Here is an 84432-nt window from a genome sequence, read left to right as displayed (position 1 = left end):
AATAGCCCTGAGTGAAACAGCATCATTTTCTCAAACACTCTAAAAAGCAGCGCTCAAAAAGATACAGCTTAAAACGGAAGAGAGATAAGGGGGGAAAACTTAACAGCAACAGTAATAAACAAAATCCTCCTGCATCATCTGACACAGGAGGATATTTATAATATATACAAAATTAAATTACTTCAATTTTTTCTTCACAGCTACTTCTTCATATACTTCAAGAATGTCGCCCTGTTCGATATCATTATAGCCTTTCAGGTTCAATCCACATTCATAACCTTTGGTTACTTCTTTCACATCATCTTTGAAACGTTTCAAACTTTCCAATTCACCATCAAATTTAACAATACCGTCTCTTAATAAACGAACTTTAGAATTTCTGGTAACTTTCCCTGTAAGAACCATACAACCTGCGATTGTTCCTACTTTAGAAATTTTGAATACCTCACGGATTTCTACATTACCAATTACCTGCTCCTGAATTTCAGGGGAAAGCATTCCTTCCATCGCTTCTTTCACCTCATCAATTGCTTTATAGATGACTGAATATGTTCTGATTTCAATTTCCTCACGATCTGCAAGATCTTTTGCATTAGCTCCAGCTCTTACGTTAAATCCGATAATAATAGCATCAGATGCTGCGGCCAAGTTAATATCCGACTCAGTAATCTGCCCAACACCTGAGTGAAGAATATTTACACTGATTTCTTCTGTTGATAATCTTTGCAGCTGATCAGACAAGGCTTCCACAGATCCGTCTACGTCACCTTTAAGAATAATATTCAATTCTTTGAACTCTCCTAAAGCAATACGTCTGCCTAATTCTTCAAGTGTTGTATGTTTCTTGGTTCTGATTGATAATTCTCTTTGTAGCTGCTCTCTCTTGTTAGCAATTGACTTTCCTTCACTTTCATCAGCATACACCCGGAATTTATCACCTGCTGTAGGCGCTCCGTCTAATCCTAATATTGTTGCTGGAATTGATGGACCTGCCTGTTCAAGATTTTTACCTCTTTCATCAAGCAAAGCTTTTACTTTACCATGGTTTTTACCTGCTACTACATAATCACCTACTCTTAAAGTTCCGGTTTGTACGAGCATTGTTGCTACGTAGCCTCTTCCTTTATCTAATGAAGCTTCAATTACAACACCGTTTGCGGCGCGATCAGGATTTGCTTTTAGTTCAAGCATTTCTGCCTGAAGCAAAACTTTTTCTAAGAGCGTATCCACATTGTTACCAAATTTTGCGGAAATTTCCTGCGCCTGAACATTTCCACCCCATTCTTCCACCAAAATATTCATTCCAGAAAGCTGCTGACGGATATTATCAGGATTCGCATTCGGCTTGTCTACTTTATTGATTGCTATGATCATTGGAACACCTGCTGCCTGAGCATGGGAAATCGCTTCTTTCGTCTGAGGCATTACATCATCATCTGCAGCAATTACGATAATTGCAATATCTGTTACTTGCGCACCTCTTGCTCTCATCGCAGTAAACGCTTCGTGACCCGGAGTATCTAAGAAAGTAATTCTCTGACCATTTTCCAATTTCACGTTGTAAGCTCCGATGTGCTGAGTAATTCCTCCTGATTCTCCTGCAATTACGTTGGTTTTTCTTATATAATCCAGCAATGAAGTTTTACCGTGGTCAACGTGTCCCATTACAGTAACAATCGGTGCTCTAGGTAACAAACTTTCTTCTGTATCCATATCTTCCTCAGAATCTGCATCTTCAAGATCTGCATCCGAGAATTCTATCTTATATCCAAATTCATCAGCCACCAACAATAATGTATCAGCTTCCAGTCTTTGGTTCATCGTAACCATAACTCCTAAAGAGAAACAAGCAGAAATAACTTCTGTAGGAGAAACATTCATTAAGCTTGCCAATTCACCAACGGTGATGAATTCGGTTACTTTCAATGTTCTGTCTGCCGCATCTATTTCCTGCTGACGCTCGTCCTGTTCTCTACGGAAACTTCTTTTATCTTTTCTATGTTTAGAAGATTTAGATTTACCTCCTTTATTGGTAAGCTTTTCTAAAGTTTCTTTAATTTGATTTTTAACCTGCTCATCAGTTAATTCTACAGGCATTGTTCTCTGACCAGGTCTGTTTCCTTGTCCGCCTCTGTTGAAGCCTCCTCTGTTTCCGCCCTGTCCACCTTGTCCTGGTGGACGGTTACCCTGATTATTGTTTCCAAATCGGTTTCCTCCGCCTTGTCCTCCCTGACCTTGTGGACGGTTTTGCCCACCTTGACCCTGACGGTTTTGCCCACCTTGTCCCTGAGGACGATTGCCTTGCTGACCACCTCCCTGCTGGTTATTTCCACCTTGTTGGCTGTTTCCGTTATTTTGATTGGAACCACCACCCGGCTTTTCTATTCTTTTTCTCTTCTTTTTAGCTCCTGAATTCGGTTTTGGAGCAAACTGAGTTAAATCTATTTTTTCACCAACGATTTTAGGACCATCCAACTTTTGATAAACCGTCTCAATCTTCTGAGGTTCCTGAGATTCTTCTGCAGGAGCCACAGGTTTCGGTTCTTCTGCTTTTTGTACAGGTTTTTCTACTGCCTTTGGAGGTTCTTCTTTTGCAGGCTCAGCTATTTTTTTCTCAACTTTTGGTTCTTCGGCTTTTGGTTTTTCTTTTTTTGCAGGTCTGTTCCTGTTTCCTTCTATCTGGGAAAGATCAATTTTATCCAATACTTTAAATTCCTGTTTCTCAGGAGTAGATTTTGGCTCGGAAACAGGTGCTTCTGTTTCTTTTACTTCTTTCACCTCCTCTTCTTTTTGCTTTTCTGCTGGTTGGGAAGGCTCAGGAACGGGCTCTTTAGCCACGGGCTCAGCTTTCTTAGGTTCAAGATCAATTTTACCTAAAATTCTGGTTTCCGGTTTTATATTAGCTTTAGCTCTTATTACTTCGGGGGTTTTCTTTTCTTCAATTTCCAGTTTTTCTTCCGGAACTTTAGATATCACCACCTCATGGGAAGCTTTGCGCTGTTCGCCGTCTTTGGCAAACTCAGCTTCCAATGCAGAATATGCCGCTTCTTCTAATTGAGCGTTAGGATTGCTTTCAACCTCGAAACCCTTAGACTGTAAAAACTCTACCAATCTGGACATCGAAATGTTGAATTCCTTAACCGCTTTATTTAATCTTATTTTTGGCATCTATATTATTTACTGTTTTTTTAATTCTTAAAAATTAAAGTGTCGTTTTTTACTTTTTATTAAAATTTATTTCTAAATATTAATCTTCAAACTCCTCTCTCAAAATACGTTTTACATCTTCAATGGTTTCTTCTTCAAGATCTACCATATTCAAAAGACTTTCTGTATCCTTATCCAACACTGATTTTGCTGTAGTAAGACCTACTTTATTGAATTCATCCAAAATCCACTGTTCGATATCATCATTAAACTCTTTCAAGTCTACGTCATCATCTTCGCTTGCTTCTCTGTATACATCAATTTCGTATCCAGACAGCCATGAAGCCAGTCTGATGTTTTGTCCCTGCTTACCGATAACTTTAGAAATATCTTCAACCGGAGTATACACTAATGCGTAGTTTGCCTCCTCGTTGATGTCAATTTTATTGATGGTAACATTTCCTAAAGCTCGTTTTACCATAATCTCAGGGTTTTTAGACCACTGAATCACATCTATATTTTCGTTTCTCAACTCTCTTACAACACCGTGAATTCTGGAACCTTTTACTCCTACACAAGCTCCTACAGGATCTATTCTGTCGTCATAAGCATCCACAGCAATTTTTGCTTTTTCACCAGGAATTCTTACCGCTTTTTTAAGGATAATTGTTCCGTCCTGAATTTCAGGAATCTCTAATTCCAACAACTTTTCAAGGAATTTCGGAGCTGTTCTTGAGATAATGATCTGCGGTTTAGAACCTTTAAAATCAACACTTTCTACGATTGCTCTGATATTTTCACCTTTTTTAAAGAAATCTGAAGGAATCTGATTTTCTTTAGGTAAAATAAATTCGTTACCCTCATCATCCAGCAAAATTACATGCTTATGGCGAATGTGATGAATTTCACCAATAACAATCTCACCGATTCTGTCTCTGAACTGCTCATAAAGCATTGCATTGTTATGCTCCTGCAATTTTGTTGCTAAAATCTGTTTCAGCGTCAAAATATTTCTTCTTCCTAACTGCGCAACCGGAATTTCCATGGTAAAATCCTCACCTACTTCAAAAGTAGGATCTATTTTTTTTGCAGCAGAAATTTCAATTTCAAGATCATCGTCTTCAGACATATCATCTTCAACGATTGTTTTATTTAAGAATATCTGAAAGTCTCCTTTATCCGGGTTTACAATCACGTCAAAATGATCATCAGAATCATATCTTTTTCTCAGCAATGTTTTGAGGGAATCTTCAATGATTGCCATCAAATCAATTTTACTGATCCCTTTTTCGTCTTTAAAATCACCAAAGGATTCAATCAACGCTATATTATCCATTTATCTTTTTTCTTTTTATTAAAATTTAATTACTACCAACGCTTTTTTTATCTCTGCGTAAGGAATCTCTTTCTCCTCTTCCACATCAACTTTACCTTTACCGATATCTTTCGGTTTTCTGTACCGAAGTATCAGAGTGATTTTTTCTTCATCGGCAGCGATAAGTTCGCCTTCAGTTTTAGATGAATCGTTCAAAAGAACTTCAATTTCACGTCCGATGTTTTTCTGATATTGTCTCGGGATGGAAAGCGGCTCACTGAGTCCTGCTGACATTACCTGAAGACTGAAATCATGCTCCTCACGATCCATATTAAATTCTATTGCCCGGCTTGCATCAAGACAGTCCTGAACCGACACTCCGTTGTCTCCGTCTAAGATTACTGTAATATCATCCGCAGCAGAAAATTTCAAATCAATAAGAAACAAATCATTTCTTGTTTCCAGAAATTCATTCAATAATGTTTCAATATTTTTTCTAAACTCCATATTCTATAATACCTGATTTACCAGTACGAAAAAAGGCTTTCTCTTAGAAGCCTTTCCATTTTTTCCGTAAATCTCCTGCAAAGATAAGACTTTTTTCTAAAAAACACAAACCTTATTCATAATCAATATAATATGTTGTCTATTTCAAAATTAGCATCTTATATAAGACAGCTGTCATCTTACACTTAAAGATCTTTCATCAATGATTTTCTGTATGTTAACGGGGCATTTAAATTATATTGAAAGTATTTTAGTATTTTTGTTGCAGATTTTTTAAAAACATATATTTTGAATATAACAATAGTAGGAACAGGCTATGTAGGCTTGGTTACTGGAACCACCCTTGCAGAACTTGGAAATTCTGTATACTGTGTTGATATAGATGAAAAAAAAGTAGAAGGCATGAAAAACGGCGTAGTTCCCATCTATGAGCCGAATCTGGAAGAAATGTTTCTGAGAAACATACAGTCTGAAAGATTATTTTTCACTACTGATTTAAAAGAAGCTTTGGATAAAAGCGAAGTTATTTATCTTGCCCTGCCTACTCCACCCGGAGAAGATGGCTCTGCAGACCTCTCTTACGTTTTAAAAGTCGCCAATGATATTGGTGAAATGATGACAGAATATAAAGTGATCGTAAATAAAAGTACGGTTCCTGTAGGTACAGCAGATAAGGTAAGAAATGTTATCGCATCCAAAACAAAAATTCCGTTTGATGTAGTTTCTAATCCTGAATTTCTACGAGAAGGTTTTGCTGTAGAAGATTCTATGAACCCTGCGAGAGTAGTAGTAGGATCTAGTTCTGAAACGGCAAAAGATATCATGGCCAAGATTTATCAGCCGTTTACCAATACCGGAGTTCCTATTATTTTTATGGACGAAAAATCCTCAGAGCTTACGAAATATGCCTCAAATTCATTTTTAGCCGTAAAAATTACGTTTATGAATGAAATTGCCAATTATTGTGAGAAAGTGGGCGCAGATGTAGACAAGGTAAGACTCGGCATGGGAAGTGATGACAGAATAGGACACCGTTTTCTTTTCCCGGGTATCGGGTATGGCGGAAGCTGTTTTCCTAAAGACGTAAAAGCACTGATAAAATCAGGAAAAGATGATAATTTTGATTTTCAGATCCTTCAGGCAACGGAAAATGTAAATATTGCTCAAAAAGTTATTCTTGTTTCTGAAATTGAAAAATATTTCGGAGGAAATCTTGCGGGAAAGAAAATCGCAGTATGGGGATTAGCTTTTAAAGCCAATACAGATGACATAAGAGAAGCTTCATCTTTGGATAATATTGCTCTGCTTAAAGCAAAAGGGGCAAAAATCACCGCCTATGATCTCATTGCAGAAGAGAATGTAAAAAAACTCTTGGGAGACAAAATACAGTATGCCAACACAATGTATGATGCATTAGAAGATGCAGACGCTTTATTTATCGCTACAGAATGGCCGGAATTTAAAAATCCAAATTTTGGACTGATGGCAAAAAAAATGAAAAACAAGGTGATTTTTGACGGAAGAAATATGTTTCCGCTGGAAGTAGCAGAACAGAATGGTTTTTATTATAAAAGTATAGGGCGAAAAACAATTTTAAATTAATCATGAAAAACATCATCATAACCGGAGGAGCCGGATTTATAGGCTCACACGTGGTAAGAGAATTTGTTAAAAATTTACCCGAAACTAAAATTATCAATCTTGACGCATTAACGTATGCCGGAAATCTTGAAAATTTAAAAGATATTGAAAACGAGTCTAACTACGTTTTTGAAAAAGCAGACATCACCCAACCTGAAGAATTAAGGAGAGTTTTCGAAAAATATCAACCGGATGCCGTTATTCATTTAGCAGCTGAAAGCCATGTAGACCGAAGCATCACAGATCCGAATGCATTTATTAATACCAATGTAAACGGAACTGCTAATCTTTTAAATTTAGCAAAAGAATTCTGGACATTAAATCCCGATCACCAACACGGAAATTTCCCTGACGAACCTAGAACTAATCTTTTTTATCACGTTTCCACAGATGAAGTTTACGGCGCATTAGGAGAAACTGGATTTTTTACCGAGGAAACCCCTTATGATCCTAAATCACCTTATTCAGCAAGCAAAGCAGCTTCTGATCATTTGGTAAGAGCGTATGGAAATACGTACGGAATGCCGTTTATTGTCTCAAACTGCTCCAACAACTATGGTCCGAATCATTTTCCTGAAAAGCTGATTCCTCTTTGTATTCATAATATCATTAACGAAAAACCTCTGCCTATTTACGGAGACGGAAAATATACCCGGGACTGGCTATTTGTAGTAGATCATGCAAAAGCTATTTTCAGGATTTTCCATGAAGCTAAAACAGGCGAGACCTATAACATCGGTGGATGGAATGAGTGGCAAAACATTGATCTTATCAAAGAACTCATCAGACAAATGGATGCTAAACTCGGAAAACCAGAAGGTCACAGCGAAAAACTCATTACTTTCGTAAAAGACAGACCAGGACACGACAAACGTTACGCCATTGATGCCACAAAACTAAATAAAGATTTAGGCTGGAAGCCATCTGTAACTTTTGAAGAAGGCTTATCCCAAACAATAGACTGGTTTCTTGAAAATAAAGAATGGCTGGGAAATGTAACTAGCGGAGATTATAAGAAATATTACGAAAAGCAATACAGCTAATTCATATTAAAATGAAAGGAATAATACTCGCCGGAGGTTCCGGAACCAGACTTTACCCTCTTACCATTGCCGTAAGCAAGCAGCTGATGCCGGTCTATGATAAACCGATGATCTATTATCCGCTTTCCACATTGCTTTTAGCAGGAATTAAAGATATTTTAATCATCACAACTCCGCATGATCAGGCTGGTTTTATCAAGCTATTAGGAGACGGTTCGCAAATTGGATGTAATATAGAATATGTAGTACAGCCAAGTCCGGACGGATTAGCGCAGGCTTTCATTCTAGGAGATCAGTTTATCGGGAATGATTCTGCTGCATTGGTTTTAGGAGACAATATTTTTTATGGTTCCGAAATGGGAACTTTACTTAAAAATAAAACCAATCCTGACGGAGGCGTTGTTTTTGCCTATCATGTTTCAGACCCGGAAAGATATGGCGTTGTGGAATTTGACGATAACTTTAAAGCAGTTTCTATTGAAGAGAAACCATTAGAGCCAAAATCAAATTACGCTGTTCCCGGATTGTATTTTTATGACAATGAAGTGGTTGAAATTGCAAAAAACATTAAACCTTCTTCACGAGGAGAACTGGAGATCACCGATGTAAATAATGTGTATCTCAACAAGGGAAAACTAGAAGTAGGAGTATTAGACCGAGGTACTGCATGGCTGGATACAGGAACCTTCGACTCCTTAAATGACGCTTCAGAATTTGTAAGTGTTATTGAAAAGCGGCAGGGATTTAAAATCGGATGTATTGAAGAAATTGCTTTCAGAAACGGTTTTATTAATGAAGAAAAGCTTTTGGAAACAGCTTCAAAATATGGCAAAAGCGGATATGGTGAGTACCTGAAGAAATTAACATTGTAACCCACCTGCAAATAATGAAATACAGAGTTATGTCAATTTAAACAATTAATTTCCATAGCTTTGTATTTGATCAAAAAAAAACAAAAACACTAAATTTGTAAAAAAATTCCCTCAAATGAATAAACCACAACAAAAGTGGACTGAAACGATTGAAGACAGCCACTCATTGTTTGACCTTAAGCTTAAAGAAGTCTGGAGATACAAAGATCTTATATACATGTTTGTAAAAAGAGATTTTGTTTCAGGTTTTAAACAGACTATTTTAGGTCCAATTTGGTTTTTTATTAATCCAATTTTCACAACATTAGCCTATCTTATTATTTTTGGCAACATTGCGAACCTACCGACAGACGGTGCTCCTAAAATTTTATTTTATCTAGCAGGTGTCATGCTTTGGAATTACTTTTCAGGCAGTCTTACCGGTACTTCTTACACTTTTGCAGGCAATGCAGCAATTTTTGGAAAAGTCTATTTCCCAAGACTGGTTACTCCTATTTCGATCGTTATTTCAAACTTAATGAAATTTGGTGTGCAGTTTTTATTGTTTCTGTCATTTTGGATTTACTTTTTGATTAAAGAAGAAGTGCAACCAAACATTTGGGTTCTGGCTACACCTTTCTTAATTCTTCTTATGGCTGCTTTTGCTTTAGGTGTAGGAATGATTTTTTCTGCATTAACGACAAAATACAAAGATCTCAATATGCTTTTAGGATTCGGAGTTAGCTTATATATGTACGCAACACCGGTGATATATCCTGCTTCAGCGTTAACAGGAATCTGGAAAAAGCTTGCTGTTTACAATCCTTTAACTGGAATTTTTGAATGTTTTAAATACGGCTGGCTCGGAAAAGGAGACTTTTCGATGGCAATGCTCAGCATAAGCACTATCATTATTTTTATCCTTTTAGCAATAGGGACAGTTATTTTTAATAGGGTAGAAAAAACTTTTATGGACACGGTTTGATATGATTATTATTAGCAAATTATAATATCTGCTAAACTTAGCAATTACAAATCTGAACCCTTAATTTTAAAATTTAAAATAAAAAAAAATGCTTGCAATAAAAGCAGAAAACATATCAAAACAGTACAGACTTGGTCAGGTAGGTACAGGAACACTTTCCCATGATCTCAACAGATTCTGGCACAAAATACGTGGCAAAGAAGATCCTTATTTACAAATTGGTGATGCTAATGACAGAACTAGAAAAAGTAATTCTGAATACGTATGGTCATTAAAAGATATTAATTTTGAAATCGAACAAGGTGATGCTGTTGGAATCATCGGAAGAAACGGCGCAGGAAAATCTACCCTTCTTAAACTTTTAAGCAAAGTTACCAAACCCACCACAGGTAAAATCTACACAAATGGGAGAATTGCTTCTCTTCTGGAGGTAGGAACAGGTTTTCATCCGGAAATGACAGGTCGGGAAAACATTTATCTTAATGGTGCTATTCTTGGAATGACGAGAAAAGAAATCACACGTAAATTTGACGAAATTGTGGATTTCTCAGGCGTTGAGAGATATATTGACACCCCCGTGAAAAGATATTCTTCCGGAATGTATGTACGTCTTGCTTTTGCTGTAGCTGCTCATCTTGAATCTGAGATTCTAATAGTTGACGAGGTATTGGCAGTAGGCGATGCTGAATTTCAAAAGAAATGTCTGGGGAAAATGGGCGATGTAACGAAGGGTGAAGGAAGGACGATTTTGTTTGTGAGCCATAATCTGGCAGCCGTAAATACACTTTGTAATAAGGGAATGGTACTGGAACAGGGTAAGCTTATCTATAATGGAATGATAAAAGGTGCGATGGATTCTTATGTATCTTCTGGAAATTCATCAAGCAACATCTACATTTCTGAATCTACTGAAGAGAATGATATAAAAGAAATTAAAGTTCTAAACCAAGAAAATAAACTTGCCAGCAACCTTTATTTTAATGAAGACATTACTGTTCCTATAGTGTTTTCTATCGAAGATCAGTTTGTAAACGATGCAGAAATAGGAATAAGAGTTACAGATCAAAAGGAGAGAGTTGTTTTTACAACACAAAAGAAAGTTTCGCTCTTTACAAAAAAAGATGATTGCTTATACCGTGTTGAATGTATTATTCCTAAAAATTTTTTAGTACCAAATACTTACCGTATTGTCGTAGCACTTCACGTACCCAACAAAAAATTATTATCATACATAGAAGATGTCGTTTCTTTTACTATAGAAGAAACTGGAACAGACTTTCATATTTATAATGGTGCTGACTATGGATGTGTATTTGCTAATTGTGAATGGAAATAAAAAAATATGAAAACAGTTAAATGTAAAGTCTGTTCAAATAACTCTGAAAAGATTTTTGAAGCCATATTACTTTCTAAATATAATGTATCTTACTATCAGTGTGAAAGCTGTGATTTTATTCAAACTGAAGACCCTTTCTGGTTAGATGTGGCATATGGCAGTGCAATAGGAAAATTAGACATAGGATTAATATATCGTAACATTGAATTAAGTAATAATTTAGAAAAAATCTTACTAACTGATCAATTTGATTCTAATGCAAAATTCTTAGACTACGGAGGTGGATACGGAATGTTTGTAAGAATGATGAGGGATAAGGGTTTTGATTTCTTTAGACAAGACATTTATTGCGAAAATCTTTTTGCGGAATTTTTTGACATTAAAGATCTTAACGGTACCGTAAATAGTTTCGAAGTTCTTACGGCATTTGAAGTTTTTGAACATTTAGTTAATCCCTTAGATGAAATTGCCAAGATGTTAAGCTATACAGAGACAATCATTTTTTCAACAGAATTGATTCCACAGGATAGGAAAATGATTTCAGCAGATGATTGGTGGTATTTCGCTCCTGAAGGCGGACAGCATATTGCATTTTATAGTTTGGCTTCTCTACAAGAGATTGCTAAAATATATAACTTGCAGCTGTTTTCTAATGGATATAACCTGCATGTTTTAACGAAGAAAAATTTATTAAAAAACCCACTAATTTTTGACACTGTAAAACCTTCATCAAAATCATCAAGTTGGATTACCAGAATATTTGAAGATAAAACAAAACCTGAAAATGTTACAATAAAAAAAAGAGAAAGCCTACTCGGAAAAGACTTTGAATACATTAAATCTTTGATAAATAAATAACCATGATTGAAATACCCATTTACCAGCCATCTTTAAACGGTAACGAAAAAAAATACGTTAATGATTGCTTAGATAGCACCTGGATATCTTCTAAAGGAAAATATATAAATCTTTTTGAAGAGAGTTTCAAGAGTTTTATCGGAGTAAAATATGCCACTACTGTAGCAAACGGTACGGTTGCAATTCACTTAGCTTTAGTAGCATTAGGCGTTGGTCCCGATGACGAAGTGATTGTACCCACATTAACATATATTGCATCTGTCAACGCTATTCATTATACCGGAGCGACACCAGTATTTGTAGATTCGGAAGAGGCTTACTGGCAAATGGACATTGAAGATGTTAGAAAAAAAATTACCGCAAAAACCAAAGCAGTAATGGCGGTTCATCTTTATGGTCATTCATGTGATATGAAGGCTCTCAAAGAATTGTGCGATGAGAAAAACATATTTCTTATTGAAGATTGCGCTGAAGCAATCGGAACTAAATTTGAAGGGCAACATGTAGGAACATTCGGAGATATTTCAACATTTAGTTTTTTTGGTAATAAGACTATTACTACGGGAGAAGGAGGCATGGTTGTTACAAATGATGAAACTCTTTACAAAAGATCTGCGCATTTTAAAGGGCAAGGTTTGGCACAGCATAGACAATATTGGCATGATGTAGTGGGATATAATTATCGAATGACTAATATTTGTGCAGCTATAGGCTACGCACAAATGGAAAAAATAGACGATTTTATCAAACGTAAGAGACAGATTGCGGAAGTTTATAAAACTCAACTCAAAAACACTAAGGTACAATTTCACGATGAAGCAAAAAACACCTTACACTCTTACTGGATGTGTTCAATTTTAGTGCCTGATGATAATAGTAGGGACAATCTTAGAGAGCATTTAGCGCAGAAGGGAATTGAAACAAGACCGCTTTTTTATCCTGTACATACTATGCCGATGTATTCTCAAAAATTCCAAAAACATCCTAACGCAGAGAATTTGGGATGGAGAGGCATCAATCTCCCAAGCTTTCCAGATCTAAGAGACGAGCAAATAGTTTTTATTTGTGACACTATCAAAGAGTTTTTTACATTGCATGGAAATAATTAAAATTGAAAATAATACTAATGATTTAAGGTTGCTTGAATCATTTATTCTAAATATTGGGGAGGCAAGAAAAAAATTCAGATATTTTGAAAAAAGGTCTCTAAATATTATTGGCAACCACATAGTAACAGTATTAGTATTAAACGAGCAAATTCCGATAGGTTATGGTCACCTTGACAAAGATGGTGATAAAATTTGGTTAGGGATTGCAATTTTACCAAGCTGTCAAGGAAAGGGAATTGGCAATTTGATAATGGAGAAATTAATCATAGAGGCAAAAAATAATAAAATTTCTGAAGTGATGCTAACGGTCGATAAAGATAATCTATCAGCTCAAAATCTATATTCAAAATTTAATTTTAGAAAGATCAAAGATTCCGAGGATGTTAGTTTTTATAAGTATTTATTAACACTGAAAGATGAGTAGAAAAAAGAACATTCTATTTTATATTCCTAATCTATCACAAGATGCAGGGGGTGTGAGACAATATGCTGCAGGTCTATTAAATTTGTTCACAGATTTAATAGATAAGTATCATTTTTGCATTTATCATGATGGTAATGATGAGGTAATAATGAATATTTTAATTGAAAACCCTCATTTAAAGCATATAAAATCACAAGATTATGATTTTACTAAGAAAGAGATATTTAACCAAAACTTATTGCGAATATATAATAGAAGCAAAAATTTATTGATAAAAAAAATATCATTTAATAAAATGACTATTTTAGATAAAATAATTTCTTTAAATAACATAGATATTATTCATTGTCCTTATCAATATATTCCACAGAAAAAAAATGTTAAACTGATAACTACCTTGCATGATGTTCAAGAACTTTATTTTCCTGAATTTTTCACTGCTGAACAGAGAGCATACAGAGCTGTGCATTACAAGGATTATATTGATAGAGCAGATAAGGTAATTGTTAGTTATCAACATGTAAAGAATGATTTAGTGAAATTTTTTGCTAAGGACTCAAATAAGATTGATGTACTTCTGCTAAAAATGAACAAACTATGGTTTAGTAAATATCTGAACCATAAGTTCACGAAGCCAACCTCTGTTCCTGAAAAATTCCTACTATATCCTGCTAATTTTTGGAAACATAAAAATCATGAAAAACTTGTTGAGACGATAAAATACATAAAAGAGCATAAAGGTATTAGTGTAAATTTGGTGCTTACAGGTGATCATAATTTTGACCATGGTAGGTATATTACAAGAATGATCAAGAAATACCAATTGGATAATCAAATTATAATCTTGGGAATCGTTGATGAATTAACATTGTATAATCTCTACAAAACTACTATTGGGGTGGTAGTTCCCACTCTCTATGAAGCAGGTAGTTTTCCCTTGATGGAAAGTATCCTAATGGAAATCCCGGTAATATGCTCTAGTACAACATCACTTCCAGAAACAATAGGAAACGCTGATTTTATTTTTGACCCTTTGTCGATAGAAGATATGGCTGAGAAAATACTTAAACTATGGTTAGAAGTTGAATATAGAACGCGTTCTACTAACAACTGCAGAAAACAGCAGCAACGTTTAATTGAAACTGATGCGAGCCAAAAACTAAACAAAATATATTCTGACTTGCATGTCTAATATATCAAATACCTTCAAAATATACATCGCAGACACCAAGAAATAGTGGATACTACATTTTTAGACACCTTGACCAGAGAAGGTTTAGCAATGTGCTTAACCAGAACCTCACCCGTATAAGACTTAAGAAAAACTAAAGAATGTAGCCATCCTGATTAACTGGAAAGAATTGAAAAAATTGACCATTCTCAAAATTTAATAAAATTTGGCAAAGATTTTTTTAAATATATTTTCAGAAATTCAAAAATAAATGTCTATTTTTCAGATCAAATGGAAACAAAACAATGGTAAACATAACTAAAATTCCAACGCTTAGTATAGTAATACCTACCTATAATTCTGAAAAAACAATTTCGGAAAGTATTAGAAGTGTTTTAGAGCAAACTTTTGAAGACTACGAAATTCTTATAATGGATGGACTTTCGGATGATGCCACTTTATCAATTGTTCGGCAATTTAATAATCCCAAAATAAAGATTTTTTCAGAAAAAGATTCAGGTGTATACGATGCTATGAATAAAGGCATTGAAAAAGCATCTGGAAAATGGATTTACTTTTTGGGAAGTGATGATATACTATACAGCCAAAATGTACTGAATGAGGTTGTTCCAAACTTTAAAAACCATGATTTTGTATATGGCAAAGCTTATTTTACCTATCGTAAAATTATACATGGAAGAGAATATGATAGACTTTATTTGCAAAAAATAGACAATATTTGCCATCAGGCTATTTTTTATAAAAAAGACCTTTTCAACAGACTCGGAAACTTTAATCTGTATTTTAAAATATGGGCAGATTGGGATTTTAATATAAGATGCTTTTCATTACCAGATATTCATTGTAAATATATAGATACAATCATCTGCAACTTTAATGACCAAGGCGGACTAAGCTCACAAACACCTGTAGATGAGGAATTTATTAAACTACTTCCTTTAACGCATAAAGAAAACATTATTATCAATGATTTTAAAAAGAATTCTAAAGAATATAAATTAGGTGATAAAATTTACAATATTGTGACTAATTTAAAATCCAGATTTTAATTCATGCTTTCCATTATTATTTCATCATATCAACCTCACTATTACACTGCCTTGGAAAAAAACATTGCAGAAACTTGTGGTGTGAAATATGAAATAATAAAAATAGAAAACTTTGCAGCCATGGGACTTTGCGAAGCATATAACAAAGGAGCCAATAAAGCAAAATATGATCAACTTCTTTTCCTGCATGAAGATGTAAAGTTTAATAAAAATAATTGGGGACATACTCTGGTGAGGTTACTATCATCTTTTGATACAGGAATAATCGGTCTTGCTGGCGGTACTTATGTACCTTCATCACCATATGGTTGGTTTACGACTATGGAAAACGCAAAAATAAATATTATCCAACATAAAAAAGATGGTAAAGTAGTTCTTGAGAAAACATTTGATACTGAAAAAGAAAAGGTATTGGCTGTAGACGGTGTTTTTTTAGGAATTAGAAAGTCTGTGTATATAGAATTTCCATTTAATAACATTCTGAAAGGATATCACGGATACGATACTGATCTTAGTCTCAGAGTCTCGAAAAAATACCAAAACTTTGTAACTTCAAAAATTGTTTTGGAACACTATTCAGAGGGAAAACCCGACAAGGATTGGTTTGAAACAAATATTTACATCAGAAAATCAATAGGGAGTAATTTCAATACAACTGTAAATAAAGATTTGGAATATCAGTTATATGAAAGGTTCGTCCGTCAATACTTCGGGTATTATCCTAAAAACATCATCACCTTTTTTAAAGTATTAAGGTTTTTTCCTTATTTTAAAATTGGTAAAAGAAAATATATTCCATTATTAAAATTTGTATTTTCTCAATTATGAATCGTCTCGCCATCGTCATTCCTTACTACAAAATAGATTTCTTTGAAGAAACCTTACAATCTGTTGCGGCACAAAGCAACAGAAATTTTGTATTGTATATCGGGAACGATGCAAGCCCCGATGATCCCTTACCACTTATTGAAAAATATTTGAGTGATTTCTCTTATTTTTATTTTGATTATAATGATAATGTAGGAGGGGAAAACCTGGCTTTGCAGTGGGAAAGAATTCTGGGAAATGTTAAAGAAGACTGGTTTCAGATATTAGGTGATGACGATATTATTTCAGAAAACTTTGTAGAAGAGTTTTATCAAAATCTACTCCAAGTACACTCTGAAAATATCTCTGCTATCAAATTTTCTCATGATATAGTAGATAAAAATAAAAATATTTTACATTCTATTACGACTGATGAGAGGATAATTCCATCAACAGAATTATTTAAAAGAAAATATAAAGGACTCATGCCCAGTAGTTTATCTGAAAATATTTTTAAACTCTCGGCTTATAAAAAGCATCGGTTTCTAAAAATCCCTTTTGCATGGGGAGCCGATGATTATGCTATTCTAACTTTTTCGGAATTGAATAAAGTATTTTATATCGCAGATGCTAAGGTTACTGTGAGAATGTCTACTTCCAGCATATCTGGTGATTTATCCTTACAGGCAAAAAAAGATCTTGGCTATCACATGATGAGGGAAACAGTGCTGAATAAATATTCAGAAAATTTTGATAAGAGCTTCCTGATAAGAATGTTGAATGATCACCTCAAATTCTGTGATAAAAACTTTTTGAAACCTTATCTCAGGCTTTTTACAATTCTTATGAAAAGAGGATACCCGAAAAGATATTTTGATATGATTAAAACCGTCTGGTTAATCAATAAGAAAATAAAACATTCCAAAGCATGATCACAAAACGTAGACTCATGTTGTATTTAGATATGCTTTATCTCAAATTTTTGCTGAAATTTGACGGTACTGTGCGTCGACAGATGATTGATCATAAAAGTATTCCGGTTATCATCATCAATTTTAATCAGCTTTTTTTCTTAAAGCAACTCATTGATTTCCTGATTAAAAGAGAATTTAAAAACATCGTCATTATTGATAATGCATCCAGTTTCCCGCCTCTTTTAGATTATTATTCAGAAATTCAGAACGTGGTAACTGTTGAAAGAATGAATATTAATTTCGGGCATGACGTATTCTTTAAAAATAAAGATCTTCAGCAGAAATACGGAAAAGGATTTTATTTTCTTACAGATTCGGATATTGTTCCCAATGAAAATCTACCGGAGGATTTTGAGACATGTATGCTTAATTATCTTCTTAAATATTATAAAAAAGTCAACAAAATAGGTTTTGCCATTGACACCAAATATATTCCCGATTATTATCCGTTAAAAGAAAAAGTTCAGACTTGGGAAAAACGTTTCTGGCAGGATGAACTTGAAAAAAATATTTATTTTGCTTTTATAGACACCACTTTCGCTCTGTATAAACCTAAATATCCTAAAACGATTTTTAACTTATTTAAGTTTATGACGGCTATCAGAATGGCAGGAGATTTCACTTGTAAACATGGAGGATGGTATCTCAACCCCAATGATCTTACAGAAGAAAATCTATTTTATATAAAAACAGCCAACCAGTCTTCTTCATGGAAACTTGATGAAAAAGGAAATCATGCCTCAAATGAATATGATCATTTGCTAAAATAATTCTATGCTCTCAATCATTATCTCATCATACCAAAAACACTACTTTGATCAGCTGATTGAAAATATAAGCGAAACGATCGGAGAAGATTTCCAATATGAAATTATTCAGATGTGGAACCCGAATTTGATGAGCATTACTGAAGCCTACAACTCTGGAGCAGAAAAATCCAAATATGAAAATCTTCTTTTTTTACACGAAGACATCATCTTTTATACGAAAAATTGGGGTCACAAATTACTAAATCATTTACAGAAAGAAAGTACAGGAATTATAGGAGTTGCGGGTTCATCGTATGTTCCGTATGCCCCATCAAGCTGGACGGTTGCTGAAAAATACAATTCTGTATATATTTTACAGGGAAATAAGGAGAATACAGAGTTTTTTCACATCAGCTCTACAGAAGAAAACAGGACTAAGGTTTTTGCTGTAGACGGAGTATTCATCGCAACAAGAAAAGACAATTTTGATATATTCAGATTTGATGAGAATTTAATAGGATTTCATGGCTATGATCTGGATTTCAGCTTAAGAGTCTCCAGAAAACTTCAAAATTATGTAATAGATGATATATTAATCAAACATTTCTCAGGCGGAAATCTTGATAAAAATTGGTTGGATGCCAATATAAAAATAAGAGAAAAACTTAGTTTTACATTTGATCAGATTATAGATTCTCAGACAGAAAAAAACGCTTTTGACGGATTTTTATATCAATATTTCAAGTTTTATCCCGTTAATTTGAAGAATGTCTTATTCTCTCTTAAATTTTATCCGTTAAAACATCTTAAATTTGTACATCATCTATTTTTTGTGAAAAAATATTACAAGCTGATGAGATATTCAAAAAACATTAATAAAGCACAATGATTGTAGGAAACGGACTTATAGGCAGCGCCCTTTTGGGTATTGATTCTCCGGAGCATCTTTTTTTCGCTTCCGGTGTTTCCAATTCCTTGGAAACAAGAAAATCAGAATTCGAACGGGAACAGGAATTATTGAAAAGATACATCACAGAACATCCTGAGAAAACTCTTGTCTATTTCTCAACCTGCAGTATCTATGACTCTTCCAAGAATAACAGCCAATATGTTTTGCATAAGCTTAAAATGGAACAGATTATCGCAGATTCGTGTAAAAAATATTTTATTTTAAGAGTGAGTAATGCTGTTGGAAACGGAGGAAATCCTAATCTTTTGCTTAATTATCTGGTTCGGGAAATATACAGCCAAAATAAAATCACAATACACACCAAAGCAACCAGAAATCTTATAGATGTAAAAGATGTAGTTGCTATTACTCAGGATATTGTAGAAAATTTCAGCAGTAATCAGATCATCAATTTAGCGTATCTGCAGAATTTCTCTATTATTGAAATCACAGAAACTATTTCTGATGTTTTACAGACAGAACCCCTTCTGCATTTACAGAATGAGGGCTCTGGTTATCAGATTGAAGTTTCAAAAATAGAATACTATTTTAAGAGAAATAATCTTAATGATAAAAAGTTATATCTTAATAACTTAATTAATACTTATTATAAAAAATAATATGCCCAAAGTATTTGTAATCATTGTTACGTACAACGCCAGAAAGTGGGCAGAAAAATGCTTTACCAGTTTAAGGCAGTCTTCTGTTCCTATTCACTGTATTGTGGTGGACAATGGTTCTACAGACGGCACACAAAAATACATTACGGCAAATTTTCCCGAAGTTGAATTGATTCAGTCCGAAAAAAATTTAGGCTTCGGTAAAGCCAACAATATAGGAATAGAAAAAGCCTATAAAAGCGAGGCTGACTTTTTCTATCTGATGAATCAGGATGCATGGTTATACGAAGACAGCATCAAAAAACTTCTTGATGCATATGAAGAATATCGTCAAAAAGAAGAAATCGGAGTTCTCAGCCCAATGCATCTGGATGGCAGCGAAAAATTACTGGATATTTTTTTAGACAAGTATATCGCTCATAATTTTGAAAAAACACGGTTAATTTCAGACCTGTATTTTCAGAATCTGAAATCCTATTATGAAATGAACTTCATTAATGCTGCACATTGGCTTTTACCAAAAAAAACAATAGAAACAGTGGGTGGCTTTAATCCTTACTTTTTTCATTATGGTGAAGATATTGAGTATGTAAACCGTATAAAGTATCATCAGAAAAAAGTATTTTTAGTTCCTTCAAGCAAAGTTGTACACGATGGAAAACAGATCCTCCAAAAAGTAGATTATACAAAATACGAAGATCTGGATATTGAAACCAAAATAATGAATCCTAATCTTCCGAATGCCATGTTGCTCGAAAAGAAATCGCTCCGGCAAAGCATCCTCAAAAACCTGCTTAACGGAAACCGGACACAATACAAGAAACTTCAGCAGAAGTATAGAAAGATAATCAAAGATGAAAAATTACTCATGTATTTGCGCAATCAGGTAAAAGAAGTTGGATTAACCTTTCTGAATGTGTAAATTTGACACCTTAATTCCCTCAATACAATGCAAATATGAATTTTTTAAAAAAAATCCAAAGAAAAATAAAACTAGACAGTCACTCCGAAACACGCTATCAATGTCCGTTTTGTGGTTATCAGTCGGAAGATTTAGAAACTGTAGGTCATAACCTTCCTATGCTCAAAGAAAAGCATGTTATAGGCGGAGGAAAAAGAGCTGCAGGATGCTACAAATGCCATTCCCGAGACAGAGAAAGATTACTTTATGCATTTCTTATTGCAGATTTAAAACTTCCATCCGACAAATACCCTTCTTATGGCTTAAATCCTGAAGAAGATTTGTTTTTTTGTAAAAAGTCTTCCATTAAAAACGGTGAGTTGTGATAAGTATAGTAAGTCCTGTATATCGTGCAGAAAAAATTCTCCCAAAACTAGTAAGTGAGATTACTGCCATAATGCAAAAATTCAACGCTGATTATGAGATTATTCTGGTTGATGACCGAAGTCCAGATAATTCATGGAAAGTCATGGAAAATTTAGCAGGGCTTCATCCAGCTTTAAGAATTTACCGTTTGAGCAGAAATTTTGGACAGCATGCCGCAATAATGGCCGGATTATCAAAAGCGAAGGGTGAATGGATTGTTGTAATGGACTGTGATCTTCAGGATCAGCCCAAGGAGATTGAAAAGCTTTATTTCAAGGCTCTTGAAGGGTATGATATTGTTCAGGCAAGTAGAGTACAAAGAAAGGATGGAAGATTAAAAAAATTAAGTTCAAGGGTATTTTATAAGATTTTTAATTACCTTGCCGGCATTAAGATCAACAATGAAGTAGCCAACTTTGGTATCTATCACGAAAAAGTTATCAGACAGGTTTTAAATGTCAACGATTATATAAAATTCTTTCCACTTTTTATCAATTGGGTAGGTTATAGAGCTACCACTGTTGCTGTAGATCATCAGGAGAGAGATGAGGGAGAATCATCGTATAGCCTTGGAAAGCTTATATCTCTTGCTTTCAATGTGATTGTCTCTTTTTCCGATAAACCTTTAAAATTGTTTGTGAATCTGGGAGCTGCAATTTCTCTAATATCATTTTTAGGAGGAGCATGGGTATTTATAAAAACTCTCCGAGGAGAAATAAGTGAGCCTGGCTACAGCTCACTCATACTTTCAATTTGGTTTTTATTTGGTGTTACTTTTATGTGTCTTGGTATTTTAGGAATATATCTCGGAAAAACTTTTAACCAGACAAAGAACAGACCTGTATATATTATCGATGAAGAATAATCTTACTAAACTTCAATGGGACAGCAATTTTTTTGCTAAAAATATTGGAGAATTACACATCGTAAACGATGATTTAATAAACCTGGAACTTGATGGCAATTACTACGATTTGGTTGTTATTAAGCAAAAAAGGGATTCAGATATCAAAATTGAAGGTTTTACCGAAACATTTAGTGAAACAAAGATTGTATTTTCAAAAAAACTATGTGAAGAAAATACAGAGTCTTCACATGAAATTTTTGACACAGATTGTTTGCCACAAGAAGATGAATATTTTTTTCAGCTTGCATACGAAAGCGGAAAATACAGCAGATTTCTTTTAGATTCTAAATTTGGTGAAGCGAAGTTCAAAAATCTTTATGAATTATGGGTAAGAAATAGTCTTAATAAAAAATTCGCAATCAAAACTTTTTTCACAAAAGATAAAAATTTGGGAGCAACAGGTTTTGTAACAGTTCAGCAAAGTAACACAACAGCAAAAATAGGGCTCATAGCTACCCACCCTAAATTACAAGGACAAGGCATAGGAAAACGCCTGTTAAAGAAAGCAGAAAACTATTGCAGGGAAAATGCAATGACTGAAATGGATATTCCAACACAAGAGCAAAATGTTGGTGCATGTAGTTTCTATCAAAAAATGGGGTATACAGTAAAGGAGCGTATTATTTTAAAACATTTTTGGAAAAAATAATATGAAAAGAAAAATGATTATTGTAAGCGGGGTAATATTCATTATCATCCTGTATGTTTCTTTTTTTATTTTTGGCGAGAATTCCTATTTAGGATCTCCCGCAGATTATTTGGATTCTAATGCGGTTTGGCTAAAAATTCTTTCGGAAAGCGGATTGTCATTTTCAGCAAACAGCACTCCACTTCCAAATATTGAGAACCAATTTAGAGTTAGCTATGGAAATGAGCTGGACTTTATTTATTTTTTATATAATATACTTAGTCCTTTCTATGCGCTTGTCATTAACAGCTTGCTAATTTCGCTTACCGGATACATTTCGCTTTTAATTTTAGGAAAATATTTATGTCCTAAAATTAACATCGCTCTTTTAGTCATTGTATCTTTAACTTTTGCGTTACTTAATTTTTGGCAATTTGGGGGCATCAGCACGGCAGCTGCTCCGATTATGATATTGATATTAGTAAAACTATTAAGATATCAACGTATTCATTTTTTCTATTATTTATTTGCGGCTTTTTACATTTTATATTCAAGTTTTATTGTTTATGGAATGTTTCTCATTTTCCTCTTAGGTATTTTCACTATATACTATAGCATAACAACTAAGAAAATAAACAAATCAGCATTTCTCTTTTTAGGTTTACTGGTAATCGGCTACTTAATAACCAATTATCGTTTTATTATGGAAACTGTAAATCCCACTTTTGTTTCCAATAGAAATATTGGTATAGCCGGTGAACTTATTTGGAAAACAGGCTTAGAAACAGTTTTTACAAGATTGTGGACAGAAAACGGGTCTCACGCTCCCGCAAGACATCAGTTTATTATTGCTTCTTTTATTATCTATTGTATTACTTCATTTTTCATCCCTTTAAAAAATATAAAGAAAACAGCTGCTCTTTTTTGCTTGATTATCTTCACCTGTTTTTTTTCATATTTCAATATCAATATGTTCCCCTGTCTTATAAAAGCTTTGAAGCTTGATTTTCTGTTTGGTCTTACGCTCTACAGATTCTATTTTTTCAACGGTCTGCTCTGGTATATAATATTGATTTTTATTTTAGAAGATCTCAGTAGCATGGATAAAAAAACCATTAGCATTACAGCTGCCCTTTTTCTTCTTGTTAATTTTTACACAGTATTAAGGATTAATATTCCTTACCAGAATATCAGACATTCTTTCAGAGAATACTACTTTTCATTTAAAGATTACTACATGATTGAAGAATTTAAAGAAATCTCTAAATTACTGCCCGAAGACAAATCAAAATACCGGGTCATAAGTTATGGCTTTGATCCTGCAGCAGCTCAATACCATGGATTTTATACCGCTGATGGTTATTTTCCTTATTACGAAAAATCCTATAAAAACAAATTCAGAAAGCTCATTACACCTATATTGAATAAAAATCCAGAATTACAAATAAAATATGATTCCTATATGGGACAGAATTTTATTTTTACTGACAATTTTGTTATCGGACAACAGGTATTACAAAAATATTCTAAAGAGCCAAAAGAACTTTTGATTGATAAAGAGGCTGTTCCCGATTTAAATATCAATTACGTTTTTTCTACAATACCCCTAACAAATATATACCTCACTCCATACAAGGTTATATATTCAAAATACTGGCAACATATCTATATATATAAAGTGATATCCAATGAATAGGAAATTTATCGTTTTTGCAATATTATTGATCATTTACATTCTTGCGTTGAATTATTTAAACATAATATTTATAGCAGGTGATGATGGATATATGATGAGAATTGCAAATGGGAGTTTTTTCGGAACTAAAGATTATCATTTGGTTTTTATAAATTCTATTTTAGGCTATTTCTTTGTATTTCTTTACACAAATTGGCCCACCTACGAATGGTATTTTATTATTTTTATTCTTTCACAATTTTTGAGTAGCTTTATTATAATCATTAAATTACAAGAAAAAACGGGATCTCTTAAGTCGCTTATATTTCTGCTCCCTCTATTTTATTATCTCTGTTATTTAAATTTTACAACATTATCTTTTTTATTGTCGTTTGCGAGTTTTTTACTTTTAGAATCGTATTTAAAAGATAAAAAAATCATATCCATAATTACATCATTAATTCTCTTGTTAATTGGTATGTTATATAGATTTGATATGGTAATATTATGCTTTGGAATTTTGGCTTTATACTTAATTCTAAAAAATTATCGAAAAAAACTAAAAATACTAATTATATATCTCTCTATTGCCTGTATTAATGCGTTAATTATCAATACAATTAACAATAAAACTTATAAAGAAAATCAGGATTGGATATTTTATAGTGAATATAATAAAGAGCGAGGTACAATAAATGATAACTTTGGTATCGGTTATCTTTTGGCAGAATATGAACAAAAGAAAAATCCGGCAAAAAATGATCTTGAATTGGCTGCAAGAAGATTTATCTTTACAGATGCTATGACCTTAGAGGCATTAAAAGGAATCAATAACAAATTAAAAACAAATCACTCCATTTTTATTTACAATGTGCTTAAAAATTTGAGATTTACAAACTTTTTCTATCTACTCATATTTTCAATTATCAGCATATTAATATGTATTATAAATAAGAAATTTCAACTTATTGCTGTGATAGGAGTTTTGTTATTATTAATGAGCTATTTAATGTTAACCCATACTTTAAAAGATAGAATCATACTTCCGATGATTTTTTTGAGCGCTTATCTTGTTCTTGAAAATGCAAAAATTAACTTTTCAAAAGAAAATAGAATACAATCAATTCTGTTTATTTTTTTAGCAGCTATTATTATAAAAATTTATATTTTTTATCCTGAATCCAAAAAAAAATTTGAACATTTAAATTTACCTGAAGATACGATAATGCTGGATGGAAGCAACTACTTTTCACAAACAACCATTCAAAAAATTGATGAAAAGTCTACTGTTATTCCCGGAGGATGGCTCACCAATTTACCTTTATTAAAGCAAAAGTATAAAAAACATCATCCATCAATTCATTTGTCATTAGTAGATGACAAGCATTTCAATGATAAACATCTATACTATATTGCAGAGAATAATACACAGACAATGATAGAAAAGCATTTGAAAAAAAACAAAAGAAGATTAATTAAAATTAAAACAAACCTTTTCAGAATCAGCAATCAATTAGAATAGATCTATTGTTATATAACATAAAACATTATATCTTTAATGTTAATTTATAATTCTATAAGCTAATTTCAAAGCACTTTTCAAAGTTAAAAACAAATCAATACTTGAATAACATGATCCCCTTTAACAAACCTCACCTTACCGGAAAAGAAACTCATTATATTGAAGAAGCTGTAAAATCAGGGAAGATTTCAGGCAATGGAATTTTCACCCAAAAGTGTCATCATTTTTTTGAGGAAAAATATATGTTCGGTAAAGTACTCCTTACAACTTCTTGTACTGACGCATTAGAAATGGCTGCTATCCTTGCTGATATCGAAGCGGGTGATGAGGTTATTATTCCAAGCTATACTTTTGTTTCCACTGCCTTGGCATTTGTGAGACAAGGGGCAAAAATAATATTCGCAGATTCATATAAAAATAATCCAAATATTGATGCTGATCAAATTGAGAGTTTGATAACATCAAAAACGAAAGCTATTGTTGTGGTACATTACGCAGGAGTAGCTTGTGATATGGAAAAAATAATGAATATTGCAAATCGTCATCAATTGTTTGTAATAGAAGATGCGGCACAAGCTATTGATAGTTATTATACATTTTCTGACGGTACCAAAAAAGCATTAGGCAGTATAGGACATTTCGGAGCATTTTCTTTTCACGAAACCAAAAATATAATTTCAGGTGAAGGAGGAATGTTAACGGTTAATGATTCACAATACATTGATCGTGCAGAAATAATTTGGGAAAAGGGGACAAACAGAAATCAGTTTTTCAGAGGTGAAATCAATAAATATGGTTGGGTAGATACAGGTTCCTCTTTTTTACCCAGTGAAATAATTTCTGCATTTCTTTGGGCTCAATTGGAAAATTTAGAGGTCATTCAGGAGAAAAGATTAAAAATATGGAATTATTACTTCGACAATCTCAAAGAATCAAATTTTATAAAACTACCAGAAATTCCTGTATATGCTACCAATAACGCTCATATGTTTTATTTGCTTTTTGACAATATAGAAAGCAGAAGCAAAATGATTGAGCATCTAAAACAAAATCAGATTCTGTCTGTTTTTCATTACCTTTCGCTTCATAAAAGCGAATATTACCAAAACAAACATGATGGAAGAATACTTACGAATTCAGATATTTTTGAAAACACACTACTGAGAATACCAATGTTCTATGATTTATCGGATAGTGAAATGAAGAAAATAACAACCGTTATACAAAATTTCCAAAATAAAATATAATATGTGCGGAATAGCGGGAATCGTCACAAACAACGCCAGAAATTATCAGGAGAAGCTAAAAAAAATGACTGATGCTATTGCCCATCGCGGTCCGGATTCTTCGCATTTTGAATTTTATGAAAATGCAGCTTTAGGACACCGGAGGCTTTCTATTATTGATCTTTCCGAAAACGGAAAACAGCCCATGTTTTCTGCCACAAAACGAGAGTGCATCGTTCTAAATGGTGAAATCTACGGTTATCTGGACATTAAAGCGAATTACCCTGAATATCCTTACCGCGGAAGTTCTGATACGGAGGTAATTCTTGCCATGTATCAGAGAAAAAAAGAAAACCTCATCCAGGATCTTCCGGGAATGTTTGCTTTTGCCATCTGGGACAACGAAAAGCAGGAACTGTTCTGCGCCAGAGACCGTTTTGGAGAAAAACCTTTCTATTACGCTATCGGGAACAATAATGAATTTATTTTTGCTTCTGAAATAAAAGCTATTCTTGCTTCCGGGTTAATTCGTCCGAAAGTAGATAATTCAGCTCTTTCCTACTATCTTCAGCATGGTTATGTAAGTACATACCAAAGTATTTACGAAAATATTCATGCGCTTCCTCCTGCTCATCAGCTGATCTGGAAAGATGGCAAAATATCCGTTTCAAGATATTACAGTCTTCCCAAAAAAGACAGAATCATCAGTTTATCGGATGCTAAAGAAGAATTTACTTATCTTTTAAAGAATGCTGTTAAAAAACAGTTGGTAGCCGATGTTGAAGTAGGAAGTTTTCTGAGTGGCGGTTTAGATTCTTCTTCTATTGTAGGGCTTGTTGCCGAATTTTTACCGAAACAGACAACCATTAGCTTTGGTTATGATCATGAAGACAGCGAACTGAAATATGCCAAAGAAATAGCCGATAAATACAATACCAATCATATTGAAGTTCACGAGAAAAAGGAAGATCTGGTAACAGCTCTTTTAAAAACTTCTCCTTTTTTCGATGAACCTTTTGCAGATTCTTCTTCCATTCCGCATTTTGAGATCTGCAGAAATGCCCGGAAAAATCTAACCGTTGTTCTTTCAGGTGATGTGGGAGATGAATTATTTGGCGGCTATCATTTTTACACCGTTGAAAATAAACTGAGAAGTCATTTCAGTTACAAAAATATCATTGCCCAGTTTGGACTAAAACTGTATCAGAAATTAAAACCTATTTCTTTTATCAGTCAGCAGAATATTGAAAACAAAAATATTCTGAACTTCCACAGAAATTATGTAAGAAGAGCTTTTTCAAAGCAAGAAAGAGAGGCTTTAGGACTGCATTCAGATTATGAGCAGCCTTACAGCTTTATTCCGGATCCGGATTCTTTAAATGATATTATGCGATTGGATATCGAAGATTTTGTGCCATCGAATATGATGGTAAAATCCGACAGAATGGCAATGGCAAATTCGTTAGAAGTAAGAACACCGTTTCTTGATCTGGATTTTGCAGAATTCTGCATTCAGCTTCCGGAAAATCTTAAACTTAGTAACGATAACGATAAAATTATACTTCGCGAATCGATGGGTTCTTACTGGACGGAAACCATCAGAAAAAGACATAAACAGGGATTCGGGATGAATGTAAAAAACTGGTTTACAGAAGACAGCCTTCTTCGCTTTTCCGATGAACTGTTAAAAAATCCTAACCAAAAGATTTTTAATTACATCGATTTTAAGGCTACACAGAATTTACTGACCAAAGATTACAAACACTGGTGTCTTTTGCAGTTGGCTCTTTGGGCTCATAACAACGAAAAACATCTGTAATTATGAGTCTGAAAAAAAGAATAACTTCCCGTTTCTACTATTATCAGTGGCTTTTCAATACGCGGAAACTTCGTGCAGACTTTCCCGCTTATCGTATTTTGAATATAAAAGAGACGATTGAGGAGATTGTTAAAAACCGTCGTTCGGTAAGCAGATTCGGAGATGGAGAATTCAGATTGATGCTTCCGCAGTACGAACTGGAATTTCAGGAAAACAGTGAGAGAATTCGTGAAAAAATGCGTGAGGTAATAAGTTCAGATCTTAAAAACCATTTAGTTTGTCTTCCTGAACCACTTGTTACAGTACGCTCATTTGATATTATTACCAAATATTGGTGGAAAAAATTCATTAACAATTACGGTTCCAGAATTTCTCCTTTTTTAGATCAAAACAAAACCTACGGAAATTCATTCATCACGAGATTTTATCTTGGTTATGAAGACAAATCCGAAAAAAGAAATACAGATATCATCAAATCCCTAAAAAAAATATGGGACAAAAAAGATATACTGATTATTGAAGGAAGATATTCCCGATTGGGAGTAGGAAATGATCTGTTTGACAATGCAGCCTCTCTTAAAAGGATTATCTGTCCCGAAAAAAACGCCTTCAGATGTTATGATAAAATTTTTGAAGCTGCAGCAGAACTGGGAAAAGACAGACTTATCTTGGCGGCTTTAGGTCCTACAGCAACCATTTTGGCTTATGATCTCGCTAAAGATAATTACTGGACTATTGATATCGGACATATTGATATTGAATACATCTGGTTTTTAAAGAAAGCTACAGAAAAAATTGCCATCGAAGGAAGACACGTGAACGAAGCAGAAAAACAGGAGTCGTTTGATATTCCTGAGGAATTTGCCCGATCTTATCAAGAAAGTATCATTTTAGAAATAAAAGAATGAACCTGAACATTTCTGTGATCATCCCCGTTTATAACGCTTCCGGATTTTTAAGAAAATCTGTAGAATCTGCTCTGCAATTTGATGAGGTAAAAGAAATTGTTTTGGCAGAAGATTGTTCTACTGACAATTCTTTAGAAATTTGTAAAAAACTAGCCTCAGAAAATTCCAGAATTAAGTTATTCCTGCATCACGACGAAGGAAATCACGGCGCCGGAGCGACAAGAAATTTGGGAATCGAAAAATCGACAGGTGATTTTATTGCTTTTCTGGATGCAGATGATTATTATCTTCCCAACCGTTTTGATGCGGAAAAAGAAATTTTCAAAGATCCGAAAATCGATGGTGTTTTTGGAGCAATTGGCGTGGAATACATAACGGAAAAAGGCAAACAGGAATTTCAGCAGAAATTTAAAGAATCTAATCTTACCACCGTAAATTATTCTGCGGAAGGAAAAGAAGTTTTGAAAGGTTTGCTGGGCTTAACTTCAAAAACATTCGGCTCTTTTTTTCATCTGAATAGTTTAACGATAAAAAAATCAGCTTTAGACAAAGCTAACCTTCGTTTTAATGTAAATCTCCGTGTACATCAGGATTCTGATTTCAACCTTAAACTGGCATATCTCTGTTATTTAAAATCAGGAATTATTGATCAGGCTGTTGCCATTAGAGGAATACATGATGATAACAGAATTACAAAGATAAAACCTTATTCTTCAAAATTTTACAAAAACAGTTTACTGTATAGTGAGTCTGTTTATTTATGGAGCAAAGCCAATGCTTTAGAAAAAGAATATGCAAAAAAAATAGCTTTGGATTATTTCAGCTTTAAAATAGCAAATCAGAAGGGGTTAACAAAATGGCTTTCATTTTTGGGTACAGCACTGCAATATCCGGAATTTCTGAAAACAAGATATCGGTTTCACGCTTTAAACAACCCTTATGATGAGTAGAAAAATTAACCCGATCAAAAGACTTGTGAGCGATTCTTTAGCTTATGTGAAATTAAAGTTTTACAATCCGCCAAAGAATGATAAAACATTGCTGATCAATTTTGAGAACCCGAATCTTTATCATCGTTTTTTTTACTTATTGGTTAAATTCTACCAGCTTTCAGGCTATCATATTGTGTATCCCATGAATTTCGCAAGATTCAGGAATCTTAGAAATAAAGACCGTTACTTAGGACTTATTGTCCGGGAAAAAAACTTTTTAAGCATTCACAAAAGAAATATTCCAGAAAACTGTATCGAAATAAATGATGAAATGTTCAGTCCTGATTATTTTTCTACTTATTTCGAACATAATAATATTGATGAAAATGCTTTTCATATTCCTATGAGTTTTCATCCATTCATGTACAATAAAGAGATTTGGAATCATAAAATTGATACAGAAAGAAAGAGATTCAACTCCATTTTCTGTTATGGAAATTTTGATGCTAAAGCTTATTTAGATATCAAAAGAACTGCTTTTATTGTGGAAACACGAGCTGCACTTTTAGATTTTTTCCAGAAAAAAGAGCAGTTTATTTCAATTTACGGTAAAAAAGATATTGTTTATCCGAACGGAAGTTTAGATGAAAAATATGTTTTCGCGATCAAGGAAAACTATCCTATAAAAATGGAGGACATCCGCGAATTACTCTCCTATTTCAGCTTTTATTTATGCTGTCCCGGAGTCGTAATGCCTCTCTGTCATAATGTGATCGAAGCAATGTCCGTAGGAACCATTCCTCTCATACAAAGAGAATATGCTGCAGTAATGTATCCTAATCTCAAGCATAAAATGAATGCAATTGTATTTGAAGACCTTCATCATTTAGAACAAATTCTTAAGGACGAAATTTTCACTTTTCAGGAACAGGAAATTGCTGTAATGAGAAAAAATGTTTTAGATTATTATAATAACTATCTCACTCCGCAAGCCTTGGTGAAAAATCTCAATAAAAGTCTTGAAAAGAAAAAACTTATATATTTACAGGCGGAACACAGAAGTATAAAATTTAGCTAAACAATCTTTCTTACAAATAATAGTAAAACAAGAACCTAAATATTAAATTATAATTTTTAAAATTTTAAGATAAATTATATTTTTAGTCAAACTACCTTATAGAAAACACAATATATAATGAAAATCTCTGTCATCACGCCCGTTTATAACGCCGAAAAATATGTAATCCAAGCTGTAGAATCCGCTCTTCAATTTAAAGAAGTACACGAAGTTATTTTAGTCGAGGATCAATCGCCTGATAATGCTTTGGAAGTTTGCAGACAACTTGCTGAGAAATATGACCGCGTAAAGCTTTACCAACACCCTGATAAAAAAAATCATGGTGCAGGAGCAAGCAGAAATCTTGCTATCGAAAAAGCTACAGGAGACTTTATTGCTTTTTTAGATGCTGATGATTATTATCTTCCAAATCGTTTTGATGCTGAAAAAAGACTTTTCCAAAACCCTGAAGTTGATGCTGTATATGGAGCTCTAGGTGTACATTATTATTCTGAAAAAGCAAAAGAACAATATTACCCTTTATTTGGTGACCGTTTGACTACGGTGTATCGAAAACATATGCCTGAAGATGTCTTTCAGGGACAGCTGAATATGAAAGGAAGTTTTGGTCTTTTTAGTATAGACGCCTTAACAATAAGAAAAACGTCACTGCTGGAAAAAGTGCAACCTTTATTTAAGACCCATTTAAGGCTGCATCAGGATACAGAATTATTGTTTAGATCTTCGTACTATCTGAAATTCCATCCAGGGATTTTACATGAGGCAGTTGCCATGAGAGGGGTACATGAGAGCAACAGAATAACGCAGGTAGATGCCAAAAAAGTAAAACCTTCCAATACAAGAGTAAAGCTTTGGCGGGAAGTAAATCAGTGGGCACAAAATGAAAAAACGATACCTGAACACATAAAGCTTCACATTAAAAGAACCCACAGAAGCTGGGAAATTGCGCAAGCTCCCTTCCTGAAAAAATGGGGAATGATTCTAAAATATACGGTGCTGGATTTTAAAAGTATAAAATCAGGGTTGTATAATATTAATTTCAGGAACGAATTATTTTAAAGATTTTCCCATTAAATATTTTTTTTCCAGAACATTATTAACTTCTCTGACGATTTTGAAATTTTTGCTTTTATAAAAATCAAGAGCAGGATTATTCTGTTCAACTTCTAGCTCGTAATAATCTTCTGATTGTTTCAGTTTATCTTCAAATGCCTCCAAAAGCTTTTTTCCAATTCCTGATCCTTTATACTGTTGATCAACGGCTATATAAACCAGTTGGGTCTTAGAATCTCCCTGTTTGAATCCTTTGGATAAAAAACTTTGGAAAATATAAAACAGATATTTAGGATGTTGTATTAATGCTAAAAAAGTATGTTTGATAAAATACAGTTTGTTTTGAGCAATAAAACTACTAAACATATCTTCAACATCAAGGGTACCAAAAACAAAACCACATAATTCTGAATTTTGTTTATAGCCGACCAAAACTGTTTTATCACATTTGTTCAAGTGATGAATATAAAATTCTTTAATAAATAGATCATTATAAAAATTGATTAAACTTGGTAAATTATTCCTATGAATCTTTACAACTTCTGCAATATCTTTTTTTTGAATATTTACAATCATTTCAATACTTTATAAATTAGTTTTGGTCCTAAAAAATTTGCAACACTTACCGGCAGTCTCTTCCACATACGAATGAGAAACTTTATTAGCTTTCCATCTTCATCGTTTTTATGATTTTTTTTATTGAAGTAATAATAGTATAATTGCTCTTCTACTGCTCCCCAACCTTTTTTATATGTTGAGGTTCCCTGATCCCTCCTGCTTCTTCCCATATCGAATCTTTGAATATTTTTTTCGAACGCAAACAAGATAAGATTCCAATAAATCAAATTATTTAAAGAGTATTTTTTGTAAGCATTTAGGGTTGCAGAATAAGGATGGTGTATTGATTCTCTATCGTAAACAAAACAAGCAGAAGCAATGGGAATCCCCTTAATATAGATTACAATAAATCCTGAGTTCCAATCTTCGGACTCATTTAGGTTTTTAATAATATTTGAGTAAAATTCTTTACTGTGAGTAGGCGTTCCCAAATCTCTCCACGCTTCAGAAATTACTTTGTAAAAATCATCTACTAGTTCTTCTCTGCCAAACTTTACATCTGCCGAAACTTTCTCTGCTTTTCTTATGTGAGTTCTTACTTTTGCTTTAATTAGATTACTCCAAACATAATCTCTTCCTTTTGAAAGGTCTAAAACATAGGTAAAATAATCTTCAATTAAAAAATGAGGATAATCTTCAGGTAAGATTATTTTGTTTTTTGATTTTATCAATACTGGCTTTTGAAGCGCTTTTATTTTATCTAAGTTTTGCTCCTTTTCTCGAAAACAATCTCCAGAATGACTAATGTAAGGCGAATTAGCAAAAAGTTTTCCGTTGAAGAAAAGATACACCTCATTTCCAAACAAAGAAATTTTCTTAGCTTGAAGTGAATACGTTTCTAATACGATCTTCTTCCAGGTTTCAGTTTCCGAAAAATGCATATTCTTTAAATTTTTTATTAAAACATAAATCATACTCCTGTTTTCTGAAATCCGATTTCAAAAATTTTTCAAATCGGCGATCAAGGTTCATTTTCTTATTATCAAATTCTTTTAATGACGGATGCAGCATTATTTCTACTGTTTTGCCATTTTGAGATTCTAAATAATTGAAAAGATTTTCAGAATTAATTTCGCAAGTATTGAGAATGGTATAAAACTCTCTCTCATTCTTATTTTGATTGAAACTGCTCAGAAATTTAAGCAAAAAGAACTTGATTACATTAGCAACGGTTGCTGTTCTTAAATTATATTTAAAGGTTGTTCCAAAATTTTCATTAATTTCACGAATTCTTTCAATATTATATTTATTTGCAAGTTTATGGACGATTTTATTAATAGAAGGGATTATATGCACGTGTTCATGACCATCAATGTGAGAAATTTTCACATTATTTTCGAGAAGCTTTTTTAGCTGTAATTCAATTTCAGTTTCTATAATCTGAAGGTTTTTTTCAGATTTTCTCAAAAATAAAAGTCTTATAAAGTCATTTGTCAAAAAACCATTCTTGTCTGTAATAGTACTTTTGCCGGAAAGCGCTTTGCAACAGGTTAGATTGATATGAAGACCTACATTGAGATTACTGCAATTCGGAATTATTTCTTTAATTGCATGGTCAAAAAAATCCGTATTTGCCATTAAGCTTGCTGAGTTTAAAAAACCTTCTGTATTTGCTTTTAGTATTGCCTGATTTACGCCTACAGACAAACCAAAATCGTCTGCATTTACAATTAATCTATTCTTCATTTTAATGATGCGAAAGTGTTTTTAAATTAAAATATAAGATGAGATTCTTTTCTTCAGCAGTATTTTGATCCGGATTATTATCAATGTATTCATTACCGTTTTCAAATAAAATACGCCTGTTAAATGTAGAGAAATCATTTACAAAATAATCCAGTTTTTTGTCAAGAATTATATCTTTGGAAGTTCTTCGTTTTTCTGATATTTCATTGCAAAGCCTTTCAAAAATAAGGTTTGCATGACAACAAATAATACAACCCAAAGTGAAAAATATCAAAAGCCAGATTGTTGTGATTCCTTTTAATAATTTTAAATGAAAATGATATTCCTCAGCAAGTCTTACACCAATAAAACAAATTACAATGATAAAAGATATTGTTGTGAAAAACATAAGACGTGTTCCGGTAAGAGGAGAGTACGAAATGATAAGTATTGTTAAAAAACCCATGATTAAATGACTTATTACCAGCAAAAATTCTTTACGCGAAAATTTCCTTTTTTTGATCAGATAAACAAACGCAGTTATAACAATTCCCAAAACAATCATCAGTTCTAGATTGAAATAATAATATGTTTTTAAAATTTTTGTGAAAGTAGAAATATAATCAGAAAGACTAAATCCGTACTGAACTTTACCTACAGTTTTATATTTAATCGAATTTGCCGGTGCAAAAAATAAAGCCAGATAACCAATCGCAATGGAAATATTAGTTATTATGATATTGAAATCTGGCAGTTTCTTGTTTTGAAGTAGAAATTTTAAACCAAATAGTCCAGAAAATAGCAGAAGAACAGGGGGAACATGCTCATTACCCATTCCTATAACAAAACCTACAAAACATAATAAAACAGCTTTTACAGGAGATTTTGGAAGTACATTATTCTGAAAAACAAAATATTCTGTCATTACAAACAAATACAAAAGATACAGAACATGTGTAAATGTATAATTGGTTGCAAAAGGGCTGTAATAAAACAGTTCTCCGAAATAATTAATTAAAAATATGAATACTCCTGCTAAAATTAAAAGTTTCCACATATCTTCTTTATCAGAAATTTTTGGAAATCTTCTGAAAATATTAGCAAATAATGCCCATAAAAACCCGTTGAAAATGAGAAAACTGAATATTAGTTTTAATATTTTACTTCGTGCAACAATATTTAGAAAAAACTGCCCAATTCTTGGATTTACATAATTATAGCTAGTCCAGTATTCAGAAAAAGCATACGGCAATTGTGTCTTGTCGAGATAGTAAAATTCATCACGGGTAACCGGAAACCAATACACACTCAAAAGAAATCCGATATTGATAAACACAATTAAAAATAAAGGTAAATATTTAGTCTTCATTTTTAATAATTTCGTTAAAATACAATGGTCTGTTTTTTACTTCTATATGAATTCTGCCTATATATTCCCCCAAAATACCCAGGAAAAGCATAATCAGAGAACAGAAAAAAATCATTACTGAAAGAAGAGTCAGAAACCCTGTTTTTGGCTCATGGTTAAGGTGGCTTTTGTAAATAGAAAATGCTAAAAACAAAATAGAACTGAAACAGCCTAAAAAACCTAATAACGTTGCTAATCTCAATGGTTTTACAGAAAACTGGATAACGCTGTCAATGGCAAGTTTATAAAGTTTCAAAAAATTATATTTAGAAGTTCCTGCATATCTTTTGGGAGCTGTAAATTCCAAGATCAAAGCATCCTGAAGCCCAACCAGCGACAGCATTCCCCGGAACATCCTGTCAGTCTCATTAAGCTGATTTATCCATACTACATATTTTTTGTCTAGAAGTCTGAAATCAGGCATATTTCTCGGGATTTTTACATCAGAAAGAAAGTTTAGAATTCTGTAATAAGTATTTCCAAGAATTCTGTATTTTAATCCTTTATCTTCATTATCTGTCCTTTGAGTAAGAACTAATTTATAACCCTCTATCCATTTCTGAATCATTTCTGCAGCCATTGCAGGCGGATGTTGCAGATCCGCATCCATAAAAAGCACCGCAAACTCTTTCTCTTTGTTTTGCTGTGCAACATAATTTAATCCTGCGGTCATAGCCATTTCATGTCCGAAATTCTTAGACTGGTTAATGATCGTAATACAAGAATCTTTTTTTTGTAACTCCTTTAATATGTGCAGCGTATGATCCTTCGAACCGTCATTTACAAAAACCATCTCATAATTTTCAAAAGAAATCCTATTTAATTCTTCATGAAGACCAGAATAAAGAACTTCCAGATTCTCTTCTTCGTTATAAGCAGATATAATCAGATAAACTTTCCTCATAATTATACAGTGTTTCTTTAGTAAAAGTAATTAATGGCAATCAGAATTTATTTCACAAAAACTCCAACAAATTTTCCCTCAAATTCAACTACAACGGGAGTAATTTTCTGCTGTTCGCAGAAGTCCTGAAAAGCAGAATTATCGTTAATGTCATCAGAAATGAAAACCCCTCCTTTTCTTAATCTTGGATAAAGTGTTTCATAAGCCCATTTCATTCCCTCATAGGATTTGTCGGAATCATAATGCATCACGTCTACCTCTCCACATTCCTTTAAAATTTTAGGTAAAGATTCACGGTCAGCATGACGAAAAAGCTTCCAGTTACTTTTTAGATCTTCAGCAACAACACAACCTACATATCTATCTCCATTCTGCCCCAGATAAGGCATATCAGAACTGTATAAAATTCCGTTTCTTTTTTGAAGAGAAGTAAGTATTGCAAACGAGCTCCATCCATAGGCGACGCCGGTTTCTATAGCAGATTTTGCCTGAGTAAATTCACAAGCACTGTATAAAAGCTCTAATGCCCCAGCACCTCCCATTTTTACGGGACATGCATTTTGAAGATCTAAAGCATGTTTAAATTCTTGAGGATATTTTTCTGAAAATCTCTGAAAATCTAAACCAAATATTTTTTTAATTGCTTCCTGCTGACTCACAGCAATTTTTGAAGCCCAAAGATTGGTTTTTTCTTTTCCTTTAAAAGCATTATTTCTGTTAAAAATATTCTTGATTATTTTTCTACCCAGTTCAGGATAGAGATCCGGACGCTTCAGGTACCCTATAAAAGTTTTGAGAACTCGTCTTATTTCGCTCACAGTGTTTATTTTAATGTTACAAAAATAAAGATTTTTATCAGATTGAGCAGAATATTTATCTTTGTGTAAATTTATTAACATAAAAGATGCGTCCCTCATGATAAAATTTTCAATCTTAATTGCCAATTACAACAACGGAAAGTTCTTTCATGACTGCTATCATTCCATTATTGCACAAAATTTTAAAAATTGGGAAGTTATTATTTTGGATGATGCTTCTACAGATAACTCTTTAAAAATCATTTCTGAACTTGTAGCTGATGATCCTCGTTTTAAAATCTATAAAAATGATGTAAACAGCGGAGTTGGCATTACAAAAAGCAAACTGATTGAGCTTGCAACTGGAGATATATGCGGATTTGTAGATCCCGATGATGCCATTACATTCAATGCTCTGGAATCTGCAGTTAATGTTTTTAAAAAAGATCACAAGATTGTACTTACATATTCCAGTTTCGTAAAATGTGATGAACAATTGAAACCTGTTGAGTCATTCATATCAGGAATGCAGGTGGTCAATAATGATCCTTACTTTTTCAACTGCCCTGTACACATTGTGCATTTTGTATGTTTCAGAAAAGATGTCTATGAAAAGACCGAGAAAATAAATACTGAAATGAAAATTGCAGAAGATCAGGATCTGTATCTGAAAATGTATGAAAAAGGTAATGTAAAATACATCAATGAACCAAATTATCTGTACCGTACACATTCCGGAGGAATTTCACAGAATGAAAACCTGCCTAAAGCCAGAGAGTATTTTGCAAAAGTAATTTTCAATGCGATGAAAAGACGTGGCTTACAAACCATTAACGGAAAAAAAATCCCTTCAAAATACAGCCAGCCAAAAGAGATTTATGATCTTTTGGAATACCAGAACTCAATCTCCTTCCGGATTTTGAAAAAATTGAAAATAATGATGCAGTAAAATCAGGATGAAAGAAAATAAAAAAATAAAAGTACTGTTCAGACACCGTTCTATGGAGATGGGAGGTGTAGAAAAGGTTGTTCTCAGCATGCTGAATCATCTCAGCAAGGAAAAATTTGAGATTACTTTATGTCTTAATATCAATCAGGGAGAGCTCCGTAATGAAATTCCGTCTCATGTAAGAAAAGTTTTTATCGCCGGAGGAAAAGAAGATTTTTCTGCAAACCCTCTTATTCATAAATTGCAGCTTGCAAAAAGAAAACTGAGGCTCAATAAAGCCAGCAGAAACCCTAAAATTTCTACTAAAATTTTAAATGACCATTTTGATGTAGAAATAGCTCCTACTTACGCAGCTTTTTCTTCAGTTTTAAATTCATCAAACAAAAATTCAAAAAAAATTGGTTGGTTTCATTCAGACATTACGCTACCCAAATTACAGCCGCTGGTGCCGGAAATTTTAAAACAGATTCCTCAGTTTGATTATTTCATTTTCGGATCTCAGCAAACCAAGGATATCTTGATAGAAACATACCCAAATTTACACATTCCTGAAAATCAGGTTATCAGAAATGCCATTCCGATTGAAGAAATAAAAAATAAAGCCAGCGAAAGTGCTCTTCAGCTTCCCGAAAAAATCATTTTTGTTTCCGTGGGCAGGCTCCACAGCAGAAAAGGTTTTCATAAACTTATGCAGGCTCATTCCAGATTGATAAATGACGGTTTCGATCATCATATTATCATTATTGGTGACGGTGAGGAAATGACAAACCTTAAAAAACAGGCTCTGGAGCTAGGTGTTACAAAAACTTTTGAGCTAATCGGTTCATTACTTAATCCATATCCCTACGTCAAAAATGCAGACTTTTTTATTCTGCCTTCAGAATCTGAAAGTTGGCCATTGATTATTGCTGATTCTTTGATCTTACAAAAGCCCATCATTTCAACAAATGTAGGAGGTATTCCTGAGATGATTACCCATGATAAAACAGGATATCTTATCAATTATAGCATAGAAGAAATGTATGATGCCACGAAGAAGTTTATGATAGAACCTGAATATGTTAATAAGATTAAAGAAAATTTGACAAATATTGAAACAGAATTTGACAATCAGAAAATTTTTGATGCCGTTGAGAATATCATTATTAAATTAGCAGAAAAATAACTTGATGAATTTACTGTACCGTATTGTTATAAAAATACATACGATTTGGAAACAGCTTTACGACAAATCCTACATTGAAATTTGTAAAGTTAAAGGCATGAAAGTTGGGAAGAATGTCATTTTTATTGAAGCCCCTTCGTTTGGCTCTGAGCCCTATCTTATAGAAATTGGAGATCGCACAAAAATTACAGCAGGTTGCACCTTCATCAATCATGACGGGGCCATGTATGTAATCAGAAATATAGAAAAATATGAAGATGCGAGAAATTTTGGCAGAATCAGGCTTGGAGAAAACTGTTTCGTAGGAAATAACTGCACATTTTTACCAGGATCAAGTATGGGAAACAACTGTATTCTGGGAGCAGGATCAGTTTTAAATTCATCAATGCCGGATAATTCTGTTTATGCAGGAGTTCCTGCAAAATTTATATGCACCATAGAAGAATATGGCAATAAGGCTCTGGAAAATAATGTAATGTATCCGCGTGAGCTAGAAGTCATAAGACCAAAGCTTGATGCTTATATAAAAGAAAACCTGCCGCACAAATATAAACCTATAAAAAAATAGATGCGCCCCAAAAAGAAAATCCTCATCAGAATAGGTTCTCTGCGCCACGGTGGTGCAGAAAAAGTTTTGGCGACCTTTCTTAAAAATCTACCTGAAGATAAATATGAAATAGATTTGCTTTTAAACTTATACTCAGGAAAGTATTTGAGTGAAATCCCGAAATGGATCAACATTATCTATCTGAATAAAGGAGAGATGATTACTACTAACCGTTTGCAGGATCTTCCAAAGAAAGCATTTAGAGTTTTTTACCAAGGTTTACTGAAAAAATTTCCAAAAATTCTATATTCTGTTATTCTCAAAAACAAAAAATACGACATAGAATTTGCCGCCATTCACGGAATGAGAGACGAGATTCTAAACTCCCCCATTTCTTCATCTAAAAAAATGGTCTGGATTCATAATGATCTCACTAAAACAGAATTTCACCATTATACGGATGATGAGTTTAGAAAATTCTTTGGGTTTGATAAAATAATGGTGATTTCAGAGAAAATTCAAAACGATTTTGAAAAATTAGCCCGAAATGAAAAGGAGAAAAACAAAATCGTCAGAATTTACAACCCTTTGGATACGGAAGAAATTCTAAAAAAGTCCAATGAAAAAGCAACAGATTTCTTCGTTCCTCACAATGACAACCAACAACCAACAACCAACAACCGACAACCAACTCTCGTAAGTGTAGGAACGGTTTTCCCACAGAAAGGTTTTGACAGATTGCTGAAAGTTCATAAAAAACTTTTGGATGAAGGCTACCAACATCGGGTTCAAATTATTGGCGACGGTTATGATTTTGAAAACATCCGAAAATTAAAAGCAGAATTAGGCGTAGATAATACTGCTGAAATGCTTGGTTTTACAGACAATCCTTATCCCTATTTTAAAGCAGCAGAGTTTTATATTCTCAGTTCAAGATACGAAGGCTTTCCTACGGTTTTGTTTGAAGCGATTACGCTTAAGAAAAACATTATTGCTACAGAAGTTTCCGGAGTAAATGAAATGCTGGAAAACGGCAAATTAGGCTTAATTGTTGAGAATTCCGAAGAAGGAATTTATGAGGGAATGAAAAAGGCATTGACAACACCAGATCATTTTAACACCTATCAAAACAATCTTAAAGATTATCAAATGCCTTTTAGTCTGCAAAATTCTGTCAATTCTATTATGGAAATTATTGACGAGCTTTCTGTATAAATCTAAGTATTTTGCACCACCAGAAAGTACAAAGGCATCCCGATTGTTATATTCATAGGGAAAGTAACTGCCAGTGCCATCGGTAAAAACAATCCCGGATTGGCTTTCGGCACAGATATTTTCATTGCGGCAGGTACGGCGATATAAGATGCACTTGCCGCAAGAATAGCAAAAATAAAACGGCTAGAAACATCAGGAGTAACCCACGAACTTATCCACGCAACAATACAGCCGTTTATCAACGGAATAATCGCTGCAAATAAAATAGGAAACCAGCCGAAAGAGAAAAAAGATTTTAGCTTTCGTCCGCTGGTAACACCCATATCCAAAAGAAAAATGGCTAAAAACCCTTTGAATAAATCGTTGGTAAAAGGTTTTATACCTTCTGCCTGTTTATCATCGGCTAAAAAACCAATTGCCAAACTTCCCAAAATAAGCAACACGCTTCCGTTGGTAAATGAATGTTTAATGGCGGTTCTTTTTTTGATTTCACTGCCCTGATCTTTCCCAAAAATTGAAATAAGCACTAAGCCCATAATAATTGCCGGAGATTCCATCAGCGCCATAATGGCTACCATATGACCGTGCAACTCCAACTGCTGAGTTTCTAAATAACTGGCTGCGGTCACAAAAGTTACGGCACTTACCGAGCCATAAGCTGCAGCAATAGCTCCTGCATCATAGAGTGATAAACGCTTCTTTAAAATAAAAAATGTGTACAGCGGAATCACCAGCGATAAAGCAATTCCGAAAAGCATAGACCAACCGATTTCTGCCGTAAAATGCTCGTGCGACAATTCCTGTCCGCCTTTAAATCCAATAGCAAAAAGCAGGTATAAAGAGATAAACTTGGAAGAGTTGGGCGGTATTTCCAAATCGCTTTTTACCAGCACAGCTATTACCCCCAACACAAAAAACAACAGTGCAGGATTGGTTAAATTTTCTATCAATAAATCAAAATTCATTCGTTTAATTTTACTTAATTTTTTATCTTTTTACGGCGCGGCTGAGCCTGTCATTTAATGTGATTCCCAAACCGTTATCTGGTAAACGTTCAGCAATAATGATGTCCAAATCCATTGCATCCAACCGATGCAAAGCGGCATACAAATTTTTGGTGGCTTCTTTTAAATCTCCTTTTACAGAAAGAACTTCCTGATACGCAACTGCTGTTTTCGTTTGATTTTTAAATATTAAAGCACCAATTCTTTTTCCTGAATTTTTCTGAATTTCGTTTTCAATATTTTCCGTAAGTACCGCAGGAGTTTTGGGGGCATAATGTTTTGAAAGCATTCCGGGTGCATCGGGCGTGGTATCGTTGTGGGTTATGGTTTCTATTTTGCCAATCACCTGCTCTATTTCTTCTACTGATACCGAACCGTGCCGGTACAAAACAACTGAATCGCCCCGAAAACCAACAATAGTAGATTCTACTCCGTTTGCACAATTTCCGCCATCTAAAATAACGGGCAGTTTGTCTTGAAAATAATTACTGACGTGTTGTGGAGAAGTAGGACTAATGCTTCCAAAAGGATTAGCGCTGGGTGCTACTAAAGGAAAATCTAACTGTTCCAATAACGCCAATGCAACTAAATGCTGCGGAATTCTTACCGCCACAGTATCTTTTCCAGCCGTTACCAAATCAGGAATATGAGCCTGCTTTTTCAATACTAAAGTGAGCGATCCTGGCCAGAATTTTTCTGCAAGTATCTTTGCTTTTTCCGGAATTTCCCTTGCTACTTCTTTCAACTGTGCTACCGAATGCAGATGCACAATTAACGGATTGTACAACGGTCTTTTTTTAAGCTCAAAAATTTTTTTAATGGCCGTTTCGTTGTAAGCATTTCCTGCCAAACCATAAACCGTTTCTGTTGGCAGCGCTATCAACTCATTATTTTCTAATGCTTCTATAGCTTTTTGAATATCTTTTGTAATCATTTTTTCTTCATTAAGGATTGCAGAAATCGCAGTACATAGGATCTTCCAATTGTTTTTGATGCGGATATTTTTCCTCTTTTTTAAAATCGCACTTTTTACAAGAATAAATGTAACTGAGCGTGCTTCTGGTAGGAAAACCACATTGTGCGCAAAGCAAACCTTTCACGGCTTCGGTAATATCAAAACCGGGTGTTTGGCAATTGGGGCAGGTACATTTAATTTTTTCCACCAGTTTTTTTGCGGTTTTTTCAATCACGCTCATTCTGGTAGGATTGTACATTGCCCGCATATCGGTTTCTACAAATGCTTTTCCGTATAGTTTTTGAAATTCTTTAAAACTATTGAGCAGCGTAGTTTCATCTGTAATTCCTTTTACCAAATGGGTAGCATCCTGCGCTTCTTTTCTAATAATCAAGCCGTGCTGCGGAAAACCTGCTTTAGCAGCAAACTCCAATAATTCCTTTTCTGTTGCCACTTCTGATCCTGCAAAATTGGTTTCCAAACTTATTTCTCGGGCTATAATTTCCAGCTTATTTTTTTCATCCAGCAACACCAGAAATTCTTCGTCTGCCGAAGCAAAAAACACACTGGGATGCGCCCCAAAAGAACCTTCGCTTGCAATAGCCAAATCGCATTTTTCCAAACTCATCGCTGCTCTGCATTTTTCTTTTACCGTGGTAAGCGGATCGTTTTCGCGTTCTACGTCCCCTGTAAAAGTTCCTAAAACATCTGTATCAAACTGCTGCGAAACAATACATTTTACCCCAAATTCTTTTTCAAAAATTGGGGCAATCACCTTCTCTTTTTGATGTTTGGTTGCAATAAGCAGGGTTCTTCCTTCAAACATATTTATTCTTCAATAAAAGAAATATGAATTTCTGATGATAAATGAAGTCTTTTATGATGCTGTTGCGCCCAGGTGAAAATTTCGTTCAGCCGCTGCAATTCTTTTTTAAGTTCCGGAATTCTGCTTACCGCAGTTTCGTCATCCTTTCCGAACCGCTCAATACTGCTGAAATTCTTATGCTCATGGAATTTAATTTTAGTCATAAAAACATTCTGCAAAATTTCTTTGGCTTCTTCTGTGGTAAAGTTCCCTTCTATAAGGGTCAATTTTTCTAAATTATTCATTGTCTTTATTATTTTGAGGTGAAAATTTCTGTAAACAATCTGCTCCGGTAACAATAGCCAGCAAAGTAAACAGATGGCTGTAGATGGTATTTTCTATGAAGATTCCTAACATTAGGGACAACATCAAAAATCCTAATGATAGGGCAAGACTTAGATTTTTAGTTATCATAAAAATTATTTTAAATGATTTTTACTGTCCCTGCCCCAGAGAATATCCGGCTTTTCCATCAAATTCATACAGATTTTCTGTTTTAATGACATCAATTTCCTGATGCAGCGCGCTTTGCAATAACTGAATGATATGTTCTTTCTGAATTTTCTGATTTTCAGAAGGTTTGAATCTGCATCTCCAATGATCGGTACAGAAAGTTTCTTTAAAACCATCGGGCCACACCTTAATACCACGGTTGGTAATCATTGTAAGTTGAATGCCTTCTGTTTGAATTTTTTTCATTTTCTCTGCCAATTCGTTAGGATCTGTTCCGCTCCAATGCACGAAAACATCTACTCCTGCCAATTCTTTTTTCGCCGAAGGTTTTCTTTGGTATTTTGGAAGATCCATTACCGTATTGTTGGCATAATGCACCGGTTTTAGCTGGGCTGGTTTTTGTCCCAGATTAGCAATTACGGCATCGGCAAACGCTTGGGTTCCTACTTTTTGTTTGCTGGTTTCATCGCTGAAAATATCTTGGGTATGAATACCGTCTTCCAGCGTTTTCAGCCACGCATTGTGTACTTTTTCGGCCACCTCGTTTTGTCCGATATGGTTCAGCATCATCACCGCTCCCTGCAATAAACCTGAAGGATTAGCAACGTTTTGTCCTGCAATGGTAGGCGCAGAACCGTGTATCGCTTCGAACATAGAACATTCTTCGCCGATATTGGCAGAGCCTGCTAAACCAACAGAACCCGTAATTTGTGCAGCTATATCGCTGATGATGTCTCCGTATAAATTCGGCATCACAATCACATCAAAATCTTCCGGTGTATCTGCCACTTTTGCAGCACCTATATCAACAATCCAGTGTTCATTTTCTATTTCCGGATATTCTTTTGCAATTTCATTGAACACCTGGTGAAACAATCCGTCGGTTTGTTTCATAATATTGTCTTTGCTAAAGCAGGTTACCTTTTTTCGGTTTTGCTGTTTTGCATATTCAAAAGCATATCTTACAATTTTTTCGCAGCCCGGTCTGCTGATGAGTTTCAGACATTGTATTACCTCATCGGTCTGCTGATGTTCTATTCCTGCATACAAATCTTCCTCATTTTCTCTCACAATCACCATATCCATTACCGGGTGTTTGGTACTTACGAAAGGGTGCAAACTGGTGCAAGGTCTTACGTTGGCGTACAATCCTAAAAATTTTCGGGTAGTTACATTCAGACTTTTATATCCTCCGCCTTGAGGAGTGGTGATAGGTGCTTTCAGGAAAATTTTATTTCTTCTGATAATATCCCAGCTTTCGGAAGAAATTCCGGAAGTGTTTCCGGACAGATATATTTTCTCTCCAATTTCTATTTCATCAATTTCCAATTGTGCTCCTGCTGCTAAAATTATTTTCAGGGTTGCATCCATAATTTCCGGACCTATACCATCACCTTTAGCTACTGTAATTCTTTTCATTGAATAATTTTTAGTTTGTTATTTCTGTGGACAAATTTGAGAAATGAAATTCATAAATTTTTATTTATTTTTGTAATGTTTTATATAAACATATTTTATGAATTACACGTTAAATCAACTACAGATATTCCTGAAAATTGTACAGACTCAGAGCGTTACAAAAGCTTCGGAAGAGCTTCATCTGACGCAGCCTGCAGTTTCGATACAATTGAGAAACTTTCAGGATCAGTTTAATATTCCGCTTACTGAAGTCATTGGCAGAAAAATTTACATTACCGATTTTGGCAGAGAAATAGCCAAAGCAGCCGAAGTAATTATTCAGCAGGTACACGCCATTAATTATAAAACGATGGCTTATAAAGGGCAACTTACAGGCAGATTAAAAATTTCTGTAGTGTCTACCGGAAAATATGTGATGCCCTATTTTTTGAGCCAGTTTATGCAGCAACATCCCGGAATTGAGCTGGAAATGGATGTAACCAACAAACAAAAAGTAATAGAAAGTCTGGAAAATAATGAGGTAGATTTTGCGCTGGTTTCCATATTGCCTAAAAATTTAAGTATCGAAAAATTAGACTTACTGCAAAACAAACTTTTTTTGGTAGGAAATGCGCAGCAAAACGTGGAAAGTCAGGAAAATGTAAAAGATTTTTTTGAAAGTCTGCCGTTAATTTTTCGCGAAAAAGGTTCAGGAACCCGACAAACTATGGAAAAATTCATTAACCAAAACCATATTTCTGTACTCAAAAAAATGGAACTTACCTCCAACGAAGCGGTAAAACAGGCTTTGTTAGCAGGTTTAGGGTTTTCTATTATGCCGCTCATAGGAATCAGAAACGAGCTGCGGAATAAAGAGTTACAAATTATCCCGATGAAAGGTTTACCTATCAAAACCAACTGGAGTTTGATCTGGCTTAGAGAGAAAAAACACAGTCCGGTTTCTGAAGCATTTTTAGAATTTCTGCAAAAAGAAAAAGAAACTATTGCCCACGAAACGTTTAGGTGGTATGAGAAGTATTAATTTCTAAGACATAAAATCAAGTTTTTAAAATTAAATAGATTAGTTACAATTAATTACTTTTGTTTAAATTAATCAACATCAGTTGATCAATCTTCATTCTCTGCACAATATGAAAAATTACACTACAATACAGAAGGATTTCTACAGGGAAAGCGGAAAATGGCTTTCTAGCAAAGATATTTTGATAAAATGTATTAATCCAAACCTGCATTATATCTTTCTTTTGAGAAAGTGTCAAAAACATTCAAAAAAATCAATTCCGGGTATTTTCTGGAGATTTTTATTAAGACATTATCAGATTAAATACGGTTTTCAGATTTATCCTGAAACTGAGATAGGAGAAGGTTTTTATTTAGGACATTGGGGAGCAGTAGTCGTTAATCCCAAAACAAAAATTGGCAAAAACTGCAATATTGCACAAGGTGTAACCATCGCACAAGCCAACAGAGGAAAAAATGAAGGCGTTCCTGAGATTGGCAATCAGGTTTGGATTGGTCCTAATGCAGTAATTGTAGGAAAAATAAAAATTGGAGACAATGTACTTATTGCTCCAAATGCTTATGTTAACTCAGATGTTCCATCAAATTCTTTAGTTATCGGAAATCCTGCACAGATTATTTTAAAAGAAAATGCTACAGAGGGCTATATCAACCATTTAGTTTAACAAACCTTTTGCTGAAAGCAGAAACCACGCATTTATAAAGGGTTTGTTTAAATTTATTTTATTATATTTATACGTTTAAATTTAAAAAAATAACTAAATGTCTCAAAAGTACAACAAAATTTTTGAAAACAACAAAGCGTGGATTGACAAAAAGCTAGGCGAAGATGCCGATTTTTTCAAGAAACTATCTGCCGGTCAATCACCTGACTACCTGTACATCGGATGCAGTGACTCCAGAGTAACAGCAGAAGAACTAATGGGAGCCGGTCCTGGTGAAATTTTCGTCCACAGAAACATTGCTAATGTTGTAAACACTCTGGATATGAGTTCTACCGCTGTAATACAGTATGCTGTACAGCACTTAAAAGTAAAACACATTATTGTTTGCGGACATTACGGATGCGGTGGCGTAAAAGCGGCAATGACTCCACAAGATTACGGATTAATGAATCCTTGGCTAAGAAACATCAGAGATGTGTACAGATTACATCAGGCTGAGCTGGATGCAATAGAAAACGAACATCAAAGATACAACCGCTTAATAGAGCTAAATGTACAGGAACAATGCGTAAACGTCGTAAAAATGGCAGTGGTGCAAGAAAGATATATCCTGGAACAATATCCCATTGTACACGGATGGGTTTTTGATCTGGAAACAGGAAAAATCATTGATCTGAACATTGACTTTGAAAAAATATTAAAGGACATTCAGAAAGTATATGACCTTACCAATTCTGACTGGGTTATGAGCAGAAAAAACAACATCAATTTAAAAGATTAAGCCATCAATACATTACTGAAATACACGGGCATTTTAACGTTGGCAATTTTTGTCAACTTTATCGTTCTGCCTAGTTTATCCGTAATATTTGAATGGAATCTTACCACACTTAGCAATGATATAATCGAAGAAGAAGTAAAAACCAATACTGCGAATTTTAATGAAAAATTCCCACCTAAACCTTACAAATCCAGCGATTATATATTGGTAAAGCAATCTATAGAAGATAAAAAAAACAAATTCGAACAAAGAGATGTTTCTATACATCTAAACCCTTTTATCTCTATATTTTCACCGCCTCCCGAAGTTTAACATTAATATTTACAGCAATTAAATTATTAGTTGCCTGATACAGTGTGCTTATATTTTTCATATAAGTGTATTGTCATTTTATAATTATTATATTAAACTAAGTAATGAAAAAAGTTTCATTTTTTGCAGATTTAAAACAAAATCTGCCATCCGGATTAGTAGTATTTCTGGTAGCTCTTCCTTTGTGTTTGGGAATTGCGCTGGCTTCCGGAGCACCACCATTATCAGGGATTATTGCAGGTATCGTAGGTGGTCTTGTTATCGGATTTTTAAGTAACTCTAATATTTCTGTTTCTGGTCCGGCTGCAGGTCTCGCAGCAATTGTTTTGGCAGGAATTACTGATTTGGGAAGTTTCGAGCTGTTTTTGGCAGCCGGAATTATAGCAGGAGCTATACAGCTGGTTCTTGGTTTTTTAAGAGCAGGCAGTATTTCCAATTATTTCCCCAATAATGTAATCGAAGGAATGCTTGCAGGTATTGGTGTCATTATTATTTTGAAACAAATTCCCCATTCTGTGGGCTATGATAAAGATTTTGAAGGTAACCAAAGAATTTTTGACGGTTTTAATCTTCAGGAATATCTAACCAACCTAACCAGTGCAATTTCCACAGGAGCGGTAATTGTAACCTTGGTTTCGCTTGCGATTCTTATCACTTGGGACAAAGTTTATATTTTAAAAAGAATAAAAATGCTTCCCGGTGCTTTGGTGGCAGTAGCTGTAGGAATTGTTCTGAATGAAGTTTTTAAAGGCACCTCTTTAGAAATCGCTAAAGAACATCTGGTAAACCTACCGGTTCCTCAATCTACGGAGGACTTTAAAAAATTAATTACTTTTCCTGACTTCAAAGGATTTCTGGATGTAAAAGTCTGGATTTTAGGAGCAACTATAGCTGTTGTAGCATCAATAGAAACGTTGCTTTGTATAGAAGCATCTGACAGAATGGATGTACACAAGAGAATTACAGATACCAATCTGGAGTTAAAAGCTCAGGGAATAGGAAATCTGATCTCTTCATTCATTGGAGGATTACCAATGACATCAGTTGTCGTAAGATCTTCTGCCAATGCCAATGCCGGTGCAACCAGTAAAAGCTCTGCCATCATCCATGGTGTATTTATGTTGATTTGTGTGCTTACAATTCCTTTCCTGCTTAATAAAATTCCTTTGGCTACATTGGCTGCAGTATTGTTAATCGTAGGTTATAAACTTGCAAGTCCTTCCAAACTAAAACATTTTTGGGAAAAAGGAAAGTATCAGTTTCTGCCATTTATTGCTACATTAATCGCTGTTGTTGCATTAGATCTTCTAAAGGGTGTTGCTATAGGAATCGGCTTCTCTATATTCTACCTATTGCAGGGAAATATGAAAAGAGCCTATTACTTCAGTAAAGAACAGCTGGAAGATGCAGATGAGGTGAAAATTGATCTTGCTGAAGAAGTTTCTTTCTTAAACAAAGCCGCCATAAAGAAAACGCTTAAAAATATCGAATCTAATTCTAAAGTAGTTATTAATGCCAGCAAAACCTCCTATATTTCTGATGACATTATCGAAATGATAGAAGATTTTGCCAATGTAAGAGCTGTAGAAGAAAATATAGATGTGCGTTTGGAAGGCTTTAAAACTTCATACAAAGATTACGCAAATGATCAGCAATCACATGTAAAAGTAACACATAGACGAACAATCTAATCATTAAAAGCAGATGATTATTTTATGATAACCAACTTATTTTAGCATTCATATTCTTTCCGCCGCAAGCAAAGCTTACGGCGGATTTTATTTTCCGTTAAATGCAGACATCGTATTATTAATTCCTGCAAAAACAAATGAAAGACAGGCTTTTGCAGACTTTTCAATTCTTTCTGGCAGCTTTTCATTTTCTTCCTGATTCCAGCTTCCTAAAACGTAATCTACCTGCCGCCCTTCTGAAAACTCTGCCGAAATCCCAAAGCGAAGTCTCGCATAATTTTGAGTCTTTAAAACTTCCTGAATATTCTTCAGTCCGTTATGACCTGCGTCAGAACCCTTCATTTTCATTCTCAAAGTCCCAAAGGGCAAAGCGAGATCATCAGTAATGATCATTACATTTTCTAAGGGAATATTTTCTTTCTGCATCCAGTATTTTACAGCATTTCCGGAGAGATTCATGTAAGTGTCGGGCTTTAGAACAAAAACTTTTCTACCTTTATATTTACCTTCTGCCATCCAGCCAAAATTGGTTGTATTAAAAGAAACCTCAAGATCCTCAGCAATTTTTTCAGCTACTTTGAAACCTATATTATGACGGGTATTTTCATATTCTGTTCCTTTATTTCCAAGACCTACAATTAAATATTTCATGAAATTATTTTTTGCAAAATTAAGGTTTATAAAACAAAAAGCTCAACCCCATAAAAGGATTGAGCTAAAATATTTTAATGACATTATCTACAGAGGTTTGTAAAAATAATTTACTAAAAAACCTTGTGTAACATACATCTGAGGATCATATCTGTAATCTGTTGAGAATATAATAGGATCAGGAATAGGCATCATTAAATTTGTAAACGATACTCTTTTAGGATTGTTGGGCGACAAAATCATACTTCTGTCATCATTGATCTCTGTAGAGATTAAATGTGAAACTTTGTACTCAAAAGGAAGCAATGTATAAGCATTGATTTTGGAGTCATAATTGGAAAATTCAAAGCCATACCTCTGCGTAGGAGGGTCAAATGTATTACCGTTGAGTACTCCAATTTCTTTTAGAACATAAGATACATTATCTCCTAAATAGGTAAAAGTAGCTTTAGAATAATCTGTATAAACAAAAGAGCTTCCTCCTGCGTCTGCTCCGTCTCTCATATCAATAGAAGCAAGTTTTCCGGTTGTAGAGCTATACGTAAGATTATATAATGCTTTTCTTTTAGCTGAAACTACCCATGGCTGTGGAGGAGTTCCGGGAGCTTTTGTGTAAGTTGTTCTGTTTTCTGAAATCAATGTAAGCCTTCCCAAATTTCCATAAGTAAACTGTTGGGTATATGCCGTACTGTCTGTATCTAAAGTACCGTCTCCGTCAGAATCCAGAAAACCGTAATAAGTAATTTTGCTTATTTTATCACCGCTCCATTCGATATTGGTTACAGAGCCTTTTTCAGTTAATACTTTAGTTAAAAGCAGACCGCTGTACTGATATTCTGCAATAGTACCAACATCGGTAACTTCTCTGGATAAAGCTCTTGGACCGATAAGCCCCGTATTATCATTCAGATCCAAAAGCGGATCCCCTTCTTCATTTACCAAATCTTTACACGAGTGTATAGAAGACAAACCTGCTATTAGTATAACAAAATAGAAAAGTTTTTTCATTTCTAAATGGGATTATATAATTTTCTACAAATATAATTTTTTTTTGTATAAAAATTACCTTTTTACAGATATTATCACAAGAAATACAATAAAAAATAAATTACAAAGCTTTGTAAATATATTTCTGTGACTGTGACTGATCAGAAACCGGATAATTCTGAGAATCATACAGATAGTTGATCGTTCCAGGAATTGCTGGAGCTGGAGGTGTAACAATACTGAAATCTGTAAGGTTATTTGCCGATAAAGAATAAAAATTAAAAGGATGATATAAACTCCAAACAACAAAAAATTCTTTTGGTAACGTATTGTACGGATTTATTTTACTGTCATAACTACTATAATTATAGGTTGATGTGAACACTGTTGACATATCCGGAACTCCCGCAGAATTGGTCATTCCATTTTCCATAATCATTTTTGAAATATTGCTGCCAGTATATGTGATATTATAATTGAAAAAGAATGAGTAAGCATTTCCTGATTTTTTCTTTTCAACAATTTTTGTCATTTTGCCGGCTCCGTCATATGTATAGGTATATTCACTATCAAAATTAGGAACACCTCCTATCGTTCTATAACAGGTCGTGAAATTAATTTTCCCGCTAGCATCGTAAGTGATATTATATTCTTGCGACATATTATTTGCAGGCACGGAGCCATTAATTTCCTGATCAAACTTAACTTTCGTAATTTTCCCTGATGTGTAGGTAACTTTTCCTATGATATAAGAATTAGCCGCACTTGTTTCTTTAAAAATCGCTTTTTCAAGTATTGTCCCATTGGTTACATACTCCTGATTAATGATGTTGTTTGCAGTGATTTTATGTAAAATCCTCGGTCCTGTTATTGTTGTAGTACTTCCGCCTCCATTGGGACTGTTAGGATTATTCTTATTGTTGTTGATGGGATCTTCCGTCGTGTTATCGCAAGAAAATACAAATCCCATCGCAAGAATTGCAACAGCTTTAATGAAATAGTTTTTAATCATGGTTTTAATTTATTTTGGCACAAATATAATTATTTTTCAATTCCAAAGGATATAAATTGAAAATTTCGCACTAAAAAAACAATTCCACTAAAAATTAATAAAACAAACAATGATCACTGCCCTAAAATAGATCGAAGCAACACATTTACTTCATCCACATTTTTCACTTTATCTTTTCGCATCATCAGTTGATTTCCTTCTTTTGCCACCTTCTCTTTGAGTTGAGCCTGAGCAGGATTTTGGGTGAGATACGAAATAATGTGACGAAATTTATCCGTCTGATAAAACTTATCCTGCGGATTTCCGGGAAAATAACCAAGGAAAATTCCGTTTTTCATAACAATTTTTTCAAAACCAATATCTGCCGCAAGCCATTTTAGAGAGACACTTTTCAGTAAATTAACTGCTTCTTTAGGAAGTTCTCCAAAGCGATCTTTCAGTTCAGATTCAAACTTCTGCAGGTCTTTTTCGTTATCAATTTCAGCCAGTTTCTGGTAAAGCTGTAATCTTTCTTCGGTGCTTGATACGTAAGAATCTGTAAGCATCAACTCTAAATCAGTATCAATATTTACTTCCTTTACAGATTTGAATAATTTTTGCCGTTCTTCTTCATTTTCAAACAAATTTTCAAAATCTTTATCATCTTTAAGCTCTTCCAAAGCTTCCTGCATGAGCTTCTGATACGTTTCAAAACCCATTTCGTTGATAAATCCGCTCTGTTCACCACCTAGTAAATCTCCGGCTCCACGAATTTCAAGATCTTTCATTGCAATCTGGAAACCACTTCCCAAATCCGAAAACTGCTCAATAGCTTCCAGTCTTTTCCTTGCATCAGAAGTCATCATATCAAATGGTGGTGTAATGAGATAGCAAAAAGCCTTTCTGTTGCTTCGTCCTACCCTTCCTCTCATCTGGTGAAGATCTGCCATTCCGAAACGCTGCGCATCATTGATGAAAATGGTATTCGCATTCGGAACATCTACCCCACTTTCCACAATGGTGGTAGAAACCAATACGTCATATTTGCCTTCCATAAAGTCCAGAACATTCTGTTCCAGCTGCTTTCCGTCCATCTGACCGTGACCTGTAATTACTCTTGCGTCAGGCACCAACCTTTGAATAAGTCCTGCAATATCTTTTAGGTTTTCTACCCTGTTGTTGATAAAATAAACCTGTCCATCACGCTGTAATTCGTATGAAACCGCATCACGGATCAGTTCTTCATTAAAACCGACAATCTGGGTTTCTACAGGCTGCCTGTTGGGAGGCGGAGTTTTTATCACCGACAAATCTCTTGCAGCCATCAACGAAAACTGCAATGTTCTCGGGATCGGAGTTGCGGTCAGAGTAAGGGTATCTATATTGCTTTTCAGCGTTTTGAGTTTATCTTTTACGGCAACACCAAATTTATGTTCCTCATCAATAATCAGCAATCCTAAATCTTTGAATTTTACTTTCTCGGAAGTCAGCTGATGCGTTCCGATTACAATATCTATTTTTCCGTTATTTAAACCCTCAATCGTTTCACTCTTCTGTTTTGCTGTTCTGAAGCGGTTCATGTACGATATATTAACCGGAAAATCTTTTAATCTGTCTTTGAAACTTCTGTAATGCTGAAAAGCAAGAATGGTAGTCGGAACCAGAACTGCAACCTGCTTTCCGTCTGTTGCCGCTTTAAAAGCAGCACGGATCGCAACTTCAGTTTTACCAAAACCTACATCTCCACAAACCAAGCGATCCATCACTCCGTCATCTTCCATATCATTTTTCACATCAATGGTTGCCTTTTCCTGATCGGGGGTATCTTCGTATACAAAACTTGCTTCCAGCTCATTTTGAAGATAAGAATCCGGGCTGAATGCAAAACCTTTTGCTGTTTTCCTTTCTGCATACAGTTTAATCAAGTCAAAAGCAATCTGTTTTACTTTGGCTTTTGTTTTCTGTTTTAAAGATTTCCAGGCAGGAGATCCCAGCTTACTCAATACAACTTCTTTTCCGTCGGGACCGTTGTATTTCGAAATTTTATGCAAAGAATGAATGCTTACGTACAATAAATCTCCGTTTTTATAAGTCAGTTTAAAACATTCCTGAATTTTTCCATCATTATTCACCTTCACCAATCCCATAAATTTCCCAATTCCGTGGTCAATATGGGCAATATAATCTCCTATTTTTAAAGACATTAAATCTTTCAGCGTCAACTGTTCAGATTTGGCAAAAGCATTTTTCGCTTTGTATCTTTGATAGCGGTCAAAAATCTGGTGATCTGTGTATACTAGAATTTTATAATCCTGATCTACAAAGCCTTCATGAAGTTCAGATTTAAAACTTTTGAAAGAAACCTTATGTCCCAATTCTTCAAAAATAGATTCGAGTCTGTCTTTTTGCTTTTCTGATGAAAAGGAAATCCAGAGATCATACACTTCTTCCTGCTTTTCAAGAAGATTTTCAATAAGCATTTCAAAATTTTTATGAAAAGAAGGCTGCGTAATCTGATTAAGTTTTACTTCAGAAGATTTCACAGCATCAATTCCGACACTGCTAAAATCTATGGTTTTGAACTTTTTGTAATCAAACAAGAATTCTTCATCAGAAATAAAAAGTTCCTGCGGTGCTCTGTGAGCAATATCTTTGTTTAGATTTTCATATTTTTCCAGCGATTTTTCATAAAATGCTTTAATTTTCTGAAGACCTACCACTGCATTTTTAGAAACTATGATCGTGTCTTCCGGAAGAATTTCAAGCAGCGAAACTTTCGTTCCCGAAACTGAAAAATTCATGTTGGAAACCAGTTGAAAATCATTCACTTTATCTACCGAAAGCTGAGTTTCTATATCAAAAGTTTTAATATTTTCAACTTCATTGCCGAAAAATGTGATTCTATAAGGCTTTTCATTGGAATAAGAAAAAACATCTACAATTCCCCCGCGAACAGAAAACTCACCTGGCTCAGAAACAAAATCTGTCTGATGAAACTGATAATGGTTCAAAAGTTCATCCACAAAATCAAAATCAAGCTGATCGCCAACTTTAATATGATGCGAAATGGCTTTAAAGTCTTCTTTTTTAAGAACTTTTTCAGACAAAGCTCCCATAAAAGCCACAATCATTTTCGGAGATTTATCAGAATTGATTTTATTAAGAACTTCGGTACGAAGAACCAGATTGGCATTCTGGGTTTTCTCTACCTGATAAGGCTCAAGATGAGTGGCAGGAAAATAAAGTACATTCTCATTGCCCAGCAAATCTTCCATTTCGGTATTGGCATACAACGCTTCCTCTTTTTCGTCAAGAAGAAAAAGCACGGTTTTATTTGTTATAAGGAAAATTTTGGCTGCTATTACCGAAGGCGAAGAACCTGCACTTCCCCTTACCAAAAGATGTGAATGATTGTCCGTAGAATGCAGAATTTCTTTTCCAAATTCTTTTTTCAACAAATCCGGCAAAAATTTTTCGCTGATATTTTTTAACTGCATAAATAATCTGTAAAACGACAAAAACGATTTCGGGAGTTTTCCGAAACCGTACAAATGTCTCTACAAAGGTAAGGTTTGTTTTAAAGTTATCCCAACAATCCTTACAACAAGATGAATTTTAACATAAAATCTTATTTACCTTAAAATAAATCCAAAATATTCTAAAAAAAGTTAATAAATAAATCAAAACCAAGCTTAGGCACAATGTTTGAAAATTGTTACTCCATAAACCAAAAAAATAAGTATTATGAAAAATGTATTAAAAATTTTAGGAGTATTTGTTTTCCTTTTTGCAGTAACGTCAATTACCTCGTGCAGAAGTGATGACGATCCCGCAGACAATGACTTTTTTGCAGGAACGTATAAAGGAAGTATTTCCTACACGGACGACCAAAACAATATCTCTACAGACAACGGAGAAGTATTCGTAACAAAAATTGCCAGCGGAACTAAGTATAACTTCAGGTTTTCAAACGGAATCCCTGATCTGAACGGTCTTGAGTTTGAAAAACAAGGAGACAACACTTTAGTTATGATTAATTCTAATGCTCTGGTATATGTAAGAATTGATAATAATGAACTAAAGATGCTTTACACTGCCGATGGTAAAACATGGAGAGCCAACTGTACCAGATAATAAACTAAAAAATAAGCTTAATAAAATCCGTTTCAATAGAAGCGGATTTTTCTATGCTATGAAAATTCGGATTTATTATTAGAAAAAATAATTTTTATATTAAGTTTTTCTTTAATTTTACTTTAACTAAAAATTCAAACTAATGAAAAAATTATTAACTGCCCTATCCTTTGTAATAGGATTGGGATTTGCTACAGCACAACAGACCGCACCTGCCGCTAAAACGTCTAAAACTACTGTAACCAAACAGATAAAACCTTTGAAAGCAGCCGAAACGCCATCTGCAAAACCTCCGGTAAAGCTTAAAAAAGACGGAACTCCAGACAAAAGATACAAGGAAAATCAAAAGCTGAAAAAGGACGGAACGCCGGACAAAAGATATAAAGTGAATAAATAATTCCAATGCTGATTCGATGTTTGAATCAGCATTTTTATTTAAGTAAATTTTGACTATCACATACAGTAAACGGAAATTTTCAATACTATTGAAAAAAATAGCCAGATAATAGTTTGTTGAAAGTAAATTAGCGAATCATACCAAATTTTTCACTCTCATATCTTATCTTATTTATAAATTTGAACCATGTTAAATTTCCTAAAGAAACAAGCAGCATTAATCTGGGCAAAAAAAAGCGTAAGAAAAGCACAGGATTTCAAACTAAATGCAGAAAAGAATCAGGAGCAACTGCTGCTCTCGCTTGTGAGGCACGCAGAAAAAACGCTTTTCGGAAGAACGCACGGCTTTAAAGAAATATACTCTGTACAGGATTTTCAAAATAAAGTTCCTGTCGCAGATTATGAAGCTCTGAAATCTTATATAGAAAAGGTGAAAAAGGGACAGCGAAATATTCTCTGGACAGATACTCCTGAATATTTTGCAAAAACTTCCGGCACTACTTCCGGCGCAAAATATATTCCGATCTCAAAAGAAGGAATGCCTTATCAGGTAAAAGGAGCTCAAAGTGCACTTTTTCATTATATCGCAAAAAAAAATAATGCCGATTTTGTAGGCGGAAAAATGATTTTTTTACAGGGAAGCCCGGAACTGGAAGAAGTTTTCGGGATAAAAACCGGAAGACTTTCGGGTATTGTTGCCCATCACATTCCAAATTATCTCCAGAAAAACCGTTTGCCAAGCTGGGAAACCAACCTGATAGAAGACTGGGAAACCAAAGTAGATAAAATTGTGGAAGAAACCGAAAAAGAAAACATGACTCTGATTTCGGGAATTCCGCCATGGCTGATTATGTATTTTGAAAAACTGATTGAAAAGCACGGCAAAAAAATAAAACAGATCTTCCCCAATCTTCAGCTTATTGTTACAGGCGGTGTAAATTACGAACCTTACCGCGATAAAATGGAAGAACTTCTGGGTGGAAGTGTAGATATCGTTCAGACGTTTCCTGCCTCGGAAGGTTTTTTTGCATTTCAGGATGATTACACGAAAGAAGGATTGCTGCTTTTAACCAATCATGGAATTTTTTATGAATTTATTCCGCTGGAAGAATATGGCAAACCCAACGCCAGAAGACTGACATTGAAAGATGTCGAACTTAATAAAGATTATGCATTAATTCTTACAACCAATTCCGGACTTTGGGCGTATTCCATCGGTGATGTGGTAAGATTTATTGACAAACAACCGCACAGAATTCTGGTAAGCGGAAGAACGAAACATTTTACGTCAGCTTTTGGAGAACACGTCATTGCTTTTGAAGTGGAAGAAGCCATGAAAGCGGCATTGGAAAAGCATCCTGCACAGATTACTGAATTTCATCTCGCCCCTCAAGTCAACCCAGAAAAAGGATTACCTTATCATGAGTGGTTTATTGAATTTGAAAAAGAACCGCAAAACTTCGATTTATTCAGCAGCGAGCTTGACGATCAGCTCAGAAAAAGAAACTCATATTATGACGATCTCATTTCAGGGAATATTCTGCAGAAACTCAAAATTTCAAAACTCAGAAAAAACGCCTTCAATGAATATGCAAAATCTGAAGGAAAACTGGGCGGACAAAATAAGATTCCCAGACTGGCAAATGACAGAAAAATTGCAGATTTGCTGAAAGTTTATAAAATTTAGCTACATTTTCTTCAATACAAAAACATATATTCAAAAAAAATTATAAATTTGAAAAACTAAAAAATTATAATGAAAGCATCTGTACTTTTAAAATCATCTTTATTAACGTCGTTATTTGTAATATCATCATGCGCTACTACAAAATATAGCGAAGATGTTGCACAAAATAATTACTCTAATCTTGAAGCAGGAAAAATCTATGTAGTAACTCCAAGAGACGGCTCAAAAAAGCAAACGATTTTATTCCGAAATGTAGCAGGTGATAATATCATTGGTACAAAAGGCAAAAAAGACAGTACGGAAGTGGTAATTCCAAAAGCTAATATCGCATCTGTGAAAGACAGATCAAAAGCAAGAGTAACGACAGGTGCTGTTGTAATAGGTGCCGCCGCAGCCGCTGCAATTGTGATCAGCTCATCACGTGCAGATTAAAATAGACTTTATCTCTCAATAGATATTTTATTTATCTTTTGAAAATAAAAAATACAGATAGCCTTGAATGAAGATTTAAGGCTATTTTTGCACCATGATTTCATCTTTACCGCTCAAAACACTACAAAATACAGAATTCAGAAATCTTCTTACCGGAAGATTTTTTATTGTTTTAGCATTCAGAATGTTGGCAACATTATTAGGATGGTGGGTTTATCAGCTTACAAAAGATCCGTTTTCAATTGGTTTGATAGGACTTTCTGAAGTAATTCCTGCCGTAAGCTGTGCTTTATATGCAGGTCATGTTATTGACATGAACGAAAAAAAGAAACTGCTGCTCATCTGTAACTACGCCTATGTATTTCTCATCAGTCTTTTACTCATCCCTGCTTTTCTGAATGTTAAACTTCACTTTTCCGGACATGAAATTACCTATTTTATTTACGCCGTAATTTTTCTTACCGGAATTGCAAGAGCATTTATCGGTCCTATAGTACCTTCAATGATTCCTAAAATTGTACAAAAAGTAAATCTTCCCAATGCAATTACATTAAATCAGGCAACATTTCTGATCTCATCTGTTTGCGGTCATGCAGCAGGCGGATTTTTAATTGAGTTTTATGGAATTAAATGGACGCTGGTTGCTGTAATTGGTTTCATGATTTTAGCTTCATTTTTCTTCTGGAAGCTTAAACCCCAGTTTTCTGAACACAAAAAAGACGAAATAAAAGTAATGGAAAGCATTAAAGAAGGAGTTTCCTATATTTTTAAAACAAAAGAAATTTTAGGAGCACTTTGTCTGGACATGTTTGCTGTACTTTTTGGCGGTGCGGTTGCCATGATTCCTGTTTTTGCTACTGATATATTAAAATCTGGAGCCAATGGTCTAGGATTACTGAATGCTGCATCAGATATTGGCTCAATGATTATTATTACAACGCTTTCTCTGGTGCCGCTAAGAAAAAATCAGGGCAAAATTTTACTGGCTGTTGTTGCCGGCTTTGGGTTATGTATTATAGGATTCGGATTATCGGAATATTACTGGCTTTCATTCATGTTTCTTGTTCTGAGCGGAATGCTGGACGGAATTTCAGTAGTGATCCGAGGCACCATTGTACAGCTGAAAACTCCGGATCATATTCGGGGAAGGGTATTGAGTGCCAATTCTATTTTCATCATGTCTAGCAATGAGATGGGACAATTTGAAAGCGGTTTGGCTGCAAAACTTTTTGGAGTGGTAAGATCGGTTATTCTGGGAGGCAGTATGACGGTGCTTATTGCCGCAATTGTAGGAATTTCCAACTCAAGATTAAGAAAAATGCAATATTAGGAGTGATCTATCGTTAACAATACATGCAAAATAAAAAACTTACCATTAGATTGTTATTTTTTTTATATTTGTGCTTAAAAATTTTTCAAAATGAAAAAAGCTTTACTGATATTTTTAATGATTATTTCTCAGATGATTTCTGCACAATCTGACTGTCCTACAGCGATTACAGTTTGTGGAAACTCGGGAATATCCTATACCCCTTCCGGACCGGGTAATATCCTTGAAGATTTAGGAGGATGCTTAACGGATGATGAAAACTTTTCCGTATGGTACACTTTCACTATTAAAACCGGAGGAACACTCACTTTTACAATAAATCCTAATGTTTTTGATGATGATTATGACTTTGGAGTCTATGGTCCTAATAAAGCATGCAGCAATTTAGGAGCACCTATTCGCTGTAACTTTTCCGGTCTTGATGGTCCGACAGGACTTAACCTTACAACAGTACATCCAGCTGTAAATGGTCAATGGAGCGGTTTTATGAATGTTTTACCTGGTGAAACATATTATTTGGTAATTGATAATTATTCCAACAGTCCGAACGGGTTTTCACTTACATGGGGAGGTACAGCTACATTAGCATCACCATTTAATGATCCTACACTGATTACGAATCCTTTTATTGCTCCAGGCTTACCAAACGCAGACCCTACTCTTCCGAACGAAATTATTGTCTGCTCCAATCCTGCAACATTTGATTTTAGTTCTTTAACCAATGGAATCATTAATGGCAATACAAATTTTACCGTAAGCTATCATTATAACACCAATGATTTGCTGACCGGAGACAATCCTATCACAACTCCAATTACAGTAAATACCACAGACACTTATTATTACAGTATAACTTACACCGACCCTACCAATCCGAATAATCCTATCAACAAGTGTAAACAGACAGGTGAGTTTAAATTTAAAGACGGTACTATCGTTGCTACCGATGATACGCTTACAGAATGTAATAACAATAATACAGGACAGGCAGTGTTCAACCTTACGACAGCGAATGTAATCAATGATCCTACTTATGTTAAAAAGTATTATGCCTCAATGTATGATCTTAATAACAATATAGAAATAGCTAATCCTTACCAGTATACATCTGCTGGAGGTTCGGTTTTTGTATTGATAACTACTCCTTTTGGATGTTCAGATATTGCAGAGATCAAGCTACAGTTTTATCCTGTTATCACAGTAACGGAAGCAACGCTGCGAAGCTGCTTTATTGAATCGAACCCTTCAACAGGATCATTTAATCTGGAAACGGCATTAATCAATAATCCAACCGGAACTACTAAAAAGTATTTCCCATCTATGACAGATGCGGTAAATTCAACAAACGAAATTACCAACTTCACCGACTATGTTGCACCAACAGGAGTAGTATATATCAGAGTTACTGACGGGAACGGATGCTTTACTGTTGCTAAAGTGAATTTAATTGTTTTCCCTCCGGTATATTCTACAGTTTTACAGGATAAAGTCATTTGTTTTGAAGACAAGACTACATTAGATGCAGGACCGGGATTCAGCTCATACCTTTGGAGTACAGGTGCCACTACGCAGACAATTTCTAATGTAGGAGTAGGCACTTACTGGGTAAAACTTAAAACTGGAGACTGTACTTCTACACAGACTGTAAAAGTATATGCATCTGAACAGCCGGTAGTTTCTAACATTGATGTTTCAAATACCACTATTACCGTAAATGCAACGGGCGGAACACCGGGATATATGTATTCTATTGATAATGTAAACTGGCAGGATTCTAACGTATTTACTGGCATAACAAGAGGGGATCACACTATCTATGTAAAAGATTCATACGATTGTGAGCCGATACAGGTAAACATTGTCGTTCCGAATCTGGTAAATGTCATTACACCAAACGGAGACGGAATAAATGATGTAATAGATTATTCCGCATTAGCAGGAAAAGAAAACCTTGTTCTTAGTATTTTTGACAGATATGGCGCAAAAGTTTATCAGGCTGATAAAACCAACGGTTACAAATGGAACGGAACTACCAACGGAAGCAAAAGGGTTTCTACCGGAAACTACTGGTATTCTGTTACATGGAACGAAAACAATAAAACTAAAACGCCAATCAAATATTCTGGCTGGCTAATGGTAAAAAACAGAGAATAAGAATTATTACCTTATAATAAAAGCCGCTTTTTGCGGCTTTTTGCATTTTTGATTGCAAATATTACATTCCACAAATAAATTTTTAAGTAAATTTGTTCTAAATATCATTTTAGAATGAAAAAAATATTACTTCTTTTTATTATAACATTATCGCAGTTCTTCTATTCGCAATCGGATTGTATTACGGCAATTCCGGTATGCGGTAACTCAGATATTTCCTTCACTCCTGGTGGTCCGGGAAATATTTTGGAGGACTTAGGAGGATGTTTAATTGACGATGAAAACTTTTCGGTATGGTATACTTTTACAGTACAAACCTCCGGAACATTAGCATTTACAATTGATGCAGTTAACAACAGTACCGATTATGACTTTGCAGTTTATGCACCAAACGCAACATGTTCCGCGTTGGGAACGCCTATCAGATGTAATTTTGCCGGAATTTCTCCCACAGGAAACACGGGTCTTGAACTTACACCAAGTGGTTCAGCTTATTTTGAACCTTATTTGGATGTTGTGGCTGGTCAAACTTATTATCTGGTAATTGATAACTATAGTAACGCAGCAAATAGTGGCTTTTCCTTGTTATGGAGCGGTACCGCATCATTATCTTCGCCATTTTCAGATCCTGCTTTAACGCCAAACCCCTTTATTACGCCTGGAAATCCTGCACCAAACCCTGCAGATCCACAGGAGATCCTCAAATGCGCATTACCAATGCAGTTTGACTTCACTACCTTAAGCAGTGGTATTTTAAACGGCAATACAGCTTTTACAATCAGTTACCATGATAATGTTAATGATGCAATTACAGGTGACCAACCTATCACAACTACTACAATAAATGGCACAACCGTTTACTATTTCCGAGTAGAATATAACGATCCTTCAAATCCAAACAATCCTATTAATGGATGTTATCAAACTGGTAAATTCAAATTCAAACAAGGAAATATAGTAGCTAAAGACGCTACACTTACTGCCTGCAACAACAATAATGCAGGTACAGGAACATTCAATCTTACTCTTGCAAATGTGTTTGATGATCCTACTGCCACAAAAAAATACTATCCGACTTTAGCAGATCTTAACGCCGGAACCAACGAGATCACCAATCCTATAACGTATGTGTCTGCACCCAAAACAATTTATGTGAAAGTAACTTCAGTGGAAGGTTGTACAGATGATTCTACAATTACGTTGCAATTTTACCCGGTAGTTACTTTAACGCCTGCTACAATGGAATCTTGTTTTATCGAAAACTCTATCACAACAGCAACTTTTGATCTTACCCAAGCAAACGTAACTACGTTGGCAGGAGCTACAAAGAGATTCTTCAGAACTCAGGCCGATGCTTTGGCAGGAACCAATCAAATTGCAAATCCTAACAATTTTGTTTCAAATGCTACAACAGTTTATGTAAGAGTTACAAGTACAGATGCATGTTTTGCTATTACAAGTATTACCTTAAAAGTATTGCCTCCTGTAAAGTCTACTGTTTTAAAGGATAAAACAATCTGCATGGAAGACAGAACTACCTTAGATGCAGGACCTGGTTTTGATGGTTATGAATGGAGCACAGGAGCTACAACACAAACCATTCAGGGAGTTGGCGTAGGTTCTTACTGGGTAAGATTGAAGACAGGTAAATGTTTTACATATCAGGAAGTAAAGATCTACCCTACACCGCAGCCCGTTATTGCAAGCGTTGATATTAAAAACAATACAATCACAGTCTACGCTTCGGGAGGAACTGCACCTTATGAATATTCTTTAAACGGAATCAACTGGCAGTCTTCAAATGTCTTTACTGACTTACCAAGAGGTGAAAACAAAATATTCGTAAAAGATACTTACGACTGTAATCCTATTCAGGTACAGCTTACAGTGCCAAACCTTGTCAATGCAATTACTCCAAACGGAGACAATGTAAATGATGTGATAGATTATTCTGCTTTAGCTTATAAAAAGAATTTAGTATTCACAGTTTATAATAGGTATGGAAATAAAGTTTATCAGGCAGATAAAGTTAGAAACTACAAATGGGACGGAACTTCCGGTGGTAAAAAACTAAGTACAGGTACGTATTGGTATACTATTACATGGAATGAAAATGATCCTAACAGTACTTCAACAAAATATGACGGTTGGGTTCTTATCAAAAACAGAGAATAACCTTATATCTTTCAATAAAAAATTATCACCTCATAATCGGGGTGATTTTTTTATCAACATCATTTTAGCTATTGTTTTAAGGCTATTTTAAAGTTATCAACATAGAAATATTAGTTACTCATTTCAGATTATTTTTTTGAAATAAACTATCTTTGCAGTATGGCGCAGAAAGAAACACTCTCTTCACTTACACAAGGTAATTTTGCTAGAGAATTGTCGATTGCAGACGGAAAAATGCCTCCCAATGCAGTAGATTTTGAAAGACTGGTAATAGGTACTTTTTTAATTGATAAAAAAGGGCTAGATTATTCTATTGATCTTCTTACACCTGAAGTTTTTTACGACCCAAGACATCAGGTGATCTTTTCTGCATTGCTAAAATTATACGAAGGCAACCATCCCGTTGATATCATGACGGTCATTCAGGAGCTTAAAAAAACTGATAAACTGAATGCAGCAGGAGGTGACCACTATATCATTGAGCTTACCATGGGTGTAAGTTCCTCAGCACATATTGAATATCATGTAAGGGTAATTCTGGAAAAATATATTCTCAGAAGCTTAATCAACGTATCAGCAAATGTCATCGACTCGTCGTACAAAGAGTCAACAGATGTTTTTGAACTTTTAGACAAAGCCGAACAATCTTTTTTTGAAATCACCAACGGAACCATAAAAAAAGGATTTGATACTGCAAATTCTTTAGTAAAACAGGCTATTGAAACCATCAAATCTTTAAAAGACAAAGAAGGACTTTCCGGAGTTCCTTCCGGATTCAGAGATGTGGATAAAGAAACAGGAGGCTGGCAAAATTCTGACCTTATCATTATTGCAGCCCGTCCCGCAATGGGAAAAACAGCCTTCCTGCTGTCAATGGCAAGAAATATCGCTGTAGGTCACAAAATCCCAATGGCTCTTTTCTCTCTCGAAATGGCGTCCGTACAGCTGATTACCAGAATGATAGCCTCAGAAACAAGGATTTCGTCAGAAAAGCTCAGAAAAGGAACTTTAGATGATGAGGAATGGCAAAGACTGTTCTCAAACGTATCTGAGTTGGAGAATGCTCCACTTTACATTGACGAAACACCATCGCTTTCTATATTTGATTTCAGAGCAAAATGCCGAAGACTGGTAATGCAGCACGGTGTAAGACTTATCATGGTAGATTACCTTCAGCTGATGACTGCAGGTGGCGGTGGAAAAGGCACCGGAAACCGAGAGCAGGAAATCTCTATGATTTCACGTTCCCTGAAAGCAATTGCCAAAGAGCTAAACGTCCCTGTAATTGCACTTTCTCAGCTGTCCCGTAGTGTGGAAACACGTCCTGGAAAAAGACCTCAGCTTTCTGATTTGAGAGAATCTGGAGCTATTGAGCAGGATGCCGATATTGTATCTTTTATCTTCAGACCAGAATATTATAAAATTGCGGTTTGGGACAATGACGAAGAGGGACAGGAGACTTCTACCGAAAATCAGGCAGAGCTCATCATTGCAAAACACAGAAATGGTGCAACAGCAGATGTAAGACTGTCTTTCCTGAAACATTTTGCAAAATTCGGAGATATTGAAGCCGCCTTTAACGGTTCAGATTTTTCTTCGCCATCTGCATCAGGATCTGGTTTTGGAGAACCAAGCGGTTTTGACAAAATTAAAACAACCATTCAGCCCGGCGCAGCATTCGACCTTCCTGACAATTCTAAACTTTCAGGATCTTCTATGAATGATTTTGATGATGAAGATGATTTTCCATTTTAAGATCAAAGTAAAATTGATTTAACAATTTACCTGACCTAATCCTCAATCATTTTATGAGAATTGAAATTTACACTGACGGAGCGTGCAGCGGAAACCCCGGAAAAGGAGGATATGGAATCCTGATGAAAGTCCCCGAGAAAAATTACCAAAAAACATTCTCTAAAGGTTTCAGAAAAACAACCAATAACAGAATGGAGCTTTTAGCCGTAATCACTGCATTGGAAAAACTGAAATCTACTGAAAATGATATTCACATATTTACAGACAGCAAATATGTTTCAGATGCAGTCAATCAAAACTGGATTTCGGGATGGGTAAAAAGGGGCTGGAAAAATGTAAAAAATCCTGATTTATGGAAAAGGTTTATTCCTCTTTTTAATCTTCACAAACCTACATTACACTGGATAAAAGGTCATGCAGGTCATTTCGAAAATGAACTTTGTGATAAACTTGCCGTCACAGCCGCTGCTTCAGACCGTTTAGAGGTCGACCATTATTTTGAAAATCCAGACAGCAATCTTTTATTTTAAGATCCTGAAAGCAATTGCAGATTCAATAACCTTTTTATTGTTTAACACTAAATTCATTGAGGAATAACTATTAATTTTAACAAAATTAACATAACACATTCATTTATTAGTGGATAATTAATATCTTTACCCTACTAATTTTAAGTAAAAACTAATACATGAATAAAAATCTATTCTTATATGTACCTTTTTTCATATTTTGTACATTAGGAAAGCTATTCTCACAAACTTATCAGCTTACAGGAAACCCGGTCAATACAACCGGATGGGACGTAGTTCCTTCTGCTTCTGTGAATACAGATTTCATTCAGCTCACAGCAGATCAGACTTCGCAGGTTGGAGGTATTAAGCTCAATGCTCCAATCAATTTAAAATATTGCGACAAATGGCGCGTAGAATTTGATTTTAGAATCGATGGAAACGGAACCCCAGCTTATGGCAAAGGTGATGGTCTGGCTTTTTGGTATCTCGCCAATCCACCTGCATCATACACTTCCGGAGGAGGATTGGGAATTCCGGCTAATGCAACAGGACTGATGGTAGGCTTTGATATTTTCAACAATACTACCGAAGCTCAGATGAGCAAGGTTCACGTACTGTATGGCACCAATAATACAGCAGGTTCTAATATTGAATTCAACAATACACCGGGAAGTACTTATCACACTGCAGATCTCATTGCTACACAACCTTTTACAGGGGCAGCTTATAAACATGTTGAGGTGACTAGTGAAGTTAACCCCGCTAATGTCAACAACTGGATTATAAAAATAAAAATCGACAACAATCTGGTTGTAGATCAATCTTTTGCGCCTTCTGGTGCTGCCGTTGGAATGACACAGGGATATTTTGGATTTTCTGCTTCTACAGGCGCAGCAAGTGCAAGACATTCAATAAAGAATGTGAAAGTTTTTACTGACAAAGTCACTATCTTACAATCCACCATTACACAGCAGGTCTGCCCCAATCCGACAACAGGTTTGGGAACTGTAAACCTTACTTCTCTTAATTCTCAGTTTGTTGCAAATCCTTCGGGATATACTTTTACTTATTCAGTTGGAGGAACTCCTGTTGCAAATCCGGCAAATTATCAGTTTAATGCCAATACAACGGTAAATGTAATTATCAAAGACAACTCTGCTTTGCTTTGTGACAACCCAGACGGAAACATTCAGCTTACTTTAGGGAACTTCAGCGCAACCAACAGAACTATCTCTGCGTGTAATAACAACGGCGCAACCACAGCGGTCTTCAATCTTACATCTGCCAATGTAACAGCTGTAACCGGAGTCACTAAAAAATACTTTAAAACTCTAGCTGATCTCAATGCTGGAATAAACGAAATAACCAATCCTACAGCTTATGTTTCAGCACCGGGTAAAGTATATGTAAAAGTAACAACTCCGGAAGGATGTACCGGAAATGCGGAAATTACTTTAGCCTTTTTCCCTCTTCCCGTTGTACAGGATGCTGCGCTGGAATCTTGTTTTATAGAAACCAATACTGCAACCGGATTATTCAATCTCACAACAGCAAATGTTACCAGTGACACAGGAGTTACCAAGAAATTTTATACTTCCTTTGACAACGCTTTAAACGGAACCAATGAAATCGTCAATCCAATCGCATACATTTCTTCTAACTCAGAAGTTTTTGTAAAAGTAACTGCCATTAGCAACTGTTTTATCATTAAAAAAATTACATTAAAAGTTACGCCGCCAGTAAAATCAACTGTTTTAAAAGACAAAACAATATGCATTAATGAAAGAGCAACACTAGATGCCGGTCCTGGTTTTTCAGATTATCTTTGGAGTACGGGCGCAACGACACAATCAATACAAGGCGTTCCCGCAGGAACTTATTGGGTAAGACTAAAAACAGGAAACTGCTATACTATTCAGACTGCTGCCGTAAAAGTTGCCGTAAATCCCGTCATTTCCAGTATTGACATCAAAAACAATACAGCTACAGTGAATGTTTTGGGAGGCACAGCTCCTTATCAGTTTTCCATCAACGGATTCAATTGGCAGGATTCTAATATCTTCACAGATCTTCCTAGAGGCGAAAACAAGTTTTACGTAAAAGATTTCTATAATTGCACACCGTCTGAAGTGCAGATTACCATTCCGAATCTTGTCAACGTCATCACACCCAACGGAGACAATATAAATGATATTATTGATTACACTGCATTAGCTTACAAAAAAAATCTTACCTTCACTGTGTATGACAGATATGGTAACATGAAGTATGAAGCAGGAAAATTGAGAAACTACAAATGGGACGGTACTTCCGCTGGCAAAAAACTATCAACAGGAACTTACTGGTACACCATTACATGGGTAGAAAATGACAAAAATAATACTCCGACAACTTACAATGGATGGGTGCTATTGAAAAACAGAGAATAATTTTTTTTCATCATTATATTAAAATTGAAACCACTCTCTATTAAGGGTGGTTTTTATTTAAATTTGCTAATAGTAATTTTCAAAACGATTTTATTCATATTCAATTGCTAAATTTGTGTTATGAATTATTTGGAAGCCCTCAGCAGAAGATATTCTGTAAAAAAATTTAATCCTGATATAAAAGTTCCGGAAAGTACACTTTTAAATATTCTGGAATCGGGTAAACTCTCTGCAAGCTCACAGGGACTACAGCCTTACAAAATTTTTGTCATACAGAGCAATGATATGCTGCAGAAGCTTATTCCCGCATTTTATAATCCTTCCCAGATCACGACATGCTCACATCTTGTTGTGATTGTTTCAAAGAAAATAATTGAAGACCATTATATCAACGGATATTTTAATCATATTTCAGAAGTAAGAAATATTGCCCCGGAACAGCTTACATCATTTAAAAACAACATCAATCAGCATATTAATCAACAAACTGAAAACGAACTTCTGAACTGGGCAGAAAAACAATCGTACATTGTTCTGGCAAATCTTATGTACGCTGCGGCATTAGAAAACGTAGATACCTGTCCGATGGAAGGCTTCAGACAGGATGTTTTAGAAGAAATATTAGAAATTGATTCCAAAATAGAAAAAGTTACCGTTACACTGGCTTTAGGTTACCGTTCGGAAGAAGATCAGTTTCAGCACATGAAAAAAGTAAGAAAGCCAAACGAAAAATTGTTTAAATTTATTTAATAAAAGAATATCTGAAATCTCCCCTATGATAAAAGCAGATGTATTAGTGATTGGCTCCGGAATTTCCGGCTTGTCTTACGCTATTAAAATATCAGAGCAGCTCCCTGATGCAAAAATCATTATCGTAACAAAATCTGATGAAGACGAAAGCAATACAAAATATGCACAGGGCGGTCTTGCAGTTGTTACCGATTTTAAAAATGATAATTTCGAAAAGCATATTGACGATACCATGCGTGCCGGAGATGGCGAAAACCAACGCAGCGTTGTTGAAATGGTAGTAAAAGAAGCACCTGCAAGGTTCAGAGAAATTGTAGAATGGGGAGCCAATTTTGATAAAAAAAACGGTGAATTTACCTTAGGCAGAGAAGGCGGACATACAGAAAATAGAATTGTCCATCACAAAGACATCACAGGATTTGAAATAGAAAGAGCATTGCTTCAGACCGTAAAAAACAGTCCGAATCTTGAAATTTTAGACCATCATTATGTGATTGATATTATTACCCAGCATCATGTTCCCGGAAAAGAATTAAATGAGGATGAAATTCACTGCTACGGCGCCTATATTTTAGACGAAAACTCTAAAACCATCAAAAAAATCACGTCCAAAATCACCCTTGTAGCTACCGGAGGAGCAGGACACGTTTATAAAAACACCACTAACCCTACAATTGCCACCGGAGACGGAATTGCTTTTGTTGCACGCGCCAAAGGAAAAGTGACCAATATGCAGTATTACCAGTTTCATCCAACAGCTTTATACAGTAAAATTGACGGAATGCTGTTTTTAATATCGGAAGCAGTACGAGGTGACGGAGCCAAATTGCGAACCAAAAGAGGCGAAAAATTCATGCACAAATATGATGAGCGTGAAGAATTGGCATCCAGAGATATTGTCGCAAGAGCAATTGATGCCGAAATGAAGATTACCGGAGACGAATATGTTGGTCTGGACTGTCGTGAAATGAATCATGAAAAGTTCCTGGAGCACTTTCCTAATATTTACAAGAAATGTAAAGATGAAGGTGTAGATCCTTTTACACAACTGATACCAGTAGTTCCGGCATGTCACTATCTGATGGGCGGGATTGAAATTGATAAAGACGGACAGTCTTCTATAAAAAACCTTTTCGCTGTAGGAGAATGTACTAATTCTGGTCTGCACGGAGCCAACAGACTTGCTTCCAATTCACTTTTGGAAGGTTTGGTTTTTGGTCATAACGCAGCCATTAAAACCGTAGAACTGCTAAAAGAAAATAATTTCAACTTTGATGATCTAAAAGCAGTTCCGGAATGGAATGAAGAAGGCATGAAAATCATTGATGAGATGGTGATTGTTTCCTATCTGAGAAAACAGCTTCAGGAAATGATGAGCGATCTTGTAGGAATTGTACGCAGTAACAGCAGATTGAAAATGGCATTGCAAAAACATGCTGAAATTGCAGCTGCCGTTGATGAAATCTACCACTACTTTATTCTTTCACCACAACTTTCAGAATTGAGAAATCTTACGACCGTTGCTCATCTCATCATTACCCAATCCATGGAAATGACTCAAAATAGAGGGGCATTTTACAATAAGGATTTAATTTAAAATAATTGATTATTATTCAATATAATGAAAAGACCAAATTACGCTACAGATAAAGTTCTGAAACAATTCATCAAACGGGCTTTGGAAGAAGATATTCAGGATGGAGATCACTCCACTCTTTCTACTATTCCAAAAGATCTTGAGCAAAGTGCAAAACTTCTGGTAAAACAAAACTGCATTTTGGCAGGAGTTGAGCTTGCAGAAATTATATTTAAAACATTTGACAAAAATTTAAAAGTAGAAACATTCATCAAAGACGGAGAAACCGCCAATGTTGGAGATGTTGCTTTTATTGTTTCCGGAAGTGCAAGATCCATTCTTTCCACAGAAAGACTGGTTTTAAACTGCATGCAGAGAATGAGCGGAATAGCAACCTTGACTCACGATTGGGATTCCAGACTGATCGGCTCTAAAACCAAACTTTTAGACACCCGAAAAACTACACCTAATTTCAGGGTTTGTGAAAAATGGGCAGTAACAATAGGAGGCGGAACCAACCACCGATACGGCTTGTACGATATGATCATGCTGAAAGACAACCATATTGATTATAATGGAAGCATCACCAATGCTGTGAAAATGGCGAAAGACTACATCAAAAAAAACAAGAAAAAACTTAAAATTGAGGTAGAAACAAGAAACATTGCAGAAGTTCAGGAAGCGATCAACGCAAAGGTTGACAGAATCATGCTTGATAATATGGATATCACCACAATGACGGAAGCCGTAAAACTCATCAACGGATCTTGTGAAAGTGAAGCTTCTGGAGGAATTACCAGAGATCAGCTCAAAGATATCGCAGCAACAGGAGTTACTTTTATCTCTGCTGGCGCACTCACACACTCAGCAGAAAATATTGATTTAAGTTTAAAAGCAATTAAATAAAACATTATATTTTTATCAAAAACAAGCCCTAATTGTTAAATTATAAATAATATGATATTTTTCATGCTAAAATTGAATTAAATTATAAAATATTGAAAATCAATTATTTAAACATTATTAAGACTGATTAAAAATTAACATATAGTTAATAATAGTTAAATTTTATTTGCCGAATTTTGCAGAAAAATTAATTCTAACTATTACTTACGATTATGAAATTAATCAACAAATCAATGCTTACTGCGATAATTACATTATCCACAGCGAGCGTTTATTATGCACAACAAGTAAGAGATACTGCATCATCTTCCAAGGACATTGAAGAAGTTGTACTTACTGGTGTTGCCGATATTGCAAAAGACAGAAAAACCCCGGTTGCTGTTTCTACCATTAAAGCAGCACAAATTGTTGAAAGATTAGGAAATCAGGAATTCCCTGAAATATTAAACACGACTCCATCAGTTTATGCTACAAAAGGCGGAGGTGGTTTTGGAGATTCTTCAATAAGAATCAGAGGATTTGGCAACGAGAATATCGCAGTAATGGTAAACGGTATGCCTGTAAATGATATGGAAAACGGGCAGGTATATTGGAGCAACTGGGCAGGTATTTCCGAAGTAACTTCTGCAATGCAGGTACAAAGAGGTTTGGGGGCTTCTAAATTAGCAATTCCTTCAGTAGGAGGAACAATTAATATCCTTACAAGATCTGCCGATATGCGCAGACAGGGTATGGTAAGTTTGGGACTAGCAAATGACGGGTTCCTGAAAACATCCTTTTCATACAACACAGGTAAAAACGCAAAAGGTTGGTCTAGTTCATTTTTAATGAGTAGAACAGCTGGAGCAATGTATATAGACGGAAGTGATTTTGAAGCTTACAACTACTATTTCGCGTTAGGTTTTCAGCCAAATGAAAAACATGATTTTCAATTCACTTTTACAGGAGCACCTCAATGGCATAATCAAAATTTTTCTAGTACCATTGCAACATATCTGAAATTTGGAAACGGTGTTGATGACCCTAATAGAAGATACAATCCTAACTGGGGATATTTAACGGATGAAGACGGAACTGCTCGTCAGTTCTCGACCAACAGAAACTTCTACTCAAAACCAATTGCTTCTTTTAACTGGGAATACAAAATGTCTGAAAAATCAAAACTATCCACAGTACTTTACGGATCTTGGGGTAGAGGTGGCGGAACTGGTATTCTTGGCTCTATTAACGGTAAAAACACAAACTTTGGCTCTTTACCAAGAACTGCTGATGGACTTATCAGATGGGATGATATCACAAGATGGAATCAAGGTGGCAATGTTTCTGATTTTGGAAACAATAATACTTTCCCAGCAGGTCCTGGAATTGCAAGAAGCAACAATGGAATTGTAAGAAGAGCTCATATTAACTCTCACGACTGGTACGGAATTTTATCAAACTTCAACCATAAAATTAATCAAAACCTTAATTTCTCAGTTGGTGTAGATGCAAGATACTATTATGGTTATCACCCAGGAGTACTTACAGATTTACTAGGCAACACAGGCTATCAGGAAAGACAAGATTTAAACAGACCGGCTGGTTTTATTGCTAATCTTACGCAATCTGTATCTCCATCTGCAAACCCTTTTGCTAAAGCTATAAAAGATAAAACTCAGATTGTGAGCAGAAATTATGACGGTCGTGTATTATACTATGGTGCCTTTGGTCAGATAGAATATTCAAATGATAAATTGTCTGTATTTTTACAAGGTGCTGCCTCCAATCAGTCATTCCAAAGAATTGATAACTGGATCGTAGATGGTATCACAAGACAGCCAAACACTCCACAAGGTCAGATAGTAAACAGAAAAACTCCATTCAAAGACCTTTTAGGATACAACATTAAAGGAGGACTCAATTACAACATCAATTCTCAGCATAATGTTTTTGGAAATGTGGGTTACTACTCAAGACAGCCTTTCTTCAGCGGAGTTTACCCTAGCAACAGACAGGTTCTTAATCCAAATTTAACTAATGAGAAAATTTTTGGTGCTGAATTAGGTTATGGGTTTCGTTCTAGTGATTTCAGAGCTAATGTTAACTTATTCAGAACATCTTGGGCAGACAGATTTCAAAGAAGAACAGGTCTTACTGTTACTGATGTAAATAACGTATCAATTCCGAACGCTTACGCTGAAATTTCAGGAATTACTCAGGTTCACTATGGTGCAGAACTAGAAATGTTCTACAACTTAGGAAAATATGTTGAATTTGAAGGTATGTTCTCATGGGGAGATTATAAATATGAAGGCAATGCTGAAGGATCAGTTTTTGATGATAACAACCAGCCAATTGCAGTGCAAGGAGGAACAAATACTGTAACTTTAGCTCTTGACAAGGCAAAAGTTGGAGACGCTCCGCAATTAACTGCTTCTTTAGGAGCTGTGGTAAAACCCGTAAAAGGATTAAGAGTTTTTGCTAACTGGAGATTTGTAGGCAACTTGTATTCAAACATCAACGTAAATGATTTTATGGTAAACATGACTACAGGTGAGCTTCCTGAAGCTGCTCAAAAAGGAACTTTGAGACTGCCGGATTACAACCTTATGGATGCTGGTGTTAACTATACATTCAGCTTCAAAAACAGAAATGCACTAACTATAGGTGCTAACATCTACAATGTTTTAGACACAGTATATATATCTGAAGGTAGAACAAGTATTTATAATAATGCTACCAACACAACCAACTATAAAGGTATTGATGTTAGAAACCAAGTTTACTTTGGTTTCGGAAGAACATGGTCTGCAAATCTTACCTACAAGTTCTAATAAATTAACTTTTATTACATAACAAATCCCGGCTTTATCGCTGGGATTTTTTTATATTTGCATCTAATAAAAATATACATTATGGATTTCAACATCATGCTTCAGGCACACCGTGGTTTTGCTTATTTAATTTTACTTGCCACTGCAATTTTTGTCGTAGCACTTTTGGCAGCCATGTTCGGATATTCCGGGAAAATATCAAAGCTTTTAAGAAAATCTACACTGTTTACAATGATTTTCTTTCATACTCAGGCTTTGATAGGATTAATTATGCTTTTCTTCTTTTCACCCGGTTTCAAAGCCGCGAAAGAAGCAGGAATATTGATGAAAGATGCTGTTGCCAGAAATACCTATGTTGAGCATCCTACTGCAATGATCATTGCTGCTGTATTATTAACGATTGTCAACAAAAAATTTAAGGCAAATGACAGGCTCAATATGAGCTGGGTGATCATGGCGCTTATAGCTGTTGCATTAATGCTTTGGGCTTTCCAGTGGGGCAGATTATTCGGATAAAATACTTGCCTGATTATGATCTTCAGGCAAGCAATATAATTTAATCTTAAATTTTTAATTACAAAATGAAAGTAGCTGTAGTAGGCTCTACCGGAATGGTGGGTCAGGTTATGCTTAAAGTTCTCGAAGAGAGAAACTTCCCTATCACAGAATTAATTCCGGTAGCATCGGAAAAATCTATTGGTAAAAAGGTGAAGTATAAACAGGATGAATTTACCATCGTAAGCATGAACGACGCTATAGCTGCCAAACCTGAAATCGCTATTTTTTCGGCAGGAGGCGGAACCTCTCTGGAGTTTGCTCCTCTTTTCGCTGAAGCAGGAACCACGGTTATAGACAATTCTTCTGCATGGAGAATGGATCCTACTAAAAAACTGGTAGTTCCGGAAATCAATGCAGATGTTCTTACTAAAGAAGATAAGATCATCGCCAATCCGAACTGTTCCACGATTCAACTGGTGATGGTTTTAGGACCGCTGAATAAAAAATATGACCTAAAAAGAGTTATCGTTTCCACTTACCAGTCTGTTACAGGCACAGGTAAAGCCGCTGTAGACCAGCTAAATTCCGAAATTTCAGGAGACAGTACTGCAGAAAAAGTATATCCTTATCAAATCTTCAAAAATGCTTTACCACACTGCGATGTTTTTGCAGAGGATGATTACACCAAAGAGGAAATAAAGCTGATGAAAGAGCCTAAAAAGATTCTGGGCGATGATACCTTTAATTTAACAGCAACAGCCGTAAGAGTTCCTGTTCAGGGAGGACATTCTGAAAGTGTGAACATTGAATTTGAAAATGAATTTGATCTGGATGAAGTAAGAAAAATTTTATCTGAAACTCCGGGAGTCATTGTAATGGATAACGTAAAAAACAACGAATATCCGATGCCTTTATATTCTGAAGGAAAAGATGAAGTTTTTGTAGGAAGAATCCGAAGAGATCTTTCACAGCCGAAGACACTCAATCTGTGGATTGTGGCAGACAATCTGCGGAAAGGCGCAGCAACCAACGCTGTACAGATTGCAGAATACTTGGTAACTAATAACTTAGTATAAACTAACAAAAAAGAAAAAGAGTCTCAAGCGAGATTCTTTTTTTTATCAAATAAATAAGCTTATAGCAAATCGCTTTCAGCTGTTAGCCTGAAAACAACCTTTTAAAGGACGAATCCATCAACACAAATAAAATTGTTCAAAATTGAACGGTAGAAAAATGATAGCAAATAAAATAAATAACGATAAAATAGGGTTTCAGAAAATCATTGCCGCATTCGGAATTCTTTTGTTTATAGGAAAAATTATTGCCTGGAAACTTACCGATTCCGATTCTGTTTTTTCTGATGCAATGGAAAGTATTGTCAATGTCATCAGTGCATTTATGGGATTGTATTCTCTCTATCTTGCAGCAAAACCAAAAGACGAAGATCATCCCTACGGTCACGGAAAAGTAGAATTTGTAACTTCAGGAATTGAAGGTGCTCTCATTTGTATTGCAGGATTGATGATTATTTATGAAGGAATCAACAGTTTGATTGTCGGCAAGATTTTAAATAAACTGGATTGGGGAATCGCCATCATTGCAGCAACAGCGATAATCAATTATCTTCTCGGATATATCTCCATCGAAAAAGGTAAAAAAGAAAATTCCCTTGTCCTTATTTCTTCCGGAAAACATTTGCAGTCCGACACCATCACTACTTTGGGTGTTGTTGTAAGTTTAATCATTGTATATTTCACCAAAATTTATTGGATCGACTCATTGGTTGCACTCCTGTTTGGATTATACATTATTTTCATAGGCTATAAAATCGTCAGAAAGTCTCTGAGCGGAATTATGGATGAGCAGGATCCTGAACTTCTCAATAAAATCATCGAACTCCTGGAAAACAACCGAAAAACAGAATGGATTGATATTCACAACATGAAAATTCAGCAGTTCGGGTCATCCCTTCACATTGATGCGCACATTACGCTGCCTTGGTATTACAGTCTTCGTGAAGCTCATAAAGAAATGGAAAATGTAATTCTTCTCTTGGCTAAAAACACCAATAGGACGGTAGAATTTAATTTTCACATGGACGATTGTAAACCCATCTCCTGCTCTATCTGCCAAATCATGGATTGTCCGGTTCGGGAACATCCGTTGGTCAAACGTATACAATGGACTCCCGAAAACGTTACCAGCGTGGAGAAGCATACTACTTTTTGAAGCTGAAATAAAGTTATCTGATATTAAAAGTTATTATTTCTAGTCAACATTTGTTTCCGGTAATAAAACAATGGCACAACCAGAAGAAGAATCAACGGCTGAATGACAAACCGTCTCATGTAAAATGAGAAAAGATATCCTATTTCAAAACGGTTGTAGATACAGAATAGATATATTGGAAATGTAATAAGGAAAATAATCGTGATCAGTATCGCTCCCTGAATCGTCCATTCTTTATTTTTAAATAAAAAATGTATAATAACACAGGAAAAAAACAGGTTCAGAATAAATCTGAATATATAATGAATAATCAGCTTACCCCAAACAAACTCAGGAAGAACAGCACTTTGGTCTGCCTTATGGAAATAATCTAAAAAAGGATCATAGAAGATCTTGTCTTCCAGCATTCTTACGCCTACAAGACCACAAAATCCTATAATAACGAAAAGCCAGCTAAGAATTTTCATTTTTTAAAGCGTAAAATTTAATCCAGACCAGCCACAAAATAACCACACTTCCGTAAATAACTGCCGGAAAAAAATAATCATGAGCCATTTTTCCATAACTGCTGTAATCACTGTTGATGATATTAAGTCCTACAATGCGAAATACATTCATCACATAAAGCAAAAGCAGACTTATTCCTGCAAAAACGAAAGTTTTAGTTCCTTTATAAAAAGCAAAAATAAACGCTAAAAACAAAATAAGAATAGATATTGCATTGCAGCCTTCTACCATTCTGCTTACGGCAGTCGTTCTGATATAAAACCATATCTGCTGCTTGGGAACATCATCATAAAGCAAAGTTTTGAAACCTAAAGTCTCCTGAACTATACGCACATGATCGGCAATCATACGCGAATAAGGATCTAAACCCGAATCTTTAAAGCTGTTCAGATAAAACTGATACGCAAAAAGCAACACCAGATAAATAATGATGAAGCGTAAGAGAATTCCCAAAACAGGTTTAAAATCCTTTAGCATGATGCAAATATAAAAATTAGGATTCAAATTAGTATATTTGTTTCAGTATTATGATATTAGAACGCGCAAAATTATTTTTTGAACATTATTATGATGAAAGATCAACCCGCTTTGCTTCACTGGCACAGAGCGGATCTGCAAGAGTCAATTTTATAGCAGAAAATTCACGAGGCACATTCATCATTACTTATAACGAAAATATTCGGGAGAATGAAAGTTTCATCTATTTTTCGGAAATTTTCACCCAATCTGAACTTAATACTCCAAAAATTTATACAATTTCGGAAGACAGAACAATGTATATTCAGGAATTTCTTGGAAAAAAAACATTATCTGAAATAATTGCAGAACAGGGAACATCTGAAAGCGTAAGATCTCTTATAAAACAATCTCTGGAAAAATTGTTTATACTCCAGACAAAAACTGATGGTAAAATAGACTTCGCCAAAACTTTTGAATACGAAAGTTATGATGAATTACCGGTAATGCATGACTTATATTATTTCAAAAATTTTGTTGCAGACATTTTGGAACTTGAATATCACAAATCATCACTTCTGAAAGAATTTAAAAAAATGGTTAGTCTGATTGAAAGTCTGGAACCGAAAGGTTTAATGATTCGTGACTTTCAATCAAGAAACATTATGGTAAATGAACGGAATGAGGTTTCATTCATTGATTATCAGTCGGCAATGAAAGGCCCACTGATGTATGATGTTATTTCTTTTCTTTTTCAGGCAAAAGCTAATTTTTCTGAACATTTTAAAAATGAAATGCTTGAATTTTACATTCAATTATCTGATAATAAAGAATTTCAATCTCAACTAAAAAAATCGGTAAACCCTATTAAGATGATGAGATTTCTTCAGGTTTTGGGAGCTTATGGTTTGCGGGGACTGATTCAAAAGAAGCCGCATTTCATTGAAAGCATCGGACAAGGAGTAGACAACATTACAGAATTTGCTCAAAGCTGGGAAATGATGAGTGATTTTCCTGAGCTTAAAAAAGTGATTGAACAGTTAAATTCAGAAAAAACAAAACTGAAAATTGAAAAGATATTAAACCAGTAAGTTTTATATTTAAGAAGTTAAGAATATAAAGCTTCAATTGTCTTATAAAAAACCTTAATGGTCAAAAAATTAAAATCATTAAACAACAAATATGCTGCACATAGACATACATAGTTTTTCCTATAAAAAAGGAGGAATTCCAAAAGATGAAACAGGAAACGGAGGCGGATTTACTTTCGATTGCCGGGGAATTTTAAATCCCGGAAGAGTTGAAGAGTATAAAATTCAGACCGGAAACGACATCGGAGTACAGGAATACCTGGAAACCAAAACAGAAATGCCAAAGTTTTTAGAACTTATTAAAAATCTGGTTTCCATTACGATTGATAATTATCTGGAAAGAGGTTTTGAAAACCTGCAGATCAATTTCGGATGTACAGGCGGACAGCACAGATCGGTCTATTCAGCCATAAAAATCACTCATTTCATAGAAGAAAAGTATGGTGATAAGGTCGAAATCAGCCTGCATCATGATGAGCAGCACCAACTTAATCATCAATAATGATTGATAAATTAAATGATATTAAAAATCTAATGGTCAATCATCGTTCATCACATATCAACAATCAATCATGAAAGCATTAATTTTTGCAGCAGGAAAAGGAACACGCCTCAAGCCATTTACAGATCATCATCCTAAGGCTCTGGCAAAGGTAAATTGCACAGCACTTCTGGAAAGAAATATTAATTATCTTAAAAGTTTTGGTATTAATGATTTTGTGATTAATATTCATCATTTCGGGGATCAGATTATTCAGTTTCTAAAAGAAAATAATAATTTTAACTGCAAAATTGAAATTTCAGATGAGACTGATGAACTTCTTGAAACGGGCGGCGGTCTTGTTTTTGCCAAAAAATTCCTGAATCATGGCGAAGATTTCCTCATTATGAATGCTGATATTTTAACGGATATCAATATCAACGAATTTGTTAAATATCATAAAGAAATTAAAGATTTTGTTACCTTAGCGGTTTCAGACAGAGAAAGTTCGCGTAAATTACTGTTTAATGAAGATTTGGTTTTACGTGGATGGCTGAATGTGCAGACAGGCGAACAGCGTCTTGCAGAATTTAATAAAGGATTTAAACCTCTTGCTTTCAGTGGAGTGCATTGCATTAATCCTATTATTTTTGATAAGATTAAAAGAACCGGAAAATTTTCTGTGATGGAAGAATATCTGGATCTGATGCATACCGAAAAAATTCATGGGTATGTACACAGCAATATTTTGATAGACGTTGGAAGACCTGAATCTGTGGTGGAAGCTGAAAAATATTTTAAATAAACTGAAGATGGAAAATAAAAATACAAAAGACGAAAGCTTAGAAAATGTAGAATTAAGGATCGACGAGACCAAACTGCACAACAGCTTAAGACAAAAGACATGGGACGAAACCATTACTAAAGACAGCTGGATGGTTTTTAAAGTAATGGCGGAATTTGTTGAAGGCTACGAAAAAATGGCAAAAATTGGTCCGTGTGTTTCAATTTTCGGTTCTGCAAGGCTGAAACCAGAAAGCAAATATTATCAGATGGCGGTAGAAATCGCCGAAAAGATTACAAAAATAGGATTTGGTGTCATTACCGGAGGCGGTCCGGGAATTATGGAAGCCGGTAACAAAGGAGCATTCAATGCACAGGGAAAATCCATCGGATTAAATATTGATCTGCCTTTTGAACAGCATTTCAATCCTTACATCAACAAAATGTATTCGCTGAATTTTGATTATTTCTTTGTGAGAAAAGTAATGTTTATAAAATATTCTCAGGGATTTATCGTTATGCCGGGCGGATTTGGCACTTTAGACGAACTTACTGAAGCCATAACTTTAATTCAGACCCTCAAAATAGGAAGATTCCCGATTGTCTTGGTGGGTACAGAGTTTTGGAGCGGTCTGTTAGACTGGTTCAAAGCAACATTGCTCAAAGAAGGCATGATCTCTGAAGGCGATCTTGATCTGTACCGTGTAGTAGATACTGCCGATGAAGCAGTAGCACACATCAAGGCTTTTTACGATAAATATTCTGTAAATGTTAACTTTTAATTGGCATATTATTTGAGCCTGTTATAAACTAAGCAATATGCTTAAAATCTAACAATTGAGATGAAAAGATTATTCTATATTTTGAGTGCACTTACATTAATAATAATGATGAGTTTTAATGTTGCAGACTTCTACTCTTCTATGACTAAAGTTGATTATATTGACGGAAGCAAGACCCTGAAGTTTACAACGAAGATGAATACGAGCCATATTTCCGATGCTATAAAAATCAATAGAAATACAGCCGGATTTGAGGCAGAAGTAAAAAAATATGTTAATAATAATTTTGACGTATTTGTGAATGATGCTCCAAAAAACCTGACCTTTACAGGAAGTCAGGTAAGCGGAGAAACAGTCTGGGTTTATTTTGAAACATCCGGAGTTTCGGATATTAACAGTCTGAAAATTAAAAACACCATACTTTTGAGTGCTTTTCCGAAGCAGATTAACCTTGTCAACATTGCTTACAAAGGAAATCTGAGAACGATGAATTTTCAGCGCGGAAAGGAAGTAAATGAAGTTACTTTTTAAAAACCTATCTTAAATAGCAAAAGTCAGCAATATTGAAATTGCTGACTTTTTTATTTCAATAACTCAAGTAAATTTTGTTATAAATAAAGACTTATTTATTAGATATAACAAGTCTTTATAATGTCTCCATGATGTCAAATTTACTTTTGCATTATTGGTAATGTGGTCAAAAATAGTTGGTGCTTTTGACAAAAATAATTTGTAATATTCTGCGGTTGATTGGAAGAGGAAATGAGCAATGCAGAGGTGCAACTCATCAGCAATACAATCGACGCTGTAAACAATAGTTTAGAAGGATGGTTTTGCCATCCTTTTTTTGTAAATTATTGGAA

Annotated in this window: 79 protein-coding genes; 58 read left to right on the top strand and 21 right to left on the bottom strand. The window is 34.7% G+C overall.

All coding sequences use genetic code 11. From position 1 onward, the window contains the following. Positions 1 to 177: 177 nt before the first annotated feature. From infB to rimP, 3 genes are all read right to left on the bottom strand, one after another. Complete coding sequence (gene infB / locus FNE73_RS16120) at positions 178 to 3168, bottom strand: translation initiation factor IF-2 (protein WP_143885583.1); 2991 nt, start codon at positions 3166 to 3168, stop codon at positions 178 to 180. 79 nt (positions 3169 to 3247) lie between these two features. Next, positions 3248 to 4483, bottom strand: a complete 1236-nt coding sequence (gene nusA / locus FNE73_RS16115; protein ID WP_143885582.1) for a transcription termination factor NusA — start codon at positions 4481 to 4483, stop codon at positions 3248 to 3250. A gap of 18 nt (positions 4484 to 4501) precedes the next feature. Further along, on the bottom strand, positions 4502 to 4969 hold the full coding sequence (gene rimP, locus FNE73_RS16110; RefSeq protein WP_143885581.1) for a ribosome assembly cofactor RimP: 468 nt from the start codon (positions 4967 to 4969) through the stop codon (positions 4502 to 4504). Positions 4970 to 5257: 288 nt separating this feature from the next. Here rimP and FNE73_RS16105 point away from each other — a divergent pair, with 288 nt between their 5' ends. The 27 genes from FNE73_RS16105 to FNE73_RS15975 all read left to right on the top strand — a co-directional run bounded on the left by FNE73_RS16105 (position 5258) and on the right by FNE73_RS15975 (position 32637). Continuing rightward, positions 5258 to 6571: a UDP-glucose dehydrogenase family protein gene (locus FNE73_RS16105; RefSeq protein WP_143885580.1), complete on the top strand. Its 1314-nt coding sequence runs from the start codon at positions 5258 to 5260 to the stop codon at positions 6569 to 6571. A gap of 2 nt (positions 6572 to 6573) precedes the next feature. Continuing rightward, positions 6574 to 7653 (top strand): dTDP-glucose 4,6-dehydratase, encoded by a 1080-nt coding sequence (gene rfbB, locus FNE73_RS16100; RefSeq protein WP_143885579.1) that lies wholly within the window; start codon positions 6574 to 6576, stop codon positions 7651 to 7653. 11 nt (positions 7654 to 7664) lie between these two features. Further along, positions 7665 to 8525 (top strand): glucose-1-phosphate thymidylyltransferase RfbA, encoded by an 861-nt coding sequence (gene rfbA, locus FNE73_RS16095; protein WP_143885578.1) that lies wholly within the window; start codon positions 7665 to 7667, stop codon positions 8523 to 8525. Between the two features lie 115 nt (positions 8526 to 8640). Further along, the gene (locus FNE73_RS16090) at positions 8641 to 9489 is read left to right on the top strand and encodes an ABC transporter permease (RefSeq protein WP_143885577.1); all 849 of its coding nucleotides are present in this window, start codon (positions 8641 to 8643) and stop codon (positions 9487 to 9489) included. Between the two features lie 88 nt (positions 9490 to 9577). Further along, positions 9578 to 10825 carry an ABC transporter ATP-binding protein gene (locus tag FNE73_RS16085; RefSeq protein WP_143885576.1) on the top strand — a complete coding sequence of 416 codons (1248 nt, stop codon included), beginning with the start codon at positions 9578 to 9580 and terminating at the stop codon, positions 10823 to 10825. A 6-nt stretch (positions 10826 to 10831) separates the two neighbouring features. Beyond that, entirely contained in the window at positions 10832 to 11683 is an 852-nt protein-coding gene (locus tag FNE73_RS16080) for a class I SAM-dependent methyltransferase (protein WP_143885575.1), read from the top strand. Positions 11684 to 11685: 2 nt separating this feature from the next. Further along, the gene (locus FNE73_RS16075; RefSeq protein WP_143885574.1) at positions 11686 to 12792 is read left to right on the top strand and encodes a DegT/DnrJ/EryC1/StrS family aminotransferase; all 1107 of its coding nucleotides are present in this window, start codon (positions 11686 to 11688) and stop codon (positions 12790 to 12792) included. Next, positions 12779 to 13216, top strand: coding sequence for a GNAT family N-acetyltransferase (locus tag FNE73_RS16070; protein ID WP_143885573.1), 438 nt, complete (start codon positions 12779 to 12781; stop codon positions 13214 to 13216). The genes FNE73_RS16075 and FNE73_RS16070 overlap by 14 nt, the downstream gene beginning before the upstream one ends. Continuing rightward, positions 13209 to 14408 carry a glycosyltransferase family 4 protein gene (locus FNE73_RS16065; RefSeq protein WP_143885572.1) on the top strand — a complete coding sequence of 400 codons (1200 nt, stop codon included), beginning with the start codon at positions 13209 to 13211 and terminating at the stop codon, positions 14406 to 14408. The genes FNE73_RS16070 and FNE73_RS16065 overlap by 8 nt, the downstream gene beginning before the upstream one ends. Positions 14409 to 14692: 284 nt before the next feature. Continuing rightward, positions 14693 to 15457, top strand: coding sequence for a glycosyltransferase family 2 protein (locus FNE73_RS16060; protein ID WP_143885571.1), 765 nt, complete (start codon positions 14693 to 14695; stop codon positions 15455 to 15457). 3 nt (positions 15458 to 15460) lie between these two features. Beyond that, a complete protein-coding gene (locus FNE73_RS16055) occupies positions 15461 to 16285 on the top strand; it encodes a glycosyltransferase (RefSeq protein ID WP_143885570.1) in 825 nt (274 codons plus the stop codon). Next, a complete protein-coding gene (locus tag FNE73_RS16050; protein ID WP_143885569.1) occupies positions 16282 to 17196 on the top strand; it encodes a glycosyltransferase family 2 protein in 915 nt (304 codons plus the stop codon). Before FNE73_RS16055 ends, FNE73_RS16050 begins: the two co-directional genes overlap by 4 nt. A 17-nt stretch (positions 17197 to 17213) precedes the next feature. Beyond that, positions 17214 to 18008, top strand: coding sequence for a glycosyltransferase family 2 protein (locus tag FNE73_RS16045; protein ID WP_143885568.1), 795 nt, complete (start codon positions 17214 to 17216; stop codon positions 18006 to 18008). Between the two features lie 4 nt (positions 18009 to 18012). After that, entirely contained in the window at positions 18013 to 18876 is an 864-nt protein-coding gene (locus tag FNE73_RS16040; protein ID WP_143885567.1) for a glycosyltransferase, read from the top strand. Then, positions 18873 to 19556, top strand: coding sequence for an NAD-dependent epimerase/dehydratase family protein (locus FNE73_RS16035; protein WP_143885566.1), 684 nt, complete (start codon positions 18873 to 18875; stop codon positions 19554 to 19556). Before FNE73_RS16040 ends, FNE73_RS16035 begins: the two co-directional genes overlap by 4 nt. Before the next feature lies 1 nt (position 19557). Continuing rightward, positions 19558 to 20478: a glycosyltransferase family 2 protein gene (locus FNE73_RS16030; protein WP_143885565.1), complete on the top strand. Its 921-nt coding sequence runs from the start codon at positions 19558 to 19560 to the stop codon at positions 20476 to 20478. Between the two features lie 35 nt (positions 20479 to 20513). Next, positions 20514 to 20843, top strand: a complete 330-nt coding sequence (locus tag FNE73_RS16025; protein ID WP_143885564.1) for a hypothetical protein — start codon at positions 20514 to 20516, stop codon at positions 20841 to 20843. Then, on the top strand, positions 20840 to 21748 hold the full coding sequence (locus FNE73_RS16020; protein ID WP_143885563.1) for a glycosyltransferase family 2 protein: 909 nt from the start codon (positions 20840 to 20842) through the stop codon (positions 21746 to 21748). Before FNE73_RS16025 ends, FNE73_RS16020 begins: the two co-directional genes overlap by 4 nt. Before the next feature lie 109 nt (positions 21749 to 21857). Further along, complete coding sequence (locus FNE73_RS16015; protein ID WP_185147371.1) at positions 21858 to 22439, top strand: GNAT family N-acetyltransferase; 582 nt, start codon at positions 21858 to 21860, stop codon at positions 22437 to 22439. A gap of 1 nt (position 22440) precedes the next feature. Next, complete coding sequence (locus tag FNE73_RS16010; protein WP_143885561.1) at positions 22441 to 24114, top strand: DUF6044 family protein; 1674 nt, start codon at positions 22441 to 22443, stop codon at positions 24112 to 24114. Then, on the top strand, positions 24107 to 25615 hold the full coding sequence (locus FNE73_RS16005; RefSeq protein WP_143885560.1) for a hypothetical protein: 1509 nt from the start codon (positions 24107 to 24109) through the stop codon (positions 25613 to 25615). Before FNE73_RS16010 ends, FNE73_RS16005 begins: the two co-directional genes overlap by 8 nt. Before the next feature lie 62 nt (positions 25616 to 25677). Next, positions 25678 to 26862, top strand: a complete 1185-nt coding sequence (gene rffA, locus FNE73_RS16000; RefSeq protein ID WP_394366302.1) for a dTDP-4-amino-4,6-dideoxygalactose transaminase — start codon at positions 25678 to 25680, stop codon at positions 26860 to 26862. A gap of 1 nt (position 26863) precedes the next feature. Further along, complete coding sequence (gene asnB / locus FNE73_RS15995) at positions 26864 to 28660, top strand: asparagine synthase (glutamine-hydrolyzing) (protein ID WP_143885558.1); 1797 nt, start codon at positions 26864 to 26866, stop codon at positions 28658 to 28660. Between the two features lie 2 nt (positions 28661 to 28662). Further along, on the top strand, positions 28663 to 29568 hold the full coding sequence (locus tag FNE73_RS15990) for a GT-D fold domain-containing glycosyltransferase (RefSeq protein ID WP_143885557.1): 906 nt from the start codon (positions 28663 to 28665) through the stop codon (positions 29566 to 29568). Further along, a complete protein-coding gene (locus FNE73_RS15985) occupies positions 29565 to 30518 on the top strand; it encodes a glycosyltransferase family 2 protein (RefSeq protein ID WP_143885556.1) in 954 nt (317 codons plus the stop codon). Before FNE73_RS15990 ends, FNE73_RS15985 begins: the two co-directional genes overlap by 4 nt. Then, positions 30511 to 31578 (top strand): hypothetical protein, encoded by a 1068-nt coding sequence (locus FNE73_RS15980; RefSeq protein ID WP_185147370.1) that lies wholly within the window; start codon positions 30511 to 30513, stop codon positions 31576 to 31578. Before FNE73_RS15985 ends, FNE73_RS15980 begins: the two co-directional genes overlap by 8 nt. Positions 31579 to 31695: 117 nt before the next feature. Then, a complete protein-coding gene (locus tag FNE73_RS15975) occupies positions 31696 to 32637 on the top strand; it encodes a glycosyltransferase family 2 protein (RefSeq protein ID WP_143885554.1) in 942 nt (313 codons plus the stop codon). On the opposite strand, the gene FNE73_RS15970 is transcribed toward FNE73_RS15975, so the two are convergent. From FNE73_RS15970 to FNE73_RS15945, 6 genes are read right to left on the bottom strand one after another with little or no spacing between them, the layout of a single operon-like run. Further along, positions 32629 to 33207: a GNAT family N-acetyltransferase gene (locus tag FNE73_RS15970; protein ID WP_143885553.1), complete on the bottom strand. Its 579-nt coding sequence runs from the start codon at positions 33205 to 33207 to the stop codon at positions 32629 to 32631. The two genes, FNE73_RS15975 and FNE73_RS15970, sit on opposite strands and share 9 nt — an antisense overlap. Further along, a complete protein-coding gene (locus FNE73_RS15965; protein WP_185147369.1) occupies positions 33204 to 34130 on the bottom strand; it encodes a GNAT family N-acetyltransferase in 927 nt (308 codons plus the stop codon). The genes FNE73_RS15970 and FNE73_RS15965 overlap by 4 nt, the downstream gene beginning before the upstream one ends. Further along, entirely contained in the window at positions 34111 to 34935 is an 825-nt protein-coding gene (locus tag FNE73_RS15960; RefSeq protein ID WP_143885551.1) for a ChbG/HpnK family deacetylase, read from the bottom strand. Before FNE73_RS15960 ends, FNE73_RS15965 begins: the two co-directional genes overlap by 20 nt. 1 nt (position 34936) lies before the next feature. Beyond that, positions 34937 to 36283: a DUF6056 family protein gene (locus FNE73_RS15955; protein WP_143885550.1), complete on the bottom strand. Its 1347-nt coding sequence runs from the start codon at positions 36281 to 36283 to the stop codon at positions 34937 to 34939. Continuing rightward, entirely contained in the window at positions 36273 to 37226 is a 954-nt protein-coding gene (locus FNE73_RS15950; RefSeq protein WP_143885549.1) for a glycosyltransferase family 2 protein, read from the bottom strand. Before FNE73_RS15950 ends, FNE73_RS15955 begins: the two co-directional genes overlap by 11 nt. Before the next feature lie 47 nt (positions 37227 to 37273). Beyond that, positions 37274 to 38044: a class I SAM-dependent methyltransferase gene (locus tag FNE73_RS15945; protein WP_228430168.1), complete on the bottom strand. Its 771-nt coding sequence runs from the start codon at positions 38042 to 38044 to the stop codon at positions 37274 to 37276. Between the two features lie 97 nt (positions 38045 to 38141). On the opposite strand from FNE73_RS15945, the gene FNE73_RS15940 reads away from it, so the two are divergent. Genes FNE73_RS15940 through FNE73_RS15925 form a run of 4 tightly spaced genes read left to right on the top strand, consistent with a single transcriptional unit; the run spans position 38142 to position 41899 of the window. Further along, positions 38142 to 38972, top strand: coding sequence for a glycosyltransferase family 2 protein (locus tag FNE73_RS15940; protein WP_228430165.1), 831 nt, complete (start codon positions 38142 to 38144; stop codon positions 38970 to 38972). A 7-nt stretch (positions 38973 to 38979) separates the two neighbouring features. Then, a complete protein-coding gene (locus FNE73_RS15935) occupies positions 38980 to 40137 on the top strand; it encodes a glycosyltransferase (protein ID WP_143885548.1) in 1158 nt (385 codons plus the stop codon). 4 nt (positions 40138 to 40141) lie between these two features. After that, positions 40142 to 40705, top strand: coding sequence for an acyltransferase (locus FNE73_RS15930; RefSeq protein ID WP_143885547.1), 564 nt, complete (start codon positions 40142 to 40144; stop codon positions 40703 to 40705). After that, on the top strand, positions 40706 to 41899 hold the full coding sequence (locus FNE73_RS15925) for a glycosyltransferase (protein WP_143885546.1): 1194 nt from the start codon (positions 40706 to 40708) through the stop codon (positions 41897 to 41899). A 2-nt stretch (positions 41900 to 41901) separates the two neighbouring features. On the opposite strand, the gene FNE73_RS15920 is transcribed toward FNE73_RS15925, so the two are convergent. Genes FNE73_RS15920 through FNE73_RS15900 form a run of 6 tightly spaced genes read right to left on the bottom strand, consistent with a single transcriptional unit; the run spans position 41902 to position 46595 of the window. Beyond that, positions 41902 to 42864 carry a sodium-dependent bicarbonate transport family permease gene (locus FNE73_RS15920; RefSeq protein WP_143885545.1) on the bottom strand — a complete coding sequence of 321 codons (963 nt, stop codon included), beginning with the start codon at positions 42862 to 42864 and terminating at the stop codon, positions 41902 to 41904. Positions 42865 to 42886: 22 nt separating this feature from the next. Then, positions 42887 to 43837, bottom strand: coding sequence for an L-threonylcarbamoyladenylate synthase (locus FNE73_RS15915; protein ID WP_143885544.1), 951 nt, complete (start codon positions 43835 to 43837; stop codon positions 42887 to 42889). A 10-nt stretch (positions 43838 to 43847) separates the two neighbouring features. Beyond that, the gene (locus tag FNE73_RS15910; protein ID WP_143885543.1) at positions 43848 to 44684 is read right to left on the bottom strand and encodes a DUF6671 family protein; all 837 of its coding nucleotides are present in this window, start codon (positions 44682 to 44684) and stop codon (positions 43848 to 43850) included. Between the two features lie 2 nt (positions 44685 to 44686). Continuing rightward, positions 44687 to 44968: a hypothetical protein gene (locus tag FNE73_RS15905; RefSeq protein ID WP_143885542.1), complete on the bottom strand. Its 282-nt coding sequence runs from the start codon at positions 44966 to 44968 to the stop codon at positions 44687 to 44689. Next, the gene (locus FNE73_RS16785) at positions 44961 to 45137 is read right to left on the bottom strand and encodes a hypothetical protein (protein ID WP_185147368.1); all 177 of its coding nucleotides are present in this window, start codon (positions 45135 to 45137) and stop codon (positions 44961 to 44963) included. The genes FNE73_RS15905 and FNE73_RS16785 overlap by 8 nt, the downstream gene beginning before the upstream one ends. 21 nt (positions 45138 to 45158) lie before the next feature. Continuing rightward, on the bottom strand, positions 45159 to 46595 hold the full coding sequence (locus tag FNE73_RS15900) for an NADP-dependent isocitrate dehydrogenase (RefSeq protein ID WP_143885541.1): 1437 nt from the start codon (positions 46593 to 46595) through the stop codon (positions 45159 to 45161). Between the two features lie 97 nt (positions 46596 to 46692). Here FNE73_RS15900 and FNE73_RS15895 point away from each other — a divergent pair, with 97 nt between their 5' ends. The 5 genes from FNE73_RS15895 to FNE73_RS15875 all read left to right on the top strand — a co-directional run bounded on the left by FNE73_RS15895 (position 46693) and on the right by FNE73_RS15875 (position 51064). Next, the gene (locus FNE73_RS15895; RefSeq protein WP_143885540.1) at positions 46693 to 47616 is read left to right on the top strand and encodes a LysR family transcriptional regulator; all 924 of its coding nucleotides are present in this window, start codon (positions 46693 to 46695) and stop codon (positions 47614 to 47616) included. Positions 47617 to 47725: 109 nt separating this feature from the next. Continuing rightward, the gene (locus FNE73_RS15890) at positions 47726 to 48280 is read left to right on the top strand and encodes a serine O-acetyltransferase (RefSeq protein WP_143885539.1); all 555 of its coding nucleotides are present in this window, start codon (positions 47726 to 47728) and stop codon (positions 48278 to 48280) included. Positions 48281 to 48377: 97 nt separating this feature from the next. Continuing rightward, positions 48378 to 49061 carry a carbonic anhydrase gene (locus FNE73_RS15885; RefSeq protein ID WP_143885538.1) on the top strand — a complete coding sequence of 228 codons (684 nt, stop codon included), beginning with the start codon at positions 48378 to 48380 and terminating at the stop codon, positions 49059 to 49061. Positions 49062 to 49100: 39 nt separating this feature from the next. Further along, positions 49101 to 49373, top strand: a complete 273-nt coding sequence (locus FNE73_RS15880; RefSeq protein WP_143885537.1) for a hypothetical protein — start codon at positions 49101 to 49103, stop codon at positions 49371 to 49373. Between the two features lie 104 nt (positions 49374 to 49477). Further along, on the top strand, positions 49478 to 51064 hold the full coding sequence (locus FNE73_RS15875) for a SulP family inorganic anion transporter (RefSeq protein ID WP_143885536.1): 1587 nt from the start codon (positions 49478 to 49480) through the stop codon (positions 51062 to 51064). A gap of 87 nt (positions 51065 to 51151) precedes the next feature. Here the strand turns inward: FNE73_RS15875 and pth are convergent, their stop codons facing one another. The 4 genes from pth to mfd all read right to left on the bottom strand — a co-directional run bounded on the left by pth (position 51152) and on the right by mfd (position 57190). Next, a complete protein-coding gene (gene pth, locus FNE73_RS15870) occupies positions 51152 to 51715 on the bottom strand; it encodes an aminoacyl-tRNA hydrolase (protein WP_143885535.1) in 564 nt (187 codons plus the stop codon). Positions 51716 to 51802: 87 nt separating this feature from the next. Beyond that, on the bottom strand, positions 51803 to 52723 hold the full coding sequence (locus tag FNE73_RS15865) for a hypothetical protein (protein WP_143885534.1): 921 nt from the start codon (positions 52721 to 52723) through the stop codon (positions 51803 to 51805). 100 nt (positions 52724 to 52823) lie between these two features. Then, positions 52824 to 53714 (bottom strand): hypothetical protein, encoded by an 891-nt coding sequence (locus tag FNE73_RS15860; RefSeq protein ID WP_143885533.1) that lies wholly within the window; start codon positions 53712 to 53714, stop codon positions 52824 to 52826. Positions 53715 to 53827: 113 nt separating this feature from the next. Beyond that, on the bottom strand, positions 53828 to 57190 hold the full coding sequence (mfd, locus tag FNE73_RS15855; RefSeq protein ID WP_143885532.1) for a transcription-repair coupling factor: 3363 nt from the start codon (positions 57188 to 57190) through the stop codon (positions 53828 to 53830). Positions 57191 to 57437: 247 nt separating this feature from the next. On the opposite strand from mfd, the gene FNE73_RS15850 reads away from it, so the two are divergent. The 17 genes from FNE73_RS15850 to FNE73_RS15770 all read left to right on the top strand — a co-directional run bounded on the left by FNE73_RS15850 (position 57438) and on the right by FNE73_RS15770 (position 79469). Beyond that, positions 57438 to 57827, top strand: coding sequence for a hypothetical protein (locus FNE73_RS15850; protein WP_143885531.1), 390 nt, complete (start codon positions 57438 to 57440; stop codon positions 57825 to 57827). 142 nt (positions 57828 to 57969) lie between these two features. Beyond that, complete coding sequence (locus FNE73_RS15845) at positions 57970 to 58224, top strand: hypothetical protein (RefSeq protein ID WP_143885530.1); 255 nt, start codon at positions 57970 to 57972, stop codon at positions 58222 to 58224. Positions 58225 to 58410: 186 nt separating this feature from the next. Then, complete coding sequence (locus FNE73_RS15840; protein ID WP_143885529.1) at positions 58411 to 59910, top strand: GH3 auxin-responsive promoter family protein; 1500 nt, start codon at positions 58411 to 58413, stop codon at positions 59908 to 59910. A 69-nt stretch (positions 59911 to 59979) separates the two neighbouring features. Continuing rightward, positions 59980 to 60342, top strand: coding sequence for a hypothetical protein (locus FNE73_RS15835; protein WP_143885528.1), 363 nt, complete (start codon positions 59980 to 59982; stop codon positions 60340 to 60342). A gap of 94 nt (positions 60343 to 60436) precedes the next feature. Beyond that, positions 60437 to 61672: an MFS transporter gene (locus FNE73_RS15830; RefSeq protein WP_143885527.1), complete on the top strand. Its 1236-nt coding sequence runs from the start codon at positions 60437 to 60439 to the stop codon at positions 61670 to 61672. Between the two features lie 90 nt (positions 61673 to 61762). Next, positions 61763 to 63826, top strand: coding sequence for a T9SS type B sorting domain-containing protein (locus FNE73_RS15825; RefSeq protein ID WP_143885526.1), 2064 nt, complete (start codon positions 61763 to 61765; stop codon positions 63824 to 63826). 114 nt (positions 63827 to 63940) lie between these two features. Beyond that, complete coding sequence (locus FNE73_RS15820) at positions 63941 to 66001, top strand: T9SS type B sorting domain-containing protein (RefSeq protein WP_143885525.1); 2061 nt, start codon at positions 63941 to 63943, stop codon at positions 65999 to 66001. Between the two features lie 159 nt (positions 66002 to 66160). Continuing rightward, positions 66161 to 67756, top strand: coding sequence for a replicative DNA helicase (gene dnaB / locus FNE73_RS15815; RefSeq protein ID WP_143885524.1), 1596 nt, complete (start codon positions 66161 to 66163; stop codon positions 67754 to 67756). Between the two features lie 53 nt (positions 67757 to 67809). Next, complete coding sequence (rnhA, locus tag FNE73_RS15810; protein ID WP_143885523.1) at positions 67810 to 68286, top strand: ribonuclease HI; 477 nt, start codon at positions 67810 to 67812, stop codon at positions 68284 to 68286. Between the two features lie 158 nt (positions 68287 to 68444). After that, positions 68445 to 70697: a T9SS type B sorting domain-containing protein gene (locus tag FNE73_RS15805; protein WP_143885522.1), complete on the top strand. Its 2253-nt coding sequence runs from the start codon at positions 68445 to 68447 to the stop codon at positions 70695 to 70697. A 120-nt stretch (positions 70698 to 70817) separates the two neighbouring features. After that, entirely contained in the window at positions 70818 to 71447 is a 630-nt protein-coding gene (locus FNE73_RS15800) for an NAD(P)H-dependent oxidoreductase (protein WP_143885521.1), read from the top strand. A gap of 25 nt (positions 71448 to 71472) precedes the next feature. Then, positions 71473 to 73044, top strand: a complete 1572-nt coding sequence (gene nadB / locus FNE73_RS15795) for an L-aspartate oxidase (protein WP_143885520.1) — start codon at positions 71473 to 71475, stop codon at positions 73042 to 73044. A gap of 24 nt (positions 73045 to 73068) precedes the next feature. Further along, positions 73069 to 73929, top strand: a complete 861-nt coding sequence (gene nadC, locus FNE73_RS15790) for a carboxylating nicotinate-nucleotide diphosphorylase (RefSeq protein WP_143885519.1) — start codon at positions 73069 to 73071, stop codon at positions 73927 to 73929. Positions 73930 to 74141: 212 nt separating this feature from the next. Then, the gene (locus tag FNE73_RS15785) at positions 74142 to 76742 is read left to right on the top strand and encodes a TonB-dependent receptor (protein ID WP_143885518.1); all 2601 of its coding nucleotides are present in this window, start codon (positions 74142 to 74144) and stop codon (positions 76740 to 76742) included. Positions 76743 to 76823: 81 nt separating this feature from the next. Next, the gene (locus FNE73_RS15780; protein ID WP_143885517.1) at positions 76824 to 77258 is read left to right on the top strand and encodes a hypothetical protein; all 435 of its coding nucleotides are present in this window, start codon (positions 76824 to 76826) and stop codon (positions 77256 to 77258) included. A gap of 65 nt (positions 77259 to 77323) precedes the next feature. After that, complete coding sequence (locus tag FNE73_RS15775) at positions 77324 to 78316, top strand: aspartate-semialdehyde dehydrogenase (protein ID WP_143885516.1); 993 nt, start codon at positions 77324 to 77326, stop codon at positions 78314 to 78316. 157 nt (positions 78317 to 78473) lie between these two features. After that, complete coding sequence (locus FNE73_RS15770) at positions 78474 to 79469, top strand: cation diffusion facilitator family transporter (protein WP_143885515.1); 996 nt, start codon at positions 78474 to 78476, stop codon at positions 79467 to 79469. 23 nt (positions 79470 to 79492) lie between these two features. Here the strand turns inward: FNE73_RS15770 and FNE73_RS15765 are convergent, their stop codons facing one another. Both FNE73_RS15765 and xrtF read right to left on the bottom strand, forming a co-directional pair. Then, on the bottom strand, positions 79493 to 79936 hold the full coding sequence (locus FNE73_RS15765; protein ID WP_143885514.1) for an exosortase F system-associated membrane protein: 444 nt from the start codon (positions 79934 to 79936) through the stop codon (positions 79493 to 79495). After that, positions 79923 to 80453, bottom strand: coding sequence for an exosortase family protein XrtF (xrtF, locus tag FNE73_RS15760; RefSeq protein ID WP_143885513.1), 531 nt, complete (start codon positions 80451 to 80453; stop codon positions 79923 to 79925). Before xrtF ends, FNE73_RS15765 begins: the two co-directional genes overlap by 14 nt. A 50-nt stretch (positions 80454 to 80503) precedes the next feature. Between xrtF and FNE73_RS15755 the strand changes: the two genes are divergently transcribed. From FNE73_RS15755 to FNE73_RS15735, 5 genes are all read left to right on the top strand, one after another. Continuing rightward, on the top strand, positions 80504 to 81523 hold the full coding sequence (locus FNE73_RS15755; RefSeq protein WP_143885512.1) for an aminoglycoside phosphotransferase family protein: 1020 nt from the start codon (positions 80504 to 80506) through the stop codon (positions 81521 to 81523). A gap of 91 nt (positions 81524 to 81614) precedes the next feature. After that, a complete protein-coding gene (locus tag FNE73_RS15750) occupies positions 81615 to 82025 on the top strand; it encodes a RapZ C-terminal domain-containing protein (RefSeq protein WP_089743536.1) in 411 nt (136 codons plus the stop codon). Between the two features lie 70 nt (positions 82026 to 82095). Continuing rightward, positions 82096 to 82809: a nucleotidyltransferase family protein gene (locus FNE73_RS15745; protein ID WP_143885511.1), complete on the top strand. Its 714-nt coding sequence runs from the start codon at positions 82096 to 82098 to the stop codon at positions 82807 to 82809. A gap of 7 nt (positions 82810 to 82816) precedes the next feature. Continuing rightward, positions 82817 to 83569 carry an LOG family protein gene (locus tag FNE73_RS15740; RefSeq protein ID WP_143885510.1) on the top strand — a complete coding sequence of 251 codons (753 nt, stop codon included), beginning with the start codon at positions 82817 to 82819 and terminating at the stop codon, positions 83567 to 83569. A gap of 60 nt (positions 83570 to 83629) precedes the next feature. Continuing rightward, complete coding sequence (locus FNE73_RS15735; protein ID WP_143885509.1) at positions 83630 to 84100, top strand: DUF6702 family protein; 471 nt, start codon at positions 83630 to 83632, stop codon at positions 84098 to 84100. Positions 84101 to 84432: the final 332 nt, after the last annotated feature.

The organism is Chryseobacterium binzhouense (genome assembly GCF_007474545.1).
In the GTDB taxonomy this organism is placed as follows: domain Bacteria; phylum Bacteroidota; class Bacteroidia; order Flavobacteriales; family Weeksellaceae; genus Chryseobacterium; species Chryseobacterium binzhouense.
This window is presented reverse-complemented; position numbering and strand designations above follow the sequence as displayed.

What these genes read in the sequence shown, in the direction of transcription:
- FNE73_RS15735 (WP_143885509.1), top strand. Translation starts at nt 83,630, where the DNA reads ATGAAAAGATTATTCTATATTTTGAGTGCACTTACATTAATAATAATG.
- dnaB (WP_143885524.1), top strand. Translation starts at nt 66,161, where the DNA reads ATGGCGCAGAAAGAAACACTCTCTTCACTTACACAAGGTAATTTTGCT.
- FNE73_RS15785 (WP_143885518.1), top strand. Translation starts at nt 74,142, where the DNA reads ATGAAATTAATCAACAAATCAATGCTTACTGCGATAATTACATTATCC.
- FNE73_RS16030 (WP_143885565.1), top strand. Translation starts at nt 19,558, where the DNA reads ATGCCCAAAGTATTTGTAATCATTGTTACGTACAACGCCAGAAAGTGG.
- xrtF (WP_143885513.1), bottom strand. Translation starts at nt 80,453, where the DNA reads ATGCTAAAGGATTTTAAACCTGTTTTGGGAATTCTCTTACGCTTCATC.
- FNE73_RS15980 (WP_185147370.1), top strand. Translation starts at nt 30,511, where the DNA reads ATGAGTAGAAAAATTAACCCGATCAAAAGACTTGTGAGCGATTCTTTA.
- FNE73_RS16005 (WP_143885560.1), top strand. Translation starts at nt 24,107, where the DNA reads ATGAATAGGAAATTTATCGTTTTTGCAATATTATTGATCATTTACATT.
- FNE73_RS15835 (WP_143885528.1), top strand. Translation starts at nt 59,980, where the DNA reads ATGAAAGCATCTGTACTTTTAAAATCATCTTTATTAACGTCGTTATTT.
- FNE73_RS15745 (WP_143885511.1), top strand. Translation starts at nt 82,096, where the DNA reads ATGAAAGCATTAATTTTTGCAGCAGGAAAAGGAACACGCCTCAAGCCA.
- rnhA (WP_143885523.1), top strand. Translation starts at nt 67,810, where the DNA reads ATGAGAATTGAAATTTACACTGACGGAGCGTGCAGCGGAAACCCCGGA.
- mfd (WP_143885532.1), bottom strand. Translation starts at nt 57,190, where the DNA reads ATGCAGTTAAAAAATATCAGCGAAAAATTTTTGCCGGATTTGTTGAAA.
- FNE73_RS16070 (WP_143885573.1), top strand. Translation starts at nt 12,779, where the DNA reads ATGGAAATAATTAAAATTGAAAATAATACTAATGATTTAAGGTTGCTT.
- FNE73_RS16080 (WP_143885575.1), top strand. Translation starts at nt 10,832, where the DNA reads ATGAAAACAGTTAAATGTAAAGTCTGTTCAAATAACTCTGAAAAGATT.
- FNE73_RS15975 (WP_143885554.1), top strand. Translation starts at nt 31,696, where the DNA reads ATGAAAATCTCTGTCATCACGCCCGTTTATAACGCCGAAAAATATGTA.
- FNE73_RS16010 (WP_143885561.1), top strand. Translation starts at nt 22,441, where the DNA reads ATGAAAAGAAAAATGATTATTGTAAGCGGGGTAATATTCATTATCATC.
- FNE73_RS15920 (WP_143885545.1), bottom strand. Translation starts at nt 42,864, where the DNA reads ATGAATTTTGATTTATTGATAGAAAATTTAACCAATCCTGCACTGTTG.
- FNE73_RS15955 (WP_143885550.1), bottom strand. Translation starts at nt 36,283, where the DNA reads ATGAAGACTAAATATTTACCTTTATTTTTAATTGTGTTTATCAATATC.
- FNE73_RS15910 (WP_143885543.1), bottom strand. Translation starts at nt 44,684, where the DNA reads ATGTTTGAAGGAAGAACCCTGCTTATTGCAACCAAACATCAAAAAGAG.
- FNE73_RS15755 (WP_143885512.1), top strand. Translation starts at nt 80,504, where the DNA reads ATGATATTAGAACGCGCAAAATTATTTTTTGAACATTATTATGATGAA.
- FNE73_RS15765 (WP_143885514.1), bottom strand. Translation starts at nt 79,936, where the DNA reads ATGAAAATTCTTAGCTGGCTTTTCGTTATTATAGGATTTTGTGGTCTT.
- FNE73_RS15905 (WP_143885542.1), bottom strand. Translation starts at nt 44,968, where the DNA reads ATGAATAATTTAGAAAAATTGACCCTTATAGAAGGGAACTTTACCACA.
- FNE73_RS16075 (WP_143885574.1), top strand. Translation starts at nt 11,686, where the DNA reads ATGATTGAAATACCCATTTACCAGCCATCTTTAAACGGTAACGAAAAA.
- FNE73_RS15900 (WP_143885541.1), bottom strand. Translation starts at nt 46,595, where the DNA reads ATGAAAAGAATTACAGTAGCTAAAGGTGATGGTATAGGTCCGGAAATT.
- FNE73_RS15740 (WP_143885510.1), top strand. Translation starts at nt 82,817, where the DNA reads ATGGAAAATAAAAATACAAAAGACGAAAGCTTAGAAAATGTAGAATTA.
- FNE73_RS15775 (WP_143885516.1), top strand. Translation starts at nt 77,324, where the DNA reads ATGAAAGTAGCTGTAGTAGGCTCTACCGGAATGGTGGGTCAGGTTATG.
- FNE73_RS15805 (WP_143885522.1), top strand. Translation starts at nt 68,445, where the DNA reads ATGAATAAAAATCTATTCTTATATGTACCTTTTTTCATATTTTGTACA.
- FNE73_RS16025 (WP_143885564.1), top strand. Translation starts at nt 20,514, where the DNA reads ATGAATTTTTTAAAAAAAATCCAAAGAAAAATAAAACTAGACAGTCAC.
- FNE73_RS16085 (WP_143885576.1), top strand. Translation starts at nt 9,578, where the DNA reads ATGCTTGCAATAAAAGCAGAAAACATATCAAAACAGTACAGACTTGGT.
- FNE73_RS16050 (WP_143885569.1), top strand. Translation starts at nt 16,282, where the DNA reads ATGAATCGTCTCGCCATCGTCATTCCTTACTACAAAATAGATTTCTTT.
- FNE73_RS15770 (WP_143885515.1), top strand. Translation starts at nt 78,474, where the DNA reads ATGATAGCAAATAAAATAAATAACGATAAAATAGGGTTTCAGAAAATC.
- FNE73_RS16060 (WP_143885571.1), top strand. Translation starts at nt 14,693, where the DNA reads ATGGTAAACATAACTAAAATTCCAACGCTTAGTATAGTAATACCTACC.
- FNE73_RS15990 (WP_143885557.1), top strand. Translation starts at nt 28,663, where the DNA reads ATGAGTCTGAAAAAAAGAATAACTTCCCGTTTCTACTATTATCAGTGG.
- rfbB (WP_143885579.1), top strand. Translation starts at nt 6,574, where the DNA reads ATGAAAAACATCATCATAACCGGAGGAGCCGGATTTATAGGCTCACAC.
- FNE73_RS16040 (WP_143885567.1), top strand. Translation starts at nt 18,013, where the DNA reads ATGCTCTCAATCATTATCTCATCATACCAAAAACACTACTTTGATCAG.
- pth (WP_143885535.1), bottom strand. Translation starts at nt 51,715, where the DNA reads ATGAAATATTTAATTGTAGGTCTTGGAAATAAAGGAACAGAATATGAA.
- FNE73_RS15895 (WP_143885540.1), top strand. Translation starts at nt 46,693, where the DNA reads ATGAATTACACGTTAAATCAACTACAGATATTCCTGAAAATTGTACAG.
- FNE73_RS15820 (WP_143885525.1), top strand. Translation starts at nt 63,941, where the DNA reads ATGAAAAAAATATTACTTCTTTTTATTATAACATTATCGCAGTTCTTC.
- nadB (WP_143885520.1), top strand. Translation starts at nt 71,473, where the DNA reads ATGATAAAAGCAGATGTATTAGTGATTGGCTCCGGAATTTCCGGCTTG.
- FNE73_RS15750 (WP_089743536.1), top strand. Translation starts at nt 81,615, where the DNA reads ATGCTGCACATAGACATACATAGTTTTTCCTATAAAAAAGGAGGAATT.
- FNE73_RS15800 (WP_143885521.1), top strand. Translation starts at nt 70,818, where the DNA reads ATGAATTATTTGGAAGCCCTCAGCAGAAGATATTCTGTAAAAAAATTT.
- rimP (WP_143885581.1), bottom strand. Translation starts at nt 4,969, where the DNA reads ATGGAGTTTAGAAAAAATATTGAAACATTATTGAATGAATTTCTGGAA.
- FNE73_RS15915 (WP_143885544.1), bottom strand. Translation starts at nt 43,837, where the DNA reads ATGATTACAAAAGATATTCAAAAAGCTATAGAAGCATTAGAAAATAAT.
- FNE73_RS15940 (WP_228430165.1), top strand. Translation starts at nt 38,142, where the DNA reads ATGATAAAATTTTCAATCTTAATTGCCAATTACAACAACGGAAAGTTC.
- FNE73_RS15935 (WP_143885548.1), top strand. Translation starts at nt 38,980, where the DNA reads ATGAAAGAAAATAAAAAAATAAAAGTACTGTTCAGACACCGTTCTATG.
- FNE73_RS16055 (WP_143885570.1), top strand. Translation starts at nt 15,461, where the DNA reads ATGCTTTCCATTATTATTTCATCATATCAACCTCACTATTACACTGCC.
- FNE73_RS15970 (WP_143885553.1), bottom strand. Translation starts at nt 33,207, where the DNA reads ATGATTGTAAATATTCAAAAAAAAGATATTGCAGAAGTTGTAAAGATT.
- FNE73_RS15840 (WP_143885529.1), top strand. Translation starts at nt 58,411, where the DNA reads ATGTTAAATTTCCTAAAGAAACAAGCAGCATTAATCTGGGCAAAAAAA.
- FNE73_RS15850 (WP_143885531.1), top strand. Translation starts at nt 57,438, where the DNA reads ATGAAAAATGTATTAAAAATTTTAGGAGTATTTGTTTTCCTTTTTGCA.
- FNE73_RS16785 (WP_185147368.1), bottom strand. Translation starts at nt 45,137, where the DNA reads ATGATAACTAAAAATCTAAGTCTTGCCCTATCATTAGGATTTTTGATG.
- infB (WP_143885583.1), bottom strand. Translation starts at nt 3,168, where the DNA reads ATGCCAAAAATAAGATTAAATAAAGCGGTTAAGGAATTCAACATTTCG.
- FNE73_RS15965 (WP_185147369.1), bottom strand. Translation starts at nt 34,130, where the DNA reads ATGCATTTTTCGGAAACTGAAACCTGGAAGAAGATCGTATTAGAAACG.
- FNE73_RS15930 (WP_143885547.1), top strand. Translation starts at nt 40,142, where the DNA reads ATGAATTTACTGTACCGTATTGTTATAAAAATACATACGATTTGGAAA.
- FNE73_RS16035 (WP_143885566.1), top strand. Translation starts at nt 18,873, where the DNA reads ATGATTGTAGGAAACGGACTTATAGGCAGCGCCCTTTTGGGTATTGAT.
- FNE73_RS15875 (WP_143885536.1), top strand. Translation starts at nt 49,478, where the DNA reads ATGAAAAAAGTTTCATTTTTTGCAGATTTAAAACAAAATCTGCCATCC.
- FNE73_RS15865 (WP_143885534.1), bottom strand. Translation starts at nt 52,723, where the DNA reads ATGAAAAAACTTTTCTATTTTGTTATACTAATAGCAGGTTTGTCTTCT.
- FNE73_RS15780 (WP_143885517.1), top strand. Translation starts at nt 76,824, where the DNA reads ATGGATTTCAACATCATGCTTCAGGCACACCGTGGTTTTGCTTATTTA.
- FNE73_RS16065 (WP_143885572.1), top strand. Translation starts at nt 13,209, where the DNA reads ATGAGTAGAAAAAAGAACATTCTATTTTATATTCCTAATCTATCACAA.
- FNE73_RS15845 (WP_143885530.1), top strand. Translation starts at nt 57,970, where the DNA reads ATGAAAAAATTATTAACTGCCCTATCCTTTGTAATAGGATTGGGATTT.
- asnB (WP_143885558.1), top strand. Translation starts at nt 26,864, where the DNA reads ATGTGCGGAATAGCGGGAATCGTCACAAACAACGCCAGAAATTATCAG.
- FNE73_RS15890 (WP_143885539.1), top strand. Translation starts at nt 47,726, where the DNA reads ATGAAAAATTACACTACAATACAGAAGGATTTCTACAGGGAAAGCGGA.
- FNE73_RS16090 (WP_143885577.1), top strand. Translation starts at nt 8,641, where the DNA reads ATGAATAAACCACAACAAAAGTGGACTGAAACGATTGAAGACAGCCAC.
- FNE73_RS15830 (WP_143885527.1), top strand. Translation starts at nt 60,437, where the DNA reads ATGATTTCATCTTTACCGCTCAAAACACTACAAAATACAGAATTCAGA.
- FNE73_RS15825 (WP_143885526.1), top strand. Translation starts at nt 61,763, where the DNA reads ATGAAAAAAGCTTTACTGATATTTTTAATGATTATTTCTCAGATGATT.
- FNE73_RS15925 (WP_143885546.1), top strand. Translation starts at nt 40,706, where the DNA reads ATGCGCCCCAAAAAGAAAATCCTCATCAGAATAGGTTCTCTGCGCCAC.
- nadC (WP_143885519.1), top strand. Translation starts at nt 73,069, where the DNA reads ATGAAAAGACCAAATTACGCTACAGATAAAGTTCTGAAACAATTCATC.
- FNE73_RS15960 (WP_143885551.1), bottom strand. Translation starts at nt 34,935, where the DNA reads ATGAAGAATAGATTAATTGTAAATGCAGACGATTTTGGTTTGTCTGTA.
- FNE73_RS15885 (WP_143885538.1), top strand. Translation starts at nt 48,378, where the DNA reads ATGTCTCAAAAGTACAACAAAATTTTTGAAAACAACAAAGCGTGGATT.
- rfbA (WP_143885578.1), top strand. Translation starts at nt 7,665, where the DNA reads ATGAAAGGAATAATACTCGCCGGAGGTTCCGGAACCAGACTTTACCCT.
- FNE73_RS15950 (WP_143885549.1), bottom strand. Translation starts at nt 37,226, where the DNA reads ATGAGGAAAGTTTATCTGATTATATCTGCTTATAACGAAGAAGAGAAT.
- FNE73_RS15860 (WP_143885533.1), bottom strand. Translation starts at nt 53,714, where the DNA reads ATGATTAAAAACTATTTCATTAAAGCTGTTGCAATTCTTGCGATGGGA.
- FNE73_RS15985 (WP_143885556.1), top strand. Translation starts at nt 29,565, where the DNA reads ATGAACCTGAACATTTCTGTGATCATCCCCGTTTATAACGCTTCCGGA.
- FNE73_RS16045 (WP_143885568.1), top strand. Translation starts at nt 17,214, where the DNA reads ATGTTGTATTTAGATATGCTTTATCTCAAATTTTTGCTGAAATTTGAC.
- nusA (WP_143885582.1), bottom strand. Translation starts at nt 4,483, where the DNA reads ATGGATAATATAGCGTTGATTGAATCCTTTGGTGATTTTAAAGACGAA.